Genomic DNA, 115343 nt, shown 5'->3' with positions numbered 1-115343 from the left:
GCAGCGACGGCTGCTCCTCCAGCGACAGCCCGCGGATGCTGGACGTCCTCAAGGCGGCGGCCCTGCTGCACAAGGTCACCGGCCCGGACTTCACGCGGTGGCCGACGGTGGAGGAGGTCCTGCGCGCCGGGACGGTGGGCGGCGCCCGGACCGCGCAGCTGCACACCACCACCGGCTCCCTGGAGGTCGGCAAGCGCGCGGACCTGCTCGTCTGGGACCTGGCCACCCTGGCCTTCACGCCCCGCAACGAGCTGGACCTGCAGCTCGTGCACTCCGAGAACGGCAGCTCCCTGGAGTCCGTCTACGTGGACGGCCGGCTCCTCGTCGACCGCGGGCGCCTGACCACCCTCGACGAGGCCGCGCTCGTGGCCGAGCTGGCCGAGCACCGCGAGGAGCTGCGCTCCTGGCAGGAGGGGCTCGGCCGCCTCAACGAGGTCTTCGTCCCGGCGTTCACGCGGATGCACCACCGGGCGGCCGCGCGCGACGTCGGCATGCACCGCTGGGCCGACCGCGAGGCGCAGCCCGTCGCCTGAGCCCCCCACCCCCGCCCCCACCCCTCCCGCCCCCCACCGTGATCTTGCTGGGACTCCCAGCGGGATCACGGTGGGCGGGGTGGTGCCCGTCCACGGTCCTGTGCCCCGCCTGACATCCTGGGTGCGGGGAGATCACAGCGGACCGTGACCGGATCGTTCACGACCGGTCACGCGGAACGACTACGCCGTCCGGGTGCGGCGGCCGATGATGCGGGCGGGGGGGGACTGTTCGTGAGGGGTGGGGGCGCCGACGCGCGCCGCGCGACGCGGCGCACGGTCGTCAGCGGGCTGCTGGGCGCGGGGGCGCTCGTGCTGGGCAGCGGCTTCGCGCAGCCGGACGACGTCACCGGGCCGGTCGCCGCGCCCACCGGCGCGCCCGAGCCGGAGCAGCCGTACGACCCGGGACCGCGCCTGCCCGCGGCCGAGCCCTCGCACGGCGGTGTGGTCTACGAGACCTTCACCAGCGCGGCGCGCGGCCGCGAGGTGACGTGGGGCCACTACGTCCCGCAGGGCTACGTCCCCGTCGGCCTGCCCGTCGTCGTCACCCTGCACGGGCGCGGCGGCGACGCCCGCTCGAGCTTCGAGTACCTGCGGATGCAGGACGCCCTGGAGCGCCACGTCGCCGAGGGCGGGGCGCCGTTCGCGCTCGCCTCGGTCGACGGGGGGCTGACGTACTGGCACCCGCGCGCGGACGGCGACGACCCCCTGGAGATGGTCACCGGGGAGCTGCTGCCGCGCCTGGCGGGTCTGGGCCTGGACACGTCCCGCTACGGCGTGCACGGCATCTCGATGGGCGGCCTGGGCGCGCTGATCATGGCGCGGGAGGCGACCGCCGGCCGGCTGGGCGGCGACGGCGAGCTGGTGGCCGTGGCGGCCTCCAGCCCGGCGCTGTTCCCGGCGCTGGACTGGGCCAGCGAGGGGGCGTTCGACTCCGCGGCCGACTTCGACCGCTGGGGCGCGCTGGCGTCCGCGCCGGGGGTGCGCGGCCTGCCGATGACGGTCTCGTGCGGCGCCAGCGACAAGTTCGCCGGGCCGACGGCGACGTACCGCTCGCTGGTGCGGCCCCGCCCCGAGGGCGGCATCTCCCGCGGCGACCACACGGAGTCCTACTTCCGCGCCCGCTTCCCCGCGCAGCTCGCCTTCCTCGGCAGCCACCTCGGCGCCTGACGGCCCGCTCCCGGGGCTCGACCGGCCCCGCTCCCGCCCGCCCCGGCGGCAGCGACCCGCCCCTCCTCCCACCGCGATCATGGATGGTCGAGCTCTGGTCCATCCATGATCACCGTGATCATGCTGGGGATCCCTGCAAGATCACGGCGAGGGAGGGTGGGGGCGGCGGGAGCGGGGAGGGCGCCGGGGTCAGTTCTGGGCGCCGAGCGGGTCGGCGACCTGCGCGCCGGGGGCCGCGGGCAGACCGGCGTGCCGGCCGTGCGGGGTGGTCGCGTCCTCGCCGAGCGCCTGCTGGATGGAGCCCTCGTCCAGCCCCAGGTCGCGCAGGTGCTCCACGGCGGAGGTCAGCCGCTGCTCGCGGCGCACGGCCTCCTCGGCGAGCTCGCCGACCGCCCGCTGCGCCGACTTGGCCTCCTCGACCCCGGCCCGCACCTGCTCGGCCAGGTCCGCGCCGCCGGTGTCGCGGCCGGTGGGCTCGCCGGGCACGGGCGCGCCCGTCGTGGCCCGGGTGTCGGCCGCCGCGCGCTGCTGCACGAGCGGGGCGCCGGCCGCCGCCTGCGGGGACGCGGCCGCGTCGGCGCCCTGCACGCCGCCCGCGGGGGCGGTGCGCAGCGGCAGGCCCGGCAGGAACAGCACGATGACGAAGCCGACGACCATGACGGCCGCGGCCACCAGGTAGATCAGGCTCGTGGAGTCCGAGAAGCCCACCTTGAAGGGGTGCGACAGGACGGCCGGCAGGCTGGAGACGACGGAGGTGTCGTCCGCGGCGCGCGCGAGCACGCCCTGCAGCCCGGCCTGGTCCAACCCGGCCCGCTGCAGGCCGGCGGCGAACTCCGGGTCGCCCGCGGCGCCGGCGTAGGCGTCGGAGACGTTGCGGCCCAGCGTGGAGAACAGGATCGACAGGAAGACCGCCGTGCCCAGCGTGCCGCCCATCTGGCGGAAGAACGTCACCGAGGAGGTGGCCACGCCGATGGCGCGCGGGTCCGCGGCGTTCTGCACCGCCAGGATGATCGGCTGCATGTTGCCGCCCAGGCCCCAGCCCATGACGACCATCACGATCATGGTCTGCCACACGGGGGTGTCGGCGTCCACGCGGCTGAAGAGGAACAGCGCGAGCACCATGAGGCCGGTGCCGACGATCGGCAGCGGGCGGTAGCGGCCCGTGCGGGAGATGAAGCGGCCGGAGAAGGCGCTGGCCGACATGATCCCCAGCACGAGCGGCAGCATCTGCAGGCCGCCCTCGGTGGGCGAGGAGCCCTTGACGACCTGCAGGTACTGCGGCAGGACGGCCATGGCGCCGAACATGCCCATGCCCAGGACGAGGCTGCCGAGGCTGCCGACCACGAAGGTGCGGCCGGAGAACATGCGCAGCGGCAGCAGCGCCTCCTCGCCGTGCGCGCGTTCGGCCAGGACGAAGGCGACCAGGCCCAGGGCGCCCAGGGCGTAGCAGGCCAGCGCGCCCGCGGAGCCCCAGCCCCACTCGCGGCCCTGCTCGGCGACGATCAGCAGCGGCACCAGGCACAGGACGAGCGCCAGCGCGCCCGGCCAGTCGATCCGGTGGCGGGTGGAGCGTCGCGGCAGCTTGAGGTTGCGCAGCACGACGGCCAGCGCGAGGGCGCCCAGCGGCACGTTGATCCAGAAGATCCAGCGCCAGCCGGCCAGGCCCAGGATCGTCTCGTGGCCGGCGAAGAAGCCGCCCGCCACGGGCCCCAGGACGCTGGAGGTGCCGAAGACGGCCATGAAGTACGCCTGGTACCGGGCGCGCTCCCGGGCGGGCACGATGTCGGCGATGATCGTCAGGGCGAGCGACATGAGGCCGCCCGCGCCCAGGCCCTGCAGCGCCCGCCAGGCGGCGAGCTCGTACATCGACTGCGAGATCCCGCAGAGGGCGGAGCCGACGACGAAGATCACGATGGCGGCGATGAAGAACGGCCGCCGGCCGTACATGTCGGACAGCTTCCCGTACAGCGGCGTGGAGATCGTCGAGGTGATGAGGAAGGCCGTCGTCGCCCACGCCTGCAGGGAGAACCCGTCGAGGTCGTCGGCGATGGTGCGGATGGCGGTGGACACGATGGTCTGGTCGAGGGCGCCGAGGAACATGCCCAGCAGCAGCCCGGACAGGATCGCGAGGACCTGCCGGTGGCTGAGGGCCGGCGCCGCGGGGGCGCCGGGGGTGGTCGTGCTCATGCGGTCTCCCGGTGGTCCTGGACGGGGTCGGGGGCGGGGGTCCCCGGGAAGCGGGTGGGCGGCGCGGTGCAGCCCAGGAGGTCGGCGCGGGCCTCGTCGAGGCCGTCGCTGAGGCGCTCCAGCAGGCGGGTGAGGGTGGTGACGTCCTCCTCGCTCCAGCCGTCGACGGCGCGGGCGACGAGGTCGTTGCGGCGCCGGCGCAGCGTGTCGACGAGCTCGGTCCCGGCGGGGGTGAGCGCCAGCAGGCTGGCCCGCCCGTCGGAGGGGTCGGGGCGGCGCTCGAGCAGCCCGCGGCGGACCAGCTCGGCGGTCTGCCGGCTCGTGGTGGAGGGGTCGGTGCCCAGCCGCTCGGCGAGGGTGCCGGCGCGGGCCGGGCCGAGGTGGGTGAGGGCGAAGAGCACGGTGTGCACGGCGCGCTCGGCGTCGTCCTCGCCCCGGCCGAGGGCGGCCTTGAGGGCGGTGGCGGCGCGCAGGTGCCGGACGAGCTGGTCGCCGAGGGCGGCGACGCGTGCGGTCACGGGGGGCTCCGGTCGGGTGGAGTGGTGGTGCGGGGAGGGGGTCGTCCCGGCGTGTCGGGTCGGGTGCGCCCGCTGGACCGTGTAACGGCCGGTGGTGCGACGGCGAAGTACCTCCCGGGACGTCGTCCGCCCGGGCGGGATCCTTGAGTGCCGCATGCAACAAGTTAGCAGTCACGAGCACCGCCGGGGAGGCGAGAGGATGTCCTGGTGCGCGACGACCCGCTCCACTGCTCCGGACGGGGGAGGCTGCGCTACGGTGCTTGACAACCCTCAGTGTCGGGAGAGTCACTCTGTGTCGTCTGTGAACTGGTCGTGCGTGACGACGCTGCCCCCTGAGCCCCTGTCCTCGCGCGCCGCGCGGCACGTCGTGACCGACTGGTGCATCACCGAGGGGCTCCTCGGCGACGTCGTCGACACCCTCCTGCTGCTCACCGCCGAGCTCGTCACCAACGCCGTGCTCCACGGCCGCAGCGACGTCGAGCTGCGCCTGGGCCGCAGCGGCGCCCGCGTGCGCATCGGCGTCGGCGACGAGAACACCCGGATGCCGCAGCGGCGCACCTCCGACCCCGACGCCCTCGACGGCCGCGGCCTCGCCCTCGTCGAGGCGCTCGCCGACGACCACGGCGTCGACGTCACCCCCATCGGCAAGGTCGTCTGGTTCGAGGTCCTCACCCACGCCGGCCCCGCCCGGCGCCTCGCCACCGCCTGACCGCGGCCCCTCCGCGCCGCCACCGCTGCACGACCGCACCCGCGCCGCCGCACCGCCGCACCGCCGCACCGCCGCACCGCCGCACTGCCGCACCGCGATCATGCACGGTTGAATGCCCATGCATCCATGATCACCGTGATCTTGCTGGGACTACCTGCAAGATCACGGTGGGGGAGGGGTGGAGAGAGGGGCCGGGGGAGCGCGGCGCCCGCCGGGACGTGGCCGGGACGAGGGGGGCCGGAGGTGACGCGGGGAGGGCTCCGGGGTGACGCGGGGAACACCTCCCGCGGACCGAGGGGCCGCGGACGGCGACCTACCCTGGACGGGTGGTGACCCCCCGCCGACCCGCCGCACCCGCACCAGCCCCCCCGGCGTCACCGGCCGCCGGCCGGCCCCGGCTCACCGTCCCCGGTGCGGCCGCCACCACCGCGGCCGTCCTGCTCGCCGCCCTCGCCGTCGCGCTGCTGGCGCTGGCAGCCTCCGGCGGGCTGGTCCCCCCGGCCCTGGGCGACCCCGGCGAGCTCGTCCGCTACGGCCTGCCGGTGGCCCGCACCGTCCACGACCTGGCCGCCGCCCTCACCGTCGGCTGCGCCGTCGTGGCCACCGTCGTCCTGCCCCACCCCGGGCAGGCGTGGACGCGCGCGGTGCGGGCCGGGGCCGTCGGGGCGGGCGTGTGGGCGCTGGCCGCCCTGGTGGTGCTCGTGCTCACGGCGATGGACGTCGTCGGCGCCGCCCCGGGCGCGGAGGGCTTCGGTGCCCAGTTCGCCCAGTTCGCGCAGGAGATCGACCTGGGCCGGGCGCTGCTGGTCACGACCGTCCTGGCCGCCGTCGTCGCCACCGTGGGGGCCGCGGCCACCACGCCCACCGGCGCCACGTGGACGGCCGTGCTGTCCCTCGCGGCGCTCGTGCCGCTGTCGCTGTCCGGCCACGCCGCCGGCTCGGCCTCCCACCAGACGGCCGTGACCTCGCTGTTCCTGCACCTGGCCGGCGTGACCGTCTGGGTGGGCGGGCTGGCGGCGCTGCTGCTGGTGCTGCCGCTGCTGCAGCGCCCGCTGGTCGCGGCGCAGCGCTACTCGGCGGTCGCGCTGGCCTGCTTCGCGCTCGTCGCGCTGTCCGGCACCGTCAACGCGTGGGTGCGCCTGGGCGGCGTCGAGGGCCTGGGCACGCCCTACGGCGCGCTCGTCGTCGGCAAGGTCGTGGCCCTGGTGGCCCTCGGGGTCCTCGGCTGGTGGCACCGCCGCCGCACCCTGCCCCTGCTGGCGCAGCGGCCGCGGGCGTTCTGGCGGATCGCCGCCGGTGAGCTGGTCCTCATGGGCGCGGCCACCGGCCTGGGAGTGGCGCTCTCGCGCAGCCCCACGCCCGTGCCCGCGGACGACCCGGCGACGTCGGTGGCCGCCTCGCTGCTCGGCGAGCCCGTCCCGCCGCCGCTGACCACCGCCCGCTGGTTCACCCAGACGTCGCCGGACCTGCTGTGGCTGCTCATCGGCGGCCTCATGGTCGTGCTGTACCTGCTGGGGGTGCGCGCGCTGCGCCGGCGCGGGGACCGCTGGAGCACGGGGCGGACGCTGTGGTGGCTGTTCGGCTGCGCGCTGCTGCTCTTCGTCACCAGCGGCGGACCGGCCGCCTACGGCCGGATCTCCTTCAGCACGCACATGCTCCAGCACATGCTGCTGACGATGGCCGTGCCGCTGCCGCTGGTCCTCGGCGCCCCGGTCACCCTGGCGCTGCGCACGCTGCCCGCCCGCCGCGACGGCTCGCGCGGCCCGCGCGAGCTGCTGCTGGGGCTGGTGCACTCGCGCTGGCTGGCCGTCGTCGGCCACCCGCTGTCCGCGGCCGTGCTCTTCTCCGGCAGCCTGATCGTCTTCTACTACTCGCCGCTGTTCGAGCTGGCGCTGCGCACCCACGTCGGGCACGAGCTGATGATGTTCCACTTCATCGGCACCGGGTACCTGTTCGGCTCGGTGCTCGTCGGCGTGGACCCGGGCGCCCACCGCCCCGCCTACCCGCTGCGCCTGATCCTGCTGCTGGCCACCATGGGCTTCCACGCCTTCTTCGGCGTCTCGCTCATGCAGGGCACGGAGCTGCTGGCCGGCGACTGGTTCGCGGCGGTCAACCCCGGCGCGGACCTGCTGGCCGACCAGCACCGCGGCGGGGACATCGCCTGGGGCATCGGGGAGGTGCCGACCCTGGCGCTCGTGCTGGCGGTCGCGATCAGCTGGGCGCGCTCGGACGCGCGCGAGACCAAGCGGCGGGACCGCGCCGCCGCCCGCGACGGCGAGAAGGAGCTGGCCGACTACAACGCCATGCTGGCCCGCTACGCCGAGCGCGACGGGTCGGGCGGCGGGCGCCGCTGAGGCGCCCGCCGCGCGAGCGGGCCGCCCTCAGGCGACCCGGACCTCCAGGGCGCCGTCGTCGATGGTCTTGGTGAAGGGGCAGATCGCCAGCGCCTGCTGCAGCACCGCGTCGGCGTCGTCCACCGACGGCAGGGTCACCGCCAGCGCGTAGCGGGCGTCGTAGCCGGTGCCCTCGGCCTCGGCGAGCGTCACGCGCGCCTCGACGCGGGCGTCGTCGACGGACCCGCCGGTGCTCGTGGCGGCGATGCGCAGCGACTCCATGAGGCAGGAGCCCAGCGCCGCCGCCATCAGCTGCTCGGGGTTGACGCCCTCGCCGCTGCCCTTCAGCGACGTGGGCTCGTGGACGGCCAGCTCCAGGGCACCGTCGTCGGAGCGGGCGGAGCCGTCCGTCGCGGTGACCACGGCCGTGTACAGGTCGGAAGCCATGCCCGAGACGCTAGGGGCCACCGGCGCGCCACGCTCGGTGATCATCGTGGGGCCCTGACCCCCGGGGGCGCCCCGGCGTGACGGCGCCGGACCCCGCCCGGAGAATGGGCGGCGACCCGGGGACCCCCCGCCGAGCGAGAGGACCAGCGCGCGCATGGACAACGGCAGCAGCAAGGGCCAGGCCATCGACTTCACCGTGGAGACGCTGGGCCCCTGCACCGTGGACTCGCCCCTGGCGTCGCGGCTGTCCGCGCGGCGGACCACGCAGCACTACATCGACGAGAACGACCGCGTGCTGTTCGACGACACCGTCTCCAAGGTCTCGCGCCGCGACTGGTCCGAGACCGGCGAGCTGCCCGACCTGCCCAGCCTGGAGCCCGTCGGCCCCCGCAAGAAGATCTTCTTCGACCCGGCCAAGACGCGCGTCGGCATCGTCACGTGCGGCGGGCTGTGCCCGGGCATCAACAACGTCATCCGCGGCCTGGTCTCCACGCTGACCAACCACTACGGCGTGCGCCGCATCTACGGCTTCAAGAACGGCTACCAGGGCTTCGTGCCGCGCTACGGCCACGACGTCGTCGACCTCACCCCGCAGGCCGTGGAGCGCATCGACGGCGAGGGCGGCACCATCCTGGGGACCTCCCGCGGCGAGCAGGACCCCGTGGAGGTCGTCGACTGCCTGGAGCGGATGGGCATCACCGTCCTGTTCGCCATCGGCGGGGACGGCACGATGCGCGGGGCGCAGCGCATCAACGCCGAGGTCAAGGAGCGCGGCCTGAAGGTCGCCGTGGTCGGCATCCCCAAGACCATCGACAACGACATCCCGTTCATCGACCAGAGCTTCGGGTTCCAGACGGCGTTCTCGGAGGCGACCCGCTCGATCCTCGCCGCCAAGGTGGAGGCGCGCACCGCGCCCAACGGCGTCAGCGTCGTCAAGCTCATGGGCCGCCACTCCGGCTTCATCGCCTGCTACGCGGCGCTGGCGCAGAACGACGCCGACTACGTGCTCATCCCCGAGGTGCCGTTCGTCCTCGACGGGCCCGGCGGGTTCCTGGAGCACCTGCGGCGCAAGGTCTCCGAGCAGGGGCACGCGCTGGTCGTGGCCGCCGAGGGCGCCGGTCAGGAGCTGTTCGACGACATCGAGGACCAGGGCCGCGACGCCTCGGGCAACAAGAAGCTGCAGGACGTGGGGCGCCTGCTGCGCCAGCGCATCACCGAGGACTTCGCCGCGCACGGCATGGAGCTCAACATGCGCTACATCGACCCCAGCTACGTCATCCGCAGCGTCCCGGCGAACCCGTACGACAGCGTGTACTGCATCCGCCTGGCGCACGCGGCCGCGCACGCGGCGATGGCCGGGCGCACGAACATGGTCGTCGGCCGCTGGCGCCGGCGGTTCGTGCACATCCCCATCTCGCTGGCCGTGTCCGCGCGCAACCAGGTGGACCCGCACGGGGACCTGTGGTGGTCGGTGCTGGAGGCGACGGGGCAGCCGTGGTCGTTCGGCGAGGCCGACGCCCCCGAGCAGGTCACGGTCTTCGGGGGTCAGTGACGAGCGGGTGAACCCGCGGAGCCCGCGAGTTCGCCCGATCCTCCACCGAGGGTCACCGGAAGGTCACGGGAACCGCACAGGATCGGGGGCGGCGCCGCGCGGACGCGGGCGCCGAGGACCCCCGAGAGGACCCCCCGTGCGACCCAGGACGTCCCCCCGCACCCTCGCCTCGGCGGCGGCGCTGCTCGTCGGCGCCGGCGCGCTCGTCGCCGCCGTGCCCGCGGTCAGCTCCCCCGAGGCCCCCGCCGAGCCGACCGGCGCCGCCTACGTCGCCGACGTCGAGGTGCTGCGCGAGGCCGGCGCCACGACCAGCTCCGCCGGCGAGCAGGTGCTGCGCGGCACCGTGTTCGAGGACGGCGACCGCGACGGCCGCAGCGACGGCGAGACCGGCGTGCCCGGCGTGGCGGTCTCCAACGGCCGCGACGTCGTCGTCACCGACGAGCGCGGCCGCTACGAGCTGCCCGTCTTCGAGGGCATGACCGCCTTCGTCACCCAGCCCGCCGGCTGGCAGGTGCCCGTCGACGCCGACGGCGTCGCGCGGTTCCACTACACGCACCTGCCGAACGGCACCCCGCAGGACCTGCGCTTCGGCGGCCTGGAGCCCACCGGCCCGCTGCCGTCCGCGGTGAACTTCCCGCTCGTGCGCGGCGGCGCCGCCGAGGGCGAGGCCGCCCGCTGCACCGTCACCGCCGACTTCCAGACCTACAGCGGCCGCGAGCTCGGCTTCGCCCGCGACGGCCTCATGGCCGACCTGGCCCGCAGCTCCAACACCGAGTGCGGCGCCCTGCTGCTCGGCGACGTCGCCGGCGACGACCTCGGCCTGTACCCGCGCATCAAGGAGGTCCTCAGCCTCGCGGGCGTGCCGCTGCGGTTCGTCCCCGGCAACCACGACCTCGACCTGGACTCCACCGACCCCGAGCACTCGATGGACACGTTCCGCCAGCACATGGGGCCGGAGACGTTCTCCTACGACGTCGGCGACACCCACTTCGTGGCGCTCAACAACGTCAAGTACCCCTGCACGCCGGAGGACAACGCCGACGGCGCCCGCCCGCACTGCGACGACCCGGAGAACAGCCCCCGCTACAACGGCGAGCTGGGCGAGCGGCAGCTGGAGTGGCTGGAGAACGACCTGGCCCTCGTCCCCGAGGACAAGCTGGTCGTCGTCGCCACCCACATCCCGCTCGTCTCCTTCGCCGACGCGGCCTCCACGCAGCACTCCACCCGCGACGTGCAGAAGCTCTACGAGCTGCTCGAGGGCCGCAAGGCGCTGTCGATGTCCGGGCACACCCACTCCACCGAGCGCATGGTCGCCGGGGACTCCTACGCCGGGTGGCAGGAGGCCGTCGGCGTCTCCGAGCTGCCGTTCCCGAACATCGTCGCCGGCGCCCCCAGCGGCGACTGGTACTCCGGCGACCTCGACGTCGACGGCCGCCCGATGGCGCTGCAGCGCGACGGCGCCCGCCCCGGCTACCTCACCCTGGACCTGCAGGGCGGGGAGTTCCGCGACACCTGGCACACGATCGGCGAGTCCGACGACGAGCAGCTGGCCGTCGCCGTGAACTCCCCGCGCTGGCGCGAGTGGTTCGACACCCTGAACACGTGGGCCGACGAGCGCGCCGCCGGTGACCACCGCACCCCGCCGCCGGTCAACGTCAACGACCTCGGCGACCCCGGCGTCGTCACCCGCGACGACCTGGCGAACCGCACCTGGCTGACCGCGAACGTCTGGTACGGCTCCAGCGACACCACCGTCGAGGTCTCCGTCGACGGCGGCGAGCCCGTGGCCGCCGAGCGCACCCAGCAGGCCGACGGCGAGGCCCCGCGCGTGGGCGCCGAGTACGCCGACCCGGCCGCCGCGACCCGCCAGCTGCAGGTCGCCCGCTACGGGTTCGAGTCCACCTCCGGCGACGACTACGCGCAGGGCTACGAGCTGTACGCGGGCAGCACCTACGGCCCCGGCCCGGCCCAGCCCGGCAACAACGTCGCCGACCGCACCACGCACCTGTGGCGCTACCAGCTGCCCGCCGACCTCGCGCTCGGCGTGCACAGCGCCGAGGTGACGGTCACCGACCACCTCGGGCGCACCTACAGCGAGACGCACACCTTCGAGGTGCGCGAGGAGGTCCCGCAGCAGGGCTTCCGCACCGAGCTGTTCGAGGACGGCGAGGAGGACTGATCCCGGTCCGCTGAGCACCACCGGCCGCCGTCCCGCGTCGCACGACGCGGGGCGGCGGTCGCGCGTCCGGCGCCGTGGACGGGGGACGCGCCGCGCGGCCCTACCCGCCGGAGGCCGTGCGCGCCAGGAGTTCCGCCAGGTCGCCCGGGCGCGACCACATCGGCCAGTGGCCCGTCGGCAGGTCCACGTACGCCAGGTGCTCCAGCTCCGCCAGGCCCGCCAGGAACGGCGCCCCCTGCGCGGCCAGGTCCCGCACCTGCTGCGAGGTCATCGAGCAGCACACCACCGTCGTCGGGACGCCGCGGCGGGAACCGTCGCCGAGCGGAGGTGCCTCGCGCAGCGCCGCCCCCGGTTCCGGCACGGCCCGGCGGCGGAACTCCGCCCGCTGCTGCGGCGACAGCCCCGCCAGGCTGCTGCCCTCCGCCTCCAGCTCCTCCCACGACGGCAGCGGGTGCTCGGCGTCGGGAAACCCCTCGCCCAGCGCGCCCGTGCCCGGGCCGGAGTCGACGTACACGACGGCCGCGAGCCGGTCCGCGACCCGGTCGGTGGCCGCGTAGCCGGGGAACCCCGCGCCGCTGTGCAGCACCAGCACCACGCGCTGGCCGGTGCGGTCCGCGGCGTCCGCCACCGCCGCGGCGACGGCGTCGACGTGCTCGGCGATCCGCACCGCGCCCCGGTCCGGGTGGTCCGGTCCCAGACCCGGCAGGGTCAGCGCGGTGACGTCGTGGCCCGCGGCGCGCAGGTGCGCGGCCACCTCGTCCCACGCCCACGCGCCCAACCAGAACCCGGGGACGAGGACCAGCGGCGCGCTCACCCGCGCCACGGTAGGGGCGCCGCGCGGGCGGGGGAAGGTCCCGCCCCCCGCAGGCGTTGCACCCCGTCGTGGGCGAGGACATCCGGGTGGGACCGTCGCTGACGGTCCCCGCCAGCGAGCTGGGTGTGCGGTTCTCGCGCGCCGGCGGCCCCGGAGGTCAGGGCGTCAACACCACCGACAGCCGCGTCGAGCTCTCCTTCGACGTCGCCCGTTCCGGCGCGCTGCCCGAGCCGCTGCGCCAGCGGGCCCTGCAGCGCCTCGCCGGTCGCCTGTCCGGCGGCGTCCTCACCGTCGTGGCCGCCGAGCACCGCTCGCAGCTGCAGAACCGCCGCGCCGCCGGCGAGCGCCTGGCGGCCCTGCTCGCCGAGGCCGTCGCCCCCGGACCGCGCACCCGCCGGCCCACCCGTCCGACCCGCGGCTCGCAGCGGCGCCGCCTGGACGGCAAGAAGCGCCGCGGCGAGGTGAAGCGGCTGCGGCGCAGCGCGGACGACTAGGACGACGGGGGACCCGGCCCGCGCCGGTTGCGGCCCCTCCGGGCGGCGCCGACGCTGGAGGAGTGGACAGCCCGTGGATCCTGGTGCTCGTCGCGGCGGCGCTGCCTGCCCTCGCGCTCTGCACGGCCGCCGCCCTGCGCCGGCGCCGGCGCCGGGCACGCCCGCACGACGACACGCTCCGCGCCGGTCAGTCGCAGGAGGTCGACGGCGAGGACGCGGCGCTGCGGGCGATGGGGCGCAACGCCTGGTTGCGCGGAGGCGGCGGCGGGATCTGAGGCCGGCCGGGCCGCCGGACCGCCGCGGAGCGGCTCTCACACCTCCGACCAGCGCCGCACCACCGACGCCTCGGCCAGGAACCGCGCCCCGCTGCCCGGCGCCCACCACCCGGCGGCCGCGCCCAGCGCCCGCTCCAGCAGCGCCACCGCGCGCCCGGCGTCCGCCTCCGGCACGTGCAGCAGCAGCTCGTCGTGCAGGCACAGCACCACCCGCCCGCCGGTGCCCGCCAGCCCGGCGCGCACCGTCACCGCCCACGCCTTGAACAGCTCCGCCGCCGAGCCCTGCACGACGGCGTTGCGGGCGAACCGCCCGCGCGCGGCCACCGCCTCCGCCGAGGCGGCCGGCACCCCGCCCGTGCGCACCAGCCGCCCGCCGTGCGTGCGCACCGACCGGCCCTCCCGGCCCGCGGCCTCGGCCGCCCGCAGGTGCGCCAGCGCCCGCGGGTAGGCGCGTTCCATCCGCTCCAGCGCACGGCCCGCCGCCCCGGACGTCTGCCCGTACATCGCCGCCAGCACCGCGACCTTCGCCGTCGGCCGGTCCACCCCCAGCGCCGCCGCGACCGGCGCGTACAGGTCGTCGTCGGCGGTGGCGCGCAGCAGGCCCTCGTCGCCGGAGACCGCGGCCAGCACCCGCGGCTCCACCTGGCCCAGGTCCGCGCGCACCAGCACGTGCCCCGGCTCGGCGGCCACCACCGGGCGCAGCTCCGCGGGCAGGTTGTGCAGGCCCGCCTGCGCCGTCATCCGCCCCGCGGCCGCGTCCGCCGCCGACCAGCGCCCCCGCAGCCGCCCGTCGGCGCCCACGTGCGCGTCCAGCCACGCGTACCCGTACGTCGTCGCCACGCGCTCCGCGCGGCGGTGGTGCAGCAGCGCCCGCGCCAGCCGGCCCGCCGCCGGGTCGGCGGTCAGCCGCTCCAGCCGCCACGACCGCGTGTCCGGCAGGTCGACGCCCCGCGCCCGCAGCGCCGCCAGCACCGCGGCCGGCGAGCGCAGGTCCACCGCGCCCGGCTCCGCGCCCAGCGCCGCCAGCACCGGGGCGTCGCGCGCGGCGCGGGCCGCGCGCTCCTCGGCCTCCGAGCGCGGCCGCGGGCCCACCAGGGCGCCCAGCAGCTCCTCGGCGGCGCGCACGTCCACCGGCAGGCCCGTCACCTCCAGCTCCACGGCCAGCAGCGCGGCCGCCGACTCCGACCACGCCGTCGACAGGGCGTGCCCGTCCAGCGCCGCGCGCTGCCGCGCGGCCACCTCCAGCGCCAGCTCGGCCCAGCGGACCGCCCGCTCGGCGCGCACGGCGGGAGGCTCGTCCGCGCCCAGCGCGCGCCCCGACGCCCACGCCCCCGTCAGGACGCCGTCCGGACCCACCGGCCCGTCGCCGGCACCGCCCCCGCCGTCCAGGTCCAGCTCCAGCAGCCCCGTGCCGTGCGCGGGGCGCGGGCGGCGCGAGGGTTCCGGCGGCTCCGGCAGGCCGTGCGCGGCCGCGTGCACCGCCGCCGGGTCCTCCCGGGCGCCGCCGTGCAGCAGCCGGTGCACGGCGGCCAGGTCGTGGGCGCGGGCCAGGTGCAGCCCCGCGGCCACCAGCGGCGCCACCTCCCGCGCGGACCACAGCACCCAGCGCGGCCCGTCCGCCTCCCGCGCGGCCACCGCCGCCGCGAGCGCGTCCGGCCCACCCGCGACCACCTCCGCGCCCGCGTCCCCGGCGAGCACCGCGAGCCCGTCCAGGACGACGAGCGCGAGGGGAGCGGGGGCCGGGGGCACCGGCCCATCCTGTCGGCCGTCCCCGACAGCTCCCTCAGGAGGCGCGGGGCAGCAGCTCCCGGGCCTGCCGCGCCGCCCGCCACAGCGGGTTCGCCGACTGCGAGGCCATCTGGAACGACGCGGACCGCCCGCCCAGCGACCGCTTGAAGCGGCGCACGCCCTCGTCGACCGAGCCGACCAGGTCGATGCGCCGGTACCCGCGGGCCACCGCCCAGCGGACCAGGTCCGCGTGCAGCGCCACCTCCGCGCCCGCGCGCCGGCCCGCGGCGAAGCTGCCGCCGGCCCACTCGTAGACCGTGTCGCCCTCCGCCAGCGAGACCAGCAGGCCCGCCGGCTCGCCGTCGGCGGTCACCGCCGCCCGCACGTGCGCGGCCCCCGGGCGCCCGCGCAGCAGCTGCCACACCGTCCGCCCCACCCCCGGCGGGTACGGGCAGGGCTCGCCGTGGTGGGCGTACACCTGCTCCAGCAGGTCCGGCAGCCACGCCACGACCTGCCACTCGCCGGCGTCCTCCACGCGCAGCCCGTCGCGCTCGGTGTGCCGCAGGGTGCGGCGGGCGGACTTGTGCAGCTGCCGCAGCGCCGTCTCCTCGTCCTGCAGCACCCCGCCCGGGGCCAGGTCCACGACGAACGTCTCCCCGAGCTCGACGGAGGCGTGCGCGGCCCGCAGCACCTCCGGGTCCGCCGCGGCCTGCGGCGGCAGGTCCAGCCGCGCGCCCACCACGCCGTGCCGGCGCGACCAGCCCGCCACGGCCGCCAGCACGTCGCCCAGCTCGCCGTCCAGGACCACCGGCCCCGCGTACGGGAACGGCACCGGCGCCGCCCGCCACACCGGGCCCAGCCGGGTCAGCAGCAGCGGCACCACGCCGACCGCCCACCCCGAGCGTTCGACCACGAGGGGCTCGAACCGCCACCCGTGCAGCTCCGCCTGCGTCGACAGCCAGTCCCAGCGGTGGAACGGCGTGGTCGCCGCCCGCCCGTCCAGGAACCCGTCCCACTCGGCCCGGTCGGCCGCCCTGCGCACGTGCACCCCCCGATCGTGCGCGCCGTCGCGCGCCGTGTCGACGCGGTGACCGGCTCCTCACCCTCCCGGGTGACCGGCGCCCACCGGGTGGAGCAGCATGGGGCGATGAGCGCGTGGGAGGACGTGGACGAGTACCTGGCCGGGACGCTGCTGGGCGAGGACGAGGTCCTCGAGCAGGTCCTCGACGAGAACCAGGCCGCCGGGCTGCCGGAGATCGACGTGTCGCCGCTGCAGGGGGCGCTGCTGACCGTGCTGGCGCGCGCCGTCGCCGCCCGCCGCGTCCTGGAGGTCGGCACCCTCGGCGGCTACAGCACCGTCCACCTGGCCCGCGGCCTGGCGCCCGGCGGGCGGGTCGTCACCTGCGAGCGCGAGCCCCGCCACGCCGAGGTCGCCCGGCGCAACCTCGAGCGGGCCGGCCTCGCCGACGTCGTGGACGTGCGGGTCGGGCCCGCGCTGGACACCCTCGACGCGCTCGTCGCCGAGGGCGCCGCGCCCTTCCACCTCGTCTTCCTCGACGCCGACAAGCAGGGCAACCCCGACTACCTCGAGCGGGCGCTGCGGCTGGTCCGGCCCGGGTCGCTGATCGTGGGGGACAACGTCGTGCGCGACGGCCGCGTCGCCGACGCCGGCAGCGACGACCCGGCGATCACCGGCACGCGGCGGTTCCTGGCGGCGCTGGGGGAGGACCCGCGCCTGGACGCCACGGCCGTGCAGACCGTGGGCGCCAAGGGCTGGGACGGCTTCGCGATCGCCGTCGTGCGCTGACCGGGGCCGCACCGCGGCCCCGGCTCCCGGCCGGTCGGCCCCGCCCCTGCGCGCGACGACCCCCACCGTGATCTTGCTGGGAATCCCTGCAAGATCACGGTGGGAGCCGGGCGGGGCGGGGAGGGGTCAGGGGGTCCCGTCGAGCAGGCCCGCGTCGTGGGCGACGATCGCCACCTGCACGCGGTTGTGCGCGTCGAGCTTCGTCAGCAGGCGCGAGACGTGCGTCTTCACCGTCGCCTCGCTCATGAACAGCTCTCGGCCGATCTCGGCGTTCGACAGGCCGCGGCCCACCGCGCCCAGCACCTCGCGCTCGCGCTCGGTCAGCGTCTTCAGCCGCTGCGCGGCCTCCCGCCGGCGCGGGTTCACCGCGTCGGCGGCGAAGTGCCCCACCAGCCGGCGCGTCACCGTCGGCGACAGCATCGCCTCGCCCGAGGCCACCACCCGCACCGCCGCGACCAGCTCGCGCGGCGGGGTGTCCTTGAGCAGGAAGCCCGTCGCCCCCGCCTGCAGCGCCTGGAAGACGTACTCGTCCAGGTCGAACGTCGTCAGCATCACCACCGCCGGCGCCTGCGGGCGGGCGGTGATCTGCTGCGCCGCCGACAGCCCGTCCATCACCGGCATCCGCACGTCCATGAGGACGATGTCCGGGTGGTGGGCGGCCACGCCCTCCACGGCCTGCGCGCCGTTCTCCGCCTCGCCGACGACCTCGAGGTCCTCCGCGCTGGACAGGATCATCCGCAGCCCGGCGCGCACGAGCGCGTCGTCGTCCACCAGCAGCACGCGGGTGGGCCTGGGTCCTGCGCCGCTCGTCACGCCTCGCTCCGTCCGTCGTGGCGGGGGCTCGCAGCGCCGCCCGCCCGGGTGGCCATGATCCTCGCATCCGGGGGCGTCCAGGAGGCCCGCGCCGCGGCCGTCCCGCGCCGGGCGCCGTCCGGCGACGGCCACGGCAGCCGCGCCCGCACCGCGAACCCGCCGTCCGGCTCCGGCCCGCTGGTGATCGTGCCGTCGGCCAGCCCGACGCGCTCCGCCAGCCCGACCAGCCCCGAGCCCGCCCCCGGCAGCGCGCTGCCCGGGCCGGTGGGCCGCTCGTTGACCACCGCCACGACCAGCTCACCGCCCACCTCGCCGGAGACCGTGACGACCGTCGGCGCCGACGGCGCGTGCTTGTGCACGTTCGTCAGCGCCTCCTGCACGACGCGGTAGACGGTGCGTCCCAGCTCCGGCGGCACCTGCGCGTGCACGGGCACGTCGGTGCGGAAGCGCGCGGCCACGCCCGCCTCGCGCGTGGACTCCACCAGGCGGCGCACGTCCACCAGCGTCGGCTGCGGCGCCAGCTCCGTCGTGCCCGTCGTCCCGGGCGTGCGCAGCACCCCCAGCACCCGGCGCAGGTCCTCCAGCGCGGTGCGGGCCGTCTCGCGGATCGTCGCCGCCGTGGCCTCCACCTGCTCCGGCCCCACGTCCGGGCGCACCTCCAGGCCGCCGGCGTGCAGCGCCACCAGGGAGATGCGGTGCGCCAGGACGTCGTGCATCTCGCGGGCGATGCGGGTGCGCTCGGCCAGGCGCGCCTGCTCGGCGCGCAGCGCGTACTCGCTCTCGGCCCGCTCGGCGCGCTCGCGCCAGCTCGCGACCAGGTCGCGGCGGGCCCCCACGAACGCGCCCACCGACACGCACAGGCCCGTGCCCAGCAGCGCGAACAGGGCCGCCGCGGTCGTGCTGCCCGTCGTCGCGCCGCGCAGGGCCGCGCTCACCGACGCCAGCGCCCCGGCCACGCCGAGCAGCACGAGCAGGCGGTCGCGGCGGCGCACCGCCAGCGTCAGCAGCGCCAGCCACAGCGCCGTGTCGTACGCCCACACCACCGCCACGGCCAGCGACAGCAGGGTCAGCGCCACGGGGTGGCGCCGGCGCCACCACAGCGCCACCACCGTGGCCAGCACGGTCAGCGCCGCGAGCACGTGCCGGAACCGGACGTCGTCCACGTCCAGCGGCACGCCGACGGAGCCGGGGTCCAGCGCGGGCCAACCGGCGACGAACAGCGGGAACCACACGACGGCACCGGCCAGCGACAGCAGCACGACGAGCACGTCGCGCAGGCGCGGAGCGGCCGACCACCACCAGCGGTCGGACGCGGGGGGCGGACTGGCGCTCACCGCCTCAGGGTAGGCAGCCGCGCCACCGGAGCCGTCCCCCGATCGTCGGCGCCGGCCTCCCGCCTCCGGCGGAGCCGTCCCCCCGCCCCCGGTCCGCCGGACCCACCCGCCGCCCCGCGCCCCGCCCGTGCCCCGCTCCTCCACCCCACCGCTCCACCCCACCGTGATCTTGCTGGGATTCCCTGCAAGATCACGGGAGGAAGGGGGGAGGGGCGGGCGGCGGGGTCGGGTGGGGGAGGGCGGGTCAGGAGGAGGAACCGCCGGCCTTGAGGGCGGCCAGGCGCGCCTCGACGTCCAGGTCCGCCGCGTCGTCCTCCAGGCTCGCGAACTGCGCTTCCAGCGAGTCCGCCTGCAGCTCGGCCTGCCCGGCCACCCGCGCCTCCTCGCGGCGCACCCGCTCCTCGAAGCGGCTCAGCTCCGACGTCGGGTCCAGCACGTTGAGCGAGCCGACGGCGTCCTGCACCCGCGACTGCGCCTCGGCGGCCTTCTGCCGGGCCACGAGCTGGTCGCGCTTGCGCTTGAGCTCCTCCAGCTTCTGCTTCATCGACGTCAGCCCGGCCTTGAGCTTGTCGACGACCTCCGTCTGCGCGGCGATCTGCGGGCCGGCGGCCGTGACCTCCTGCTCGAAGGAGATCTGCCGCTTCAGCGCGACCTTCGCCAGCTCGTCGAAGCGGTCCGCCTCGGCGTCCTTGCCCTCCGCGCGCAGGGAGTCGGCCTTGCGGGAGGCCGCCGCGGCCTTGCCGCCCCACTCGCGCACGGCCGCCTCGTCCTCGGCGCGGTCCTGCTCGGCCAGGCGCAGGTTGCCGATCGTCTGGGCGACCGCCCGCTCCGCCTCGGCGATGTTCGACGTGTAGTCGCGCACCATCTGGTCGAGCATCTTCTGCGGGTCCTCGGCCTGGTCGATCAGCGCGTTGACGTTCGCCCGCGCCAGCTGCGCGATGCGCCCCAGGATCGACTGCTTCTCCGCCACGACTGCTCCTCCTCCTCGCGGGCTGCGCGCCCGTCGGCCACCTGCCCCGCACCGCGTCGCGGTGCGGTCGTCCGTGTCAGAAGCGGCCGCCGCCGCTGCGCCGGCCGCCCCCGCCGAAGCCACCCCCGCCGAAGCCGCCGCCGCCGCTGCGCCGGCCGCCGCCCCCGAAGCCACCGCCCCCGCCGAAGCCCCCGCCGAAGCCGCCGCCGCCCCAGCCGCCCGGGGACCCGCCCCAGCCGCCGCGGCGCGCCGAGCCGCCCAGCAGGATGCCGCCCAGCAGCGCGCCCAGCTCGTCCGACTGACCCCGACCGCCGCCGTACCCGCCACGCCCACCCGGTCCACCAGGTCCGCCCCGCCAGCTGTCCACGTCGCGGCGCGCGGCCGCGGTGGCCTGCTCGGCCAGGGCGTCTGCCCGGCGGGCGTGCTCCAGCGCGGCCGCGGGGTCCGTGGCGCGCGCCACCGCCGCCTGCTCCAGGTGCCGCTGCGCCTCCGCCAGCCGGGTGCGGGCCGTCGAGCCGACCGCGCCGCGGCGCGCGGCCACGAAGTCCTCCGCCGCCGAGACCTCCGCGCGCGCCGCCAGCAGCGCCTGCTCCAACGCGGCCACCACGGCGCGCTGCTCGGCCTCCTCCTGCGCGGCGGCGCGGCGGGCGGCGTCCAGCGCCCGCTCGGCCTCCACGAGGCGGTGCATCGCCGCCAGCGGGTCCCGCGACCCGCGCTGCTCGACGGCGTCGGCGGTCGCGCCCGCGGCCGCCGCGGCGGCCACCACCTCCGCGGGGGCGCCCTCGCGCACCGCGCCCGCGGCCGCCCGCACCCGGGCCAGCGCCACCGGCAGCTCCTGCACCGCCGCGCGCAGGTCGACCGCTCCCCGCTGCACCGACGCCAGCAGCTGCTCGGCCTGCGCGGTCGCCTGCTCGGCGCGGTGCACGGCGTCGACCAGCTCGCCGCCCCGGGTGCCGTCGCCCACCAGGGCGCGCGCCTCCGACACCGAGCGCTCCGCCAGCTCCAGCCGCGCGGCCGCCTCGCCCGGTGCGTCCGCCAGGGAGCGCGCGGCCTCCTCGCCGTGCTCGGCGGCCAGCCGGGCCACGTCCTCGCGGGCCGGGTCCACCTGCGCGCGCAGCGCCGGCAGCCGCTGCGCCAGGGCGTCCAGGACCTGCGGGGCGCGCGCCACGAGGTCGCGCACCTCGTCCAGCGCGTCGGACTCGGCGTCCAGCCGCTCCCCGGCCCGCCGGCAGGAGGCGATGACCTCCGCCAGCACCTGCCGGCGCTGCTCCTCCGTCTCCGGCACCTCGTCGTCCAGGGACTGGCGCAGCGAGAACGCCGACGTCAGCGCCGAGCGGGCCCCCGCCAGCGCGGCCGCGAAGGCCGCCGTGCGCTCGTCGCCGAACTCCGCGCGCGCGAACTCCAGCTCCTCCGCGCTGGCGCGCACCGCGTCGTCGCAGCGCACCAGCAGCGTGTCCGCCTGCGCCAGCAGCTCCGGCGTCGGGGTGCCGTGGTGCGGGTCGCGCTCGGCGACCTCCGACTCCGCGACGGCCCGGCGGGTGCGCCGCTGCGAGCGCACGACGAGCGCGCCGACCGCGCCGGCCCCGCCGAGGACGACCAGCCCGCCGACCAGCAGCCCGGCGCCACCGCCACCGCCCGACCCGCCGCCGGAGCCCTGCCCGCGCAGCGCGTCGGCGGCCGCGACCGCAGCCCCGCCCCAGTCGCCGGCGACCAGCCGCTCCTCGGCCGCCCGGTCCGCCGCGGCCTGCCGCTCGTCGTCCACCCGCGACGGGTCGCTGCTGGAGCCGTACGCGCCGTCCTGCACGGCCACCGCCAGCAGCACGTCGTCGGGCCCGAAGCCGTTGACCCGCGCCGCCTCGTCCGCCCACTGCGGGCCGGACAGGCCGTCGAAGGAGTCGACGTAGACGACCCACAGCTGCAGGCCCTCGTCCTGGTACAGGCGGTCCAGCGCCTGCTCCACCTGCCCGGCGCCGTCCACGACCCCGGCCTGGTCGGTCAGCTGCGCGTCCACCCGGAACGGCTCCGCGGCGGCGGCCGGGCCCGCGGCCAGCAGGACGGCGGTGGCGGCCGCGGCGAGGCCGACCGCCACCCGCGTCCGCGCGGTCGTCGGGCGGGAGGAGGGGCGCACGCGGCCAGTCTGTCGGACCCTCCCCGCCGGGCGCGCGCCCACGGGCGACGCTCCCGCCGCCCGCCGCGGGACCGGACACCTCAAGGTCCGCGCCCGGACGGCCGACACCTGCAGCACGGGTCGACCGGCACCCGCCCGACGGGCGCCGGGGGCCGACGACGCTCCCGTCCGCAGGAGGACAGCTCGTGTTCCGACGACAGGCCCGCCCGCCGGCCGCCGCGCCCGCGGACATGCCCCGCGACGTCGAGGCGCTGGAAGCCGTCCTCGCCGCCCTCGACGGCGGCGTCCGCGACGAGGTGGACGTCCAGGCGAAGATCGCCGACGCGCTCCTGCGGTCCCTGGACCTGGAGTACGCGGGCGTGTGGCTGCCCCGCCCCGACGGCCGCTTCGGCCTCGCCCACGAGGCCGGCCGCCTCGCGCCCGCCCTGCGCGGCACCCGCGACGCCGTCGTCGGCCCCGGCGACGGGATGGGCGGTCAGGTCCTGCAGCGGCGCGAGGCGTTCCTGTTCGACGACCCCGCCCAGGGCGCCTCCTGCCCGCGCTGGCGCGACGCGCACACCGCCGGCGCCGCCCAGGGCACCTGGCTGCCCGTCCTGGAGGACGGCGCCGTGCGCGGCATGTTCGAGTTCTACGCCGCCGGCGAGCTGCCCTTCTTCGGGGTGCGCCGGGAGAAGTGGGACGCCATCCGCCGCGTCATCGCCCACGCCCGCCGCGCCGCCCTCGACAGCCGCGAGCTCGCCCAGACCCTCAGCGACCGCGAGGCCGTCACCACCGTCGTCACGACCATCGGCGAGGCCCGCGACCAGGCCAGCGCGCTGCGCCTGGCCCTGGACACCGTCCGCGACGCCTTCGGCTGGGCCTACGGCTCCTTCTGGGCGTTCGACGCCGACGAGCAGGCCCTGCGCTTCAGCGTCGAGTCCGGGTCCGCCGGCGAGGAGTTCCGGCAGGTCACCCTGGCCGCCTCCTTCCCCGAGGGGGTCGGGCTGGCCGGGCGCGCCTGGCGCCAGCGCGAGCTGATCTTCGTGCGGGACCTGGCCGAGGTGACCGACTGCGTGCGCGCGCCCGCCGCCCGCCGCGCCGGCGTGAAGTCCGGCATCGCCTTCCCCGTCGTGTGCGCGGGGCAGGTCGTCGGCACGATGGACTTCTTCGCCACCGACTACCTGGACCTGTCCGAGTCGCGCAAGGCGGCGCTGCGCAACGTCGGCCTGCTGGTGTCCCAGCGCCTGGACGTGCTCCAGCAGACCGAGACCAACGCCGCGGCCTCCCGCGCCCTGCTGGACACCGTCTCCCGGCTGCGCAGCGCCGTCGACGACGCCGGCCGGGTGGCCGACTCCGCCGTCGGGCAGGCCTCGGCCATGACGGGCGAGGTCGACGCGCTCACCGGCGCGTCCGCCGCCGTCGGGGAGGTCATCAAGATCATCTCCGGGATCGCCGACCAGACGAACCTGCTGGCCCTCAACGCCACCATCGAGGCCGCCCGCGCCGGCGAGCTCGGCCGCGGCTTCGCCGTCGTGGCCAGCGAGGTCAAGGACCTGGCCCGCGAGACCGCCGACGCCACCCACCGCGTCGCCGAGCAGATCGCCGGCATCCAGACCTCCAGCGCCTCCGTCACCCGCGGCATCACCGACACCGCGGCGATCATCCGCGAGCTGGACGTCGTGCAGGCCCGCATCGGCGAGGTCATCGACGAGCAGGTCCGGATGGCCACCGCCTTCGAGCGCGGCTGACCCGGGGCCGCGCGCACCGTCGCCGCGGCCCCGCCCCCGACGCGCCGCGCCGTCGCCCGCCACCGAGCGGACGGCGGCGCGGCGCCCCCAACGTCCCGCCCGTCAGGCCCGGGTGGCCACCGCGTCCGCGAGGACCGCCGCCAGCGGCGTCGCCGGCCGGCCCGCCAGGACCTCCAGCGCGGCCGGGTCCGTCTCCAGCTCCCCGCGGGCGATCGAGGCGTCCAGCGCCGCCACGAACCCCGCCGTGCCCTCGTCCAGGCCGGCGCCGCGCAGGTGCGCGGCCAGCTCCTCCTCGCTCAGGTCCCGGTGCGCCACCCGCTGACCGGTCGCCGTGCTCACGGCCTCCGCCAGCTCCGCCAGCGTGAACGACGGGCCGCCCAGCTCGTGGACGGCGTGGGCGCCGCCGTCCAGGCCGACGAGCGCGTCCTCGCCCAGCAGCGCGCCGGCGGCCGCGGCCGCGAAGTCCGCGCGGGAGGCCGCGCTGACCCGGCCGTCGCCCGTGGCGCCCACCACCTCGCCGCTCGCCAGGTACTGCGGCAGCGAGGCGGAGTAGTTCTCCGTGTACCAGCCGTTGCGCAGCACCACCGTCGGCACGGGCGAGTCCCGCAGCGCCTCCTCGGTGGCCGCGTGCTCGGGCGCCAGCGGGTTCCCCGTCGTGGAGGCCTTGAGGATGCTCGTGTAGACCAGGCGCCCCACGCCCGCGGCCTCCGCCGCGCGCACCACGTTCGCGTGCTGCTCCACCCGCCGGCCCACCTCGCTGCCGGAGACCAGCAGCAGCCGGTCCACGCCCTCCAGCGCCGCGGGCAGCGACTCCGGCCGCGAGTAGTCGCCCTCGCGCACCCGCACCCCGCGGGTGGCCAGGTCCGCGGCCCTCGCGGGGGAGCGGACGACGGCGACGACGTCGCCGGCCTCCACCCCGCGCTCGAGCAGCTCCTCCACGACGAGGCGGCCGAGCTGGCCGGTGGCGGCGGTGACGGCGTAGGTGGTCACGGTTCCTCCTGTCCGGGGAGCGCGGGTCCGCCCCCACCGTCCGCGGCCAACCCGCGCCCCCGCGCGGCTGTTCCCGCCGGGTGCGGCGGCCACCCGGCCGGCCCACGCGTACGGGACCGCGACCGTCGTCGCGCGACACGCGGTCGTGCAGGGTCCGGTGCGCGGCGTGTCGGCCGATGACGGTCGCGGTCCCGTACGCCCCGTCCGGAGGACACCCCCTCCAGGGAGCGTCCCCGGCTGCCGAAGCACCCCGGGTGACGACGTTCGAGCAGGTGCTGTCCACCGGCGGGGTGCGCAGCGTGTTCCAGCCCATCGTGGACCTGCGCAGCGGTGCCGTGGTCGCCTACGAGGCGCTCGCGCGCGGCCCGCGCGGCGGCGAGCTGGAGCGCCCCGACGCGCTGTTCGCCGCCGCGCGCGCCGCCGACCGCCTGGCCGACCTCGACGAGGCGTGCCGCGCCGCGGCGTTCCGCGGCGCCGTCCAGCACGGCCTGTTCGCCCCGCAGGCGCTGTTCGTCAACGTCGAGCCGGAGGTCCTCGACAGCGCGCCGCTGGACGACCTGCTGGCCATCGCGCAGGCCGCCCCCGGCGACCTGCGCGTCGTCCTGGAGATCACCGAGCGGGCGCTGGCGGCCCGCCCCGCGGAGCTGCTGCGCACCGTCGCCCGCGTGCGCGAGCTGGGCTGGCGCGTCGCGCTGGACGACGTGGGCGCCGACCCGCTGTCGCTGGCGTTCATGCCGCTGCTGCAGCCGGACGTCGTCAAGCTGGACCTGCGCCTGGTGCAGCGACGCCCCGGCCCCGCCGTCGCGCAGATCATGAACGCCGTCAACGCCTACGCCGAGGCCACCGGCGCCCTCGTGCTCGCCGAGGGCATCGAGGACGAGAAGCACCTGGTGATGGCGCGCGCGCTGGGCGCCCGGCTGGGGCAGGGGTGGCTGTTCGGCCGCCCCGCCGACGGCCCCGCGCCGGCGCTGGAGGCCGCCGAGATCGCGCTGCCGGCGACGGTGCCCGGCGACGAGGCGGCCAGCTCCTCGCCGTTCGCGCTGCTGCCGGCCGGCACCGAGCTGCGCCGGGCCCCGAAGTCCCTGCTCATCGAGGTGAGCAAGCAGCTGGAGCGGGAGGCGATGCGCCTGGGCGACACGTGCGTGGTCGCCTCGACGTTCCAGGAGGCCCGGCACTTCACGCCCGCCACCGCGGTGCGCTACCGCGACCTGGTCGACCGGACCGGGTTCGTGTGCGCCCTCGGCGAGGGCCTGGGCGACCAGCCGGTGCCGGGGCTGCGCGGCGCGGACCTGGACCAGGGCGACCCCGTGCGCGGGGAGTGGGACGTCGTCGTCCTCAGCCCGCACTTCAGCGCAGCGCTGCTGGCGCGCGACCTGGGCGACACGGGCCCGGACGCGCAGCGCGTCTTCGAGTACGCGCTGACGTACCGGCGGGACACGGTCGTCGCGGCGGCGCGCTCGTTCCTGTCGCGCGTGGCCCCGCGCGCGGCCGTCCAGGTCGTCGCCGAGCGCCCCGCGGCCCCGGCCCCCGCGCCGGCCGCGCCGGCTCCCGCCGCGGCGACGACGGGGGAGGCGCTACTGCAGCAGGCGCTGGCGGCCACCACCAGCGGGGTGACGATCTCCGACATGACCCGCCCCGACCAGCCGCTGGTGTACGTCAACCAGGCGTTCGAGCGGCTGTCGGGCTTCCGCGCCGAGGAGGTCCTGGGCCGCAACTGCCGGTTCCTGCAGGGCGAGGACACCGACCGGGCGGCCGTGGCCGCGGTCCGCGACGCGATCGCCGAGGGCCGCGAGCACCGCGCCCTGCTGCTGAACCACCGCGGCCCGCAGCGCGAGCCGTGGTGGAACGAGGTGCTGCTGTCCCCGGTGCGCGACGCCGACGGGCGCGTCGTGCAGTACATCGGCGTCCAGGACGACGTCACCGACCGGGTGCTGGCGCAGCGGGCGCTGGAGCAGGAGCAGCACCGCACCCGCGGCTACCTGGAGCGGCTGGAGGACCTGGCCCACCACGACCCGCTGACGGGGCTGCCGAACCGGCGGCGGGTGGAGGAGCGCGCGGAGGCGGCGCTGTGGGACGCCCGGTTGTCCGGGTCCGCCGTGGCGCTGCTGTTCTGCGACCTGGACGCCTTCAAGGCCGTCAACGACGAGCTGGGCCACGCCGCCGGCGACGAGCTGCTCGTCGCCGTGGCGCGCCGGCTGCGCTCGGCGGTGCGCCGCGGGGACCTCGTCGCCCGCCTGGGCGGGGACGAGTTCCTCGTGGTGCTGCCGGACCTCGACCCCGCGGGGGCCGCCGCCCACGCGGACCGGCTGGCCGGCGAGCTGGTGCGCGCGGTCGCCGAGCCGCTGCTGGTCGCCGGCCGGCGGCTGAGCCCCGCCGTCACCGTCGGCGTGGCCGTCAGCCCCGCCGACGGAGACGGGTTCGGCCGGCTGCTGCACCGCGCCGACCAGCGCATGTACGCGGCCAAGCCGACCGCGCGGCGGGTCGAGGCGGGCGGCTGAGCCGCCTCAGCGAGCGGGTCTCAGCGCTCGCCCTTGCCGGAGTCGGCGCGGCCCCGGCCGGTCGGCAGGGCGGCGATGAGCAGGCCGGCGACGGCGGTGGCCGCGTGCAGGACGGTGCCGGGGTCGCTGGTGTGCAGCACGTCCGCGGAGCTGCCCGGGCTGACGAGCAGCCCGTACGCGAACAGCGCGCCGCCGGCGACGAGGAGCAGGAGGCCGTACAGGCGGGCCGTGCCGGCCTTGAGGTAGGCGGCCAGACCGGCGACGCCCAGGAGCAGGTGGACGAGGTTGAGCAGCGGGTTGACGCCGACGCTGGCGACGTTCCAGGTCGGGTCGGCGCCGGTCCAGCCCTGCCCGCCGGTGACGGCGAAGCCGAGGAGGCCCAGGACGACGTAGAACGCGCCGACGACCGCCGCGCAGTACTGCCCGCCGGAGGGCTGCGCGTGCCAGCGCGTCAGGCGCGGGTTGCTCTCGCCCGGCTGCTTGGTCTCGGGGGCCTGCTGGGCCATGGCTCGTCCTCCGGGGTGGTGCGCGGCGGTCCGCGGGTCGGCGTCGTCGGGCCCGTGCTGGGCCCCCTCCATGGTCGTACCCCGTGCGGGTGGACCTGACACCCGCCACCCCCGGTGACGGTGAGGTGGCCCTAAAGTCCGGAGCGTGACAGGGCGGGGGTGGGTGCTGGAGCTGCCGGCGCAGGCCGACAGCCCCGCCCGCGCGCGCCGCTTCCTGCGCGAGGTGCTGTCCGGGCCGGCGGCCGGGGTGGGCGAGGACCTGCTCGACGACGCCGCCGTCTGCGTCACCGAGCTCGTCAGCAACGCCCTGCTGCACGCCCGCACCCCGATGACCCTCACCGCCCGCCGCACCGGCGGCGGGCTGCGCCTGGCCGTCGCCGACGGCTCGCCGCGGCGCCCGCACTGGGTGCCGCGCAGCCTCACCGCGGGCACCGGCCGCGGGCTGGCGCTCATCAGCGCCCTCAGCGCCGACCACGGCGTCGAGCCGCGCCCGGGCGGCAAGGAGGTCTGGTGCGAGCTGCGCCCCGGTGCGGGCGGGCCCGCGGACCCGGCGGACCTGGTGGAGGAGCTCGCGCAGGAGTGGGCCGCCGTCGTCGCCGACCTCGGCGACGTGGTGGGGGCGGGCCCGTCGCCCGAGCCGCCGCTGCTCCTGCTGCGCTACCCCGTCGAGGTCGGCATCCGGATGCGCGAGCACCGCGAGACGGTGCTGCGGGAGCTGCAGCTCCTCGGGCTGCCCGGTGGGAGCCGCGGTGCGGACGCGGTGGGCGCCACGGCGCTGGAGGTGCGGCAGCTGCTGGACGCCGTGTACGGCGGGCCGCTCTCGCGCGCGGAGGCCGACAAGCTGCGCGCCGCGGCCGAGGGGCGCGCCGAGGTGGACCTGGAGTACGACCGGTTCCCGGACCAGCGCTCCTTCGTCGAGCGGTGGCGGCAGCTGGTCGCGGACGTCGAGCAGCTGGGCCGCGACCGGGGCGTGGCGGTGCTGGCGACCCCGGGCGACGTCTCGGCGCTGGAGCGCTGGGTGTGCGAGGAGTTCCTGCGCCAGCTCGACGGCGAGCGCCCGCGCCCCTGGCCGCACGCCCCCGCCTGACCCCACCCCCTCGCGGTGATCGCACGAGGGTGAGCGTCCACACGTCCGTGATCACCGCGGGGCAGGGGTGGACGGGACGCGGGGGCAGCGGGGTGACACTGGGCGCGTGACGACGTCCAGCACCCGCAGCACCACCCCCGCGAGCACCTCCGCGAGTACTCCCGCCACCCGCCGGACCCGCGTCCGCGCCCCCCAGCTGGAGGGCCGCCGCTGGCTGAACACGGGCGGGCGCGAGCTGGGCCTGGCCGACCTGCGCGGCAAGGTCGTCCTGCTGGACTTCTGGACCAGCTGCTGCGTGAACTGCCTGCACGTCCTGGACGAGCTGCGCGAGGTGGAGGAGCGCTTCTCCGACGTGCTCGTCGTCGTCGGCGTGCACTCGCCGAAGTTCCGCTTCGAGGCCGAGCCGGCGACCCTCGACGCGGCCGTCGAGCGCTACGCCGTGCACCACCCCGTCCTCGACGACCCCGAGCTGCGCACGTGGGGCGCCTACACCGCCCGCGCCTGGCCGACGCTCGTCGTCGTCGACCCCGAGGGCTACGTCGTGGCGTCGATGTCCGGCGAGGGCCACGCGCACGGCCTCGGCGTCCTGCTGGAGGAGCTGGTCGCCGAGCACGGGGCGAGGGGCACCCTGCACCGCGGTTCCGGCCCGTACGTGGCCCCGGAGCCGCCGGCGTCGGCGCTGCGGTTCCCCGCCCGCGTCCTGGCCCTGCCGGACGGCGGGTTCCTCGTGGCCGACACCGCCCACCACCAGCTCGTGCAGCTGGCGGAGGACCTCCAGACGGAGGTGCGGCGCGTCGGCGACGGCGAGCGCGGGCACGTCGACGGGTCGGCCTCGGCGGCGCGCTTCGCCGAGCCGCAGGGCTTCTGCCTGCTGCCGGGGGACGTGGCCGCCCGCGTGGGCTACGACCTCGTGGTGGCCGACAGCGTCAACCACGCCCTGCGCGGGGTGCGGCTCGCGGACGGCGCGGTGACGACCGTCGCGGGCACCGGCCGTCAGCTGCGCCGCCGCGAGGGCGGCGGGCCGGCGCTGGAGCAGGACCTGTCGACCCCGTGGGACGTCGCCTGGTTCGACGGGCAGGTCGTCGTGGCGATGGCGGGCGTGCACCAGCTGTGGGCGTTCGACCCGGCCGCCGACCCCGCCGACGGGGTGGTGCGCGTGCTGGCCGGGACGACCGCCGAGGGCGTGCAGGACGGGCCGGCCGAGCGGGCGTGGTTCGCGCAGACGTCCGGGTTCGCCGTCGCCGACGGGCCCGACGGGCCCGTGCTGTGGTTCGTGGACGCGGAGACGTCGGCGCTGCGGACGTTGCGCCGCAGCGGGTCCGAGGGTCCCGACCGCGGCGTCCCGCGGGTGGACGACGACCGCCTCGCGAACGTGGGGGCCGTCGCCGGCGCCGGGTACGAGGTGCGCACCGCCGTCGGGCAGGGCCTGTTCGACTTCGGCTTCCGCGACGGCCCGGGCGCGCCCGCGGACGGCACCCCGCCCGCCCTGCTGCAGCACCCGCTGGGCCTGGCGATCGCCCCCGACGGCTCGGTGCTCGTCGCGGACACCTACAACGGGGCGCTGCGCCGCTACGACCCGGCGACGGGCGAGGTCAGCACGCTGCTGCGCGACCTGGCCGAGCCCTCCGACGTCCTCGTGGACGCCGGTGGGGACGCCGACGGGGACGGGTCCCTGGTCGTCGTGGAGGCCGCCGGCCACCGCCTGACCCGGTTCGCGGTGCCGCCGGAGGCCCGCGTCGACGCCGGCGCCCACACCGTGCAGCGCCCGCCCACGGACCTGGCCGCCGGGCCGGTGGAGCTGAGCGTGGCGTTCACCCCGCCGACGGGGCAGAAGCTCGACGACCGCTGGGGCGACCCGACGCGGCTGGTCGTGGCGGCCTCCCCGCCGGAGCTGCTGCTGGAGGGGGCCGGGGAGGCGGAGGGGCTGCGCCGCCGGCTCGTCCTGGACGCCGCCGTCGGCTCCGGGGTGCTGCACGTCAGCGTGCAGGCGGCCGCGTGCGACGGCGACCCCGACACCGGGGAGGTGCCGGAGTTCGCCGCCTGCCACCTGTACCAGCAGGACTGGGGCATCCCCGTCCGCCTCGTGGACGGGGCCCCCGCAGCGCTGCCGCTGGACCTGCGCGGCGCCTGAGCGACGACCTACTGCTGGTAGGTCTCGACCTCCCCGACGGGACGCGCGGACGCCTCGTCGGGGTCCTTGCCGGCCTCGCGCAGCGCCTGCCGCTGGCGCAGCAGGTCCCAGCACTGGTCCAGGGACTGCTCGGCCTGCCGCAGCCGGGCGTGCTCCTCCTCGCCGGACAGCTCCCCGTCCTGCAGGGCCTGGCGCAGCTGCTTCTCCTGCTCGACGAGCTCGGTGATGCGCTGGTGGATGGCCTGGTCGTCCACGGGTCCTCCCCTCGGGGCACGGGGCCCCGTCGCGGTGCGGTGCGCGCCCGATCGTCGTCGCCACGGGCGCGCGCCGCCACCGCGGGGGCTGCCGCTCCGGTGCGCGCGGGGCGGCGGGTAGCGTCGGCGCGGTGAACGCGCAGCCGCCGGGGGAGCAGGCCCCGGCCTCCCCGGACGCGGGCGTCGACGCGGCGGTGGACGCGGCGATCGCCGCCTCGCGGGCCCTGGTGGCGATCGCGACGCGGTCGCTGTCGGGGGCGCTGGAGGCGCTGTCCCTGCAGCAGTACCGGATCCTCGTGCTGGTCTGCACGCGCGGCCCGCAGCGCAGCGGCGCGCTGGCCGACGCCGTCGGGGTGCACCCGTCGACGTTCAGCCGCGCCGTGGACCGGCTGGTGGCCGGCGGCTGGGTGCGGCGGCGGGAGAACCCCGAGACGCGCCGGGAGGTGCTGGTCGAGCCCACGCCGGAGGCGGCGCGCCTGGTCGAGGAGGTCATGGCCGCCCGCCGCCGCGAGGTGCGCGACGTGCTGGCGCGGCTGTCCGGGCCGGAGCGGGCGGCGGTCGCCGAGGGCCTGCGCCTGTTCGCCACGGCCGCCGGCGAGCCCGACCCGCGCGAGCTGGCCCGTCTGGGCCACGAGGCCTGACCCCGCGCCCGCCCTCCCGCTCTCTTCCCGCCGTGGTCCCGCGGGGATTCCCAGCGAGACCACGGCGGGGGTGGGGAGTCTGCTCCCCGCGGTGATCGTCGACGGGTGGGGGCTCACCCGTCCGTGACCACCACGGGGACGGGGGTCAGAGGACGGCGCCGGCGATGAGGACGAGGGGGATGGAGCCGGCCCAGGCGGCGGTCGTCAGGCCCGACCAGCCCTTGAGCGCCGCGGTCCCCTCCAGGCCGGTGAAGCGGGTGACGACCCAGAAGTAGGAGTCGTTGAAGTAGCTGAACACCATCGACCCGGCGCAGCAGGCCAGCGCCGCGGCCAGCGGCGACAGGCCCAGGCCGTCGACCAGCGGGGCGCTCACCGACGCCGCGGTGATCATCGCGACGGTGCCGGAGCCCTGCGCGAGGCGCACGAGGGTGGCGATGAGGAAGGGCACGAGGACGCCGGGCAGCGCCAGCGAGGCGACGGCCTCGGCGAGCGCGTCGCCGACGCCGGAGTCGCGCAGCACCTGCCCGAACCCGCCGCCGGCGCCGGTGATGAGGATGATCAGGCCCGCCGAGGCGGCGGCCTCGGCCAGCCAGCCGCTGACCCGGTCCCGCGTCGTCCACCGCGGCAGCAGCGCGTAGACGGCGATGACGAGGCCGACGAGCAGCGCGACCACGGGGTTGCCGACGAAGGCGAAGACCTGCGCCAGCGTCGACGGCTCGTACCCCTCGTCGCCCTGCAGGACGCCCTGGGCGTCGCGGTCGACGGCCGTCGTCACCGTGCCGGCGATGATCAGCAGCAGCGGGACGAGCAGCGGCAGGGCCCCGCGCAGCGCGCCGACCCGGTGCGGGCCGGCCCCGGCGGGCGGCTCGCCGAGGGCGGCCGCGGGGTCGGCCGCCGCGGGCTCGCCGGTCGCGTCCCCGCCCCCGGCCGCCGAGCCGGTGGAGCCCGCCGGCGCCCCCGCGTACACGGCCTCGCGCACCTGCGGGGTGACCTCGTCCTCCAGCTTGGGCCCCACCCACACCGAGTACAGGACGACCACCGGCAGCAGCAGCACCGCGAACAGCGCCCCGACGAGGATCAGCCCGCCGAGGTCGGCGCCGAGGATGCCGGCCACGCCCAGCGGCCCGGGGGTGGGCGGCACGAGGTGGTGGGTCAGCGTCATGCCGCAGCCGAGCGCGAGGGCCAGGGTGACGTAGCCGCGGCGCTGGCGTCGGGCGATGGAGCGCGCCAGCGGGTTGAGGATGACGTACCCGGAGTCGCAGAAGACGGGGATGGACACGAGGGCGCCGGTGCCGCCGAGGGCCCACGGCTCGCGGCCGCGGCCGAGGGCCTTCACGAACGCGCGGGCGAGGGCGTCGGCGCCGCCGGAGACCTCCAGCACCTTGCCGACGGCCACGCCGAGGCCGATGACGATGCCGATCGAGGCGAGCGTGTTGCCGAACCCCGTGATGACGGACTGCAGGGTGTCGCCGGGCGCGGACCCGGCGACGGCGCCGGTGACGAGGGCGGCGATCAGCAGGGCGGCGAAGGCGTCCAGGCGGGTGCGCAGGACGACGAGGACGATGACGGCGATGCCGACGACGAGCGCGGCGAGGAGCTGGAGATCCACGGTGATCCTCCGGTGGGGCGGCGGGCGCGTGATCGCCCGCGGCGCTCAGCGTGCCCGCGCGGGTGGCGGCTGTCGAGGCGGGTCGTAGGGTCGGGGCGCCGGACCGCCCCAGCGTCGAGGAGGACCCCCGTGGCCATCGAGCCCCCCACCGAGCCCGCCACCGCGTTCCCGACCGCCCGCACCGCCGTCGTCACGGGAGCCGGGTCGCCGCGCGGCATCGGCCGCGCGGTCGCCCACCGGCTGGCGCGCGCCGGCTGGGCCGTCGCCGTCCTCGACCTCGACGGGGACGCGGCGCGCGCCGTCGCCGGCGAGCTGGAGCAGCTGGGCGCGGCCAGCGCCGGGGTGCGGGTGGACGTGGCGGACCCGGCGTCGGTGGACGCGGCGGCCGCGGAGGTGGAGCGCGAGCTGCCGCCGGTGGTGGGTCTGGTGAACCTGGCGGGCATCAGCTCGCCGACGCCGTTCCTGGACACGACGCCGGAGGAGTGGGACCGCGTCATGGCGGTCAACGCGCGCGGCACGTTCCTGGTGACGCAGCGCTTCGTGCGCGGGATGGTCGACCGCGGGCTGGGGCGCGTGGTCAGCGCGTCGTCGGTGTCGGCGCAGCGCGGCGGCGGCACGTACTCGAAGGTCGCCTACAGCGCCTCGAAGGCGGCGGTGATCGGTCTGACGCGGGCGCTGGCGCGCGAGGTGAGCCCGCTGGGGGTCACGGTGAACGCGGTGGCGCCGGGGCCGGTGGACACGGACATCATGGGCGGGACGCTGAGCGACGAGCGGCGCGCGGCGATGGCCGCGGACGGCCTGGTGGGCCGGGTGGGCACGGTCGAGGACGTGGCGGCGCTGGTGGAGTTCCTGCTGGGCCCGGACGCCGGCTACATCACGGCCGCCACCTACGACGTCAACGGCGGCCTGCAGATCTCCTGACCCCCTCCCGCCGTGGTCTTGCTGGGACTACCTGCAAGATCACGGCGGGGGAGGTCGGCGTGACCTGCTCCCCCCGCGGTGATCATGGATGGACGAGCGGTCACCCATCCGTGATCACCGCGAGTAGGTGACTGCGCGTGACAAGAGGCGACGCGGCGTGGTGGCATGGAGGGGTGATCGACGAGCGGGCCGACGGGCCGGGCCACCAGGACGACGGGACGGGCGACGACGAGCGCCGCGCGGGCCGCGACCGCCGCAGCCTCATCGACCTGACCCGCGCCGAGCGCGGCGAACCCGAGCGCCGTCGCCTGCCCGGCGTCGACCGCCGCGGCCCCGAGGAGGACCGGGACGAGGCCGCCGGCTGAGCCCTCAGGACAGCGAGCTGAACGCCTCCACGTCCCGGATCTGCCCGGAGACGATGATCACGTCGTCCTCCTCCATGAGGGTCTGCGGCGTCGCGTAGGTGAACCCCTCGCCGGGGGAGTGGTGCGCCACCACGGTCACCCGGTACTTGCTGCGCAGCTGCGCGGCCCCGAGCGTCAGCCCCAGCAGCGGCGTCGGCGGGGTCGTCTTCACCATCGCGAAGCCGTCCTCGAACTCGATGTAGTCGAGCATCCGCCCGCGCACCAGGTGCGCGATCCGCAGCCCCATCTCGTGCTCGGGACGGATGACCTTGTGCGCGCCCAGCTGGGTGAGGATCCGCGCGTGGGACTCGCTGATCGCCTTGGCCCACACGTTGCGGATGCCGAACTGCAGCAGCGTGGAGACCGTGAGGATGCTGGCCTCCAGGTTCGTGCCGATGCCGACGACGGCCCGGTCGAACTCGTGCACCGACAGCTGGCGCAGCGCCTCCTCCTTGGTGGAGTCGGCCACGACGGCGTGGGTGAGGTGCCCGGCGAGGTCGTCGACCAGCGCCGGGTCGGAGTCGATGCCGAGGACGTCGACGTCCCCGCCCTCCATCAGCTCCAGCGCCAGCGACCGGCCGAACCGGCCCAGGCCGATCACCACCACCGACCGCGGCGACGCCTGCGACGACCGCTTCGCCACGTCCGCTCCTCCCTCGACGTCCTGCCCGTGCCCGACCGCGCCCCGGCGGGGCGCGTCACCCGATGATGGGCCGTCCCTCCGGGTACTCGTACATCCGGCGCCGCTCGCGCAGCGCCAGCGCCGAGCCCAGCGTGATCGGCCCGAGCCGCCCCACGAACATCAGGACGGTCAGCACGACCTGCGCGTGCTGGGGCATCTCGGCGGGCAGCCCCGTGGACAGGCCCACCGTCGCGAACGAGGAGACCACCTCGAACAGCACCCGGTCGGCGGGCAGCCGGGTGGTCTCCACCAGCAGGATCGTGGCGCTGACGATGACGCCCACGGACACCAGCGCGACCGTCAGGGCCTGGCGGTAGACGCGCTCGGGGATGCGCCTGGCGAACACGCTCACGCTGGACTCGCCGCGGAACTCCGCGATCATCACCATGAGCAGCAGGGCGAAGGTGGTGACCTTGATGCCGCCGGCCGTGGACGCCGACCCGCCGCCGATGAACATGAAGACGTCGGCGACCAGCCACGAGCCGCTGTTCAGCTCCGCGACGTCGACGTTGTTGAAGCCGGAGCTGCGGGTGCCGGTGGCCAGGAACAGGCCGGCCATCGGCCGCGCCCACCACGCCAGGGCGCCGAAGGTCGCCTCGTTGCGCCACTCGTTGAGGGTGAAGAACAGCCAGCCGACGAGCAGCAGGACGGTCGTCGTGGTGACCGTCAGCTTGGTGTGCACCGACCAGCGCTGGGGCTGGCGCAGGTGCCGGCGCAGCTCGATGAGCACGGGGAAGCCCAGCCCGCCGATGATCACCGCGGACACCACCGGCAGCAGCATCCACGGGTCCTCGGCGAAGCCGATCATGCTGTCCGAGCGCAGCGCGAACCCGGCGTTGTTGAAGCTGGAGATCGCCAGGAAGGTGCCTTCCCAGATCGCCCGGGGCAGCGGCTGCTCGTAGCCGACGTACAGCCGCGTCGACAGCATCACCGCGACGACGGCCTCGACCGTCAGCGACACCTTCACGACGCCGAGGAGGACGGCGCGCACGTCGCCCAGGCCCAGCCCGCGCGACTCCGTGGAGGCCAGCAGGCGCGTCTTGAAGCCCATCCGGCGAGCGGCCACGACGCCCAGCAGCGACGCCGACGTCATGATCCCGAACCCGCCGACCTGGGCGAGGGCGAGGATGACGACGTGCCCGCCGGTGGACCAGTGGGTGGGGGTGTCGACGATGGTGTGGCCGGTCACGCACAGCGCGCTGACCGCGGTGAACAGCGCCTCGACGAACGTGGCCCCGCCGGTCCCGCGCCGGGACGTCGGCAACCACAGCAGCAGGGTCCCGACCGTGGCGACGCTGGCGAAGGCCACGGCGACCACCTGGGCCGGGTGGCGCAGGAGCGGGCGACGCCGAGCCCTCGCCTCCACCCGCTCGCCCCCGCGCTGCTCGTGCCCGACCCGGTCCCGCCCGCGCGGCGCGGGCGGCGATCAGGCTACGCGCACCGCCCGGTGTCCACGCGCGGACGTGCGCTCACGCCTCCGCGTCCGGCACGTCCGGCACCTCGAGCAGGTCCAGCAGGTCCTGGCGGCCGAAGAAGCGCGCCGCCTCCAGGGCCGTCGGCGTCCCCAGGTACGGGTCGGCGTCCCCGTCGACCAGGGCCGCCACGACGTCCCGCTCGCCCTTGAAGACGGCTCCCGCCAGGGGCGTCTGGCCGCGCGCGTTGACCCGGTCGGGGTCGGCGCCGCGCGTCAGCAGCGCCCGCACGACGGCCGCGTGCCCGTGGTAGGCGGCCAGCATGAGCAGGCAGTTGCCGTCGGAGTCGGTGGACTCCACCGGCACGCCGGCGTCGAGGTAGAGGGTCAGCTCCCGCAGGCGCCCGGAGCGGGCGGACTCGAAGACGCGCCCGGCGACCTCGAGGGCGCGCTCCTCCTCCTCGTCGGCCGGGCCCACCGCGTCGGGGACGCCGACCGGACCGTCGTCCCCGTGGTCGCTCACGCCCCGAGCCTAGGGCGGGCCCGCGGGGACCCGCACGCCGTCGCCCGCCGCCCCGGGCGCCGGGGGGTCCTCAGCCGTCGCCGAGGACCGCGCCGACCGTCGCCATGGCCGCGCCCAGCGCGCCCAGCCAGGCGCGCGAGACCTCGTACAGGCTGTGCCCGGCGCCGGCGACGCGGACGGCGTCGTCGTCCTCGTGGCCCAGGACGGCTTCCAGCGCGCGGCCCGCCGGGCCCTCGCGCTCGACCAGCGCCGCGCGCACCGACGCCGCCACCCCCGTGGTCTCGACGAGCTCGCGCGGGTCCAGGCCCAGGGCCTCGGCGACGCCGGACAGCAGCCCGGCCGTGTAGGCGACGTCGTAGTGGCGCGGCGCCAGCCGCGCGCACGCCCCGGCCCGGGCCAGCACCACCGTCAGCGCCTCGGTGTCCACGCTGGTGACCCCGCCGAGCAGCATGAGGACCACCCACGAGCACAGCTGCCGGCGGCCCAGCAGCACGACGGCCTGCCGCAGCGAGGTGATCTCGCTGCTCGTGCCGGCCGCCACGGAGCTGACCGTCCGCAGCACCCGCACGCTCAGCGCGGGGTCGGTGGCCACGAGCTGCTCGATCTCGCCGATGCTCGTCTCCGAGCCGGTCAGCGCCCGCACCAGCCGCAGGCACACGATCTGCGAGGGCGTCAGGCTCATCGACTCCAGCGTCACCGGCCGCTGCAGGTGGTAGCCCTGGAAGAGGTCCGCGCCGGCGCGCAGGCACCGCTGGAACGCCTCCTCGTCCTCGATGCGCTCCACGACCACCGTCGCCGACGGGTTGACGGAGCGCACTCCCGCCACGACGTCCTCGAACGCCGCGCCCGTCGCCTCCAGGTCGACCTTGACGTAGTCCGCGAGCGCCACCGCGGCCAGCCGGCCCGGGTCGCCGTCGAAGTCGTCGACCGCCACCCGGTAGCCCTCGGCGCGCAGCCGCGACAGGCTCGCCAGGACCTCGTCGTCCACCTCGACGTGCTCCAGCAGCTCCAGCACCACCTGCTGCGGGGAGCACGGCATGGGCAGCTCGCCGGTGATGAACCCGCGGGTGAGGTTGAGGAAGAGCAGCTTGTCGCCGGCGATCTGCTCGACGCCGAAGTCGCCGAAGGTCGCGCTGATGACCTGGGAGGTGGCGTGGTCCTGCTCGGGGCCCAGCGGCAGGTCGGCGTGCGCGCGCCCGTGCGCGCGGAACAGCAGCTCGTAGGCGACGAGGCGGCGCTCGCGGTCGTAGATGCCCTGGCGGCCGACGCGGACGGGCGCGACGGTGGCGACGGCGGTGGCCGCGCCGCGGGTCGCGGGGGCGAGGAGGTCGGCGGGCGCGACGGGGCGCGGCACGGGCTGCTCGCTCACCACGCCACCTCCTGCGCTCCGGGCGGGGGCCGGCGGCCGTCGCCGGGCTCCCCCGCGACTCGAGGACTCCACGCCTTCCCTACGGCGCGCGGAGGCCCCGGCTGTAGCCCGCGGCGCGCGCGGACGCCCGAACGGGGGAACGCCCGCCGCTCAGACCCGCGTGCGGTGGAAGCCGGCGTGCGAGCGGCTGGGCGTCGGCCCGCGCTGCCCCTGGTAGCGCGAGGCGGTCTCGCGGCTGCCGTAGGGGTGCTCGGCGGCGCTGGAGAGGCGGAAGAAGCACAGCTGGCCGATCTTCATACCCGGCCACAGCAGGATCGGCAGGGTCGCCGTGTTGGACAGCTCCAGCGTCACGTGGCCGGAGAAGCCGGCGTCGATGAAGCCGGCCGTGGAGTGCGTCAGCAGGCCCAGGCGGCCCAGGCTGCTCTTGCCCTCCAGCCGGGCGGACACGTCGTCGGGCAGGGTGACGACCTCGAAGGTGGAGCCGAGGACGAACTCGCCCGGGTGCAGCACGAACGGGTCGTCGCCCTCGACCTCGACCAGGCGGGTCAGCTCCGGCTGCTCCTGCGACGGGTCGATGACCGAGTACTTGTGGTTGTCGAAGAGGCGGAACCAGCGGTCCAGGCGGACGTCCACGCTGGAGGGCTGGACCATCGACGGCTCGAAGGGGTCCAGGGCCACCCGCCCCGACGCCAGCTCGGTCCGGATGTCGCGGTCGGACAGCAGCACGGCGGTCACGGTACAGGGGCGCGCGGGGAGCGCCGGCGGCCCCGCGCGGCGGGGTCGAGGGCCCTCCGGGACGTCCGCTAGGATGCTGGTGGCTCGTGGGCGACCGCGGGCCGTGCGGGTGTAGTTCAATGGTAGAACTTCAGCTTCCCAAGCTGATAGCGCGGGTTCGATTCCCGTCACCCGCTCAGCGCGACGATGGCCCCGGTCCGGTGGACCGGGGCCATCGTCGTCCCGCCCTCAGGCGGCCAGCTGCTGGCCCCGGCTGCGCTCGCGGTAGCTGGCGGCGGCGTCGCGGAAGGCGGCCAGCGCGTAGCCGGGCACGTCCAGGCCCTCCTCGTGCGCCCACAGCAGCTGCGTCTCCAGCCGGGAGATGTCGCGCACGTTCTTCTCCAGCTGCTCCTCCAGGCCCAGCTCGACGATCACGCCGCCGAAGTCGGTGCGCTGCTCGCGGGTGCTCGCCCCGACCAGCCCGTAGCGCTTGGAGCGCAGCAGCCTCGCCAGGTGCAGCTGCCACGGCGCGAGGGCGCCGGAGCGCACGAGCTCCTGCGCGCTGAGCCGGTAGAACGCGAAGTGCCCGGGCTCCTGCACCTTGATGGCGTCGACGACGGTGCGCTGCACGGCGGTCTCGCCCATCGCGCCCAGGCCCTGGCTCATCGAGCGGTAGGCCAGCATCGCGGCCTTCTCCGTCGCCGCGCCGGTCAGGTAGTACAGGAGGCGGACCACCTCGTGCACGAACGGCAGGTGGGACAGCGCCCCGAGGACGCGCACCCGCGCCGGCACGCCGTCCAGGTCGGCCTGCACGGGCGGCATGCCCAGGTGCTGGGCGAGGGTGTCCAGCAGCACCCCGTGCCGCTCCTCCTGCGGGCCCCACACGTCCGCGTAGAACGCGCGGTCGGTCTCCCCGACGCCGGGCAGCAGGACGGCCAGCTCCAGGACGTTGCGCTCGACCTCCATCTCCACGCGCGCCATGTAGTCCAGCACCGTCCCGAAGCGCTCGCGCACGGCCGCCGGGTCGCGCAGCGTGTAGTCGGCCGAGGCCAGGTCCACGGGCGGGTGCTCGTCGGCGAGGCGCTGCACGTGGTCGCGGATGGTGGTGGCGTCCACTCGGGGCTCGGCCATGGTCGGTTCCTCCTCGGTGCGGTCGGGCACTCCGGGTTCGGGCCGCCGCCCCGTGTGGATCGGTCGTTGCGCCGTCCGGGTGAAGCGCGTCCGCCGTCCCGGCCGGCCCCGGCCGGCCCCGCCCGGCCCCGCCCGCTCGAGGCGCGGGAGCGGACCGGGCGCGAGAGCGTGTCCGCCGTGTCGATCACCGACCTCAGCGCCCCGTGGCCGCTCGTCCCCAGCCTCGTCGGCCTCGTCGTCGCCGGGGTCGTCATCGTCGTCACCGGGACGCGCATCACCGCCGTCGCCGACGAGATCGCCGACCGCACCGGCGCCGGCGAGGCGCTCGCGGGCGCCGTCCTGCTGGGTGCGACGACGTCGCTGCCGGGCCTGGTGACGGTCGCCGTCGGCGGGCTGTCGGGCGACGCGGAGTTCGCCTTCGCCAACACCATCGGCGGGATCCTCATCCAGACGGTGTGGCTGTCCATCGCGGACCTCGTCTACCGCCGCGTCAACCTCGAGCACGCGGCGGCCTCCAGCCAGAACCTCATGCAGGCGCTCGTCCTCATCGGCCTGCTGACGGTCCCGGTGATCGGCTTCGCCACGCCGGAGCTGTCCTGGCTCGGCGTCCACCCCGCCACCTTCGCCATCCCGGTGCTCTACGCCGGGGGGCTCGTCCTGGTGCGCCGGCAGGGGGAGAAGCCGATGTGGCGCGCCGTCAAGACCGACGAGACGGTCGAGGACGTCCCGCAGGAGGGCAGCGGCGCCAGCGGCCGCCGCCTCGGTGCCTCGTTCGCGCTCCTCGCCGCGGCGATGGCGGTCGCCGGTTACGTCGTGGGCCGCTCGGGGCTCGGCGTCGTCGAGGCCACGGGCCTGTCCGGCGGGCTGGTCGGCTCCACGCTCACCACCGGTGTGTCGTCCATGCCCGAGCTGGTCACCCTCATCGCCGCCGTGCGCATGAAGTCCCTCGCCCTCGGCGTCGGGGACATCATCGGCGGCAACGTCTTCGACGCCCTGCAGATCACCGTGGCCGACGTCTTCTACCGGCAGGGACCGATCTACGCCGACGCCGGCGACTCCGGGCTGCTGCTGCTCGGCGCGGGGCTGCTGGTGAGCGCCCTGCTCGCCTCAGCGCTGCTCCTGCGCGACCGCCGCGGCATCGGCTTCGAGGGGATCGCCATCCCGGTCGTCTGGGTCGCCGCCGTGGTCGGCGTGAGCTTCCTCTGACGCGCGGCTCACCCGCCGCGCGCGGGAACACGGTGCGATCACGATCGGGCTTCGGAGGGGATCGACCCTTGACAGCGCTGTCACGAGAGGAGACGGTCTGCTCGTTGACAGCGCTGTCACGAGGAGGTGAGCGCCGTGAGCGAGGTGACGACGACCGGTGGCGAGCGCCACCGCCGCGGCACCGGCTCGGTCGTCATGGGCGACGTGGCGCGCGCCGCCGGTGTCAGCCCCAAGACCGTCTCCCGGGTCGTCAACGGCTCCCCGCAGGTGCGTCCCGAGGTGCGCGACCGGGTGCTCGACGCGGTCGAGCGGCTCGGCTACCGGCGCAACGCCGCCGCCCGCGCGCTGGCCGCCGGGCGCACCCACGTCCTCGGCATCGTCTCCGTGGAGGCCGCCCTGCACGGCGTGGCCCAGCACGTCCTGGGCGCCGAGCGCGCCGCCCGCGAGCGCGGCTACGGCACCGTCGTGGTCACCGTCCCCGAGGACGGCGACGACGACGCGGCCCGCCGGGCGGTCGAGCGCGCGGTGGCGCTGGGGGCCGAGGGCGTCGTCCTCGGCGAGCCGCTGCGCGACGTCGGCGTCCTGGCCGGGGTGCCCGACGTGCCGCTGGTGACGGCCGCCGCGGTGGAGCCGGTCAGCCCGCGGCACCGTGCGGTGAGCGCCGAGGAGGAGGCCGGTGCCCGCGAGGCCGTCGAGCACCTGCTCGCCCGCGGCCACCGCACGGTCGCGCACCTGAGCGGGCCGCTGGCCTCGCGCCCGGCGCGGCTGCGGGAGGCGGGCTGGCGCGCCGCCCTGGAGGCCGCCGGCGCGCCCGTGACGGAGCCCGCGCGGGGCGACTGGTCGGTGCGCTCGGGGTGGTGGGCGGCGCGCGAGCTGCTCGCCCGGCCCGGCGAGCGCCCCACCGCCCTGTTCGCCGGCAACGACTCGATGGCGATCGGCGCCGTCAAGGCGTTCCTGGAGGCGGGGCTGCGCGTGCCCGAGGACGTCGCCGTCGTGGGCTTCGACGACCTGCCGGAGTCGGAGTTCCTGCCGGTGCCGCTCTCGAGCGTGCGGCAGGACGTCACGGGTGTCGCCCGCCGCGCCGTCGAGCTGCTCGTGGCGCTCGTCGAGGGCGCGCCGGTGCCGCAGCGGGCCGAGGAGGTCCCGGCGCGCCTGGTGGTCCGGGCCAGCTCGGGCCCGCCGCGGCGAGGGGGTGGTGCGAGCCCCTGACGCCCGCCCCACCGCCCGGCACCGCCCGGCACCGCCCGGCACCGCCCGGCACCGCGCAGCAGCGACCGCACGACCCCGCACGACCCGCAGACCACGAGCACCACGGACGAAGGAGTACCTGTGTTCTTCCCGCGCCGCCCCAGCATCGCGCTCGCCGCCGCCCTCGCGTCGGCCCTCGCCCTCGCCGCGTGCAGCGGCGGAGACGGCGGCGGGTCCGACGACGGCGGCCCGGCCGAGCCCGTCTCCGCCGACCAGTTCGAGGAGGCGATGAGCACCCCCACCGAGCTGACGTTCTGGACGTGGGTGCCCGACATCGAGAACCAGGTCGCCATGTTCGAGGAGGCGTACCCGGAGATCGACGTGAACGTCGTCAACGCCGGTCAGGGCCTGGACCAGTACACGGCGCTGCGCACCGCGCTGCGCGCCGGTCAGGGCGCTCCCGACGTCGTGCAGATCGAGTACCAGTACCTCTCATCCTTCCTCGTCGGCGGCGACCTGCTGGACCTGTCCCCGTACCAGGGCATCAGCGACCTGGAGAGCGAGTACCCCGACTGGGTGTGGGAGCAGGTCACGCGCGACGGCGCCGTCTACGGCATCCCGCAGGACACCGGGCCCATGGGCCTGCTGTACCGCGACGACCTGTTCGCCGAGGCGGGCATCGCGCCGCCGACCACGTGGGACGAGTTCGCGCAGGCCGCCCGCACCTACCGCGAGGCCAAGCCCGACAGCTACATCACCGACTTCCCGCCCAACCAGGCCGGGCAGATGATCGGCCTCATGTGGGCCAACGGCGCCCAGCCGTTCAGCTACGACGGTGAGGAGACGGTGTCGATCGACCTCGACACCCCCGAGGTCACCGAGGTCGTCGAGTACTGGCAGGGCCTCGTCCAGGACGAGCTGGTCGCCGTCGACCCCGACTTCACCGACCAGTGGTACCAGGGCCTGTCGAACGGCACCTACGCCACCTGGGTCGCCGCCGCGTGGGGTCCCGTCTTCCTGCAGGGCTCGGCCGAGAACACGTCGGGGCTGTGGCGCGCCGCGCAGCTGCCGCAGTGGGAGGCCGGCGGGCAGAGCACCGGCAACTGGGGCGGGTCCACCGACGCCGTCGTCGCCTCCAGCGCCAACCCGATCGCGGCCGCCGAGCTGGCCCGCTGGATCAACGTGGAGCAGGAACCGGCGCTCGCGCTGGCGACCGAGCAGTTCCTCTTCCCGCCGTCGCAGTCCGTCCTGGAGGACCCCGCCTTCATCGACGCGGCGCCGGAGTTCTACGGCGGGCAGCAGGTCAACCAGCTGTTCGCGGAGGCGTCCGAGCAGGTGAACACCGACTTCGGGTGGCTGCCGTTCATGGACTACGTCTACTCCTCCTACGAGGACGTCATGGGCCCGGCCATCGCGAACCGGGGCGACATGGTCGGCGCGCTGGCGCAGTGGGAGCAGCAGCTGGAGGGGTACGCGGAGGAGCAGGGCTTCACCGTCGAGTGAGCGCCCTGGAGACGACGTGAGCACTCACCCCCAGTCACCGCCCCGGACCCGGGGCCGGACCGCGCGCGGTCGGGCGGGCCGGTCGGCCCGCCCGCCGCGGCAGCGGACCTCGCCCGCCCGGCGCCGGCAGCACCGCGCCGCCTACCTCCTCGTGGCGCCGTTCATGGTGGTCTTCGCCGCCATGCTCGTCGTCCCCCTCGGCTACGCCGCCTACCTGTCGCTGTTCCGCGAGCAGCTCATCGGCGGCACCAGCTTCGTCGGACTGGAGAACTACGTCCGGGCCCTGTCCGACGCCGCGTTCCTCAGCGGCGTCGCGCGCGTCGGGCTGTTCCTGCTGATCCAGGTGCCGCTCATGCTGGGCGTGGCGCTGCTGTTCGCCCTGCTGCTGGACTCCGGCCTGCTGTACTTCCAGCGCTTCGTGCGGCTCACGGTGTTCCTGCCGTACGCCGTGCCCAGCGTGGTCGCCACCCTCATGTGGGGGTACCTGTACGGCCCGGACTTCGGGCCGTTCGCCCAGATCGCCGACGCGCTGTCGTTGCCCGGCCCGCGCTTCCTGAGCTCGGACTGGATGCTCGGGTCGATCATGAACATCGTCACGTGGGAGTTCGTCGGCTACAACATGATCATCATGTTCGCGGCGCTGCGGGCGGTCCCGGCGGAGCTCTACGAGGCCGCCCGCGTCGACGGCGCGGGGGAGCTGCGCATCGCGTGGTCGGTGAAGGTCCCGGCCATCCGCGCCGCGCTCCTGCTGACCCTCATCTTCTCCATCATCGGCAGCTTCCAGCTGTTCAACGAGCCGCAGCTGCTGAGCATCCTCGCCCCCGCCGTCATCGACTCCGCGTACACGCCGAACCTGTACGCCTACAACCTCGCCTTCACCAGCCAGAACATCAACTACTCGGCGGCCGTGGCGTTCCTGCTGGCCGTGGTGATCGCGGTGGTGTCCTACGTCGCCCAGCTGTCGTCCCAGCGTCGGGAGCGCAACGCATGACCACCACCACACCCGTCCCCGGGGTCACCGGGCGGCGGCGGGGAGGGGGACGGCGCAGGCCGAGCGCCCTCAAGCGCCGCAGCCCGCTGCTGACCGTCCTGGTCATCCTCGTCCTGCCGTACTTCCTCCTGCCGCTGTACTGGCTGGTGGTGGCGTCCACCAAGACGAACCGGCAGCTGTTCACGACCTTCGGCCTGTGGTTCGACGAGGTCAACCTGTGGACGAACCTGCAGCAGGTGTTCACCGCCCAGGGCGGCATCTTCTGGACGTGGATCGGCAACACCGCCCTGTACGCCGGGGTCAGCGCCGTCGGGGCGGCGTTCCTGGCCACGGCCGCCGGCTACGCCTTCGCCAAGTACGACTTCCCCGGCGGGAAGCTGATGTTCTCGATCGTCCTCGGGGCGATCATGGTGCCGACCACGGCGCTGGCCATCCCGACGTACCTGCTGTTCGCCGGGGTCGAGCTGACGGACACCCGCTGGGCCGTCATCCTGCCCAGCCTGGTCAGCCCCTTCGGCGTGTACCTCATGCGGGTGTACGCGGCCGACGCCGTGCCCACCGAGCTCATGGAGGCCGCCCGCGTCGACGGGGCGGGGGAGCTGCGGATCTTCGCGACCGTCGCGCTGCGGCTGCTGTCGCCCGGGTTCGTCACCGTCCTGCTGTTCGCGCTCGTGGCGACGTGGAACAACTACTTCCTGCCGCTCATCATGCTGCGCACCCCGGACCTGTACCCGCTGACGCTGGGCCTGGCGCGCTGGCAGTCGGCCGCCGCGGCCGGCTCGGGCGGGCAGGTGCTGTTCTCCAGCGTCATCACCGGCTCGCTCGTCTCGATCGTCCCGCTGATCATCGCGTTCCTGTACCTGCAGAAGTACTGGCAGACGGGCCTGGCGACCGGCGGGGTGAAGGGGTGAGCGTCCTGGACGGGCCCGCGGGCACGCCCCGCGGGCTGCCGGAGCGCGTGCTGTTCGGGGCCGCCTGGTACCCCGAGTACACGCCCGAGCCGCGCGTGGAGCAGGACCTGGACCTCATGGCGGCCGCGTCCGTCAGCGTGGTCCGGGTGGGGGAGTCGGTGTGGTCGACGTGGGAACCGCGCGACGGCGTCTTCTCCCTGGACTGGCTCGAACCCGCCCTGGACGGCGCGCACGAGCGCGGCATCTCCGTCGTGCTGGGCACCCCCACCTACGCGGTGCCGATGTGGCTGGCCCGCAAGCACCCGGAGATCGCCGGCGAGCTGGCCGACGGCCGCCGGATGCGCTGGGGCGGGCGCCAGGAGGTGGACTTCACGCACCCGGCGTTCCGGTTCCACGCCGAGCGGGTCGTCCGCGCCGTCGTGGGCCGGTACGCGGCCCACCCGGCGGTCACCGGCTTCCAGGTCGACAACGAACCCGGCCTGCACCTGCTGCACAACCCGGCCGTGGTGCAGGCGTTCGTCGACGACCTGCGCGCCACGTACGGGGACGTCGACGCCCTCAACGAGGCGTGGGGGCTGACGTACTGGTCGCACCGGCTCTCGCGCTGGGCGGACCTGTGGTCCCCCCACGGCAACGCCCAGCCGCAGTACGACCTGGCGTGGCGGGCGTTCCAGTGCCGGCTGACGACGGAGTTCATCTCCTGGCAGGCGGGGATCGTCCGCGAACTGGCGACCGCCGCCGGCCGTGACGACCAGTTCGTCACCACGTGCGTGTCGTACAGCCGGCAGGCCGTCGACGAGCGGGAGGTCTTCGACGACCTCGACGTCGCGGCCGGCAACCCGTACTACGCGATGCAGGACGGCCTGGCGGTGCCGTCGCCGGAGGAGTCCCCGGCGCAGGGGTGGACGACGTCGGGCACGTGGTCGCTCGTGCACACCGCCGACCGGATGCGCGCCTCCAAGCAGGCGCCGTTCCTGGTCACCGAGACCAACGCCGGGCCCATCGGCGGTTCCTCGGTGAACCTGCCCGCCTGGGACGGGCAGTGGCGGCAGGTGGCCTGGCAGCTCGTGGCGCGCGGTGCCCGGATGGTCGAGTACTGGCACTGGCACACCCTGCACACCGGCACGGAGACGTACTGGGGTGGCGTGCTGCCGCACGACCAGCGGCCCGGCCGCGTCTACGAGCAGGTCGCGCAGCTGGGCGCGGAACTGGCCCGCGCCGGCTCGACCGTCGCCGGGCTGCGCCCGGACGCCGACGTGGGCCTGCTGGTGTCCGTGCCCTCCCAGCACGGGCTGGCGTTCCAGCCGCCCACCCCCGCGGGTGGGGGCAGCGGCTGGTCCGACGTCGACGAGCGCGCCCACGACCGCTTGGTCGAGGTGTGGGCGCGGGGGGTGTTCGACGCCGCTCTCAGCGCGCGCGTCGTGCACGACCGCCAGCTCCTGCCGCCGGGCGGCCCGGGCGTCGACCCGGGAGAGCTGGCGCGGGAGCTGCCCGTGCTGCTCGTGCCCGCCCTGTACGTCGCCCCGGACGCGCTGCTGGACCTGCTGGCCGCGTACGCGGAGGCCGGCGGGCACCTGGTCCTGGGTCCGCGCTCGGCCTACGCCGACGAGCTGGCCCGCGCCCGGCGCGAGGTCAAGCCGGCCCGGCTGGCAGCGGCGGCCGGGGTCTCCTACCAGGAGTTCTCCAACCTCACCGGGCCGCTGCCGCTCACGGCGGCCGCCGGTGCGCCGGCCCTGCCGGCCGGGGCGAGCGCGACGACGTGGGTGGACTGCCTGCGCCCGGAGGGCGCCGAGGTGCTGGCCGGGTACGAGCACCCCCACTTCGGCCGGTTCGCGGCGATCACCTCCGCCCGGCACGGCGCCGGGCGGGTCACCGTCGTCGGCGCCGTGCCGGACCCGGGGACCGTCGCCGCCCTCGCCGGCCGCTTCGCCGCCCCGGTGCTGGGCGGGGACCGGCAGGACGCGGCGGCCCGCCGCTGGGGCGGGCCGGAGGCGGTGCGGGTCAGCTCCGCCACCGCCCCCGACGGCACCCGCGTGCACGTCGTGCACGACTGGTCCTGGCAGCCGTGCGAGGTCGTGGCGCCGGTGGCGCTGCGCGACCTGCTGTCCGGCGAGCGCGTCGGCGCGGGCGAGCGCCTGCGGCTGGGCGCCTGGGACGTGCGGGTGCTCGCGCAGGAGTGAGCCGCACCCCCGCGGGCCCCGGGCGGACGGCCGGGGCCCGCGGGCGCCCGCGCCCGGTCAGCGGTAGAACGGCACCTGTGATCAGCGCGGAGGAGATCGAGGTCAAGTACGACGTGGCACCCGAGGCCGCTCCGCCGGACCTGGCGGCGGCCCTGCGGCAGGTGCCCGGCGCCGACGAGCGGGGCCTGCGCGAGGGCGACCTCGGCGAGGCCGACCTGAGCGCGACGTACTTCGACACCGACGACCTCCGGCTGGCCGCCGCGAAGGTCACCGTGCGCCGCCGCACGGGCGGTGCCGACGAGGGCTGGCACCTGAAGACCCCCGCCGGGGACGGCGCCCGCACCGAGCAGCGCGTGCCGCTGGGGCGGGCCGTGCGGACCGTGCCGGTCGCGCTGCGCCGGCTCGTGGAGGACCTGACCGGCGGCCGGCCGCTGGTCCCCGTCGCCCAGGTCGACACCCACCGCCGCACCCGCACCGTCCTGGACGCGACCGGGACCCGGCTGCTGGAGCTGGCCGACGACACCGTCGAGGCGCGCCGCCTCCTGCCGCTGGAGGGCGCGGGGGAGGCCTCGGGCGCCGTGCAGCGCTGGCGGGAGGTCGAGCTGGAGCTGGTCGACGGCGAGCGCGACGTCTTCGACGCCGTGGACGCCGGGCTGCGCGCCGCCGGCCTGCGGGTCGCGGCCACCGGTTCCAAGCTCGCCCGGGTCCTGGCCGGCCCCGCGGAGGACGGCCCGGCGGACGAGGCCCCCGCGGACGAGGCCCCCGCGGACGAGGCCGCCGCGGACGAGGCCGCCACCGAGCCCGCCGCCGCGCCGGCCCGCCGCTCCGGTCGCCGCTCCGGTCGCCGCCGGGTCGAGCACCCCGGCCCCCGCCGCACGGACCTCACCGCGCGCTCGCGCGCCGGCGACGTGCTGCTCGTGCACCTGGCCGAGCAGGTCCAGCAGGTGCTCGACCAGGACGCGCGGGTGCGCCGCGACGAGCCCGACAGCGTCCACAAGATGCGGGTGGCGACCCGCCGCCTGCGCAGCGCCCTGCGCACCTTCCAGCCCCTGCTGACCCGGCCGACCAAGCCGCTGCGCGACGAGCTGCGCTGGCTGGCGGCGGAGCTGGGCGCCGCCCGCGACGCCGAGGTGCTGCGCGACCGCCTCGTGCGGTCGGTGGCCTCCCTCGACGTCGCCGCGCAGGACCAGCCGGCCGACCCGGCGGCCACCGGGGCCGTGCCGGCGATGGTCGCCGAGCAGCTGGAGGCCGACTACCGCACCGCCCACGACCGGGTGCTCGCCGAGCTCGACTCCGAGCGCTACCAGTCCCTGCTCGACGCCCTGCAGGACCTCGTCGAGCGCCCCGACCTCACCGACCGCGGCCGCCGCCGGGCCGCCAAGGTGCTGCCGCGCCGGGTCGCCAAGACCTTCGAGTCCCTCGCCGGGCTCGTCGAGCAGGCCGACCGCGCCGGCGCGGGCGCCGAGCGCGACGAGCTGCTGCACGAGGCGCGCAAGGCCGCCAAGCAGGTGCGCTACGCCGCCGAGGCGGTCGGCGTCGTCTTCGGCAAGGACGCGGCCCGCTTCGCGCGCGCCGTCACCGACGTGCAGGAGGTGCTGGGCGAGCACCAGGACTCGGTGGTCACCCGCGAGCGGCTGCGCCAGCTGGCCGCGTCCGCGCAGCCCGAGGTCGCCTTCGCCTACGGGCGGCTGTTCGCGCAGGAGGAGGCGCACGCCGCGGCCAGCGAGGCCGACTTCGACGAGGCGTGGGCGGCGGTGCGGGCCAAGCGCCTGCACCGGTGGCTGCGCTGACCCACCGGGCGTGACGACGGGGGCCGGCGCCGCGGCGCCGGCCCCGTCGGGCGTCCGGGAGGTGCTCCCTCAGGAGGTGCGGCCGTCGGTCCCCGGGCCGAGACCCGGGGGCAGCTCCCCGAAGGATCGCCGGTACCAGACGGCCGCCTGCCGCTCGACGACGAGCCGCGTCAGGCCGATGATCGCGCCGGAGGCCAGCGCCCACACGACGGCGTCCTTCCACGCGACGTCGGGGTCCTCGGGGTTGTCCGGCGGCGGGCTCCCCGTCACCGAGACCCACGCCTTCTTCGTCACGCGGCTGGCCAGGGCGGCCGCGAGGACGCCGGCGCCCGGGCCGACGAACTTCCACACCATCGAGCTCATGGGCCAGACCCTGCCGCACCGCCCCGGGCGCGTCGACCCCGGTCCCGGTCGGCCGGTCCCGCCGCGCTCAGAGCAGGTCGACCAGCCACCCCAGCACGGGCAGCAGCACGGTGGCCGATCCGGCGACGAGCGCGACGACGACCACGACGGTGAGCAGGCGGACCCCGCGCGACGGGCCGCCGTCCGGTCCCCTCAGGCTGCGCAGCACGCCCCCATCCTCCCCGACGCCCGCCCCGCCGCCCACCACTCCGCCCCCGCCCGCGGTGATCTTGCTGGGAATCCCTGCAAGATCACGGAGGGAGGTGGGGGTGGGGCGCCGGAGGAGCGGGGGAGCTTGCGGGCGGTGTAGCGTTCGCCCGTCGACAGGGGAGCGCCGGAAGGGCGCTGAGAGTGCGGGCAGCCGCAGACCCTCGAACCTGACCCGGTTAGCACCGGCGTAGGGAGTCGAGCCGTCTCGACCCGTGACCGCGGTGGTCACGGGTCCCCCTCCTGCACCCAGGAGGAACCTCGTGAGCCAGACCACCGGACCCGCCAAGCCCACCGGGTCCACCACGTCCCGGACCGTCCTCGCCCGCGCGCCGCTGGGCCGCTGGCGCAGCGTGGACCTCGTCACCGCCGCCGTCCTCGGCGTCGCCTTCGGCGTCGTCTTCTGGGGCTGGGGCGTGCTCTACCACGTCATCGACCCGGCCTTCGCGGCCTTCCGCCCCGCCGCCGGGCTCGTGTCCGGCGTGTGGCTGCTGCCCGCCGTCGTCGGCGCGCTCGTCGTCCGCCGCCCCGGCGCGGCGCTGCTCACGGAGATGCTCGCCGCGACCGTCGAGATGCTCCTCGGCAGCGCCTGGGCCTCCGGGGTCCTCGTCTCCGGCGCGATCCAGGGCCTGGGCGTCGAGATCGCCGTGGCGCTCTTCCTGTGGCGGCGCTGGAGCCTGGGCGTCGCCGTCCTCGGCGGCGTCCTCGCCGGCGTCCTGGAGGCCCTGTACGAGAACGTCGTCTACTACGGCGGGGAGTGGGCGCCGGCCTGGCAGGCCGCCTACGTCGGCCTGTTCGCCCTCTCCGGCGCCGTCGTCGCCGGGCTCGGCGGCTGGGCGCTGGTGCGCGCCCTGGCCCGCACCGGTGCGCTGCAGCGCTTCCCCGCCGGGGCCGAGCACCGCGCCCGCGCCCGTGCCTGACGCCGTGCCCGGTGGTGGGCCCGGTGGTGGGCCCGCGCCGGTGCGCGTCGAGGTGCGCGGGCTGACGTTCGCCCCCGGCGGCGTCGCCGTCCTGCGCGACGTCGACCTCGACGTGGCCGCCGGGGAGAAGGTCCTGCTCGTCGGCCCCAGCGGCGCCGGCAAGTCCACCCTGCTGCGGGTCCTGGCGGGGGTCGCCGACGAGGACGAGGACGGCGACGTCCTCAGCGGCCGGGTCCTGCTCGACGGCGCCCCGGCCGCCCCCGGGCGTGCGGGGCTGCTCCTGCAGGACCCGGTGGACGCCGTCGTGGCCGCCACCGCGGGGCGCGACACCGCCTTCGGGCCGGAGAATCTCGCCCTGCCGCGGGAGGAGGTGTGGGCCCGCGTCGACGCCGCCCACGCCGCCGCGGCCTTCGGCGCCGGCCGCGACCGCTCCACCGCCGAGCTGTCCGGCGGTGAGCTGCAGCGCCTGGCCGTCGCCGGGGCGCTCGCCCTGCGCCCCGGCCTGCTGCTGCTCGACGAGCCGACGTCGATGCTCGACCCCGTCACCGCCCGCCGGGTGCGCGACGCCCTGCTGGCCGCCGCCGCCGGGCGCACCCTCGTCGTCGTCGACCACGACCTCGCCGCGTGGGCGGACGTCGTCGACCGCGTCGTCGCGCTCGGGCCGGACGGCCGCGTCGTCGCCGACGGCGCCCCCGCCGCGGTGCTGGGCGCGCTGCCCGCCCCGCTCGCCGACGGGCTGTGGGTGCCCGGGGCGCCCGCGCCCGCCCAGCTCGACGTGCCCGCCGGGCTCGTCGCCCCGCTGCTCGACGTGCCCGGCGGGCCCGCGGTGACCGCCACCGGGGTCCGGGTCGAGCGCGCCCGCCGCGGCACCGGCCGCCGCGAGGTGGTCGTCGTCCTCGACGGCGTCGACGCGAGCCTCGAGGCCGGGCGGGTCACCGCCCTGACCGGGGACAGCGGTGCCGGCAAGTCCACCCTCGTCGGCGTCCTGGGCGGGCTGTCCCGCCCCACCGCCGGCACCGTGCTGGCCGCGGCGGCCCTGGCCGTGCGCGGGCGCCGCGACCCCGGCCGCTGGCGCTCGCGGGACCTGGCCCGCCGCGTCGGGTGGGTGCCGCAGCACCCCGAGCACGGGTTCGTCCGCTCCACCGTCCGCGACGAGGTGCGCGCGACCCCGCTGGCCGTCGGCGTCGCCACCGAGCGCGCCGACGCCCTGCTGGAGCTGCTCGGGCTGGCCCCGCGCGCCGACCTCGACCCCCACCTGCTCTCGGGCGGCGAGCAGCGCCGCCTGGCGCTGGCCTCCGCGCTCGCGGCGGGCCCGGCCGTCCTGCTGGCCGACGAGCCGAGCGTGGGGCAGGACCGGGCGACGTGGGCGTGCGTGAGCGGTCTGCTGGCCGCGGCGGCGCGCGAGGGCGCCGCGGTGGGGGTCGCCACCCACGACCGGGCCCTCGTGGCCGCGTGCGCGGGCCGGCGCACGCACCTGGCCGGTGGGCGCGCCGCGCACCGCGACCCGGTGGGCGACCCGCCCGGCGACGTGCCCGCGCCCGCCCCCGCGGCGCGTGCCGGGGTGGTGTCGTGAGCGCCGCCGCACCGGCGGGGACCGTCCCGCCCACGGCCGCGCAGCTGCGCGCCGCCCGCCCCGGCCCGCCCGCGCGCCGCTGCGGGCCGCTGTCGCTGCTGGCGGTGTCGCTGCTGGCGGTGCCCGGCTCGCTGGCCGTGGACGACTGGCGGGTCGGGGCGCTCGCGCTGGCGGTGCAGCTGGCCTGCCTGCCGCTGGCGGCCGGGCGCTGGCGCGAGCTGTGGCCGCGGCTCGTGCCGGTGGCCGTGGCCGCGCTGAGCGTCGGCTGGTCCGCCTGGCTGCTCGGCGACGCCGAGGACCCGGTGGCCGCGGGCCTGGCCTCGGTGCTGCGCATCCTCGTCCTCGTCCTGCCCGGGGTGGTGCTGACCACCTGGCTGGACCCCAGCGAGGCCGGTGACCACCTCGCCCAGCGGCTGCGCTGGCCGGCCCGGGCGGTGGTGGCCTCCGTCGCCGCCCTCGGCCAGCTCACCGCGCTGCGCGACACCTGGGAGGAGGTGTCCCGGGCCCGCCGCGCCCGCGGCCTCGGGCCGGGCCGCGGTCCCGCGTCGGCGGTGCGGTGGGCGGCCTCGACGTCGTTCGGGCTGCTCGTGGACGCCGTGCGCCGGGCCGGGCGCACGTCGACCGCGATGGACGCCCGCGGGTTCGCCGGGGCGTCGCGGCGCACCTGGGCGCTGCCCGCCCCCTGGCGGCGGGCCGACACCGTGCTGCTGGTGGCCGGGACGGCCGTCGTCGCCGTCCCGGTCCTGCTGCGGGTCCTGACCCCGCTCTGAGGCCCGGCCCGCGGTCACCGCGGACCGGGGCGGTCAGCGCAGCAGGGCGGCCGCGGCGACGGGCGGGCCCGTCGCGGGCTCGGCGGCCACCACGACGACCTGCGAGCCGGCCGGCACGGGGGCGCTGACGCGGGTGCGGTCCCCGTCGGCCGGCTCCTCCTGCGCGGTGACGACGGCGCCGTCGACGAGGACGGTGACCGTCGAGGCCGCCGGGGCGAACGCCACCAGGCCGGCCGGGTCCTCCAGCTCGACGCCCACCGGCCACGCCGGCGGCAGCAGCACGGCACCCGCGCCGTCCCCGCCGTCCGCGGCCACGCCGTCCAGGACGAGCGGGAAGACGTCCTGCTCGGTCAGGCCCTCGCGCTCGACCTGCCCGCGCAGCAGCAGCACCCCGCGGTCCTCGCCCAGCGGGAACCAGGTGCGCTCGGCGTCGGCGAAGGCCGCCAGCCCCTCGGCGTAGGCGCTGGCCTGCTGCGCGAAGGCGTCCTCGCCGCCCCAGGCGGTGCGCGCCGGCTCGGCGAGCTCGGCCCAGGCCGCGGCGCTGTCCTGCGCGGCCAGCGCGTCGAGCAGGCGGGTGGCGGTCCCGTCGACGGGGGCGGGCAGAGCGGGGCCCGCGCCGGGCGGCGACGGGGTCGCCGGGCCGTCGGTGATCGCCGGCGGCGGGGCGGTCACGGTGGCCGGGTCGTCGCCGGCCCCGGCGTCGGTGCCGCACGCCGCGAGCGCCAGGGCGCCCAGCAGCGCGCCCGCGAGGACGCTCCCGCGCCGGGCCGTGGTGGGGGAGGGGCTGGTGGTCCGTCGCACACCCCTACGACGCCGCGCGGGCGCGGCGCGTTGCACCCGCCGGGTCACCGGCCGCTCACCGCCCGGGCAGGTCGTGGACGTCGGCGAGCATCCCGCCGGGCACGTGCCGGTCCGGGGCGGGGGAGTCCAGGACGACCAGCAGCTGCGGCCGCCCGCCGGGAGCGCGCGCCGGCACGAGGGCGATGCCCTCGGGGTGGTCCACGCCGTCGCCGTGCGGCAGCTCCAGCTCCACGGGCAGCTGGTCGGCGCGCACGACGTCGGCGGCGTCGGTGCGGGCGGCACCGGTCCAGCGGTGCACGCGCACGGGGCCGGACAGGCTCATCGACGGGCCGGCGAGCACGAGCAGGTCGTCGCCGTCGGGGCACAGGTCGCGGATCCCGAGGCCGCCGAGGTCCAGCAGGTGCAGCCGGTAGCGGGCGCTGCCGGTCTCCCCGTCGCTGAACTTCCCCAGCTCCAGCCGGTGCGGGTCCTCCGGGTGGGTGACCGGGCGGGTCTCGAGGAGCACCGCCCACCCGCGCAGCACCGGCCCGCGGAAGCCGAGGTAGAGCCGCAGCTCCCCGTCGGCGGTGAGGTGGACGGCGACGCCCTCCACGTCCACGCCGTTGTCCTTCGACGGGATCGCCGTGAACGGCGCGAGGAGGTCGTCGTCGGCCAGGAGCTCGGTCAGCGCGTCGTCGCCGGCGAGCACGGCCGACGTCAGGACCTCCCCGTCCCGGTGGACCTCGCGGGCGGGCAGGCCGGTCGCCGGGTCGACCGGCAGGCGGACGACGACGTAGCGGTTCTCCTCGCGGACCACGGTGCGCAGCCGCTTGCGCGCCTTGGCGTCGCGGTCGCGGTCGCGGATCCGCTTGCGCTTGAGGCTGTGCGAGCCGACCGCCCACAGGTGGTCGCCGGCCCGCGCCAGACCCTCCACGTCGGCCTCCTCGTCCGAGCCGGCCGGCAGGTCGACGAGGTCGCCGAGCGCGACGGTGACCTGCCGGTCGTAGCGGACGACGGCGCCGTCCTCCACGTGGGCGGTGAGCCGCTCGACGGTCGCCGTCTCGTCGCCGGCCACCCACAGGTGGTCGCCGTCGTGGCGCACGGCGGAGAGGTTGACGTGGGTGTCCCCGGCGCGGGACTCCTCGGTGAACAGCAGCGGCACCCGCCGCGCGGGTCGGGAGGTCACGACGGGTGAACGCCTGTGCTCGTCGCCGGTTCCCCACCCGCGCGGCGGCGGCCGGACGGGTGGTCCCGAGCCCGGGAACACGGGGAGCGGGCCGGTGGTTGAGCAGGGTGGGCTCAAGGTTGCTGGTGCCCGGCTTGACAGCTCGGCCGACGCCTGCAGACTTGAGCGGGAAGCACTCAACAGCTCGGCAACAGTTCAGGAGGGGCATCTCCCATGGCACGTGCGGTCGGCATCGACCTCGGTACCACCAACTCCGTGGTCGCGGTCCTGGAGGGCGGCGAGCCCACCGTCATCGCGAACGCCGAGGGCGGGCGGACGACCCCCTCGGTCGTCGCCTTCGCCAAGAACGGCGAGGTCCTGGTCGGCGAGATCGCCAAGCGCCAGGCCGTGACGAACGTCGAGCGGACCATCCGCTCCGTCAAGCGGCACGTCGGCACGGACTGGAACGTCGCGATCGACGACAAGAAGTACACCCCGCAGGAGATCAGCGCCCGCGTCCTGCAGAAGCTCAAGCGCGACGCGGAGAGCTACCTCGGCGAGGCCGTCACCGACGCCGTCATCACCGTCCCGGCGTACTTCTCCGACGCCCAGCGCCAGGCCACCAAGGAGGCCGGCGAGATCGCCGGCATGAACGTCCTGCGCATCATCAACGAGCCCACCGCGGCCGCGCTCGCCTACGGCCTGGACAAGGGCAAGGAGGACGAGCTCATCCTCGTCTTCGACCTCGGCGGCGGCACGTTCGACGTGTCCCTCCTGGAGGTCGGCAAGGACGAGGACGGCTTCTCCACCATCCAGGTGCGCGCCACCTCCGGCGACAACCACCTCGGCGGCGACGACTGGGACCAGCGCGTCGTGGACCACCTGCTGAAGAAGGTCCAGGGCAGCTACGGCATCGACCTGTCCAAGGACAAGATCGCCATGCAGCGCCTGCGCGAGTCCGCCGAGCAGGCCAAGAAGGAGCTGTCCAGCTCCACCAGCACCAACATCTCGCTGCAGTACCTGTCGATGACGGAGAACGGCCCCGTCCACCTGGACGAGCAGCTGACCCGCGCCCAGTTCGAGCAGATGACGCAGGACCTCATCGACCGGACCAAGGCGCCGTTCCACTCGGTCATCAAGGACGCCGACGTCAAGCTCTCCGACATCGACCACGTCGTGCTCGTCGGCGGTTCCACCCGCATGCCGGCCGTGACGAACGTCGTCAAGGAGCTGACCGGCGGCCGCGAGCCCAACAAGGGCGTGAACCCGGACGAGGTCGTCGCCGTCGGCGCCGCCCTGCAGGCCGGCGTCCTCAAGGGCGAGCGCAAGGACGTCCTGCTCATCGACGTCACCCCGCTGTCCCTGGGCATCGAGACCAAGGGCGGGATCATGACCAAGCTCATCGAGCGCAACACGGCGATCCCGACCAAGCGCTCGGAGGTGTTCACCACCGCCGACGACAACCAGCCGTCCGTGCTCATCCAGGTGTTCCAGGGCGAGCGCGAGCTGGCCCGCGACAACAAGCCGCTGGGCACGTTCGAGCTGACCGGCATCGCGCCCGCGCCGCGCGGCGTGCCGCAGGTCGAGGTCACCTTCGACATCGACGCCAACGGCATCGTCCACGTGTCCGCCAAGGACCGCGGCACCGGCAAGGAGCAGTCGATGACCATCTCCGGCGGCAGCGCGCTGTCGAAGGAGGACATCGAGCGGATGGTCAAGGACGCCGAGACCCACGCGAACGAGGACAAGCAGCGCCGCGAGGAGGCCGAGGCCCGCAACCAGGCCGAGAGCCTCGTCTACCAGACGGAGAAGTTCCTCGCCGACAACGCGGACAAGCTGCCCGCCGAGGGCCGCGAGGAGACCGAGAAGGCCGTCGCGGAGCTCAAGAGCGCCCTGAACGGCACCGACGCGGCCGAGATCAAGGCCAAGACGGAGGCCGTCGCGCAGGCCAGCCAGAAGCTCGGCTCGGCCATGTACGCGGCGCAGTCCGAGGGCGCGGCCGGCGCCGGTGCGACCGGTGACGCCGGTTCCACGACCGGTGGCCCGGACTTCTCCAAGCCCGCCGACGACGACGTCGTGGACGCCGAGGTCGTCGACGACGAGAAGGACAAGTGATGGCGGAGGAGCACGCCGAGCGCGCAGAGCGCACCGAGCCCACCGTCGTCCGCGACCGCCGCCGCATCGACCCCGAGACCGGGCAGGTGCGGCCCGAGCCCGACGCGCAGCCGGACCAGCCGGGGCAGGACGCCCCGGCCGGCCCGGACGCCGGGACCGCCGCCGGGACCTCTGCCGAGGCGCCCGCCGCGGCGGGCGGCTCGGCCGAGCTGGCCGAGGCGCAGGCGCTCGCGAGCGACCGGCTGGAGCAGCTGCAGCGGCTGAACGCCGAGTACGCGAACTACCGCAAGCGCGTGGACCGGGACCGCGACGTCGCCAAGGACGCGGCGGTGGCGAACCTGGCCGAAGCGCTGCTGCCGGTGCTGGACGACGTGCACCTGGCGCGTCAGCACGGCGACCTCACCGGCCCGTTCGCGGCCATCGCCGACAAGCTCGAGGCGACCCTCGGGCGCTTCGGCCTGGCCCGCTACGGGGAGAACGGCGAGCCGTTCGACCCGATGGTCCACGAGGCCCTGATGCACAGCCACTCCGACGAGTACGAGGTGGCCACGTGCGTGCAGGTGCTCCAGCCCGGTTACCGGATCGGCGAGAAGGTCCTGCGGCCGGCCCGCGTCGCGGTGGCCGACCCGCAGTGACCCGGAGCACCGTTCCGGCGAGGACGGGGGAGGAGGGTTCCGCGTGAGCATGCAGGAGTGGGCGGAGAAGGACTTCTACGCCGTGCTGGGCGTCTCCCACGACGCCGACGCCGCCGAGATCAAGAAGGCGTACCGCAAGAAGGCGCGGACCCTGCACCCCGACGCCAACCCCGGTGACGCCAGCGCCGAGCAGCGCTTCAAGGAGGTCGGGGAGGCCTACGCGGTCCTGTCCGACCCCGAGCAGCGCCGCCAGTACGACGGCATCCGCGCGATGGTCGGCGGTGGCGCGCGGTTCTCCTCGCCGGGGGCGGGCGGTCCGGGCGGTGCGGGTTTCGAGGACCTGCTCGGCGGGCTGTTCGGGCAGGCCGGCGCGGGGGCCCGCGGCCCCGGCGGCGTCCGGTTCGGCACGCCCGGCGCCGGCGGTCCGGCCGGCGGTGCGGGTTTCGAGGACCTGCTCGGCGGGCTGTTCGGGCAGGCCGGCGGCCCCGGTTTCGGCGGGCCGGGTTTCGGCGGGCCCACGACGGCGTCGCGCGGGCAGGACCTCGACGCCTCGGCGCGGGTGTCCTTCCGCGACGCCCTCACCGGGGCGACCGTGTCGCTGCGCGTGCCCGACCCGCGCGGCGGGCCGGCGCGCACCGTCAACGCGCGCCTGCCCCGCGGGGTCCGCGACGGGCAGAAGGTCCGCCTGCGCGGCAAGGGCCTGCCCGGGCCCGGCGGGACGCCCGCGGGCGACCTGCTGGTCACCGTGCACGTCGAGCCGCACCCGGTGTTCCGCCGGGACGGCGACGACCTGCGCATGACGCTGCCGGTCTCCTTCGACGAGGCCGTCCTCGGCGCGACCGTGGACGTGCCCACCCTCGACGGGGCCGGCGTGCGGGTGAAGGTCCCGGCGGGCACCCCGTCGGGCCGGTCGCTGCGCCTGAAGGGGCGCGGCGTGCAGGGCGCGCGCAGCGACGACCCGGCGGGCGACCTGCTGGTCACCGTGGAGGTCGTCGTCCCGCAGCGCGTGGACGGTGCCGTGCGCGAGGCCGTCGAGGCGTTCGCGAAGGCGACCGCGGGCGAGGACCCGCGCGCCGGGCTGGCCGAGCGGGCGCGCCGCTGAACCCCGGCCGCGGTCCCGCCGGGTGGACCCGGCGGGACCGCGGCGCAGCACGTGACGAGGTGGGAGGGGGAGTCCGGTGTACGACGACGACGCGGCGGTGTTCGTCATCTCGGTGGCCGCGGAGCTCGCGGGCATGCACCCGCAGACGCTGCGGCAGTACGACCGCCTGGGCCTTGTCTCGCCGCGCCGCGCACCCGGGCGGGGACGGCGCTACTCCGCGCGCGACATCGCCCAGCTGCGCGAGGTGCAGCGGCTGTCGCAGGAGGACGGCGTCAACCTCGCCGGCATCAAGCGCATCCTCGACCTGGAGAACCAGGTGACCGCCCTGGGCCGGCGCGTGGAGGAGCTGGAGGCCGAGATCGACCTCGTGCGCCAGCAGGCCCGCCGCATCTTCGCCGCCGGCATGGCCGGCGACATCGTCGCCACCCCCGTGGGCAAGCGGCCCCCCTCGCCGGCGCGCTCCACCGCCCTGGTGGTCTGGCGCCCCGACCGCCGCGCCTGACACCCCCTCAGGGCAGGACGAGCTCGCGCAGCGGGTCGCCGCCGTCGACGAGGACGCGAGCGCCCGGGGCCAGCACCGTGCGCAGGTTCGCCAGGACCCGGCGTCCGGCCTCGGGGTGGCGGCCGTCGAGGGCGCCGACGCGCACGGCGAGCACGAGGTCGAACGGCGGCTCGCCCGGCTCGAGGGCGAAGGTCTCCGCCTCGCCCAGCCGCACCGACAGACGTCCGGCGGCGATCTCCGCCGCCCCGCCCGCGCGGGCCAGCGCCACCGCGGCCGGCGAGCGGTCGAGCGCGACGACGTGCCCGCCCTCCAGCCGCCGGGCGATCTCCCGGGCCGCGGCGCCCGGGCCGCAGCCGATCTCCAGCACCCGGGCGCCCGGGGCGAGCGGCAGCGCGTCCACGACCGCGGCCAGCCGCGGCGACAGCCTCCCCGGCACCCTCCGACGCTAGCCCCGCACCCCTCCCCGCGGTACCCCCGCGCAGGATCGCCTCCGCTGGTCTCCTCTCCGCCGTGATCGAGGATGGGCGAGCACTCGCACATCCACGATCACCGTGATCGTGCTGGGAGTCCCCGCACGATCACGGGGAAGGGGGAGAGGTGACGCGGACGTGACGCGGCGGGGTGGGGTTCAGGAGGGCGCGCGGGGTGTCGATGAGGAGGGGCGACCGGGTGGGCCGGTCGGGTGACGGCACCGGAGGAGGGCGCGTGGAGGGCATCAGCAGCGTGACGTCGCGCATCGCGGACATCCAGGCGCGCATCGCCTCGCTCAGCCCGGCACCGGTCGTCCGGGTCGCCGTCCCGACCACCGCGTCCTCCACGTCGGCGACCGCGGGCCTCACCGGCGCGAACGGGGTCACGGGCGGGACCTTCGCCGCCACCCTGGCCGGTGCCGTCGCCACCGGCGCGACCACCGGCGCGACGACCGGCACCCCCAGCACCACCCACCTGCGCCGCGCCGACGGCGTCCCCCTGGAGCTGGCCGCGCACGGCAACGGCAGGGTCCCGGCGAGCGCCCTGCAGACCATCGGCCGCGGCAAGCACGCGATGTGGTCGCCCGCCGCGCAGGCCTTCGGCCGCCTGGAGGCGGCCGCCGCCCGCGACGGCGTGACGTTCGGCGTCACCGACTCCTACCGCTCCTACGACCAGCAGGTCGACCTCGCCCGCCGCAAGGGCCTGTACTCCCAGGGCGGCCTGGCCGCCCGGCCGGGCACCAGCGAGCACGGCTGGGGCCTGAGCCTGGACCTCGACCTGGACGGGCGCGCCCTGACGTGGATGCGCGCCAACGCCGCGCGCTTCGGGTTCACCGAGAACGTGCCCCGCGAGTCCTGGCACTGGACGTTCACCTCCTGATCGAGTCGTGTCCTGACATCGGCACGTCCTCACCTGCTGACAGCCCGGTAGAAGGCGTGTCCGGTGCGTGGAGGTGCTGCGCCGACGAGGTCGACCCGGGCGAACACCCCCCGCGGAGGGCCGCGCGGTGCTCCACTGGTCCTGCGAGCGGTTCCCCCGGCGCCTGGAGCACCAGGGCGACGGGGACCCGGCCGCAGGTCGCGGCGGTTGAACGACACAGCCGCCGCGACCGCCACACGAGGGCCCCGGACGGCCCCGCGACGGGTCGCCGGGCCGTCGGCCCGCCCCTACGATCACCGGCATGGACCCCTCAAGTAGCGGGCGGCCCGCGTGACGACCGAGTGGCTGCTCCTCGGGTGCGTGGTGCTCCTCATCGCCGCCAACGCCCTGTTCGTCGCCGCCGAGTTCGCCCTCGTCACCGTGGACCGGCCCACCGTCGAGAAGGCGGCCGGGGACGGGGACCGGCGGGCGCGGGGCGTGCAGAGCGCGCTGCGGACCCTGTCCACCCAGCTGTCCGGCGCGCAGCTCGGCATCACCGTGACCTCGCTCGTCGTCGGCTTCATCGCCGAGCCGTCGATCGCCGCGCTGCTGCGCGGGCCGGTCGAGGCCACCGGCCTGCCGGAGGGCACGAGCACCGCCGTCTCGTTCGGCCTCGCCTTCGCGATCGCCACCGGCACCCAGATGGTCTTCGGCGAGCTGGTCCCCAAGAACTGGGCCATCGCCGAGCCGCTGCGGGTGGGCCGCGCCGTCCAGGGCGCCCAGCGCGGCTTCACCCTCGTGGCCGGGCCGCTGATCCGCCTGCTCAACGGCATGGCCAACCGGGTCCTGCGCGCGCTGGGGATCGAGCCGTCGGAGGAGCTGGCCAGCGCCCGCGGGCCGGCGGAGCTGGCCTCGGCCGCGGCACGCTCCGCGCAGCGCGGCACCCTGGAGCAGACGGTGGCGGACCTGCTGACCCGCTCCATCGAGTTCGGCGACCGCCGGGCGGCCGACGCCATGACCCCCCGCCCGCGGGTGCGGTTCGTCGACGCCGAGCAGAGCGTCGCGGAGGTCCTGGCGCTGGCCGCGCGCACCGGGCACTCCCGCTACCCCGTGCTGGGGGAGAGCGTGGACGACGTGGTCGGCGTCGTCCACTTCAAGGACGCAATCGCCGTGCCGCGCGCGCGGCGGGCCACCACGGCGGTCCGCGACGTCGTGCAGGAGCTGCCCGCCGTGCCGGCCACCATGGAGCTGGACCCGCTGCTCGGGGTGCTGCGCGGCACCGGGCTGCAGATGGCCGTCGTCGTCGACGAGTACGGCGGCACCGACGGGGTCATCACGCTGGAGGACCTCGTCGAGGAGATCGTCGGCGAGATCGACGACGAGCAGGACCGGCCGCTGGGCCGCGTCCGCGAGCTGCCCGGCGGCGGGTGGTCCCTGTCGGGCCTGCTGCGCCCCGACGAGGTCGAGGACGTCACCGGGCTGCAGCTGCCGGAGTCCGAGGAGACCGACACCCTCGGCGGCCTGCTCACCGAGCGCCTGGGGCGCCTGCCGGAGGTGGCCGACGAGGTGGTGCTCGAGGCGCGCGACGTGCGCGAGACGGACGAGGACGGGGTGCCCGCCACCGTGACCGCCAACCTGCGCGTGACGCGGCTGGACGGCCACCGCGCCGACCGGCTGCTGCTGACCCGTCTCACCGACCGAGAGCCGGGGGAGGGGGCGTGAGCGACGCCGCGGCCGTCGGGGTCGCCGTCCTGCTGCTGATCGGCAACGCCTTCTTCGTCGGTGCCGAGTTCGCGCTCATCTCCGCCCGGCGCACCCAGATCGAGCCGCGCGCGGCCGAGGGCTCGCGCGCGGCGCGCTGGACGCTGCGCGGCATGGAGCGGGTGTCGCTGATGATGGCCGGCGCCCAGCTGGGCATCACGATGTGCTCGCTGGGCCTGGGCGCCGTGGGCGAGCCGGCCGTCGCGCACCTGCTGGAGCCCGTGTTCGCGGCACTCGGGGTGCCCGAGGGGCTCGTCCACCCGATCTCCTTCGCCATCGCGCTGGCCGTCGTGGTGACGCTGCACATGGTCCTGGGCGAGATGGTCCCCAAGAACATCGCCATCGCCGGGCCGGAGCGCTCGGCGCTCGTCCTCGGCCCGGTGCTGTACGGGGTGGTGACGGTCCTCAAGCCGCTCATCTGGTTCCTCAACCTGGTCGCCAACGCCGTGCTGAAGCTGCTGCGGGTCGAACCGCAGGAGGAGGTGTCCTCCACCTTCACCGCCGAGGAGGTCGAGGGCTTCCTGGCCGAGTCGCGGCGCGAGGGGCTGCTGGACGAGCAGGAGCACCAGCTGCTGACCCGCTCGCTGCGCTTCGGCGACGCCGACGCGGGCCGGGTGCTGCTGCCGCGCGACACCCTCGTCACGGTGTCCCCGGACGTCACGGTCGCGCAGCTGGAGGACCTGTGCGCGCGCACGGGCTACTCGCGCTTCCCCGTGGCCGACGCCTCCGGCGACCTCGTCGGCTACGTGCACCTGAAGGACCTGCTCGACGTCCCCGACGACCGCGTCGGCGAGCCGGTGCCCGCGCGCCGGGTGCGGCCCCTGGCGACCGTCGCGGCGGACCAGGACCTGCAGGGGGTGCTCACCGCGATGCAGCGCCGCGGGGCGCACATGACCCGCGTGGTGGACACGGCGACCGACGAGGTCGTGGGTGTGGCCGTGCTGGAGGACGTCCTGGAGGAGCTGGTCGGCGAGGTCGTCGGCGCCGCCTCCGCGGGCGCCTCCCCGGCGGGCCGCGGTCCCGGCCGGCCGGGGCGCGGAACAGCCTGAGACCCGCACCGGTTGCCGCACGGCGTGAAGAGCGTCGTGTACCGCGAGACGGGTGGCCCCGAGGTCCTGCAGGTCGTCGACCGGGAGGTGCCGGACCCCGGGCCGGCGGAGGTGCGGGTGCGCCTGGCCGTGGCCGGCGTCAACCCGACGGACTGGAAGTCGCGCCGAGGGGGCGGCCTGTCGGCCGTGGACGGGGACGTCGTGCCCGGCCAGGACGGCGCGGGCACCGTGGACGCCCTCGGCCCCGGGGTCGAGGGCCTCGCGGTCGGCGACCGGGTGTGGGTGCACCTGGCCCAGCACCAGCGGCCCACCGGCACCGCCCAGCAGGTCACCGTCCTGCCGGCCGAGCGGGTCGTGCCGCTGCCGGAGGGCGTGAGCTTCGACGTCGGCGCCAGCCTGGGGGTGCCGGCGATCACCGCGCACCGCGCGCTCACCGTCGCCGAGGACCTGCCCGCCCGGCTCGCGCCGGGGTCGCTGGCCGGGCGCACCGTCCTCGTGGCCGGCGGGGCGGGCGCCGTCGGGCACGCCGCCGTGCAGCTGGCCCGCTGGGCCGGCGCGACCGTCGTCACCACCGTCAGCTCCGACGCGAAGGCGGCGCTGGCGCGCGCGGCCGGCGCCCACCACGTCGTGGACTACCGCGAGCAGGACGTGCCGGCGGCCGTGCGCGAGGTCGCCCCCGACGGCGTCGACCTCGTCGTGGAGGTGGCGCCCGCGGCGAACCTCGAGCACGACCTGGCGGTGCTGCGCCCCCGCGGCACCGTCGCCGTCTACGCCAACGACGGCGGCCACGTCGTCAGCCTCGACGTGCGCGCCGGGATGGTCACCAACCTGCGGCTGCAGTTCGTGCTGCTCTACACCGTCGGGCAGGACGCGCTGGACGCCGCCGTGCAGGACGTGACCGCGGCGCTGCGCGACGGTGCGCTGCCGGTGGGCGAGGAGCACGGCCTGCCGCTGCACCGCTTCCCGCTGGAGCGCACCGCCGACGCGCACGCGGCCGTGGAGGCCGGCGCCGTCGGCAAGGTGCTGGTGGACGTCGGCTGAGCCTCGGGGAGCGCCCGCGGGGGCTGTCGGCGGGGGCCGGGCGGGAGTACCGTCCGGCCACCGTCGACAGGGGGGCACCCGTGAGCACCGCACCGCTGCACGGCCACCTGCTCGTCGAGGCGGTCGCCGCCAAGGACCACGAGCGCCTGCGCGCCCTGCTGGACCCCGCGGTGGACTTCCGCGCCATGACCCCTCGCCGGTTCTGGGAGGGCACCGGCCCCGACGACGTCGTCGCGGCGCTGGCGCAGTGGTTCGACGACGGGGACGTCGTCACCAGCGTGGAGGAGGTCCAGACCGCCGCCCTGCCGGGGGCCGAGCGCGTCGGCTACCGCCTGCGCGTCACCTCCGGTGGGCGCCCGCACCTGGTGGACCAGCAGGCGTACCTGACGGTCACCGGCGGCCGGATCACCTGGTTGCGGGTGATGTGCGCCGGCTTCCGCCCGCTCGACGGCACGTGACGGGCGCACCGGCTCGCCCGGCGGGGTTCAGGCGGGCGGTTCCCGCGTGGTCCGCCAGCCGGCCAGCCGGCCCCCGCGGCTGACCGCCTGCAGCCGGCGCGTCACCGCGTCCCGATCCGCCTCGCGGACCACCAGCAGCAGCTCGTCCGCCGTCCGCAGCGGCGTCGACGGGCCCGGGACGACGCTGCGGCCCTCGCGCACCACGAGCGAGACGACGGTGTCGCCGGGCAGGCGCAGCTCCTGCACGGTCACCCCGTTCAGCCGCGAGCCGCGCGGCACCCGGAACTGCACCAGGTCCGCGCCCAGCCCCTCCAGCGGCGCCGAGTCGACGTCCACGTCGCTGGGCGCCGCGTCCTCCACGACCCCGAGCCGGCGCGCCAGCCACGGCAGCGTCGGCGCCTGCAGCAGCGTGAACACCACGACCAGCAGGAACACGACGTCGAACACCTGCGTGGCAGCCTCCAGGCCGACGCTCAGCGGGATCGTCGTCAGCACGATCGGCACCGCCCCCCGCAGGCCCGCCCACGAGACGAACACCTGCTCGCGCCACGGCACCCGGAACGGCGTCGCCGACACCAGCACCGACAGCGGCCGCGCCACCAGCAGCAGCCCGCCGCCCACGACCAGGGCCGGCACGAGGGCCTCCGGCAGCCGCGACGGGCTGGCCAGCAGCCCCAGGAGCACGAACAGGGAGATCTGCGCCAGCCAGGCCAGCGCCTCGGTGAAGCCGATCGTCGCCGTCCGGTGCGGCAGCTCCGCGTTGCCCAGCCACAGCCCGGCCACGTAGACGGCCAGGAACGAGGACGCCCCGGCGACCCCGGCCACCGCGAACGCCAGCAGCGCGATCGCCAGCGTCGCGATCGGGTACAGGCCCGCCGAGGGCAGGGCGCTGCGGCGCAGCACCCACCCGCCGACGCGCGCCACCAGCAGCCCCAGCGCCGCCCCGGCCGCGAGCTGGTACAGCACCTGCCCGGCCAGCAGCAGCGGGTCGGCCTCCTCCCAGCTGGGGGAGACGACGACCGTGACGAGGATGACGACCAGCGGGTCGTTGAGCCCGGACTCGGCCTCCAGCGCCGCGCGGGTGCGCGCGCGCACCGGCAGCCGCCGCAGCACGGAGAACACCGCCGCGGCGTCCGTGGAGGAGACCACCGCCCCCAGCAGCACGGCCGTGCGCAGGTCCACGCCCAGCGCGAAGTGCGCGACGGCGGCCGTCACCGCGACGCTGACCACGACCCCGCCCGTGGCCAGGACCGTCGCCAGCCCCAGCACGGGCCGCACCGTCTCCCACCGGGTCGTCAGACCGCCCTCGGCGAGGATCACCGCCAGGAGGAACAGCCCCGCGGCCTGGGTGACGGCCGCGTCGTCGAAGTCCAGGCCCAGCCCGGCCTCGCCGATGAGCAGGCCCAGGCCCAGGTACAGCAGCAGCGTCGGCAGGCCCGCGCGGGTGGACAGGCGGACCGCGGCGACGGCCACGAGCACGAGCGCCGCGGTGGCCAGCACCGTCCAGTTCAGCTCGCCGATGGTCACGACCGCACCCCCGCCGCCGCGTCCGGTCCCGTCCGCAGCACGCTGGTCAGCCGTCCCACCCCTCTCCGCCCGAGGGGCCAGCATCCCAGGCGCGCACCCGCCGCGCCCCACCCGCCCGCCGCCGCGCCCACCCCGCCGGGTCGCGGGCCGGCGGGGCGCCGGTGACGCTGGGGCGGTGACGTCCGCGACCCCCGCCGCCGCGCCACGGGGAGCGGGTCTGCCCGCGCGCGTGCGCGCCACCTTCCGCAGCCGCGTCTCCGGCGACCCCAGCGGCGCGCCGGCCTGGGTCCGCGACATCGCGCTCGTCGGCACCGGCGAGGGGTGGTTCGAGCCCGGCGGCGTGGTGTGGCGCGTGCACGGCGACCTGGCGACCCTCGTCGGCGGGGTCGCCGCCCTGATCGGGCAGGGCGCGCACCCGCTGGCCCTGGCGGGGGTGCAGGCCCACTCCGCCTACCAGCGCGACCCCTGGGCGCGGCTGGCCGGCACGGCGCGCTGGCTGGTCGTCAGCACCTTCGGCTCCGCCGAGCTGGCCGAGCGGGAGGCCGCGCGGGTGCGGGGCGTGCACCGGCGGGTGCGCGGCACCGCCCCCGGCGGGCAGCCGTACTCCGCCTCCGACCCCGACCTGCTGCGCTGGGTGCACCTGGCCTTCACCGACGCCTTCCTCGCCGCCCAGCTGGCCGTCGGCCGCGACCTGACCCGCCGCCACGGCCGCGGCTGGCCCGACCGCTACGTCGCCGACTGGGCCCGCAGCGCCCACGCCCTCGGGGCCCGTGACCTGCCGGACTCGCGCGCCGGGCTCGCCGAGGCGCTGGCCGCCCACCGCGACCGGCTCGCCCCCGTGCCGCAGGACCTGCGCGCCTTCCTGGGCGCCCCGCCCGGCCTCGGGCGCGCCGAGGCGGTCTTCTACACCGGCCTGGCGGGCGCCGCCGCGCACCTGGTCTCCCCGGTCGTGGCGCCGTGGGCGCGGGTGCCCGGGCGCGCGTCCTCGCCGCGGGCCCGCGCCCGGCTGGCCGCCACCCGCGCCCAGCTGCTCGCCACCCGCGCCGTCCTCGGCCCGCGCAGCCCCTCGGAGGAGGCCGCCCGCCACCGCCTCGGGCTGGGCCCGCGCCCCGACTGGCTCGACGCGCCGGCGTGAGCCGCGGCGGCCGTGGCCGTCGTCACAGCCGCGCCCGGCGGTCCGGCACGTAGCGTGGAGGCACCATGCGCACGCCCCGCCCGCCCCGCCCGGCCGTCCCGCTCGCGGCGGGGCTCGCCGCGGCCCTGCTGCTCACCGGCTGCTCCGCCTTCGACGACGGCCCCGACCCCGTGCCCGTCGCGACGGCCACCGCCGTGGCCGGCGAGGCCGCCGACGACCCCGCGCTGGCCCCCTTCTACGAGCAGCGGCTGACGTGGACCGACTGCCAGGGCGGCTTCGAGTGCTCGCGCCTGACGGTCCCCCTCGACCACGACGACCCCGCCGCCGGCACCACCAGCCTGGCGCTGGTCCGCCTGCCCACGGGCGCCACGGGCGAGGACCGCCTCGGCTCCCTCGTCCTGAACCCCGGCGGGCCCGGCGCCTCCGGCGTCGAGTACGCCCGCGCCGCGCAGAGCGTCGTCAGCGACGCCGTGCGCGCCCACTTCGACGTCGTCGGGTTCGACCCGCGCGGGGTCGGGCAGTCCGAGCCGGTGCGGTGCCTGGAGCCGGACCAGCTCGACGAGTTCCTGTCCGCCGACGCCACCCCCGACGGCCCGGCCGAGGTCGAGCGCTGGGAGGAGCTGTCGCGGGGCTTCGGCGAGGCGTGCGCGGACGACCGGATGGCCCCCCACGTCGACACCGGCAGCGTCGCCCGCGACCTGGACGTCCTGCGCGCCGCCCTCGGCGACGACAAGCTCAGCTACCTCGGCAAGTCGTACGGCACGTCCATCGGCGCCGCCTACGCCGACCGGTTCCCCGAGCGGGTCGGCCGCTTCGTGCTCGACGGCGCCCTCGACCCCTCCCTGTCCGGCGAGGACGTCGACCTCGGGCAGGCGCAGGGCTTCGAGACGGCGCTGCGCGCCTACGTCGAGGACTGCCTGTCCGCCTCCGGCTGCCCGCTGCGCGGCAGCGTCGACGACGGCGTCGCGCAGGTGCGCGCGCTGCTGGACTCCCTGGACGCCGCACCGCTGGGCACCGGCACCGACCGGGAGCTGACGCAGGGCCTGGGCGTGTACGGGATCGCGCAGCCGCTGTACTCGCAGGCGCTGTGGCCGGACCTGTCCGACGCCCTGGCGGCGGCCTTCCGCGGCGACGGCGCCCCGCTGCTGGCCTTCGCGGACCAGTACGCCCGCCGCGGTGAGGACGGCGAGTACGCCGACAACCTCATGACGGCGATCTACGCGGTCAACTGCCTGGACCGCGGCGACGTGGAGGGCGTGGTGGACGTGGCCGCCGCCGCGGACGACATCGCCGACCGGGCGCCGACGTTCGGGCCCTTCCTGGCGTGGAGCTCCCTGCCGTGCGCGACGTGGCCGTTCCCGGCGGTCTCCACGCCCGCGCCGGTGACCGCGGAGGGTGCGGACCCGATCGTCGTCGTGGGCACCACGCGCGACCCCGCCACCCCGTACGTCTGGGCGGAGGGCCTGGCGGAGCAGCTGTCCAGCGGCGTCCTGCTCACCTTCGACGGAGACGGGCACACGGCCTACCGGATGGGCGTCTCCGCCTGCGTGGACGAGGCCGTGGACGCCTACCTCGTGGGCGGGCAGGTGCCCGAGGACGGCACGCGCTGCTGAGGCGGGGCCGGGGCTGACAGCCAGCCTGCACGGGGTCGGGGACACGCCGTCCCGGAGACCGTCCGACGCGGCGTGCCGCCCCGGTCGTGCAGGCTCGCTGTCAGCGCCGCCCGCGCCGGGCCGCCGTGCGCGGGGTGAGGGTCACCCCGGGTGTCCTGTAGAGTCGTCCGCGTGCTCGCGAGGGCACGTGCCGCCTTAGCTCAGTCGGCCAGAGCGACGCACTCGTAATGCGTAGGTCCGGGGTTCGATTCCCCGAGGCGGCTCACCTCGACCGCGGGGGGCGTCCACCAGGACGCCCCCCGCGGTCGTCCCCGGCCTCAGCCGGTCGTGGCTCCCCGCGCCCGGCTCAGGGCCTCCCGGACCCGCTCGCGGTCGCCGTCGGTCCAGTCCTCGCACCGCTCCGCGGCCCCGGCCGCGTCCGCCACCTGCTGCGCCAGGGCCGCCCGCCGCCCCGGCTCGCCGGTCGCGCCGGCCAGCCGCGCCAGGACCTCCAGCAGGCGGACGGTGACCCGCACGTCGCCCTCGGCGGCCCGCCGCAGCTGGCTGAAGGCCACGTCGACCAGGTCGTCCCAGTCCGCCCGCTCCAGCAGCGCCCGCGAGCCGCCGGGCAGCTGCCGCAGCGGGTCCGGCAGGTCCCGGCCGGCGACCGCCGTGAGCGCGTCACCGAGGTGCAGCAGCACGTGCTCGGCGGTCGTGGGGTCGTTGACGCCCGGGGACATCGCCCGCAGCCCGACGTCCACGAGCTGCTGGACGACGAAGGCGGGGTCGCGGTGGTCGGTGCGCTCGTCGGCCAGGACGACGGCCGCGCGGACCGCGTCGAGGGCGTCGTCGTCCAGCGGTGGGGCGGCGATCGCCACCAGCCCCCCGCGGGGGACGAACTCGCCGATGCCGACCACCACGTGCACCGAGCGCGGGGCGCCGGAGCCCAGGGCCTCGTCGAGCGCGTCCTCGTCGACGTCGCGCACGAAGCCGCCGGTGGTGGCCGTCACGCGGCTGTGGGCGCCGGCGGCCAGCCGCGCCGCCCACGCCGCGGCGCCGGAGCCCCCGGTGGTGTCGGCGGGCTCCGCCACGCGGTCGGGGTACACGCCGTCCAGCTCGCGCAGCAGGGTGTCGCGCAGCCTCGTGATCACCACGGAGACCTGCAGCGACTGCGAGACGTGGTGGATGAAGTAGACGAGCAGCGCGATGCACACCAGCGACATCGCCACGGCCACCGTCACCGACAGGGCGGGGACGAACTCGGGTCCGGTGTCGTCGCTGCGCACGGTGCGCAGCACGAGCAGGGCGTAGACGAAGGTCCCCGCGAACGCGCCCACCACCGTCTGGTTCACCGCGCTGGCGGTGATCGAGCGCAGGATGCGCGGGGAGAACTGCGAGGACGCCTGCTGCAGGGCGATCATCGTCAGCGAGAACGAGATGGACAGGACCGTCAGCAGCGACCCGGCGATCGCGGACAGCAGGGTGCGGGCGGCGTCGGCCGACCCGCTGAACAGCACCGTGCTGACGGGGTGGCGGGCGCTGCCCAGGCCGTCGAGCGCGGCGTCGACGCGCAGCAGCCCCAGCGCCAGGGCGACGGCCGCGGCCACGAGGACCGAGGGCAGGAACCACAGGCGCGCGCGGGCGTCCTCCCACCGCGTGCTCAGCCACCCGCCCACGTCCGTCCCCCTCCGCCGGTGCCGTGGGCCAGCTTCCGGGGGCGGCACCCCGGGCGCACGCGGACGCCGGAACAGGTTGCTCCGACGCACCGTTCTGCGGGGTGGTGGCCGGCCGCCCACCGCCCTCGAGAACCCCGGGGAGCCGTCGTGAGCACCACCTCCCGCACCGCGCGCGCCGCCGCGCCCGTCCTCCTCGCCGCCCTGGCGCTCGGCGCCTGCAGCGGCGGGGGCGGCCAGGACGCCGCCGCCACCGCGCCCACCACCCCCGCGACCTCGTCGTCGGCGACCGCGCCGGTCCCCGCCACGAGCACCGCCACGAGCCCCACCACCGCGAGCGCCCCGCCCGTGGACGCCGTCCCCGCCGGCGCGGGCACCGCCCCGACCGTCGACCTCGACGGCGACGGGGTCCCGGACACGCTGTGGCTGGCCGACGTGGACGGCGAGCGCCGCCTCGGCGTCGACGCCAGCGCGGACGGGGTGTCGTCGGTCGCCTCCACCTCCGCCGCCCCGCAGCGGGCCAGCGCGTCCGCGGCCGTCCTGGCGTCCGGGGCGCCGGTCGTCCTGCTGGACACGGGCCGCTCCGTGGCGCTGTACGTCTACCGCCAGGAGGACGCCGGCCTGGTCCCCGTGCCCGACGCGACGGGCGGGCAGTACACGTTCAGCCTCGGCTTCACCCCGTACGGCACCGGCCTCGCCTGCGAGGCGCGCGCCGACGGCCTGCACCTGTACGGCGAGGACGCCACCAGCGACGACGGGACGACGTGGACGGTCACCCGCACGGAGGTCGTCGTCGACGCCGACCGCGTCCACGCCCGGAACGGGGACGCGGAGACGGTCGCGGCCGGGGTGCCGGCGGACGACCCGCGGGTCGCCGCCGCGCACGGCACGACGTGCGGGGACGCGACCGCCGTGGCCGTCGAGCCCGCCTGATCAGCCGACCGGGTCGCCCGCGCGCGGGACGGCGCCGGCCGCGGTCACGTCCACCACGTGCGGGGCGCGCCGGCGGGCCAGCGCCGCGGGCACCCGGTCGGTCAGGGCCGCCACCAGCGGCCGCTCGACGAACCGGTGCACGAGCCGCGCCAGCCCCAGGCAGGCCAGCAGCACGAGCAGGACGACCCCCACCCGCACCGGGGTCGCCGTCGGCAGCGGCAGCCGCCCCGCGAGCACCGCCAGCGCGCCCACCAGCGGCACGTGCACCAGGTACAGCGAGTAGGAGGAGGCGGCCACGGTCGCCAGCGGGCGGGGGGTGCGGCGGCGGTGCGACTGCTCCAGCGCGACGAGCCCGTACAGCAGGAGCAGCACGGCGGTGGTGACGCCGAGCAGGCGGTACGCGCCGCTCGTCGTGCCGGGCACCGGCAGCAGCCGGGCCCCGGTCAGGGCCAGCAGCAGGACCGCCCCCGCGCCCAGCGCGAGACCGCCGCGGCGGCGCCACCCGGCCAGCAGCGCCTGGGCCAGCGCCGCGCCCAGCAGCGGCTGGAGGTTGTGCGGGCTGCCCAGCGCCACCAGCCACGGCCCGGCCGCGCCCGGCGGGGTGAGGAGCGCCGCGAGCGCGGCGGCGGTCACGACGGCGGCCCACGCGCCCAGCACCGTCCACAGCCCCCGCGCGCTGCCGGTGAGCAGGCCGGCGTGGAAGACGAGGTAGAAGGCGACGACGTGGGTCAGCGTCCAGCCCACCAGCAGCAGCGGCAGGCCCGGCTGCGGCAGCAGCAGGTAGGAGGCCAGGACGTCCGGCGGGTGCTCCTGGCTGCTGTTGACCGCGCCGGGCAGCAGCAGGTGGACCGCCAGGACCCCCGTGGTGGCCAGCCAGTACAGGGGCAGGACGCGCACGAGGCGCCGCCACAGGGACGCCCCGGCGGACCGCTCGCCCAGGCGCGGCCCGGCCGCGGTGAGGACGAGCAGGAAGCCGCTGAGGGTGAGGAAGACGTCCACGCCCACCCCGACCGTCGCGTCGTGCAGGGCGTCGAAGGCGCCCGGCCCGCCGAACACCTTGCCCTCGAAGCCGTGGGGGCCCGTCAGGTGCGCCAGGACCACGAGGAGGGCGCCGACGGCCCGCACCCCGTGCAGGCCGTGGGTGGACAGCCGGGTCCCCGTGGACCGGGACGGCTGGGGCTCGTGGGGCGCCTGTGACACCTGGGGCGGCGTCGGCGGGCTCTCCGGAGTGGGCACGGGTGAGCACTCAACCACGTGCGAGGCCCGTCGAGGCAGGTGCGCGGGGCCACCACCTCGCTGCGCGACGACCGTGCGACGCAGCGTCAGTGTCCCGGTCGGGCGGGGGGGCGGGTGCCGGTCGTGCTCGCGGCCGCGTCCTCCGGCTGCCCCGTGCGCCGCTCCGCCGTCGCCGAGCGGTTCGGCGCCCTGCGCGCCGCGGACCCGCCGCTCCTGCCCGCTTCCACTCCCGCCGTGATCCCGCACGGAGTCACACGTGACCCGCTGGTCCGAGAGGCCCAGCGGTCGGCGTGCGACTCCGCGCGGGACCACGGCGGGGGAGCCGGGGTCAGGGCTTGAGGAGGACCTTCAGGGCGCCGGAGCGGCGGCCCAGCAGGTCCAGCGCCTCCGCGGCGTCGGCGAGGTCGAACTCGTGCGTGACGATCACCGACGGGTCGAGGATCCCCATCGAGAAGGCGCGCACGGCGTACGCCCACGCGCGGGTGGGGGCGCCGAACACCGTCATGACGTGCACCTGCCGGGACACCAGCTCCAGCGAGGACAGGTCGTCGGCGTCCTCTCCGGGGATGCCGGTGAGGACGACGCGGGCGCCGGGGCGGCCCAGGCGGGTCGCCAGCCGGGCGATGCCGGGCACGCCGACCGCCTCGACGACCGCGTCGAAGGTGCCGAACAGCGGCTCGGCCTCGTCGGAGACGGCGTAGTGCTGCGCGCCGCACGTGCGGGCCAGCTCCTCGCGCTCGCGGGTGCGGTGCACGACGGTGACCTCGCAGCCGGCGCCGCGCAGCAGCTGGGTGGCGAGCAGGCCGAGGGCGCCCGCGCCGATGACGGCGACCTTCGAGCCGACGGTGACGTCGGCGAGCAGGACGGCCTCGGCCACGCACGCGGCCGGCTCGATGCCGGCCGCGGAGCGCAGGTCGGCGCCCTCGGGCAGCAGGTGCAGGTAGCGGGCGGGCAGGACGAGGTGGTCGGCCCAGCCGCCGGGCAGCGTGAACCCGGTCTCCTCGTACTCCTGCGGCCAGGCGGCGGTGTCCCCGGCGACGGAGGCGGGGGCGTGGTCGGCGGTGCGGATGCCCTGGCCGACGCAGCCGCGGCCCACGAGCTCGGCGGGCACGCCCTCGCCGACGGCCTCGACGGTGCCGGACCACTCGTGCCCGGGCACGACGGGGTAGCGGACGAACTCGGCGGGGCGGGTACCGGCGAAGACCTCGCGGTCGGAGCCGCAGATGCCGCACCAGGCGACGCGGACGAGGACCTCGCCCGGCCCCGGCGGGGCGACCTCCACCTCGACGAGCTCCAGCTGACCCGGCGCGTCGACGCGCACCGCCCGTCCCGTGCTGCCGGCAGCCATGCGCAGCGCCCTCCCGTCCGTGGCGTCCCGGCGACGCCGCTGGGCGGATCCTCGCAGAGCGCTCAGCGCTCGGCGGTCGCCGCCCGCTCGATGACCTCGGTGAGCGCGGCGACGAGGCGCTGGGCCTCGGGCAGCGACAGCTGGGCGATGTCGCCGACGTAGACGCGGGGGCCGAAGCGGCGCAGGACGGTCTGCCCGGCCTCGGCGTAGGCGAGGTCGGCGCTCTCCAGCCGGACGGGGCACGGGCGCTCGGCGCCCTCGTCGCCCTCCAGGGGCACGACGCGCGCCTCGAAGGTGTGCAGCCAGCCGCCCTCGACCTCCAGGCCGCGCGAGGCCCAGGCCGGCGCGTCCCAGCGCAGGACCTCCAGGTCGCCGGGGCCGGCGTCGCCGTGGGCGGCGTCGTCGGCGAGCGACAGGCCGTCGGCGTCGACGGTGGTGGTGCCGCGGGCGGGGAGCCCGCCGGGGGCGCGCTGCTCGTCCATGGGGACTCCTGGGGTCGTGATCGGGTGTTCAGCTCAGCGTGATCGTCTGAGCGCTGAGCGTGGCCGCGGTCAGCCTGCCAGACGACGACCGGTTCCGCCTCGTGATCGCTCAACCACGTCCAGTGATCTCGCCGCTCCGGCCGGACCGCACCGGAGTTGCCCGCCCACCGTCCCCGGCGGCACGATCGACCCGTGATGCCCGCGGCGCGCCCCACCGGCCGGACCCCCGGTCGCGCGCGCCCCGCGCTGGTGGTGCTCGACCCCTTCTGGCCCGGGCGGCGCCCCTACCTCTTCGACGGCTGGTGTCGACGCCGCTGACGTCCCCGCACGTCCGGCCCGCACGTCCCCCGCGCACCCGCGCGCCCCGCGCCACCCCGCGCGGCGCGACCGGGACGCACCCCCGCACGCCACCGAGAGGAACCCCCGTGAGCGACCAGCACCACGACGCGTCCGCCACCCCCGCCGGCGCCCCCGGCACCCCCGACGTCGACCCCGCCGCCTGGAGCTTCGAGACCAAGCAGGTCCACGCCGGCCAGGCCCCCGACCCGGCCACCAACGCCCGGGCGCTGCCGATCTACCAGACCACCAGCTACGCCTTCCGCGACTCCGAGCACGCCGCGGCCCTCTTCGGCCTGGCCGAGACCGGCAACATCTACACGCGGATCATGAACCCGACCACGGACGCGGTCGAGCAGCGGATCGCCGCCCTCGAGGGCGGGGTCGGCGCCCTGCTGGTCGCCAGCGGCCAGGCCGCCGAGACCCTGGCGATCCTCAACATCGCCTCCGCCGGCGACCACGTCGTCGCCAGCCCGCGCCTGTACGGGGGCACCTACAACCTGCTGCGGCACACCCTGCCCAAGTACGGGATCACCACGACGTTCGTCGAGGACCCCGACGACGTCGCCTCCTGGCGCGCCGCCGCCCGGGAGGAGACCAAGCTCTTCTACGCCGAGACGATCTCCAACCCCGCCGGCGACGTCCTCGACATCAGCGCCGTCGCCGACGCCGCGCACGCCGTCGGCGTCCCCCTCGTCGTCGACAACACCATCGCCACCCCGTGGCTGATCAGGCCGCTGGAGCACGGCGCCGACGTCGTCGTGCACTCGGCGACCAAGTACCTCGGCGGGCACGGCACCGCCATCGGCGGCGCGATCGTCGACGGCGGCCGCTTCGACTGGGCCGCCTCCGGCCGCTTCCCCGGCCTGACCACCCCCGACCCCAGCTACCACGGCGTCGTCTACACCGACGCCGTCGGCCCCGCCGCCTTCGTCACCAAGGCGCGCGTGCAGCTGCTGCGCGACATCGGCCCGTCCCTCTCGCCGTTCAACGCCTTCCTGCTGGCGCAGGGCATCGAGACGCTGTCGCTGCGCATGGAGCGGCACGTCGCCAACGCCCAGCGCGTCGCCGAGCACCTCGCCGCCCACGAGCAGGTCCTGTCGGTCAACTACGCCGGCCTGCCCACCTCCCCGTGGCACGCCAACGCCCAGCGCTACGCCCCCCGCGGCACGGGCGCCGTCCTGGCCTTCGAGATCGACGGTGGGCTGGAGGCCGGGCGCCGCTTCGTCGACGCCCTCGTCCTGCACTCGCACGTGGCCAACATCGGCGACGTGCGCTCGCTGGTCATCCACCCGGCCTCCACCACGCACAGCCAGCTGGACCCGTCCGAGCAGCTGACCACCGGCGTCACCCCGGGCCTGGTGCGCCTGGCCGTCGGCATCGAGGGGATCGAGGACGTCCTCGCCGACCTCGAGCGCGGCTTCGCCGCAGCGCGCGGCTGAGCGGTCCGGGGCGCCCGCGGGCGCTGGGACACTGGCGGACGGGCATCGGGAGGACTGAGGGAGCAGTGGTCGTCGACGTGGTGAGCACCTCGGAGGCCCGCGCCGCCGCGCGGGCGGTGGAGCAGGCGCTGCCCGCCGCGCGCGCCCGGCGGGCCGTGCCGCCCGCGACGGGCGCCTGGCGCGAGGGGGACCCGGTCGGCCGGCGCCGCTTCGCCGACGTGGGTGACCTGCCGCTGCAGCTGGGCGGCGTCCTGCCGCAGGTGCGCCTGGCCTACGAGACGTGGGGGACGCTCGACGAGGACGGCGGCAACGCCGTGCTCGTCGAGCACGCCCTGACGGGCGACTCCCACGTCGCCGGGCCCGCCGGCGACGGGCACCCCACCGCCGGCTGGTGGTCCTCCCTCGTCGGGCCCGGCCTGGCGCTGGACACCGACCGCTGGTTCGTCGTGGCCGCCAACGTCCTCGGCGGCTGCCAGGGCAGCACCGGGCCGGCCTCGCGCCGTCCCGGCTCCCCGCTGCCGTGGGGCTCGGCCTTCCCCCGCCTCACCGTCGGCGACCAGGTCGAGGCGGAGGCGCGGCTGGCCGACGCCCTGGGCGTGCGGCGCTTCGCCGCCGTCCTGGGCGGGTCGATGGGCGGGATGCGCTCCCTGGAGTGGGCCGCCGCCCAGCCGCACCGCGTCGGCGCCAGCCTCGTGCTGGCCACCTGCGCGGCCTCCACCGCCGACCAGATCGGCACCCAGAGCGCGCAGATCGCCGCCGTCCTCGCCGACCCCGGCTGGCACGGCGGCGACTACCACGACCTGCCCGCCGGGCAGGGCCCGCACACCGGCCTCGGCCTGGCCCGCCGGCTGGCGCACCTGACGTACCGCACCGCGGAGGAGCTGCAGGAGCGCTTCGGGCGCAGCCCGCAGGTGGGGGAGGACCCCCTCGCGCCGGCCGCGCCGGGCCGCTGGGCCGTGCAGAGCTACCTGGACCACCACGCCGACAAGCTCGTGCGCCGCTTCGACGCCGGCAGCTACGTCGCCCTCACCGACGCCATGAACACCTGGGACGTCGGGTTCCGCCGCGGCGGCACCGAGGCGGCGCTCGCGGCGGTGGGTGTGCCGCTGGTGGTGGCGGCCGTCGACTCCGACCGCCTGTACCCGGTCGCCGACTCCCGCCGGATCGTCGAGGCCGCCCCCAGCGCCGTCGGGGGCCTGCGCCTCGTGCGCTCGGTGTACGGGCACGACGGCTTCCTGCTGGAGCTGGACCAGATCGCGCCGCTGGTCACCGAGACCCTCGCGCTGGGCGCCGCCGGCTGACGACCCGCCCGCAGCACGACGACGGCGCGCCGCCCCCGGTCCGGGAAGCGGCGCGCCGTCGTCGTGCGGGGCGCTCGCTCAGCGGTGCGCGTCGGCGCTCACGATCGGCAGCGCCGAGTGCTCCGGCGCGCGCTGGGCGGACACCGGCGGCGGGACGACCGCGGGGTCCATCGACGCCTCGTCGAACGGCAGCTCACCGGCCAGGACCGCGCGCAGCCGCTCGCGGTCCACCTGCCGCGCCCACGTGCCGATCACCAGCGTGCCCACGGTGTTGCCGATGAAGTTGGTCACCGCGCGCGCCTCGGACATGAACCGGTCGATGCCGACGATGAGGCCCACGCCGTCCAGCAGCTCCGGGCGGTGCGAGGACAGGCCCCCCGCCAGCGTGGCCAGGCCGGCGCCGGACACGCCCGCCGCGCCCTTGGAGGCGATGACCATGAAGACCAGCAGCGAGACCTGCTCGCCCAGCGACAGCGGGTCGCCCAGGGAGTTGGCGATGAACAGCGAGGCCATCGTCAGGTAGATCGCCGTGCCGTCGAGGTTGAAGGAGTAGCCCGTCGGCACGGTGATGCCGACCGTGGACCTCGAGACCCCCAGGTGCTCCATCTTGGCGATGAGCCGCGGCAGCGCCGTCTCCGAGGACGAGGTGGAGACGATGAGCAGGATCTCGCGGGCCGTGTAGCGCAGCAGGGACAACAGCCCGACACCGGCGACCAGGCGCACCAGCGAGCCCAGCACGACGAGGACGAACAGCGCGCAGGTGACGTAGAAGCCGACCATGACCACGGCCAGCGCCTTCAGCGCGTCCACGCCCGTGGCGCCCACGACGGCCGCGATCGCGCCGAACGCGCCCACGGGCGCCGCCCACATCACCATCGCCAGGACCTTGAAGACGATGCGCTGGAGCACCTCGACGGCCCGCAGCGCCGGCTCGCCGCGCTCGCCCAGCGCCTGGATCGCGAACCCGACGAGCAGCGCCACGAACAGCGCCTCCAGCACCGAGCCGTCCGTCAGCGCCGACGGCAGCGACGTGGGGATGATCCCCAGCAGGAAGTCGACGGTCCCGCCGGCCTCGTGGGCCTGGGCGGCGCGCTCGGCGCCCTCCGCGCGCAGCTCCTCGGTCAGCTGCAGGTCGGTGACCGGCAGCAGGTTGCCCACGAGCAGGCCGATGACCAGCGCGAAGCCGCTCATCACGAGGAAGTACAGCAGCGCCGTGCCGCCCACCCGGCCCACCTGCGCCGCCCTGCGCACCGAGCCGATCCCCAGCACGATGGTGCAGAAGATGATCGGCGCGATCATCATGCGCACCAGAGCGATGAAGCCGTCGCCCAGCGGCTTCAGCGCCGTGCCGACGTCGGGGGCCAGCAGGCCCACTCCGATGCCCAGCACCACGGCGGCGATGACGAAGACGTACAGGTAGTGGGTGCGGTCGCGCTTCTGAGCGGCTGTGCTCATGGGACCCTCCTCATCGGGGACGCGAGGAGGCGATGGTGCTGGCGGGTCGAGCGGGCCGACGAGCTTCTGCACCTTTCGTCCACCGCCGCGGCTGGACGCTGGCGGCGCGCGTGCTGCTGGTGCAGCTGGCCGTCGTCCTCGTCGTCGTCGCCGGCACCGCGGTCGCCGTCGTCCTGCACGCGCGCGCCGACGGGCGCGCCGACGCGGGCGAGCGCGTGGCCGACGTCGCCGCCGCCGTCGCCGCCTCCCCGGAGGTGCGGGCGGGCCTGAGCGCGCCCGGCGCCACGTGGGACCCGGCCGCCGCCGGGACGCGCGCCGGGGTGCGCGAGCAGGTGGACGTCGTGCGCGCCACCACCGGCGTCAGCTTCGTCACCGTCATGGACCGCGACCGGGTCCGCTGGACCCACCCGGACCCCGCGCAGGTCGGGCGCACCTTCGTCGGGCACGCGGCGGCCGCGTTCGCCGGCGGCCGCGTCGTGGAGACGTACACGGGGACGCTCGGCCCGTCGGTGCGGGCCGTCGTGCCGGTGCGGGCCGCCGGCACCTCCGGCGAGGACGGCCCCGTGGTCGGCGCCGTCGCCGTCGGCGTCACCACCGCGACGCTGGGTCAGGAGCTGCGCGACCAGCTGCCCGCGCTGCTCGGCCCGGCGGCGCTCGCGCTGGGCGTCGCGACCGCGGGCAGCCTGCTGCTGGGCCGCTGGGGGGGGCCGCCGACCCCCCGCGCGTGCTCCCCGGCCAGGTCCCCGCCGTGGGGTCGGTCGCGCCCCCGACCTGCTCGCCCGCCCGCCCCCCCCCCCCCCCCCCCCGCCCCCCCCCGCCGCGCCCCCGCCCCCCCCCGCGCGGCCCCCCCCCCCCCCGCCCCCCCCCCCCCCCCCCCCCCCCCCCCCCCACGGCATGGAGCCCTCGGAGCTGACCCGGCTGTGGGAGGTCTCCGACGCCGTCCTGCACGCCCTGCGCGAGGGGCTGGTGGTCGTCGACCCGGCCGGGCGGCAGCAGGTCGTCAACGACGAGGCGCGCCGGCTGCTGCCCGCCGGCCCCGGCGGCGGGGTGCGCTTCCCCGCGCCGCTGCAGCGGCTCGTGGACGGGGCCGGCGAGCGACCCGGGCCGGGCGACGAGCCGGTCGACGACGTGGTCGTCACCGACGACCGGGTCCTCGTGGTCAGCCGCACGGCCGCCGTCTGGGAGGGCCGCCGGGTGGGCACCGTGCTGACCCTGCGCGACCACACCGAGCTGCAGACCCTGACCCAGGACCTGCAGGCCGTGCAGGGGCTCGCCGAGGCGCTGCGCTCGCAGGCGCACGAGGCGGCCAACCGGCTGCACGTGGTCGTCACCCTCGTCGAGCGCGGGCAGGTGCGCGACGCCGTCCGCTTCGCCACGCAGGAGCTCGCGCAGGCCCAGCAGCTGACCGACCTCGTCGTCGCAGACGTCGCCGACCCGGCCCTGGCGGCCCTGCTCATCGGCAAGTCCGCGCAGGCCGCCGAGGTGGGCGTGGAGCTGGAGGTGGAGCCCGGCACGGCGCTCGGCGAGGGCGTCCTGCCCGCGCGCGACCTCGTCACCGTCGTCGGCAACCTCGTCGACAACGCCGTCGAGGCGGCGCTGGCCGCCCCGGCGCCGCGCTGGGCGCGGGTGCTGGTCAGCGGGCCCCCGCACGCGCCGGGCGTCCTGGAGGTGCGGGTGGCGGACTCCGGCCCCGGCTTCGGCCCCGGCGGGCTGGAGGAGGCCCTGGCGCGCGGGTGGTCGCGCAAGGAGCAGCGCCTGGCCGGCGGGAACGGGGGCGGGAGCGGGGGTGGGAGCGCCGGGCACGGGCTGGGCCTGGCGCTGGTGGGGCAGGTCGTGCGCCGGCACGGCGGGACGGTGCGGCACGAGGCGCCGGAGACCGTCGACGACGGCGGCGGCGCGGTCGTCGTCGCGCTGCCCGTCCCGCCCGGCCCGCCCGCGGGCCCGGCGACGTCCGCGCGGCCCGCGGCCGCCGGCGGCCGGGCGGTGGTGCCGTGAGCGACGTGCGGGTCCTCGTCGTCGAGGACGACCCGCTGCTGGCGGCCGCGCACACCGACCTCGTCGGCGCCGTGCCCGGCTTCGCGGTCGTCGCCGCCGTCCACAGCGGCCGGGAGGCCTTGCACGCCGTCGGCCGCGGCGGCGTCGACCTGGTGCTGCTGGACATGACGCTGCCCGACGTCGACGGCCTGCAGGTCCTGCGGGCCCTGCGCGCGGCTGCCGTGCCCGCCGACGTCATCGCCGTCACCGCGGCCCGCGACCAGGAGGTGGTGCGCCGGTCGCTGTCGATGGGCGTGGTGCAGTACCTGCTCAAGCCGTTCACGGCGGCGGCGCTGGAGGAGCGGCTGCGCGCCTACGCGCGCTTCCGCGAGGAGGTGGCCCGCGCCACCGGGGAGGCGGACGGCGGCCGGCTGGACCAGACCGCCATCGACGCCGCCCTCGGTCAGCTGCGCACCGCCGCCGGCCCGGCGCGCGGCATCGCGCCCGGCACGCTGCGGGCCGTCGCCGACCACCTGCGCGCCGCCCCGGCCGGGGCGGGGCTCAGCGCGGGGGAGCTGGCGCAGCTGACGGGCCTGTCGCGCGGCAGCGCGCGCCGCTACCTGGAGCACCTGGCCGCGGCGGGCCGGGTGCGCCGGGAACCCCGCTACGGCGGCGCCGGGCGCCCCGAGCTCGCCTACCTGCCGACCGCCGCCCTCTGACCCGCCCGCTCCTCGGCGGGTGACGGAGCCGCGGCGGGGACGTCCAGGTCCTCCGGTGGCACCGGCCGGCCGAAGAACCAGCCCTGCGCCAGGGGGCAGCCCAGCCGCGACAGCAGGTCGGCCTGCTCGGCGGTCTCCACGCCCTCGGCGACCACCTGCAGCCCCAGCGTCCGCGACAGCCCCAGCAGCGCCTGCAGCATCCCCGCCCGGCGCGGCGACGTGGTGATCTCCGCGATGAACCCGGCGTCGAGCTTGAGGTAGTCGGCGGGCAGGGTGTCCAGGCGGCTGAACGCCGACCAGCCGGTCCCGAAGTCGTCGATGGCGACGGCCACCCCCAGCCGGCGCAGCTCCGCCAGGGCGCGCAGGGCCGCCTCGCTGGAGGCGTCGAGGAGGCTCTCGGTCACCTCCAGCACCAGCGCGGCGGCCGGCAGCCCGGAAGCGCGCAGCGTCCGCAGCACCCGGCCGGGGTAGCCGGGCGCCGTCAGCTCGCGCCCCGAGACGTTGACGGTGACCCGCAGCCCGGGGTGCCGCCCGCGCAGCTCCACGGCCGCCGCGCACGCGTCGGCCAGGACCGCGGCGCCCAGCTCGCCGATGAGCCCGCTGGCCTCGGCGACGGGCACGAACTCCGCCGGGGACACGGGCCCGCGCACCGCGTGCGTCCACCGCGCCAGCGCCTCCACGGCCACCAGCCGCCCGGCGGGCAGCGCCACGACGGGCTGCACGTGGGCGCGCACGTCACCGGCGGCCAGCGCCTCGCGCAGGTCGGCGACCAGCTCCGCGGACGTGCCCCCGCTCAGCCGGCTCTGCCCGCGCCCGGCGGACTTGGCCGCGTACAGGGCGCTGTCGGCGCGGCGCAGCAGGTCGCCGACCTCCTCCCCCGGCTGCAGCTCCGCGACGCCGCACGACAGGCCCACCCGGGTGCTGCCGGCCACCAGCTGCTCCAGCAGCTCGCACGCCGCCGGCCCGCGCAGGCCCGGTAGCAGCACGGCGAACTCGTCGCCGCCGAAGCGCGCCAGGACCGCCTCGCGCGGCAGGGCGGCGGCGCACTCGCGGGCCAGCGCGCGCAGCAGCTCGTCGCCCGCGGCGTGCCCGAAGCGGTCGTTGACGCGCTTGAAATGGTCCACGTCCAGCAGCGCCAGGGACAGCGGGGCGCCGGTGCGCAGCGCCTCGGGCACCGCGGCGTCCAGGGCCGCGTCGAAGCCGCGCCGGTTGGCCAGCCCGGTCAGGCTGTCCCGCCCGGCCTGCGAGGCGCGGCCCGCGAGGTGGCCGACGACGGCCGCCACCACCGACCAGGTCAGCAGCGCGGTCACCAGGTGGCCCCAGTCGGCGCCCCGCGACCAGAGCACCGCCACGGCCGCGGCGACGGCGAGCAGCTGCTGCGCGACGGCCTCGCGCGGGGTGAAGAAGAAGAACACGTCGACGGTGACGAAGACGTACAGCGCCGCGGTCGCCAGGGCCGTCGCCGGCGAGGGCGCCAGGGCCGCGACGATCGTGACCATCACGGTCCCCGCGACGACGACGACGTGGTAGCCCGCGCGGGGCAGGTGCACGCCCCAGCGCAGCAGCGCCGCCCCCAGCGCGGCGGCCGTCCCGCCCACCAGCAGCGTCACCCGCTGCGCCGCGCCGGCGATGTCCGTGCCGAAGGCGAGCGCCACCGCCGCGAGGGCCCCGGCCAGCAGGAAGCAGCCCGTCGAGACGCCCATGACCCGCGGGGTCGCGGACACCGGGGGGGACGGGGACGGTGGCACCCCGTCCCATCGACCGGGACGGGTGGACGGCTTGACCGTTCTCGATCCTCGTCACCCGGGAGGATGAAGGTCATCACGGCGGGTGCGTCCCACGCCCACGTGGGTAGGGTCGGCGCGTGCCTGCAGCCGAGCGCGTGACCGACCGGATCGTCCACCACGGCGAGGGGCCGTGCTGGAGCGAGCAGTGGGGAGGGTTGCGCTTCGTCGACATGCTCGCCGGTGACGTCGTCACCCTCGCCGGCGACGGGGCCCTGCGCCGCGCCCACGTCGGCGACGTCGCCGCGGTGGTGCGCCCGCGCACCGGCGGCGGGGCCGTGCTCGCCGTCGAGCGCGGCTTCGCCCTCGAGGACGCCGACGGCTCCCTGACGCACCTGCCGGAGCTGTGGGGCGCGGGCGAGGGCGTGCGCATGAACGAGGGCGGCTGCGACCCCGACGGGCGCTTCTACACCGGCTCCATGGCCTACGACGTGGCCGAGGGCCGCGGCACGCTGTGGCGGCTGGACCCCGACGGCACCACCACCCCCGTCGTGACCGGGGTGACCATCTCCAACGGCTTCGGCTTCAGCCCCGACGGCCGCCTGGCCTACTACAACGACACCCCCACCGGGCGCACCGACGTCTTCGACTACGACCGCGACGCCGGCCTCCTGGACCGCCGCCCGTTCGTCACCGTGAACGACGACAGCGGCACCAACCGCCCCGACGGGCTGACCGTGGACGCCGAGGGCGGGGTGTGGGTGGCGCTGTTCGGCGGGTCCGCGGTGCGCCGCTACGCCCCCGACGGCACGCTCGACGAGGTCGTCGAGGTGGGCGCCCGCCAGGTGACGGCCTGCGCGTTCGGCGGCCCCGACCTGGCGGACCTGTACATCACGACCTCGCGGGAGAACCTCGCCGAGGACGACGACCCGGCCGCGGGCAGCGTCTTCCGGTACCGGCCGGGCGTGCGCGGGCTGCCGGTGCTGCCCTTCGCGGGCTGACCCGCGGGGCCCGGCGGGCTCTCAGGTGGTGGTGGGGGCGTCCTGGCGCACGGGGGGCTCGGGCGCCGGGGTGCCCCCCGACGTGCGGCCGGCGGCCTCGTCGCGCAGGCGCTGGGCGAACTCCTCGGCCATCGCCAGGCGCTCGCGCAGCTTCTCCACGCGGGCGTCGGCCGCCGCGCGGAACCCGTCCAGGCGCTCGAACAGCTCCTCGCGCGGCACGGGGGACTCCACCCGCCCGTCGAGGGCGTCCAGGACCGTCAGCAGCTCGCGCATCTCGTCGAGGGAGAAGTCCAGCGGCTTCATGCGCTTGAGCACCAGCAGCCGGTAGACGTCCATCTCGGTGTAGAGCCGGAAGCCGCCGGGGGTGCGGGCCGAGGGGGTGACCAGCCCCATCTCGTCGTAGTAGCGGATCGTGCGGAAGCTGTAGCCGACCCGTTCGGCCACCTCGCCGATCTGCATCAACCTCGACACGCGCGCCACCCTCCGTCCGCCGCCCTCCCGCGCTCGGGCGTCACGGCTCGGCGCCGCCGGACGGGCACCCGATGCTAGCCGCCGCGGCGGGGCCCCCGTGTCCCCGCGACCCCCCGCGACGCGGGCGGCCCGGCGCTGGACCACCCGCGGTCGCGGTGCGGGGCGCGCGCGGCGCCCGGGGGGAGGGCCGGGTCAGTGGTGCCCGGCGGCCTTCGCGCGCTCGAACGAGCGGGCGATCTCCGCGTAGGCCTCCTCGCGGCCGGCCCAGTTGGCGCCCTCGACGCTCTTGCCGGGCTCGAGGTCCTTGTAGGTCTCGAAGAAGTGCTGGATCTCGAGGCGGTCGAACTCGCTGACGTCCTCGAGGTCCTGCACCCCGTCCCAGCGCGGGTCGCCCGCGGGCACGGCCAGCACCTTGTCGTCGCCGCCGGCCTCGTCGCGCATGTGGAACATGCCGATGGCGCGGCAGGCGATGAGGCAGCCGGGGAAGGTGGGCTCCTCGAGGATGACCAGCACGTCCAGCGGGTCGCCGTCCTCGCCCAGCGTGCCCTCGATGAACCCGTAGTCGTGCGGGTAGCGCGTGGACGTGAACAGCATCCGGTCCAGGCGGATGCGGCCGCTCTCGTGGTCGACCTCGTACTTGTTGCGCTGACCCTTGGGGATCTCGATGGTCGCGTCGAACTCGGTCGGCTCCGTCGGCTTCACGACCTCGTCCGAGGGGTGGTCCTTCGACGTGGGTGCCTTGGTCACGCTGCTCCTCTCGCAGGGCCCCGCCTCGCGCGAGCCCTTCCGGTGCGGTGCCGCCGGGCGCCGGGGCGCGCGGCGGGCCGCGTTAGTGTCGCGCAGCAGTGTGGCGCAGCGCGCCGCCCCGTCCCCACCAGCGGTCACCGTCCCTCCACGCGGAGGGGCGCGCGGAGGGGCGCGCGGACGGGCGCGCGGACGGGCGCGCGGACGGGTGCGCGGACGAGTGCGCGGACGGGTGCGCCGGTGCGCGCCGGTGCGGCCGGCGGGGACGGGGGAGCGGTGCGGGGACGGGTGGTGGCGGCGGCTGCCGCGGCGGTGGTCGTGCTCACCGGCGCCTGGGCGGGCCTGGACGTCGTCGACGCCGTGCCCGGCCCGCTGACCACGACCGCGCCGCCCACCGCGCCGCCGCTGCCCACGGCCCCCGCCGCCGACCCGGCCGCCCAGCGACCGGCCGCGGCCGTGCTCGAGGCCGTCGCCGCGGACGCGCCCGTGCCCGACGCCGCGGTCCTGGACGGCGTCCTGGCCCCCCTGCTGGCCGACCCCGCCCTGGGCCCGCGGGTGTCCGCCGCGGTCGCCGACGCCGCCACCGGCCAGCCCCTGCTGACCCGCGACGCCGACGCGTCCCGCGCGCCCGCCTCCACCACCAAGGTGCTCACGGCCGTGGCCGCCCTCGACGCCCTGGGCCCCGGCTCGCGCGCCACCACCCGCGTGGTGGCCGGCGCCACCGCCGACGAGGTGGTCCTCGTGGCCGGCGGCGACGTCCTGCTCGACGGCGCCGCCGGCGACCCCGCCCTCGTGGACGGGCGCGCCGGGCTGGGCGACCTCGCCGACGCGGCGGCCGCCGCCCTGCTCGCGCGCGGGCGCACCTCGGTGGCGCTGCGCCTGGACGACGGGCTGTTCACCGGCCCCGCCGTCTCGCCCGGCTGGGGCTCCGGGGACGTGGCCGCCGGGTACGTCGCCCCGATCAGCCCGCTGGCCGTCGACGAGGGCCGCCTGCGCGACGTCCCGAACCCGCCCCGCGAGCCCGACCCGGCGCTGGCGGCCGCCGCCCAGCTGGCCGAGGGGCTCACCGCGCGCGGCGTGCGGGTGGTCGGCGACGTGGCCCGCGCCGCCGCGCCGCCCGGCGCCGAGGAGCTGGCCGCCGTCAGCTCCGCCACCACCGCCGAGCAGGTCGAGCTCATGCTCGCCACCAGCGACAACACCCTCGCCGAGGTCCTGGCCCGCCGGGTGGCGCTCGCCTCCGGGCGTCCCGGCACCTTCGACGACGCCTCCGCCGCCGTCGTCGAGCGCGTCGCCGCCCTGGGCGTGGACGTCACCGGGGTGCGGCTGCAGGGCGGCAGCGGGCTGGGGCGCGAGACGCGGCTGACCGCGAGCGCCCTGCGGGACCTGCTGGTCCTGGCCGCCTCCGACGACCCCGGCGCCGCGCACCTGCGCGCCGCCGTCACCGGCCTGGCCGTCTGCGGCGCCACCGGCACGCTGTCCCTGCGCTGCGACACCGCGCCGGCCGCCGCGGGCGGCGGGGCCGTGCGCGCCAAGACGGGCACGCTGACGGGGGTCAGCTCGCTGGCCGGCTACGCGCAGACCGCCGACGGGCGCCTGCTGGCCTTCGCCGTGCTGGCCGATGCCGTCCCGCCCGGCGGCACCCTCGCCGCGCAGGAGGTGCTGGACCGCGTGGGGGCCGCCCTCGCCGCCTGCGGCTGCCGCTGACCGGCGCGTACCGTGCGGGCATGAGCGCACCGCCGGACAGCCCCGCCGGGCAGCGCGCCGGCGCGCCCCGCCCCGTCAGCGACTTCATCGACTTCGACCTGGCCGCGAAGCTGGCCCCCACCCTGCTGCGCCCCGGGCCGGCGGTCAGCGCCGCCGAGGCCGCCGACGTCGTCGGCGAGCTGCGCGACGCCGCCCGCGACGCCGTCGGGCCGGTCGCCGCGACCGCCCGGATGCGGACGGAGGGCGAGGTGCCGCCGGCCCTCGTCGTGGACCGCGCCTCCTGGGCGCGCGCCAACGTCGAGGCGTTCCGCACCCTGCTGGGGCCCGTGCAGGTCGTCCCCTCCCCGCGCCGGGGCCTGGACCTGCCCGGCGCCGCGCGCGTGGCGGTGCCCGTGGACCGGGCCGCCACGGCCGTGGGCCGGCGCACCACGGGCGCCGAGCTGGGCAGCCTGCTGGCGTTCCTGTCCAGCCGCGTCCTGGGCCAGTTCGACGTCTTCAGCGGCGTCGACGACGGCGGGCCCGGGCGCCTGCTGCTGGTGGCGCCCAACGTCGTGCAGGTCGAGCGCGACCTGGACGTCGACCCGGGCGACTTCCGCCGCTGGGTGTGCCTGCACGAGGAGACGCACCGCCTGCAGTTCGGCGCGACGCCGTGGCTGCGCCGCTTCCTGGCCGACGAGGCGCGCTCGCTGTCCGGGGACCTGCTCGGCCACCCGCGGGAGGCCTCCGAGCGGCTCGCGGCCGCGCTGCGCCAGCTGCCGGAGGTGCTGCGCGGGCCGGGCGACCAGCCGGGCACCGGCTCGGGCGTGGGGCTGGTGGACCTGCTGCAGACGCCCGACCAGCGCGAGCGGGTCGCCCGCCTGGTGGCGGTGATGTCGCTGCTGGAGGGGCACGCCGACGTCGTCATGGACGAGGTGGGCCCGCAGGTGGTGCCGTCGGTGGCGACGATCCGGGCGCGCTTCCAGCAGCGCCGCGGCGGGAAGGGCGCGCTGGACCAGGTGGTGCGCCGCCTGCTCGGCCTGGACGCCAAGACCCGCCAGTACGCCGACGGCGCCCGGTTCGTGCGCGCCGTCGTGGCGGCGGTCGGCTGGGACGGGCTGAACGAGGTGTGGGTCTCCGCGGAGCGGCTGCCCACGCCCGCGGAGGTCGCGGACCCGCGCGCCTGGGTGCGCCGCGTCCACGGCTGAGCGCCCCGGCGGGCTCGTGGACGGCTCCAGCGGGTTCCCGGGCGGGCGCGCGGGGGAGCGGGCGGTGGCGGCCGTGCGGCGGGCCGTGCGCGCCGACCTGGTCGCGGTGGCCGGCGAGCGCCCCGGCGCGCTCGTCCTCGTCGCGTGCAGCGGCGGGGCGGACTCCCTGGCCCTGGCGGCCGCGGCGGCGGCCGAGGCGCCCCGGCTGGGCCTGGTCGCCGGTGCGGTCGTGGTCGACCACGGCCTGCAGGACGGCTCGGCGGAGGTCGCCGCGCGCGCCGCCGCCGCCTGCCGGTCCCTCGGGCTGGACCCGGTGTCCGCGCGGGCCGTCGCGGTGGGCCGGACGGGTGGTCCCGAGGGGGCCGCCCGCACGGCCCGGTACGCCGCGCTGGAGGCCGCCCGGGCGCGGGCGGGGGCGGCGGCGGTGCTGCTGGGGCACACCCTGGACGACCAGGCCGAGACGGTCCTGCTGGGCCTGGCGCGGGGCTCGGGCGCACGCAGCCTGGCGGGGATGGCGCCGGTGCGCGGGCACCTGCGCCGCCCGCTGCTGCACCTGCCCCGCGCGCTCGTGCGCGCGGCCTGCGCCGCGCAGGGCCTCGAGGCGTGGGAGGACCCGTGGAACACCGACCGGCGCACGGCCCGGGCGCGGGTGCGCCACGACGCGCTGCCCGCCCTGGAGGGGGCGCTGGGGCCCGGGACGGCGCGGGCGCTGGCCCGCACGGCCCGGGCGCTGCGCGACGACGCCGACGCCCTCGACGAGCTGGCCCGGCGCGCCGCGCGCTGGGAGGCCACCGCCGACGGCCCGCTGCTGGAGGTCGCGGACCTGCTGGGCCAGCCGCCCGCGGTGCGCCGGCGCGTGCTGCGCGCGGCCGCGCTGGCCGCCGGCTGCCCGGCCGGCGCGCTGTCCCTGCACCACGTCGAGCAGGTGGAGCGCCTGGTGGTGGCCTGGCGCGGGCAGGGGCCCGTCCACCTGCCGGGACCGGGGGGCGGGAGCCGTGTCGAGGCCTCGCGCGCGTGTGGCAGGCTCCTCCTCGCGCGTCGCGGCCCGGCCCCGGGAGCGGGCGCGGGTCCGTCGCGGACGGGTCCCGACACCACCCCCGAGCCCCCGTAGGAGACCGCCGCGTGGACGCCGCCGACGCCGGGACCGACCTCGACCACGTCCTGCTGAGCCGGGAGCAGGTGGCCGCCCGCGTCGCCGAGCTGGCCGCCGAGCTGGACCGCGACTACGCGGACAAGGACGTCCTGCTGGTGGGCGTGCTCAAGGGCGCGGTGATGGTGATGGCCGACCTGTCGCGCGCCATGACGGTGCCCCTGGCGATGGACTTCATGGCCGTCAGCTCCTACGGCTCGGGCACCAAGTCCTCCGGGGTGGTGCGCATCCTGAAGGACCTGGACACCGACATCTCCGGCCGCCACGTCCTCGTGGTGGAGGACATCATCGACTCGGGCCTGACGCTGTCGTGGCTGCTGGCGAACCTGTCCTCGCGCGGGCCGGCGTCGGTGCGGGTGTGCGCGCTGCTGCGCAAGCCGGAGGCGGCCAAGGTGCACGTCGACGTCGCCTACGTCGGCTTCGACATCCCCAACGAGTTCGTCGTCGGCTACGGCCTGGACTACGCCGACCGCTACCGCAACCTCGACTGCGTGGCCACGCTCGCCCCGCACGTGTACAGCTGACGCCCGGCCCGCTCCCGGCGCGCTCCCAGCCACCGGTGGTGGGCTCGCGCGGCGGAACACCGCCACCGCCCGGACCGTTCGGCAGGTGCACCGGCGTCGGCGTCGAGCACCCGGCGCGGGGCCGGGGCGTCCACCGCCCCCTCCCCGCTGCCGCCCGTGCGCGCTGTGACGCGGTGTACCGTCGAGTGTTGTCCGCGTGCTAGCAGGAGGGACAGGGGGCGACCCCTCCACATGAACGTCAAGCGTCTCTTCAAGGGCCCGCTGCTGTGGATCGTGCTGGCCGTCGCGGTCGTCGCGGTCGGCGCGTCCTTCTTCGCCTCCAGCGGGACGACCGAGGTGTCGACCACCCGCGCCCTGGAGCTCATCCGCTCGGGCAGCGTCAGCAGCGCCGTCCTCACCGACGGCAACCAGCGGATGGACCTCACGCTCGACGAGGGCGTCACCGAGGAGGGCTCCTCCACGGTCCGCTCGTACTACGTCGAGCCGCGCGGGCAGGAGGTCGTCGACGCCCTCAACGACGCCGACGTCACCGTCACCGACGAGGTGCCGACCACGGGCGTCCTGCAGACGCTGCTGTTCACCGTCGGCCCGATCCTCCTGCTCCTGCTCCTCTTCTGGTTCCTCATGAGCCAGATGCAGGGCGGCGGCAGCCGGGTCATGCAGTTCGGCAAGTCCAAGGCCAAGATGATGAGCAAGGACATGCCGAAGACGACGTTCGCGGACGTCGCGGGCGCCGACGAGGCCGTCGAGGAGCTCTACGAGATCAAGGAGTTCCTCACCGACGCCGGCAAGTTCAACGCCGTCGGCGCCAAGATCCCCAAGGGCGTCCTGCTGTACGGCCCGCCCGGCACCGGCAAGACCCTGCTGGCGCGCGCCGTGGCCGGCGAGGCGGGCGTGCCGTTCTACTCGATCTCCGGCTCGGACTTCGTGGAGATGTTCGTCGGCGTCGGCGCCAGCCGCGTGCGCGACCTGTTCGAGCAGGCCAAGCAGAACGCCCCCGCAATCATCTTCGTCGACGAGATCGACGCCGTCGGCCGCCACCGCGGCGCCGGCCTGGGCGGCGGTCACGACGAGCGCGAGCAGACGCTGAACCAGCTGCTCGTCGAGATGGACGGCTTCGACGTCAAGACCAACGTCATCCTCATCGCGGCCACCAACCGGCCCGACATCCTCGACCCGGCGCTGCTGCGCCCGGGCCGCTTCGACCGCCAGATCGCCGTCGAGGCCCCCGACATGGAGGGCCGGCACAAGATCCTGCAGGTGCACGGCCGGGGCAAGCCGCTCGCGCCGGACGTCGACCTGCTGGCCGTCGCCCGCCGCACCCCCGGCTTCAGCGGCGCCGACCTGGCCAACGTCCTCAACGAGGCCGCGCTGCTCACCGCGCGCGCCGACGCCAAGGTGATCGACGACCAGGCCCTCGACGAGGCCATCGACCGCGTCATGGCCGGCCCGCAGAAGCGCACCCGGCGGATGAGCGAGAAGGAGCTGAAGGTCACCGCGTACCACGAGGGCGGTCACGCCCTGGTCGCGGCGGCCCTGCCGAACACCGACCCGGTCAGCAAGGTGACGATCCTGCCGCGCGGGCGCGCCCTCGGCTACACGATGGTGCTGCCGACGGAGGACAAGTACTCCACCTCGCGCAACGAGATCCTCGACCAGCTGGCCTACGCCCTCGGCGGCCGCGTCGCGGAGGAGCTCGTCTTCCACGACCCGACCACCGGCGCCTCCAACGACATCGAGAAGGCCACCGGGCTGGCCCGCAAGATGGTCACCCAGTACGGCATGAGCGAGCGCGTCGGCGCGATCAAGCTGGGCCAGGCGCAGGGCGAGGTGTTCCTGGGCCGCGACATGGGCCACGAGCGCGACTACTCCGAGGGCGTCGCCGGGATCGTCGACGAGGAGGTGCGCCGCCTCATCGAGGCCGCGCACGACGAGGCGTGGGAGATCCTCGTCGAGCACCGCCAGGTCCTCGACGACCTCGTCCTCGCCCTGCTGGACAAGGAGACGCTCAACCAGGCCGAGCTGGCGGAGATCTTCGCGCCCGTCGTCAAGCGCCCGCAGCGGCCCGTGTGGCTGTCCTCCGAGCGGCGCGCCGTGTCCAGCATCCCGCCGGTGGTCGGGCCCGGCGAGCGTCCCGCCCTCAACGGCCACGGCGCGGGCGTGAGCCTGAGCGAGCGCGTGGACGGGACGCACGAGCAGCCGTGAGCGACACCGGAGCGCCGGGCGTCGACGCTCCCCGCGCCGAGGCCGCGGTGCGCGAGTTCCTCCTCGCCATGGGCGAGGACCCGGACCGCGAGGGCCTGCGGGAGACGCCGGCGCGCGTGGTGAAGGCGGCCGGTGAGCTGTTCGCCGGGATGTGGCAGGACCCCGCCGAGGTCCTGTCCACCGACTTCGGCCTCGAGCACGACGAGCTGGTCCTCGTGAAGGACATCGAGGTGCAGTCCACGTGCGAGCACCACCTGCTGCCCTTCCACGGCAGCGCGCACGTGGGCTACATCCCGGGCGAGCACGGCCGCGTGACGGGGCTGTCGAAGCTGGCGCGCATCGTCGACGTGTACGCGCGGCGGCTGCAGCTGCAGGAGCGCATCACCACGCAGGTCGCGGACGCGCTCGTGGCGCAGCTGCGCCCGCGCGGGGTGATCGTCGTGCTGGAGTGCGAGCACTCGTGCATGTCGATGCGCGGGGTGCGCAAGCCCGGCGCGCAGACGGTCACCTCGGCCGTGCGGGGGGCGCTGCGCCACCCCGCGACCCGCGCGGAGGCGATGAGCCTCATCGTCGGGCGGTGAGCGTGCCCGCCGCCCCCGGCCGTCCCGGGGCCGCCGCCCTGCTGGCGCCCGGCCGCTGCCGGGTCGTGGGCGTGCTCAACACCACCCCGGACTCCTTCTCCGACGGCGGCCGCTTCCTCGACGCCGGCGCGGCCGTGGAGCGCGGGCTGGCGCTGCTCGCGGCGGGCGCGGACCTCGTCGACGTGGGCGGGGAGTCCACCCGGCCCGGCGCCGCGCGCGTGGACGCCGACGAGGAGCTGCGCCGCGTCCTGCCCGTCGTCGCGGCCCTGGCCGGGCGGGGGGTCGCCGTCAGCGTCGACACGATGCGCGCGCGGGTGGCGCGCGAGGCCGTGGAAGCGGGCGCCGTCGTCGTCAACGACGTCTCCGGCGGCCTGGCCGACCCGGCGATGGCCGCCGAGGTGGCGCGCCTGGCGGCCGAGCACGACGTCGCCTACGTCCTCTCGCACTGGCGCGGGCACTCCGACGTGATGACCTCGCGCGCCGTGTACGGCGACGTCGTGGCCGAGGTCGAGGGCGAGCTGCGCGCCCGCCTGGCCGCGGTGACGGCCGCGGGGCTGGACCCGCGCCGCGTCGTCCTCGACCCCGGGCTGGGGTTCGCGAAGGTCGCCGAGCACGACTGGGCGCTGCTGCGCGCGCTGCCGCGGCTGGCCGCGCTGGGGCACCCCGTCCTCGTCGGCGCCTCCCGCAAGAGGTTCCTGGGCGCCCTGCTGGCCGACGGCGGCGACCCGCCGCCGGCGCCCGCGCGCGACGACGCGACCGCCGCGGTCAGCGCCCTGGCCGCCGCGGCCGGCGCCTGGGGGGTGCGCGTGCACGAGGTGCGCGCCTCCGCCGCCGCGGTCCGCGTCGCCGCCGCCTGGACGGCCCCCGAGCCCGACGGGCACGCCCCCCAGCACGCCCCCCAGACCCCCCGGAGCAGCCCGTGACCTCGCTCGACGCCGCCGGCCCCGTCCTCGACGCCCGCGGCCGGGTCCTGGACCGGGTGGTGGTGCGGGGTCTGCGCGCCGTCGGCCGGCACGGCGTCCTGGCCTTCGAGCGCGCCACCGGCCAGCCGTTCGGCCTGGACGTCGCCCTGCACCTGGACACCCGCGAGGCCGCCGCCGCCGACGACCTGGGCGCGACGGTCGACTACGGCGCGCTGGGCGAGCGGCTGGTGACGCTGCTGACGGGGGAGCCGGTGCAGCTGGTGGAGACGCTCGCCGACCGCGCCGCCCGCACCTGCCTGGCCGCCTCCGAGCGGGTCGTGGCCGTCGACGTCGTCGTCCACAAGCCGCGCGCGCCGCTGACCGTCCCCTTCGAGGACGTCGAGCTCGTCGTGCGCCGCACGCGGGACGACCTGCCGTGACGCCCGCGCGGCCGCTCGCGGGCGGGCGGGGTGGGCGGGGCGCGCCGTGAGGCGCCTCGTGCTGGCGCTGGGCGCCAACACCGGTGACCGCGCCGGCACGCTGCGCTCGGCGGTCGCGGCCCTGCGCGCGCTCGACGGCCTCGTCGTCGACGCCGTCTCGGAGGTCGTGGAGACCGACCCCGTCGGCGGGCCCGAGCAGCCGGACTTCCTCAACGCCGTCGTGCTGGGCCGCACGTCGCTGGAGCCGCTGGCGCTGCTGGACGCCTGCCAGCGCGTCGAGGCCGCGCACGGGCTGGACCGCGCGGCGAAGGTGCGCTGGGGGCCGCGGCCCCTGGACGTCGACGTCGTCGACCTGGAGGGCGCGCGCGGCGTCCACGGCGGTGGCCGGCTGGTCGTCCCGCACCCGCGCGCGCACGAGCGGGCGTTCGTCCTGGCGCCGTGGGCCGGGCTCGACCCGGGCGCGCGGCTGCCCGGCCCGGACGGCGGGGAGCCGCGCACCGTGGCCGACCTGCTGGCCGTCGCCCCGGACCGCGCCGGCGTGCGCGTCCCGGCCGTGCCGGTGGTGCTGGCGTGAGGCCCGTGCGGCCCACCCGGCCGGGGGTCCTCGCCGCCTGCGCCGCGCTGGCCGCCGTCCTGACGTGGTCGGGCCTGCGGGTGTGGGTGGCGCGCGGGCGCGCCGAGCCGGAGCTGCTGTGGACCACGCTGCTGACGATCGGGCTGCTCGCGGTGGCCGTCGTGGCCGTCGGCTGGCCGGTGCGCCAGTGGGTGCGCGGGGAGAAGGAGCGGCGCATCGACGCGCTGCGCGCCGCGCGGACGGTGGCGCTGGCGAAGGCGGCGTCGCTGGCCGGCTCGCTGCTGGTCGGCGTGTTCGCCGGGGTGGTCGTGCACTACCTGCCGACCGCGCACATCGCCGCGCGCCGCGACCAGCTGCTCGTCGCGGTGGCCGACCTGGTGGTCTCCGCCCTGCTCGTGGCGGCCGGCCTGGTCGTCGAGCGCTCCTGCCGCGTGCCCCCGCGCGACGACGACCCCGGCGGCCCGCGCGCCGACCCCGCCCCCTGACCCCGCTCCCGTGCCCCGCGGTGGTCGCGGACGGGTCAACGCTCGACCGTCCACGACCACCGCGGGGGGCGGGGTGGGTCAGGAGGGCTCAGGTGGGCCAGGCGAGGTCGGCGACGACGGGGGAGTGGTCGCTGGCGCCGCGCCAGCCCTCCGCGTCGGCCACCGGCTCCAGCCCGGCGACGAGGACGACGTCCACCCGCGCCGCGCCCGGCCCCGGGCCCCGGGTCAGCTGCGGCCGGTCGCCGACCGCCCGGTGCACGTCGACGAGACCGCCGCCGGTCAGCACGCGCAGCGGCTGGTTGAGGTCGCTGGAGTTCAGGTCGCCGCCGAGCACCACGGCCCGCCCGGCCGCCCGGCGCTCGCGGGCCACCTCCACGAGCCGCTCCGCCTCCGCCACCCGCGTGCGGGCCGCGGCCGCCGTCCCGCCCGCGGGGTTGCGCTCGACCTGCTCGCCCGCGCACGTCAGGCACGGCGAGGCCAGGTGCAGCGAGACGACGTCGACCTCGCGCCCGCCCACCGCGACCGTCACGACCTCCGCGGGCCGCGCCCCCGCCGGCAGGCCGTCGACGGGGACGACGCCCGCCAGCGGGGTGCGCGACCACACCGCCGAGGCGTCGCTCCACTCGTCGCCCGACAGCCGGCCCAGCCGGCGGTGCGGGTAGTCGGGGAACTCCCCGGCCAGCTCCCGCGCCGTGCGGGTCGTCACCTCCTGCAGCAGCACGACGTCCGGCTCCCACGCGGCCAGCAGCGCCCGCAGGCCCGCCACCCCGCGCGGGCCGCTGGTGTTGTAGACGGCCACCCGCAGGTCGTGCTCGCCTCCGCCGCGCCACGGCAGGGCGTAGGGCCCGAGCAGCCACGCCGCCGCCACGGTGGGCGTGAGGACGGCGACCGCGGCGCGCCGCCCGCGCAGCACCAGCGCGGCCAGCAGCAGGACGGGGGCCGGCAGCAGCCACCAGAAGGCGCTGAGGGCGACGGCGTAGCTGAGGGCCGTGCGGTCGCCCAGCGCGACCACGAGGACCAGCGCGGCCGTCGCGGCGACGCCGTAGGCGGTGACGAGCGCGCGCAGCGGTGAGCGCCGGCGGGCGGGGCGGGAGGGGGCGGGAGGGGCGGTCGCGGCGGCGGCCGTCGGGTGCACGCCGCCATCCTCACCCACCGGCGCGGCGCGCGGCCCGCCCGGGCGTCCCGCCGTCCCCGCCCGCCGCCTGAGCCCGCCCGCGCGTCCGGGCCGGGGCGTCCGGCGTCCGGCGTCCGGCGTCCGGCGTCTGGCAGGCTGGCCGGGTGAGCGCGCCGGGTCTGGAACCCTTCGCCCCCGAGGGCGTGCAGTGGCGCCGGGTGTCCCCTCGCCTGGCGACGGTGCAGCGCATCGCGCTGCTCGCCTGGCTGCTGCCGATCGCCCTGGTCGCCCTGGTCCTGGCCGCGCTGCTGACGTGGTGGGTCGCGACGGCCGCGGTCCTCGCGCTGCTGCTGGCCGCGTGGGGCTGGTGGGTGGTGGGCCGGCAGGTGCCGGCGTGGGGGTACGCCGAGCGCGACGACGACCTGCTCGTCACCCACGGGGTCCTGTTCAAGTCGATCGTCGTCGTGCCCTACGGGCGGCTGCAGTTCGTCGACGTGCAGGCCGGGCCGCTGGACCGCCGCTTCGGCATCGCGCGGGTGCAGCTGCACACCGCCTCCCCGTCCACGGACGCCGCGGTGCCGGGACTGCCGCCGGAGGAGGCGGCGCGGCTGCGCGACCGGCTCGCGGCCCGCGGCGAGGCGCGCCTGGCGGGCCTGTGAGCGGCGACGGCGTCCCGAACCCGCCCGGCACCCCGCCCGGCACCCCGCCCGGCACCGCGGACGAGCCCGTCGGCGCCGGCGTCGTCCCGGCGGCCGAGGCGGTCGACCCGGCGGCCACCGAGCACCTGGACGAGCCCACCCGCGCCGTGTTGGCCGACCCGGGCTGGCGGCGCCTGCACCCGGTGACGCCCGTGCTGCGGGCGTGGAAGGTCATCGCGGTGGCGCTGGCCTTCCTCGTGGGCAACAACCTCGACGAGCTGGCGCGGCTCGACGTGCCCGCGTGGGTGCTGCTCGGCTCGCTGCTCGGCGTGCTGCTGGTCCTGGCGCTCGTCGGCGCGGTCTTCAGCTGGCTGTCGTGGCGCAAGATGCGCTACCGCCTCGACGCGGAGGCCGTCCACCTGGAGACGGGCATCCTGTGGCGCCAGCAGCGCCGCGCCCAGCTGGACCGGCTGCAGGCCGTGGACGTGGTGCGCCCGCTGCTGGGCCGCCTGTTCGGGCTGGCGGAGCTGCGCCTGGAGGTCGCCGGCGGGGCGGGCAGCAAGGTGTCGCTGGCGTACCTGCGCGAGGAGGAGGCGCAGCGGGTGCGCAACGCCCTGCTGGCAGCGGCCGCCGGGGTGCGGCTGGAGGCCACCGGCGGCGAGGTGCGCGCGGACGAGGCCCCGCAGCGGGAGGTCGCCGAGGTCACGCCCGGGCGGGTGGTCGCCTCGACGCTGCTGTCGGGGGTGACGATCGCGGCGCTGCTCGTCCTGGTGGGCGTGGGGGTGGCGGCGGTGTGGACGCGCAACGCCGCGCCCCTGCTGGGCGCGGCCCCCGCGCTGCTGGGGCTGCTGTCCGCGTCGTGGCAGCGCTTCAGCCGCTCGTTCGGCTTCACGGTGGCCGACTCCCCGGACGGGCTGCGGCTGCGGCACGGGCTGCTGGAGCAGCGCTCGCAGACGGTGCCGCCGGGCCGCGTGCAGGCCGTGCGGATCTCCCAGCCGCTGCTGTGGCGGCCGAAGGACTGGTGGCGCGTCGACGTCAACGTCGCCGGCTACGGGCAGGGCGGGGACGCCGGGGAGCAGTCCACGGTGCTGCTGCCGGTGGGCACCCGCGAGGAGCTGGCCCGGGTGGTGGCCGTGGTGGTGCCGGGCCTGGGCACCGAGCGGGAGTCGCCGTTCGACGTCGTCAGCCGCGGGCTGGTGTCCACGGGCGACGACGGCGGGTTCACCCCGGCGCCGCGGCGGGCGCGCTGGCTGGACCCGGTGGCGTGGCGCCGGCACGGCTTCCGGGCCACCGAGCACGCCTTCCTGGCCCGCAGCGGGCGGGTTCTGCGGCAGCTGGACGTCGTCCCGCACGCGCGCACGCAGAGCCTGGGCGCCGCGCAGGGCCCGCTGCAGCGCCGCCTCGGGCTGGCCAGCGTGGTGCTGCACTCCACACCGGGCAAGGTCGCCCCGCGGGTGGACCACCTGGACTCGGCGACCGCCGCCCGGCTGCTGGCCGAGCAGGCGGTGCGGGCGCGCGCCGCGCGCGCGGCCGCCGGCCCGGAGCGCTGGATGACGCGGCCCGCCGGGCAGCCGCCCGCGGACCAGCCGCCCGCGGACCAGCTGGCCGCGGACCAGCCGCCCGCGGACCAGCCGCCCGCGGACCAGCCGCCCGCCGGGCGTCCTGGTGAGGGCCCCGCGGGCGTCAGCGCGGACCGGAGCTGAAGCGCCGGCGGACCTGCCCGACCACTCCGTCGATCTTCGCCCGCGTGGCGGGGTCCTTGGAGGCGGCCTGCAACCGCCGCGTCGCCTCGCTCGCCGCCCGCCGCCCCTGCGGGGTCGCCAGGAACGCCGAGATCTTGCCCACCAGACCGGCCACGCCGTCCTCCTCGTGCTCGCTGCGCGGACCCCGTGCGGCCCGCGCAGGGGACAACCGTGCGGCAGCCCGGCGGGTTCCGCACCCGCGGCGGCCGCGCGTCAGTCCCGGCGCAGCACGAGGGCGACGTCGGTGACGGTGAAGAGGAACTGCCCGGCCCGGGCGGTGCGGCGCAGCCCCTCGACCCAGCCGGCGGCCACGGGCGCCAGGTCCTCCTCGTCGCCGGCGGCGGCCAGGACCGCGGTGGCGACCTTCCAGGCCACCGACCCCTCGTCGAAGCGGCGGTGCGGGTCGGCCCAGGAGTGGACCGACTCCACGGTGAACGGGCTGCGCGCGGCGTGGCGCAGGAGCTTGCGGCCGGCGAAGCCGTCGACCTCGGCGCCCGCGGCGGGCGCGGCGGCCACGAACCGGTCGAGCAGCCGGCGGGTGAGCTGGTCGTCCTCGCTGGTGAACAGCGCGGTGTCCCAGTCGGAGTGGGCCAGGACGGCCCGCCCGCCCGGGCGCAGGACGCGGTGCAGCTCGCGCAGGTGGGCGTCGACGTCGTCGAGGTGCTCGACGGCGTTGACGGAGGCGGCCACGTCCGCGGTGCCGTCCTCCAGCGGCAGGGCCGTCAGGGAGGAGATGTGGGCGCGCACGCGCGGGTCGAGCAGCAGGTCGTCGTCCAGGACGGAGCCGACGTCGACGGCGTGGACCGTGCCGGCGCCGGCCGCCAGCAGGGCCCGGGTGGTGCGGCCGGAGCCGCACGCGAGGTCCACGGCGACGGCGCCCGCGGCCGGGTCGGCGAGCGAGGCCACGTTCTCGAACCGTCCCACGCCCGCACTGTAGGCGGCCGGTCAGCGGCTCCCGCCGTCACCCGATCGCCACGTCGTCCGGGACGGCGTGCGACTGCGCCGTCTCAGCGTCGTCTCAGCGGGGACGGCCCGCGCACCCCCGTCTCGTCACGCCGGGTCGACGGTCTCCTCGCGGTGCGTGGTCGCGGTGCTCCTGACGGGTCGATGTGACCGGATCGACCACTCTCACGCCACGTCATGGTGTCCACGACTCGCCTACGATTTCGACTGCCGCCCCGCGAGGACGGCGGTGCCGGGGGGGCGCCGCCGGCGGAGGCGCGACGACGTTCTGCAGCGTTCGACGACGGGGGGTCCCCGTCCAGAGGGGGAGGCGAGCCGCGCAGTGGTGGACACGACGCGACAGCAGGTACCGGCGACGGGCGGGCAGCCGCCGCGGCCGCGCTCGCACCGGCGCCGCTGGTTCCTGGGTGCCGGGCTGGGGGGCGCCGCGCTCCTCGGCGGCGGCGCCTGGTGGCTGGCCTCGGACGACGACGAGCCGCAGCGCACGGAGCCGCGGCCGTGGACCCCGCGCCCGCACGTGCCCGCCGCGCAGCTGGACACCAAGTGGGTCGGGGTGCAGACGCACACCGTCTCGGTGGCCGAGGAGTTCGAGGAGTGGCTGGGCCGGCCGATGGACTGCGTCGTCGTCTTCGGCTCGGAGACGGACTGGAACGCCATCACGGGCCCGTGGTTCGCGATCGACGCCCCGCGCGGGCAGGACTGGTCCGGCTGGGTGGCTGACGCCCCCGACGAGCGCACGCTCGTGATCTCCACCGCCATGGTCCCGAAGGACCCGCCGTCGGACTGGCGCGCGCGCGGCGCGGCCGGCGAGTACGACGAGCACTGGCGCGCGTTCGGCCGCAACCTCGTCGACGTCGGGCTGGGCAGCTCGATCGTCCGGCTGGGCTGGGAGATGAACGGCACCTGGTACGAGACGCACTACATCGGTGAGGACGAGGAGCGGCGCGAGGACTGGAAGGAGTACTTCCGCCGCGCCGTGATGGCGATGGAGGTCGACGGCTCGGACTTCGAGATCGACTTCAACATCGCCGAGGGCCCGCAGAACTCCGTCGGCATCGAGGACATGTACCCCGGGGACGACTGGGTCGACATCATCGGCGTGGACGTCTACGACTCCTACATCGCCCCGATCGACCCCGGCGCCCGCTGGCAGGCCAAGGGCGAGAAGGTCAACAGCGTCCAGTACGTCGCCGACTTCGCGGCCTCGGTGGACAAGCCGATCAGCTTCCCCGAGTGGGCGATGGTCGCCGAGGGCGATACCCAGGGCGGCGGCGACAGCCCCGCCTTCATCGACCAGATGGCCGACGTGGTGGCCTCCGAGCGCGTGCGGTACCAGGCGTACTTCAACGTCCCCGAGGGCGGCGTCGGCATGACGCTGGCCGACGCCCCGGAGGGGTCGGCCGTCTTCCGGGAGCGCTTCGGCCCCTCGGGTGACGCTGCGCCGGAACGGGCCTGAGCGGCGGTCGCGTCCAGTAGTCTCACCGGCGCGGAGCGCGCCGGCGCAGTCCTGTCGTGCCCCGGCGCGGCGGTGACGTGCCGCGGGGGGCGGCACGAGGGGGGAACGACGTGGGACGCCTGAGCAGGCTGCGCAGCGCGGGCATGACGCGCGGCGTCTGGAACATCGCCGACCAGATGGTGGCGAGCGCGAACAACTTCCTCGTGCAGATCATCATCGCCCGCTCGGTGAGCGACGACGACTTCGGCTCGTTCGCCATCGTCTTCGCGATCTTCAGCGTGCTCACGGGCTTCTTCCGGGCGGTGGCCACGCAGCCGGTGGCCATGCGCTTCGCGGGCGCGGACGACGACGAGTTCCGGCGGGCCAGCGGCGCCGCGGTGGGCCTGGTGTTCACCGGCAGCGTCCTGCTGGGCGCGGGGCTGGTGGCCGCCGGGCTCCTCGGGCCGTTCCCGACGGTGCTGGGGCAGTCGCTGGTGGCGCTGGGCATCGTGCTGCCGGGCCTGATGATGCAGGACGCGTGGCGGCAGGTGCTGTTCGCGCGGCTGCGGCCGGCCGCGGCCTGCCTGCTGGACGCCACGTGGGGCGTGCTGCAGCTGGCGGCCGTGGCGGTCCTCGTGCTCTCGGACGTCGGCTCGGTGTTCGCCTTCACGCTGGCGTGGGGCGGGGCCGCCGTGGCGGCGTCGTTCGTGGGCCTGGCGCAGGTGCGCACCCGCCCGAAGCTGACCCGGGCGCTGCCGTGGGTGCGCGAGCAGTCGTCGCTGACCCGCTACCTCGTGCCGGAGTTCGTGCTCCAGCAGTCCGGCGTGCAGATCGCGATCGTCATCGTCGCGGCCGTGGCGGGTCTCGCGGCCGCCGGCGGGCTGCGCGGGGCGAACATGCTCACCGTCCCGGCGACCATCGTGTCGGCGGGGCTGATGTCGTTCGCCGTGCCGGAGCTGGTGCGCCGCCGCGACCGCATGACGAACCGGACGTGGACGCTGGCGGCCCTCGGCGTCTCCGGGATGGTCTCGGTCGTCTCGGTGGTGTGGGGGTCGCTGTTCCTCGTGCTGCCCGACGCCGTGGGCCAGGCGCTGCTGGCGGACACCTGGTCGGGCACCCGCGAGGTGCTGGTGCCGATCATCGTCGGCCAGGTCGGTGCGGCCCTGTCGGTGGGTCCGGCGGCACTGCTGTACGCCAACGAGGGCGCGCGCATCACGATGCGCCTGCACGCCGTCTACACGGTGGCGCTCATCGGGTTGTCGACCGTGGGGGCGGTCCTGTTCGGGGCCGTCGGCACGGCGTGGGGCATGGCGGCCGCGTTCTGGATCGTCGTGCCGTGGTGGTTCCTGCTGACCCGCCGGCACGTGCGGCGCACGCCCGACGGGACCGAGACGACGGCGCCGACGCCGGTCGGCTGAGGCGGGTCCCCGGGCTCGCCCGAACCCTCACGTGGCGTCAGAGTAGGGTCCGGTGCGTCCGCACCGCCCTGCCGCCCCGGAGGAGGACCGTTGCGCCTGCACGTGGTCTACGGCACGGGGGCGAGCCCCGACGGCCGCTCGCTGGCGACCTTCTGCACCGCATTGGACGCGGCCCGCGGCGCGGGTCTCGTCGGCGACGCCGTCTTCCTGACCGACGGCCCGCTGCCCCTGGACCGGGTGCGCGCGGTCGACGCGCGCGGCGTGGTGCGGCCGGCGGTGCCGTCGCGCGGCCGGCGCGCGGCCGCGGCGGTGCTGGACGTCCCGGGCCGCGGCGGCTGGGACGAGGAGGACGTGGTCCTGCTCGCCGACGACGGCTGGGACTGGCGGCGCGAGGCGCTGGTGGCGGTCGCCGTCGCGGCGCAGCACCACCCCGGCGCCTACCTCCTCCCGGGCGGCGGGCAGCGGTCGCCGGGGCAGGAGCGGGTGCGGTGGGTGGAGCGCCCCGGGGCCCCGGGGGCCTTCGCGGCGCGGGTGCGCGAGCTGCGGCGGGACCGCCGCAGCCTCCTGCCGCTGCGCTCGGGCGAGCGGGCCCGGGCGCGCGGCGTGGCGTCGGCGCTGCGGCCGCCGCGCCGCCGCCGCCGCGTCCTGACGGCCGTGCCGGCGCTGGCGGTGCCCGCCGGGTCCGCGGTCCAGGACCGCGCGGGGTTCCCGGTCGCGGAGGGCTGAGGGGGCGGTCGATCAGCCGCGCAGGCCGTGCAGCGCGTCGAGGACGGCGTCGGCGCCGGCCAGCTGCTCGGCCAGCCGGTCGCGGCGGTGCTGGAGGTCGGTGAGGACCTCCTGCACGCGCGCGGTGTCGACGGTCCGTTCGTCCCCGGGGCGGGGGTCGAGGAGCGTCAGCAGCCCGCGCATCTCCTCCAGCGAGTACCCGAGCGGCTTGAGGCGGCGGATGAGCAGCATCCGCTGGACGTCGGCCTCGCTGTAGAGGCGGTAGTTGCCCGCGCTGCGCACCGCGCTCAGGAGCCCCTCGTCGTCGTAGTAGCGCACCGTCCGGTGGGACAGGCCCACCCGTTCGGCGACCTCGCCGACCTGCAGCGCGGGGCGGTCCCGGGCGTCCGGCTCGTCGACGGCGGTGTCGGGACGCTCGGGGGACGTGCTCACCCGGGCAGCGTACGGGAGGGGCCGTGGGGGACCCGGTGGGCGACGGCGGTGGACACTACCTTGACGTGAAGGTAACGTTGTGAGTGCCGAACGGACCGGAGCGAGTCCCGCAGGCCCCACGACAACACCCCGCGCAGCGCCGCGCGTCCTGGTGGGCACGACGACGGACCACCAGGGGTGCGCCCGACGTGCCCCGTGACCACGAACGGATGCTGCGTGACCAACCCCGACGTGATGACCGCTCCCGCCCCCCGTCCGCCGAGGGAACGCCCCGCGTGGTTGTCGCCGCGCGTGCTGCGCACCGAGGTCCTGGCGGGCCTCGTCGTGGCGCTGGCGCTGATCCCCGAGGCCATCTCCTTCTCGATCATCGCCGGGGTCGACCCCCGGGTGGGGCTGTTCGCCTCCTTCACGATGGCCGTCTCCATCGCCTTCCTCGGCGGGCGCCCCGCCATGATCTCCGCCGCCACCGGGGCGATCGCCCTCGTCATCGCCCCGGTCTCCCGCGAGCACGGCCTCGACCACCTCATCGCCACCGTCATCCTCGCCGGCGTCATCCAGATCGCCCTCGGCCTGCTCGGGGTCGCCCGGCTGATGCGATTCATCCCGCGCAGCGTGATGGTCGGCTTCGTCAACGCCCTGGCGATCCTGATCTTCACCGCACAGCTTCCCTACCTGCAGGACGTGCCGTGGACGGTCTACGTCGTGGTCGCCGCCGGCATCGCGATCATGGTGTTCCTGCCGAAGCTGACGACCGTCGTCCCCGCGCCCCTGGTCGCCATCGTCGTGCTCACCGGTGCGGTCGTCGGCATGCGGCTGGCCGTACCGGACGTCGGCGACCAGGGGACCCTGCCGGACAGCCTGCCCGCGCTGTTCCTGCCCGACGTGCCGCTGACGCTGGACACCCTGTCGATCATCGCGCCGTTCGCGTTCGCGATGGCCCTGGTCGGGCTCATGGAGTCCCTGATGACGGCCAAGCTGGTCGACGACATCACCGACACGCCCTCGCACAAGACGCGCGAGGCCTGGGGCCAGGGCGCGGCCAACGTCATCACCGGCTTCTTCGGCGGGATGGGCGGCTGCGCGATGATCGGCCAGACGATGATCAACGTGAAGTCCGGGGCCCGCACCCGGCTGTCCACGTTCCTGGCGGGGGCGTTCCTGCTGGTGCTCGTCGTCGGCCTGGGCGACGTCATCGCGACGATCCCGATGGCCGCGCTCGTCGCCGTGATGATCATGGTGGCGGTGGCCACCTTCGACTGGCACTCCGTGCGCCGGGGCACCCTGCGCCGCATGCCGAAGTCGGAGACCGCCGTGATGCTCTCGACCGTCGTGGTGACGGTGTGGACGCACGACCTGGCCTACGGCGTCGTCACCGGTGTCCTGGTCGCCGCCCTGCTGTTCGCCCGCCGGGTCGCCCACCTGGTCGACGTGCGCAGCGTCGTGGAGGACGACGGCACCAAGGTCTACGCGGTGACCGGCTCGCTGTTCTTCGCCTCCAGCAACGACCTCGTCCACCGGTTCGACCACACCGGCGACCCGGAGCGCGTCGTCATCGACCTGTCCGAGGCCCACGTGTGGGACGCCTCGACGGTCGCGTCCCTGGACGCCGTCACGACGAAGTACGAGGCCAAGGGCAAGACCGCGAGGATCGTGGGCCTGGACCCGGCCAGCGCCGCGCGCTACGACCGCCTCGCCGGGCACCTCGCCGGCGGCCACTGAGCCGTCCGCGGGAGGTGCGGCGCTCGCGTACCGTCGTCCCGCCCCGCAGCACGCCACGTCCAGGAGGTCCCCGCAGTGAGCACGAGCCCCGCCGGGCCGGACCCGGCCGGTGCCGCCGACGTCGAGCGCGAGGCCGCCCGGCGCCGCACCACCGCGGTCATCAGCCACCCCGACGCCGGCAAGTCGACGCTCACCGAGGCCCTGGCCCTGCACGCGCACGCCCTGCGCCAAGCCGGTCACGTCCACGGCAAGGGCGGGCGCGCGGGCGTCGTCACCGACTGGCAGGACATGGAGAAGAGCCGCGGCATCTCCATCAGCTCCGCGGTGCTGCAGCTGCACCACCGCGGGCACGTCGTCAACGTCGTGGACACCCCGGGGCACGCCGACTTCTCCGAGGACACCTACCGCGCGCTGACCGCCGTCGACGCCGTCGTCATGCTCGTCGACGCGGCGCGCGGCATGGAGGCGCAGACCCGCAAGCTGTTCGGCGTCTGCCGCCACCGGGGCCTGCCCGTCATCACGGTCGTCAACAAGTGGGACCGCCCGGGGCGGGAGGCGCTGGAGCTGCTCGACGAGGTCGAGGAGGTGACGGGCATGCGCCCCACCCCGCTCACCTGGCCCGTCGGCGTCGCCGGCGACTTCCGCGGACTGCTGGAGCGCGGCAGCGGTGACTACGTCCGCTACACGCGCGCCCCGGGCGGTGCGACCCTCGCCGAGGAGCACCGCTTCCCCGCGGACCGGGCGGAAGCCGCCGAGCCGGACGCCTGGCCGCGGGCGCTGGAGGAGCACGAGCTGCTGCGGGAGATCGGCGCCGACCACGACGAGGCCGAGTTCCTCGCGGGCCGCTCGACGCCGGTGCTGTTCACGGCGGCGGTGGCGAACATCGGCGTGGCGCAGGTCCTCGACGCCCTCGTGGACGTCGCCCCCGCCCCGCACCGCCACGGCACCGCGGACGGGGGAGCGGTCGAGGTCGGCGACCGCTTCACCGCCCAGGTGTTCAAGACGCAGACCGGCATGAACCCCGCCCACCGCGACCGCCTGGCCTTCGCCCGCGTCCGCTCGGGGCGCTTCCGGCGGGGGATGACGGTCACCGACGCCCGCACGGGCCGCCCGCTGGTCCTCAAGCACGTGCAGACGGTGTTCGGCGCCGACCGGCAGACCGTCGACGACGCCTGGCCGGGCGACGTCATCGGGCTCGTCAACGCCAAGCACGTGCGGGTGGGCGACACGCTGCACGACGGGTCCGCGGTGTCCTTCCCGCCGCTGCCGGTGTTCGCGCCCGAGCGCTTCCGCGTCGTCCGTCCCCTGGACCTCGCGCAGGGCAAGCAGTTCCGCCAGGGGCTGGCGGAGCTGGACAGCGAGGGCGTCGTGCGGCTGCTCACCTCCACCCGCCGCGGCGAGGGCGAACCCGTCCTCGCGGCCGTGGGGGACCTGCAGTTCGACGTGGTCCGGCACCGGATGGAGCACGAGTTCCGCTCGCCCGTCGTCCTGGACGAGCTGCCCTACTCCGTCGCCCGCGTCGTGGACGCCGAGGCCGAGCAGCTGCTGCGCGCCGACCGCGCGGCGGAGGTGGCAGCGGCCCGGGACGGCACGCTCTTCGCCCTGTTCAGCGACGTGTGGCGCGTGCGGGCCTTCGCCCGGGCGCACCCGGAGGTGCGCCTGGACGAGCTCGTCGCGACGGACTGACCGGCCCGTCGGCGCCCGCCCTCAGCGGGCGCCGACGCGGCCGATGCGGTCCAGCGCCCCCGGCAGGGGGCGGGTGACCCAGGGCGCGGACTTCATCCGCAGGGCGGGGGACTCCACCAGCCACCAGGAGGCGGCGGCCACGGCGGCCGCGGTGGCGAGCACCACGACGACCACGGCGGCGACCGGCAGGTCCGCGACGGGCGTGCTGACCAGCAGCACGATGACCGGCCAGTGGTAGATGTACACGCCGTAGGACAGGTCCCAGCCCGGGTCCTGGCGCAGCGGCAGCTTCACCACGGCCAGCAGCACGAGGTACGCGAACCCGAGGGCGCCGACCGCGCGGTAGTCCTCGAACAGCGCCAGCCCGCCCACGAGGGACGCGGCGGCCGCGAGGGTCCACGGCCAGGTCATGACGACGTGCCCGGAGAACAGGTGCGCCGCGGCGCCCAGGAGGAAGACGAACGTCAGGCGCAGCAGCAGCTCCTGGGGCACGAGGGTGACCCCGAACTCCTCGGAGATCGTCGCCACCTGCAGCAGCCCCAGCAGCCCCAGGACGAGGACGGGCTTGCGCCGCAGCACCCCGACGACACCGAGCGCGGCGACGATCCCGTAGCACAGGGCCTCGTAGAACAGCGTCCACAGGGCGCCGTTGGCGGTGCCGTCACCGGGGGTGCCGGCGGGCAGGGCCTCGATGTCGAACTGGCGGATCAGCAGCGCCGCGTTGTTCACGGCGTAGTCGAGCGCGGAGCCGTCGCCGCGGTACACGGCCAGCGCCCCACCGCCGTTGAGGACGGAGGCCAGCGGGGCGAACACGGCGGCCGTCAGGACGAGGCAGACGTAGAACGCGGGCGCGATGCGCAGGAAGCGGTGCCACAGGTAGCGGCGCAGCGAGGCCAGCCGCAGGAAGCTGGCGGTGACGAGGAAGCCGCTGACGACGAAGAACCCGTCGACGGCCAGGTCGCCCAGCAGGGTCTCGCCCAGCTGCGGCTGCCAGCCGCGGGCGAGCTGCGTGGTGTGGGTGACCGCGACGGTGGCGGCCAGCAGCAGCCGCAGCATCGTCAGGCTGTTCGACCGCGGGTCGAAGAGGTCGGCCAGCGTGCGGCCGCCCCTCCGCACGGCCAGTGCCGAGGTCGTCGTGGCGGTGGGCCCGAGGCCCGTGCGCGCCGACGTCACCGCGTCGTCCCCGCCGCTGCGAGCGCGCACGACCGGGCGCGACTGACCTTCTCCCACGTGACCCCCCCGGGCTCGTCGTCGGGCGAGTCCCGACCCTACCGTTACGTGACGGTAGATTTCCGAGCGCGGGGCGGCAAGGTGCCGGCCGGTGAACGTCCGCGGTGATCTCGGTGACGTTCCGTGGAGGGTCTGTGTCACCGTGACGTGACGGTAGAGTCTCGCGTCGGCCGGGCGGCGGACCCCTCCCCAGAGGTCGCTGACCGGTCACCCTCCGTCTCGACAGCGCAGCGCCGCGCCGCGGTGGACGGTCCACCACCCACCCAGCAGGGGTCGCCCGCGGCCCCGCGAGCAGGAACGGCGGACAGCGCCCGTGACCAACCCGGAAGTGATGACCGCGCCGGCTCCACCCGTTCGGAGCAACCGGCCGGCGTGGCTGTCGCCGCGCGTGCTGCGCACCGAGGTCCTGGCCGGCCTCGTCGTGGCGCTGGCGCTGATCCCCGAGGCCATCTCCTTCTCGATCATCGCCGGGGTCGACCCCCGGGTGGGGCTGTTCGCCTCCTTCACGATGGCCGTCTCCATCGCCTTCCTCGGCGGGCGCCCCGCCATGATCTCCGCCGCCACCGGGGCCGTCGCGCTCGTCGTGGCCCCCCTGGTGCGCGAGCACGGCCTCGACCACCTCATCGCCACCGTCATCCTCGCCGGCGTCATCCAGATCGCCCTCGGCCTGCTCGGGGTCGCCCGGCTGATGCGGTTCATCCCGCGCAGCGTGATGGTCGGCTTCGTCAACGCCCTGGCGATCCTGATCTTCACCGCACAGCTTCCCTACCTGCAGGACGTGCCGTGGACGGTCTACGCGATGGTCGTCGCCGGTATCGCGATCATGGTGTTCCTGCCGAAGCTGACGACGGTGGTGCCCGCGCCGCTGGTCGCCATCGTGCTGCTGACGGGCCTGACGGTCCTGGCCGGGCTCGTCCTGCCGGACGTGGCCGACCAGGGCGAGCTGCCCGACAGCCTGCCGTCGCTCGTGTGGCCGGACGTCCCGCTGACCCTGGACACCCTGTCGATCATCGGCCCCTACGCGCTGGGGGTGGCGCTCGTCGGGCTCATGGAGTCGCTGATGACGGCCAAGCTCGTCGACGACATCACCGACACCCGCTCGCACAAGACCCGCGAGGCTTGGGGGCAGGGCGCGGCCAACGTCATCACCGGCTTCTTCGGCGGGATGGGCGGCTGCGCGATGATCGGCCAGACGATGATCAACGTGAGGTCCGGCGCGCGCACCCGGCTGTCGACCTTCCTGGCGGGGGCGTTCCTGCTGGTGCTCGTCGTCGGCCTCGGCGACGTCGTGGGGATCATCCCGATGGCCGCCCTGGTGGCCGTCATGGTGATGGTCTCGGTGGGGACCTTCGACTGGCACTCGGTGCGCCCGGCGACGCTGCGCCGCATGCCGCGCAGCGAGACGGCCGTCATGCTTTCGACGGTCGTGGTGACGGTGTGGACGCACAACCTGGCCTACGGCGTCATCGTCGGCGTGCTCGTCGCCGCGCTGCTGTTCGCCCGCCGGGTCGCGCACCTCGTCGAGGTCACCAGCGCGGTCGACGCGGCCGGGGTGAAGACCTACACGGTGACCGGCTCGCTGTTCTTCGCCTCCAGCAACGACCTCGTCCACCAGTTCGACTACGCCGGCGACCCGCACGAGGTCGTCGTCGACCTCTCGCAGGCGCACGTGTGGGACGCCTCCACGGTCGCCGCGCTGGACGCGGTCACGACCAAGTACGCGGCCAAGGGCAAGACCGCCCGCATCGAGGGACTGAACGCCGCCAGCGCCGAGCGCTACGAGCGCCTGGCCGGGCACCTGTCCACGCACTGACCCCGCGGGGCGCGGCGGGGCCTCAGGCCCCGCCGCGCCCGTTCGGGTCGGCCGGCACCACGGTGACGCGCACCTGCGCCGCCTCGGCGACCTCGCGCGCGTGGTCCTCGGCCGCGGTGCGGGCACTGGCCCGGCGCTCGTCGTCCAGGTCCCGCTCGAAGCGGTGGCCGATGAACAGCGAGCACAGCGGCAGCAGCACGTAGAGGACCTGCGGCTGCAGCAGGGCGCCGGTCAGCACGGCGTTGGCGAACAGGCCCGACCACGCCAGCGTGGGCGAGGGGGAGCGCCGGGCGATCGCCAGCACCGCGAACACGGTGAACAGGACCGTGGCGGGGATGCCGTACTCCAGGACGAGCTTGGCGATCCCGGAGAAGTTGATGGGCAGCCCGGTCGCGCCGAAGATCTGGTCGGCCAGCTGGTCGGCCCAGCCGGCGCCGGCGCCCCACAGCGTGGTGAGCGGGTCGGTGGCCCACGTGCCGAGGATCTGCTCGTACGGCTGCACGAAGCGCAGGCTGCCGCTGGAGTTGTCCACGGACGCCTCGTCGGTGCGCGAGGCGATGATGGTCCCGAACGGCGTGGCCAGCGCCACGAGCCCGCCGACGACCGCGGCCACGACGATGCGCGCCGTCCACACCCCGCCGCGGCGCAGCGCCAGCAGCGCCACGCCGAAGGCGACGTACAGCAGCCCGGTGCCGGAGATGCAGCAGATCATCGCGGTGCCCAGGACGACGGCGCGCAGCAGGCTGGCGCGGCGCACGAGGCTGGACAGCAGCGCCAGCGCGAGGAACTGGGCGAAGATCGACGGCTCGAGGAAGACGAAGGCGTTGGCCCGGTAGACCGAGGCGCCGTACTCGATCGGGTTGGACGTGTTGTAGCCGAGGAACAGGAAGCTCGACGGCACCCAGCTGAGCAGGTAGTCGCGGTAGCCCCAGACCCCGGCGACCTGCGCGAGCGTCTGCGCGATGCCGATGCCGGCGAAGACGAGCATGAGCGCCTCGAACCGGGCCAGGACGCGCGGGTACAGGTGCTGGCGCGCGGGGTGGAGGGTGAAGGCGAACGCCACCCAGATGACCGGCAGGTAGACCAGCGACGTGACGGCGCCGACGCCCTCGCGCACCAGGACGATCCCGGCGGCCAAGAAGCAGGCCGCCATCGCCACGACGAACACCCGCATCGCGGGCGCGTTCTCCACGACGTCGCCGTGGTAGAGCAGGAAGGCGATCCCGGCGATCGTCACCAGGACGCTGACCGACAGCAGCGGACCCACGGGCACGGCGAAGCGCTGCAGCACTGTGATCGACAGCAGGATGGCCGTGATGACCGCCATGACCCGCCGGTCGGCGACGGTGCTGGCGCGCAGGCCGCCGTCGGCGTCGTCCGCGGTGGGCTCGACGGGGACGGCGGCGGGGTCGGCGCTGGGCCTCTTCGGGGCGATCGGCACGCGGCTGCTCCGGTGGTCGGTCCGTGGGTCCCGGCGGACGGGTGGTCGGGTGCGGACGAGCGGGTGGAGATCGGGTGCACGCTGGTCGCGGGCCTCGCCGCCGGCCGTCCTCGCGTGCCATCGTAGGTGCGCCGCGGGGCCCCGGCGGGGTCCTGGACGGAACCCCCACCGGAACGATCCACGGTGCGTGACCGCACCACCCGATCGGCGTCACGACTGGCTGCTCCGAGCGGGTCACTCTGCGCGTCCGGGGGGTTCGTCGTGGCCCGGGGCGCGGTCCCCGGTGGGATGATGACGCGGGACCGTCCGTCGACACCGGGCGGACGGCAGGGTGCTCGTGCACCCGGGGGGGACCAGAGGGAGAGGCCTGTGGCGGAGACGCGGATGGGACCGGAACGGCACGGCACGGGCGTCTGGGGCGCCGTGTTCCGGCACCGCTGGAAGGTGCTGGCCGTGGCCGTCGTGCTGGCGCTCGCCGGCTACTTCGGCGCGGGGGCCCTGCTGACGCCGAGCTACACGGCGACGGCGACGATCACCTTGTCGAAGGACCGCCCGTTCGACCCGACGGCGTCGGGCAACCAGGGCGCGCAGCTGGGCGACCCGACCCGGTGGGCCTCGCTGCAGGCGGCCATCGTGGAGTCCAGCACCGTGCTGAGCGCCGCGCAGAGCCCCGTCGAGGTGCCGGCCACGGCCGACGAGCCCGCCACGACCGTGCAGGTGCCCGTCTCCGAGGCGGACGACTTCCGCGCCGGCCTGACGGTCGAGGCGCAGACGGAGACGAACCAGGTGTTCGTCACCGCGACCGGCACCACCCCGCAGAACGCGGCCGACACCGCCGACGCCATCGCCTACGCCTACCAGGCGCAGGTCCTGGCGCAGGTCACCGCGGCGCGCGACGCGGCCCTGGCGACCGTGCCGGAGACGACCGCCGCGACCGACGCGGCGACGGCCGCCTCCAACGCCCAGCAGGTCCAGCAGATCAACCTGGCGGCCTCCTCCTACGGCTCCGGCGTCGCGAGCATCGACTCCGCCCGCGTGCCCACGTCGCCGTCGCCGCCGTACCCGTGGCAGCTCGGCCTCGTCGGCGGGGTGGTGGGCCTGCTGGCCGCCGCCGGCGCCGTCGCCTGGGGCGCGCACCTGAAGCAGCGCGTCACGGCCCCGCCGCTGACGGGCGTGGCCGAGCTGGCGCGCTGGGGCTCGCTGCCCACGCCGCGCTCGCTGACCGACCCGCTGAGCGGGCCCAGCCGCAGCGCGGGCGTGGTCCTGGTCGGCCTGCAGCACCTCGGCCACCTGCGCACCCCGCGCCTGGAGGTCGGCTCGGTGCTCGTCACGGCCGTCTCCGGCAGCGCGGGCGCCCTGGCCACCGGCCTGGCGGCCTCGGCCGCCCGCGCCGGGCGCCGCGTCGTCCTCGTGGACGCCGACGAGCAGGGCAGCCGCCTGGCCCCCTTCGGCGCCCCGGTCGAGGACGGGCTGGCGCAGACCCTGCCCGAGCGGCGCTGGGGCGACGAGGTCCGCCCGTGGGTCATCGGCGGCGGCGCCGTCGTCGGGGTGCTCCCGCTGGACGCCCGCTCGCTGCAGCCGCACGTCGTGGGCGCGGGGGTGCGCACCCTCGTCGAGGCCGGCTACCTGGTCATCTTCGTGGGCGGTTCGGTCGTCTCCAGCCCGGTGGCGTTCGCCGTCGCCGGTGAGGTCGACGCCGTGCTCGTGCAGGTGGAGGCCGACCCGCGCGCCGAGGTCGTCAGCAAGACGCTGGCCCAGCTGTCCATCGCCGCCCCGGCCGTGGTCGCGCAGGTCGTCGTCGGGGACACCTCGGGCGGCGCGGGCGGCGACGTCCGGCCCCCGCAGGGCTCCTCGGCCCGCCCGGTGGTCTCCCCCCAGCCCGACCCCGAGGTCGCGGCCTCCCGGCGCGGCTGACACCCGCCCGGACGACGCTCCGCACGGCACCGCACGACGACGGCGCCCCACCCGCGAGGGTGGGGC

General features: G+C 76.6%; 102 protein-coding genes, 2 tRNA genes, 1 pseudogene and 1 riboswitch (1 of these 106 running past the window's edge). Of the genes and pseudogenes, 65 read left to right on the top strand and 40 right to left on the bottom strand.

From position 1 onward, the window contains the following. Positions 1-533 carry the final stretch of an amidohydrolase family protein gene (locus ACRYMY_RS00525; RefSeq protein WP_432545302.1) on the top strand. Its footprint begins 1024 nt before the window's first position, so only the last 533 of its 1557 coding nucleotides appear in the window; its start codon lies off the left edge, out of view; the stop codon is at positions 531-533. Positions 534-764: 231 nt separating this feature from the next. Further along, on the top strand, positions 765-1700 hold the full coding sequence (locus tag ACRYMY_RS00520; protein ID WP_432545301.1) for an alpha/beta hydrolase: 936 nt from the start codon (positions 765-767) through the stop codon (positions 1698-1700). Between the two features lie 189 nt (positions 1701-1889). On the opposite strand, the gene ACRYMY_RS00515 is transcribed toward ACRYMY_RS00520, so the two are convergent. Further along, positions 1890-3887 (bottom strand): MDR family MFS transporter, encoded by a 1998-nt coding sequence (locus ACRYMY_RS00515; protein ID WP_432545300.1) that lies wholly within the window; start codon positions 3885-3887, stop codon positions 1890-1892. Beyond that, positions 3884-4405, bottom strand: a complete 522-nt coding sequence (locus tag ACRYMY_RS00510) for a MarR family winged helix-turn-helix transcriptional regulator (protein ID WP_432545299.1) — start codon at positions 4403-4405, stop codon at positions 3884-3886. Before ACRYMY_RS00510 ends, ACRYMY_RS00515 begins: the two co-directional genes overlap by 4 nt. Before the next feature lie 292 nt (positions 4406-4697). On the opposite strand from ACRYMY_RS00510, the gene ACRYMY_RS00505 reads away from it, so the two are divergent. Both ACRYMY_RS00505 and ACRYMY_RS00500 read left to right on the top strand, forming a co-directional pair. Beyond that, positions 4698-5114: an ATP-binding protein gene (locus tag ACRYMY_RS00505; protein WP_432545298.1), complete on the top strand. Its 417-nt coding sequence runs from the start codon at positions 4698-4700 to the stop codon at positions 5112-5114. A 326-nt stretch (positions 5115-5440) separates the two neighbouring features. Next, positions 5441-7468, top strand: coding sequence for a cytochrome c oxidase assembly protein (locus ACRYMY_RS00500; RefSeq protein WP_432545297.1), 2028 nt, complete (start codon positions 5441-5443; stop codon positions 7466-7468). Positions 7469-7495: 27 nt separating this feature from the next. Here the strand turns inward: ACRYMY_RS00500 and ACRYMY_RS00495 are convergent, their stop codons facing one another. Continuing rightward, complete coding sequence (locus tag ACRYMY_RS00495) at positions 7496-7894, bottom strand: OsmC family protein (protein ID WP_369055222.1); 399 nt, start codon at positions 7892-7894, stop codon at positions 7496-7498. A gap of 154 nt (positions 7895-8048) precedes the next feature. On the opposite strand from ACRYMY_RS00495, the gene ACRYMY_RS00490 reads away from it, so the two are divergent. Continuing rightward, the gene (locus ACRYMY_RS00490; RefSeq protein ID WP_369055224.1) at positions 8049-9446 is read left to right on the top strand and encodes an ATP-dependent 6-phosphofructokinase; all 1398 of its coding nucleotides are present in this window, start codon (positions 8049-8051) and stop codon (positions 9444-9446) included. Positions 9447-9582: 136 nt separating this feature from the next. After that, positions 9583-11625 (top strand): calcineurin-like phosphoesterase C-terminal domain-containing protein, encoded by a 2043-nt coding sequence (locus ACRYMY_RS00485; protein WP_432545296.1) that lies wholly within the window; start codon positions 9583-9585, stop codon positions 11623-11625. A 100-nt stretch (positions 11626-11725) separates the two neighbouring features. On the opposite strand, the gene ACRYMY_RS00480 is transcribed toward ACRYMY_RS00485, so the two are convergent. Then, the gene (locus tag ACRYMY_RS00480) at positions 11726-12439 is read right to left on the bottom strand and encodes an alpha/beta fold hydrolase (protein WP_432545295.1); all 714 of its coding nucleotides are present in this window, start codon (positions 12437-12439) and stop codon (positions 11726-11728) included. Positions 12440-12519: 80 nt separating this feature from the next. On the opposite strand from ACRYMY_RS00480, the gene arfB reads away from it, so the two are divergent. Together arfB and ACRYMY_RS00470 are read left to right on the top strand one after the other, a co-directional pair. After that, on the top strand, positions 12520-12933 hold the full coding sequence (arfB, locus tag ACRYMY_RS00475) for an alternative ribosome rescue aminoacyl-tRNA hydrolase ArfB (RefSeq protein WP_432545394.1): 414 nt from the start codon (positions 12520-12522) through the stop codon (positions 12931-12933). A 62-nt stretch (positions 12934-12995) separates the two neighbouring features. After that, positions 12996-13208, top strand: coding sequence for a hypothetical protein (locus tag ACRYMY_RS00470; RefSeq protein WP_432545294.1), 213 nt, complete (start codon positions 12996-12998; stop codon positions 13206-13208). Positions 13209-13244: 36 nt separating this feature from the next. Here the strand turns inward: ACRYMY_RS00470 and ACRYMY_RS00465 are convergent, their stop codons facing one another. Together ACRYMY_RS00465 and ACRYMY_RS00460 are read right to left on the bottom strand one after the other, a co-directional pair. Continuing rightward, complete coding sequence (locus ACRYMY_RS00465) at positions 13245-14957, bottom strand: DNA polymerase (protein WP_432545293.1); 1713 nt, start codon at positions 14955-14957, stop codon at positions 13245-13247. Positions 14958-14991: 34 nt separating this feature from the next. Further along, entirely contained in the window at positions 14992-15984 is a 993-nt protein-coding gene (locus ACRYMY_RS00460) for a lipid II:glycine glycyltransferase FemX (protein WP_432545292.1), read from the bottom strand. Positions 15985-16083: 99 nt separating this feature from the next. Between ACRYMY_RS00460 and ACRYMY_RS00455 the strand changes: the two genes are divergently transcribed. Beyond that, entirely contained in the window at positions 16084-16743 is a 660-nt protein-coding gene (locus ACRYMY_RS00455) for an O-methyltransferase (RefSeq protein WP_432545291.1), read from the top strand. A 126-nt stretch (positions 16744-16869) separates the two neighbouring features. Here the strand turns inward: ACRYMY_RS00455 and ACRYMY_RS00450 are convergent, their stop codons facing one another. The 4 genes from ACRYMY_RS00450 to ACRYMY_RS00435 all read right to left on the bottom strand — a co-directional run bounded on the left by ACRYMY_RS00450 (position 16870) and on the right by ACRYMY_RS00435 (position 21988). Next, a complete protein-coding gene (locus tag ACRYMY_RS00450; protein ID WP_369055240.1) occupies positions 16870-17523 on the bottom strand; it encodes a response regulator in 654 nt (217 codons plus the stop codon). A 29-nt stretch (positions 17524-17552) separates the two neighbouring features. Beyond that, the gene (locus tag ACRYMY_RS00445) at positions 17553-18890 is read right to left on the bottom strand and encodes a sensor histidine kinase (RefSeq protein WP_432545290.1); all 1338 of its coding nucleotides are present in this window, start codon (positions 18888-18890) and stop codon (positions 17553-17555) included. 244 nt (positions 18891-19134) lie between these two features. Beyond that, a complete protein-coding gene (locus tag ACRYMY_RS00440; RefSeq protein ID WP_432545289.1) occupies positions 19135-19860 on the bottom strand; it encodes a PspA/IM30 family protein in 726 nt (241 codons plus the stop codon). 76 nt (positions 19861-19936) lie between these two features. After that, complete coding sequence (locus tag ACRYMY_RS00435) at positions 19937-21988, bottom strand: TPM domain-containing protein (protein ID WP_432545288.1); 2052 nt, start codon at positions 21986-21988, stop codon at positions 19937-19939. A gap of 185 nt (positions 21989-22173) precedes the next feature. On the opposite strand from ACRYMY_RS00435, the gene ACRYMY_RS00430 reads away from it, so the two are divergent. After that, positions 22174-23715: a methyl-accepting chemotaxis protein gene (locus tag ACRYMY_RS00430; RefSeq protein ID WP_432545287.1), complete on the top strand. Its 1542-nt coding sequence runs from the start codon at positions 22174-22176 to the stop codon at positions 23713-23715. A gap of 102 nt (positions 23716-23817) precedes the next feature. Here ACRYMY_RS00430 and ACRYMY_RS00425 read toward each other — a convergent pair whose 3' ends face one another. Then, complete coding sequence (locus ACRYMY_RS00425) at positions 23818-24705, bottom strand: SDR family oxidoreductase (RefSeq protein WP_432545286.1); 888 nt, start codon at positions 24703-24705, stop codon at positions 23818-23820. Positions 24706-24959: 254 nt separating this feature from the next. Here ACRYMY_RS00425 and ACRYMY_RS00420 point away from each other — a divergent pair, with 254 nt between their 5' ends. Next, complete coding sequence (locus ACRYMY_RS00420; RefSeq protein ID WP_432545285.1) at positions 24960-27203, top strand: diguanylate cyclase domain-containing protein; 2244 nt, start codon at positions 24960-24962, stop codon at positions 27201-27203. Positions 27204-27223: 20 nt separating this feature from the next. Here the strand turns inward: ACRYMY_RS00420 and ACRYMY_RS00415 are convergent, their stop codons facing one another. Further along, on the bottom strand, positions 27224-27709 hold the full coding sequence (locus ACRYMY_RS00415) for a DUF4383 domain-containing protein (RefSeq protein ID WP_432545284.1): 486 nt from the start codon (positions 27707-27709) through the stop codon (positions 27224-27226). A 145-nt stretch (positions 27710-27854) separates the two neighbouring features. Between ACRYMY_RS00415 and ACRYMY_RS00410 the strand changes: the two genes are divergently transcribed. Together ACRYMY_RS00410 and ACRYMY_RS00405 are read left to right on the top strand one after the other, a co-directional pair. Continuing rightward, positions 27855-28796: an ATP-binding protein gene (locus ACRYMY_RS00410; RefSeq protein ID WP_432545283.1), complete on the top strand. Its 942-nt coding sequence runs from the start codon at positions 27855-27857 to the stop codon at positions 28794-28796. Between the two features lie 106 nt (positions 28797-28902). After that, positions 28903-30927: an NHL domain-containing thioredoxin family protein gene (locus ACRYMY_RS00405; protein WP_432545282.1), complete on the top strand. Its 2025-nt coding sequence runs from the start codon at positions 28903-28905 to the stop codon at positions 30925-30927. A gap of 8 nt (positions 30928-30935) precedes the next feature. Here the strand turns inward: ACRYMY_RS00405 and ACRYMY_RS00400 are convergent, their stop codons facing one another. Next, positions 30936-31181 (bottom strand): DUF2630 family protein, encoded by a 246-nt coding sequence (locus ACRYMY_RS00400; RefSeq protein ID WP_432545281.1) that lies wholly within the window; start codon positions 31179-31181, stop codon positions 30936-30938. 131 nt (positions 31182-31312) lie between these two features. Here ACRYMY_RS00400 and ACRYMY_RS00395 point away from each other — a divergent pair, with 131 nt between their 5' ends. After that, positions 31313-31822 carry a MarR family winged helix-turn-helix transcriptional regulator gene (locus ACRYMY_RS00395; RefSeq protein WP_432545280.1) on the top strand — a complete coding sequence of 170 codons (510 nt, stop codon included), beginning with the start codon at positions 31313-31315 and terminating at the stop codon, positions 31820-31822. Positions 31823-31967: 145 nt separating this feature from the next. Here ACRYMY_RS00395 and ACRYMY_RS00390 read toward each other — a convergent pair whose 3' ends face one another. Beyond that, complete coding sequence (locus ACRYMY_RS00390; RefSeq protein ID WP_432545279.1) at positions 31968-33431, bottom strand: GntP family permease; 1464 nt, start codon at positions 33429-33431, stop codon at positions 31968-31970. Between the two features lie 129 nt (positions 33432-33560). Between ACRYMY_RS00390 and ACRYMY_RS00385 the strand changes: the two genes are divergently transcribed. Together ACRYMY_RS00385 and ACRYMY_RS00380 are read left to right on the top strand one after the other, a co-directional pair. Continuing rightward, positions 33561-34352, top strand: coding sequence for an SDR family NAD(P)-dependent oxidoreductase (locus tag ACRYMY_RS00385; RefSeq protein WP_432545278.1), 792 nt, complete (start codon positions 33561-33563; stop codon positions 34350-34352). 173 nt (positions 34353-34525) lie between these two features. Next, the gene (locus ACRYMY_RS00380) at positions 34526-34717 is read left to right on the top strand and encodes a hypothetical protein (protein ID WP_432545277.1); all 192 of its coding nucleotides are present in this window, start codon (positions 34526-34528) and stop codon (positions 34715-34717) included. A gap of 4 nt (positions 34718-34721) precedes the next feature. Here ACRYMY_RS00380 and ACRYMY_RS00375 read toward each other — a convergent pair whose 3' ends face one another. From ACRYMY_RS00375 to dcd, 5 genes are all read right to left on the bottom strand, one after another. Then, on the bottom strand, positions 34722-35399 hold the full coding sequence (locus tag ACRYMY_RS00375; protein ID WP_432545276.1) for a potassium channel family protein: 678 nt from the start codon (positions 35397-35399) through the stop codon (positions 34722-34724). A 55-nt stretch (positions 35400-35454) separates the two neighbouring features. Continuing rightward, the gene (locus ACRYMY_RS00370; RefSeq protein ID WP_432545275.1) at positions 35455-36747 is read right to left on the bottom strand and encodes a TrkH family potassium uptake protein; all 1293 of its coding nucleotides are present in this window, start codon (positions 36745-36747) and stop codon (positions 35455-35457) included. Between the two features lie 160 nt (positions 36748-36907). Next, positions 36908-37372, bottom strand: a complete 465-nt coding sequence (locus ACRYMY_RS00365; protein WP_432545274.1) for an ankyrin repeat domain-containing protein — start codon at positions 37370-37372, stop codon at positions 36908-36910. Between the two features lie 70 nt (positions 37373-37442). Then, positions 37443-38741, bottom strand: a complete 1299-nt coding sequence (locus ACRYMY_RS00360) for an EAL and HDOD domain-containing protein (RefSeq protein ID WP_432545273.1) — start codon at positions 38739-38741, stop codon at positions 37443-37445. Between the two features lie 150 nt (positions 38742-38891). After that, positions 38892-39467, bottom strand: coding sequence for a dCTP deaminase (dcd, locus tag ACRYMY_RS00355; RefSeq protein WP_432545272.1), 576 nt, complete (start codon positions 39465-39467; stop codon positions 38892-38894). A 114-nt stretch (positions 39468-39581) separates the two neighbouring features. Between dcd and ACRYMY_RS00350 the strand changes: the two genes are divergently transcribed. Continuing rightward, positions 39582-39652: transfer RNA gene (locus ACRYMY_RS00350), tRNA-Gly, on the top strand. A gap of 52 nt (positions 39653-39704) precedes the next feature. Here the strand turns inward: ACRYMY_RS00350 and ACRYMY_RS00345 are convergent. Beyond that, a complete protein-coding gene (locus ACRYMY_RS00345) occupies positions 39705-40586 on the bottom strand; it encodes a GTP-binding protein LepA (protein ID WP_432545271.1) in 882 nt (293 codons plus the stop codon). Positions 40587-40763: 177 nt separating this feature from the next. On the opposite strand from ACRYMY_RS00345, the gene ACRYMY_RS00340 reads away from it, so the two are divergent. From ACRYMY_RS00340 to ACRYMY_RS00310, 7 genes are all read left to right on the top strand, one after another. Continuing rightward, positions 40764-41792 (top strand): sodium:calcium antiporter, encoded by a 1029-nt coding sequence (locus ACRYMY_RS00340; RefSeq protein WP_432545270.1) that lies wholly within the window; start codon positions 40764-40766, stop codon positions 41790-41792. Between the two features lie 135 nt (positions 41793-41927). Then, positions 41928-43001 carry a LacI family DNA-binding transcriptional regulator gene (locus tag ACRYMY_RS00335; protein ID WP_432545269.1) on the top strand — a complete coding sequence of 358 codons (1074 nt, stop codon included), beginning with the start codon at positions 41928-41930 and terminating at the stop codon, positions 42999-43001. A gap of 120 nt (positions 43002-43121) precedes the next feature. Next, positions 43122-44483 carry an ABC transporter substrate-binding protein gene (locus ACRYMY_RS00330; protein ID WP_432545268.1) on the top strand — a complete coding sequence of 454 codons (1362 nt, stop codon included), beginning with the start codon at positions 43122-43124 and terminating at the stop codon, positions 44481-44483. Positions 44484-44634: 151 nt separating this feature from the next. Then, complete coding sequence (locus ACRYMY_RS00325; RefSeq protein WP_432545267.1) at positions 44635-45474, top strand: carbohydrate ABC transporter permease; 840 nt, start codon at positions 44635-44637, stop codon at positions 45472-45474. Continuing rightward, positions 45471-46385 carry a carbohydrate ABC transporter permease gene (locus ACRYMY_RS00320; RefSeq protein WP_432545266.1) on the top strand — a complete coding sequence of 305 codons (915 nt, stop codon included), beginning with the start codon at positions 45471-45473 and terminating at the stop codon, positions 46383-46385. Before ACRYMY_RS00325 ends, ACRYMY_RS00320 begins: the two co-directional genes overlap by 4 nt. Beyond that, positions 46382-48565 (top strand): beta-galactosidase, encoded by a 2184-nt coding sequence (locus tag ACRYMY_RS00315; protein WP_432545265.1) that lies wholly within the window; start codon positions 46382-46384, stop codon positions 48563-48565. Before ACRYMY_RS00320 ends, ACRYMY_RS00315 begins: the two co-directional genes overlap by 4 nt. A 77-nt stretch (positions 48566-48642) precedes the next feature. Then, positions 48643-50355, top strand: a complete 1713-nt coding sequence (locus tag ACRYMY_RS00310) for a CYTH and CHAD domain-containing protein (RefSeq protein ID WP_432545264.1) — start codon at positions 48643-48645, stop codon at positions 50353-50355. A 69-nt stretch (positions 50356-50424) separates the two neighbouring features. Here the strand turns inward: ACRYMY_RS00310 and ACRYMY_RS00305 are convergent, their stop codons facing one another. Further along, positions 50425-50718, bottom strand: coding sequence for a DUF4235 domain-containing protein (locus ACRYMY_RS00305; RefSeq protein ID WP_432545263.1), 294 nt, complete (start codon positions 50716-50718; stop codon positions 50425-50427). 67 nt (positions 50719-50785) lie between these two features. Continuing rightward, positions 50786-50926: a hypothetical protein gene (locus ACRYMY_RS00300; RefSeq protein ID WP_369056096.1), complete on the bottom strand. Its 141-nt coding sequence runs from the start codon at positions 50924-50926 to the stop codon at positions 50786-50788. A gap of 146 nt (positions 50927-51072) precedes the next feature. Beyond that, a riboswitch (TPP riboswitch) is annotated at positions 51073-51178 on the top strand. 49 nt (positions 51179-51227) lie between these two features. On the opposite strand from ACRYMY_RS00300, the gene ACRYMY_RS00295 reads away from it, so the two are divergent. Genes ACRYMY_RS00295 through ACRYMY_RS00285 form a run of 3 tightly spaced genes read left to right on the top strand, consistent with a single transcriptional unit; the run spans position 51228 to position 54227 of the window. Further along, a complete protein-coding gene (locus ACRYMY_RS00295; protein WP_432545262.1) occupies positions 51228-51884 on the top strand; it encodes an ECF transporter S component in 657 nt (218 codons plus the stop codon). Continuing rightward, complete coding sequence (locus ACRYMY_RS00290; protein ID WP_432545261.1) at positions 51877-53457, top strand: ATP-binding cassette domain-containing protein; 1581 nt, start codon at positions 51877-51879, stop codon at positions 53455-53457. The genes ACRYMY_RS00295 and ACRYMY_RS00290 overlap by 8 nt, the downstream gene beginning before the upstream one ends. Then, positions 53454-54227 carry an energy-coupling factor transporter transmembrane component T family protein gene (locus ACRYMY_RS00285; protein ID WP_432545260.1) on the top strand — a complete coding sequence of 258 codons (774 nt, stop codon included), beginning with the start codon at positions 53454-53456 and terminating at the stop codon, positions 54225-54227. Before ACRYMY_RS00290 ends, ACRYMY_RS00285 begins: the two co-directional genes overlap by 4 nt. A gap of 33 nt (positions 54228-54260) precedes the next feature. On the opposite strand, the gene ACRYMY_RS00280 is transcribed toward ACRYMY_RS00285, so the two are convergent. Further along, the gene (locus ACRYMY_RS00280; protein ID WP_432545259.1) at positions 54261-55028 is read right to left on the bottom strand and encodes a hypothetical protein; all 768 of its coding nucleotides are present in this window, start codon (positions 55026-55028) and stop codon (positions 54261-54263) included. 55 nt (positions 55029-55083) lie between these two features. Then, complete coding sequence (locus ACRYMY_RS00275; protein WP_432545258.1) at positions 55084-56193, bottom strand: DUF3616 domain-containing protein; 1110 nt, start codon at positions 56191-56193, stop codon at positions 55084-55086. A 213-nt stretch (positions 56194-56406) separates the two neighbouring features. Here ACRYMY_RS00275 and dnaK point away from each other — a divergent pair, with 213 nt between their 5' ends. The 4 genes from dnaK (at position 56407) to ACRYMY_RS00255 (ending at position 60526) form a co-directional block, all read left to right on the top strand. Beyond that, a complete protein-coding gene (gene dnaK / locus ACRYMY_RS00270) occupies positions 56407-58287 on the top strand; it encodes a molecular chaperone DnaK (RefSeq protein ID WP_432545257.1) in 1881 nt (626 codons plus the stop codon). Beyond that, positions 58287-58922, top strand: coding sequence for a nucleotide exchange factor GrpE (gene grpE / locus ACRYMY_RS00265; protein ID WP_432545256.1), 636 nt, complete (start codon positions 58287-58289; stop codon positions 58920-58922). The genes dnaK and grpE overlap by 1 nt, the downstream gene beginning before the upstream one ends. A 43-nt stretch (positions 58923-58965) precedes the next feature. After that, positions 58966-60024, top strand: a complete 1059-nt coding sequence (locus ACRYMY_RS00260; RefSeq protein ID WP_432545255.1) for a DnaJ C-terminal domain-containing protein — start codon at positions 58966-58968, stop codon at positions 60022-60024. A gap of 133 nt (positions 60025-60157) precedes the next feature. Beyond that, positions 60158-60526, top strand: a complete 369-nt coding sequence (locus tag ACRYMY_RS00255; protein ID WP_373694993.1) for a heat shock protein transcriptional repressor HspR — start codon at positions 60158-60160, stop codon at positions 60524-60526. Between the two features lie 7 nt (positions 60527-60533). Here the strand turns inward: ACRYMY_RS00255 and ACRYMY_RS00250 are convergent, their stop codons facing one another. After that, the gene (locus ACRYMY_RS00250; RefSeq protein WP_432545254.1) at positions 60534-60962 is read right to left on the bottom strand and encodes an SAM-dependent methyltransferase; all 429 of its coding nucleotides are present in this window, start codon (positions 60960-60962) and stop codon (positions 60534-60536) included. Positions 60963-61231: 269 nt separating this feature from the next. On the opposite strand from ACRYMY_RS00250, the gene ACRYMY_RS00245 reads away from it, so the two are divergent. The 5 genes from ACRYMY_RS00245 to ACRYMY_RS00225 all read left to right on the top strand — a co-directional run bounded on the left by ACRYMY_RS00245 (position 61232) and on the right by ACRYMY_RS00225 (position 66164). Beyond that, positions 61232-61876 carry a M15 family metallopeptidase gene (locus tag ACRYMY_RS00245; RefSeq protein WP_432545253.1) on the top strand — a complete coding sequence of 215 codons (645 nt, stop codon included), beginning with the start codon at positions 61232-61234 and terminating at the stop codon, positions 61874-61876. A gap of 330 nt (positions 61877-62206) precedes the next feature. After that, entirely contained in the window at positions 62207-63577 is a 1371-nt protein-coding gene (locus tag ACRYMY_RS00240; RefSeq protein ID WP_432545252.1) for a hemolysin family protein, read from the top strand. Continuing rightward, entirely contained in the window at positions 63574-64665 is a 1092-nt protein-coding gene (locus ACRYMY_RS00235; RefSeq protein ID WP_432545251.1) for a hemolysin family protein, read from the top strand. Before ACRYMY_RS00240 ends, ACRYMY_RS00235 begins: the two co-directional genes overlap by 4 nt. A gap of 24 nt (positions 64666-64689) precedes the next feature. Then, positions 64690-65706, top strand: coding sequence for an NADPH:quinone reductase (locus ACRYMY_RS00230; RefSeq protein WP_432545250.1), 1017 nt, complete (start codon positions 64690-64692; stop codon positions 65704-65706). Between the two features lie 80 nt (positions 65707-65786). Beyond that, the gene (locus ACRYMY_RS00225; protein ID WP_432545249.1) at positions 65787-66164 is read left to right on the top strand and encodes a nuclear transport factor 2-like protein; all 378 of its coding nucleotides are present in this window, start codon (positions 65787-65789) and stop codon (positions 66162-66164) included. Positions 66165-66191: 27 nt separating this feature from the next. On the opposite strand, the gene ACRYMY_RS00220 is transcribed toward ACRYMY_RS00225, so the two are convergent. Further along, positions 66192-67691, bottom strand: a complete 1500-nt coding sequence (locus ACRYMY_RS00220; protein WP_432545248.1) for a potassium/proton antiporter — start codon at positions 67689-67691, stop codon at positions 66192-66194. Between the two features lie 175 nt (positions 67692-67866). Between ACRYMY_RS00220 and ACRYMY_RS00215 the strand changes: the two genes are divergently transcribed. The 3 genes from ACRYMY_RS00215 to ACRYMY_RS00205 all read left to right on the top strand — a co-directional run bounded on the left by ACRYMY_RS00215 (position 67867) and on the right by ACRYMY_RS00205 (position 70702). After that, complete coding sequence (locus ACRYMY_RS00215) at positions 67867-68826, top strand: oxygenase MpaB family protein (protein WP_432545247.1); 960 nt, start codon at positions 67867-67869, stop codon at positions 68824-68826. Between the two features lie 65 nt (positions 68827-68891). After that, the gene (locus tag ACRYMY_RS00210; RefSeq protein ID WP_432545246.1) at positions 68892-70439 is read left to right on the top strand and encodes an alpha/beta hydrolase; all 1548 of its coding nucleotides are present in this window, start codon (positions 68892-68894) and stop codon (positions 70437-70439) included. A 189-nt stretch (positions 70440-70628) separates the two neighbouring features. After that, a tRNA-Thr gene (locus ACRYMY_RS00205) sits at positions 70629-70702 on the top strand. A 54-nt stretch (positions 70703-70756) separates the two neighbouring features. Here ACRYMY_RS00205 and ACRYMY_RS00200 read toward each other — a convergent pair. Continuing rightward, on the bottom strand, positions 70757-72094 hold the full coding sequence (locus tag ACRYMY_RS00200) for a DUF2254 domain-containing protein (RefSeq protein WP_432545245.1): 1338 nt from the start codon (positions 72092-72094) through the stop codon (positions 70757-70759). 147 nt (positions 72095-72241) lie between these two features. Between ACRYMY_RS00200 and ACRYMY_RS00195 the strand changes: the two genes are divergently transcribed. Beyond that, entirely contained in the window at positions 72242-73024 is a 783-nt protein-coding gene (locus ACRYMY_RS00195; protein ID WP_432545244.1) for a hypothetical protein, read from the top strand. Here the strand turns inward: ACRYMY_RS00195 and ACRYMY_RS00190 are convergent, their stop codons facing one another. The 3 genes from ACRYMY_RS00190 to ACRYMY_RS00180 all read right to left on the bottom strand — a co-directional run bounded on the left by ACRYMY_RS00190 (position 73025) and on the right by ACRYMY_RS00180 (position 76090). Then, on the bottom strand, positions 73025-74224 hold the full coding sequence (locus ACRYMY_RS00190) for an acyltransferase family protein (protein WP_432545243.1): 1200 nt from the start codon (positions 74222-74224) through the stop codon (positions 73025-73027). It abuts the gene before it with no gap. 364 nt (positions 74225-74588) lie between these two features. Continuing rightward, on the bottom strand, positions 74589-75608 hold the full coding sequence (locus ACRYMY_RS00185; protein WP_432545242.1) for a zinc-dependent alcohol dehydrogenase: 1020 nt from the start codon (positions 75606-75608) through the stop codon (positions 74589-74591). A 62-nt stretch (positions 75609-75670) separates the two neighbouring features. Then, the gene (locus ACRYMY_RS00180; protein ID WP_432545241.1) at positions 75671-76090 is read right to left on the bottom strand and encodes a hypothetical protein; all 420 of its coding nucleotides are present in this window, start codon (positions 76088-76090) and stop codon (positions 75671-75673) included. 425 nt (positions 76091-76515) lie between these two features. On the opposite strand from ACRYMY_RS00180, the gene ACRYMY_RS00175 reads away from it, so the two are divergent. Next, positions 76516-77868, top strand: a complete 1353-nt coding sequence (locus ACRYMY_RS00175) for a bifunctional o-acetylhomoserine/o-acetylserine sulfhydrylase (RefSeq protein ID WP_432545240.1) — start codon at positions 76516-76518, stop codon at positions 77866-77868. A gap of 116 nt (positions 77869-77984) precedes the next feature. After that, positions 77985-79169, top strand: coding sequence for a homoserine O-acetyltransferase MetX (gene metX / locus ACRYMY_RS00170; protein ID WP_432545393.1), 1185 nt, complete (start codon positions 77985-77987; stop codon positions 79167-79169). A 78-nt stretch (positions 79170-79247) separates the two neighbouring features. On the opposite strand, the gene ACRYMY_RS00165 is transcribed toward metX, so the two are convergent. Next, positions 79248-80624: a cation:dicarboxylate symporter family transporter gene (locus tag ACRYMY_RS00165; RefSeq protein WP_432545239.1), complete on the bottom strand. Its 1377-nt coding sequence runs from the start codon at positions 80622-80624 to the stop codon at positions 79248-79250. Positions 80625-80656: 32 nt separating this feature from the next. On the opposite strand from ACRYMY_RS00165, the pseudogene ACRYMY_RS00160 reads away from it, so the two are divergent. From ACRYMY_RS00160 to ACRYMY_RS00150, 3 genes and pseudogenes are all read left to right on the top strand, one after another. After that, positions 80657-81241 (top strand): annotated as a pseudogene (locus ACRYMY_RS00160) (hypothetical protein); the annotation flags it as partial. A 277-nt stretch (positions 81242-81518) separates the two neighbouring features. Next, positions 81519-82619, top strand: a complete 1101-nt coding sequence (locus tag ACRYMY_RS00155; protein ID WP_432545238.1) for a sensor histidine kinase — start codon at positions 81519-81521, stop codon at positions 82617-82619. Beyond that, a complete protein-coding gene (locus tag ACRYMY_RS00150) occupies positions 82616-83317 on the top strand; it encodes a response regulator (RefSeq protein WP_432545392.1) in 702 nt (233 codons plus the stop codon). The genes ACRYMY_RS00155 and ACRYMY_RS00150 overlap by 4 nt, the downstream gene beginning before the upstream one ends. Here the strand turns inward: ACRYMY_RS00150 and ACRYMY_RS00145 are convergent. Next, the gene (locus ACRYMY_RS00145; RefSeq protein ID WP_432545237.1) at positions 83293-85020 is read right to left on the bottom strand and encodes a putative bifunctional diguanylate cyclase/phosphodiesterase; all 1728 of its coding nucleotides are present in this window, start codon (positions 85018-85020) and stop codon (positions 83293-83295) included. The genes ACRYMY_RS00150 and ACRYMY_RS00145 overlap by 25 nt on opposite strands. Before the next feature lie 161 nt (positions 85021-85181). Between ACRYMY_RS00145 and ACRYMY_RS00140 the strand changes: the two genes are divergently transcribed. After that, positions 85182-86042, top strand: coding sequence for an SMP-30/gluconolactonase/LRE family protein (locus ACRYMY_RS00140; protein ID WP_432545236.1), 861 nt, complete (start codon positions 85182-85184; stop codon positions 86040-86042). Positions 86043-86063: 21 nt separating this feature from the next. Here ACRYMY_RS00140 and ACRYMY_RS00135 read toward each other — a convergent pair whose 3' ends face one another. Both ACRYMY_RS00135 and ACRYMY_RS00130 read right to left on the bottom strand, forming a co-directional pair. After that, a complete protein-coding gene (locus ACRYMY_RS00135; protein ID WP_432545391.1) occupies positions 86064-86501 on the bottom strand; it encodes a MerR family transcriptional regulator in 438 nt (145 codons plus the stop codon). Between the two features lie 204 nt (positions 86502-86705). Continuing rightward, positions 86706-87215: an inorganic diphosphatase gene (locus tag ACRYMY_RS00130; protein WP_432545390.1), complete on the bottom strand. Its 510-nt coding sequence runs from the start codon at positions 87213-87215 to the stop codon at positions 86706-86708. Positions 87216-87533: 318 nt separating this feature from the next. Here ACRYMY_RS00130 and dacB point away from each other — a divergent pair, with 318 nt between their 5' ends. The 10 genes from dacB to ACRYMY_RS00080 all read left to right on the top strand — a co-directional run bounded on the left by dacB (position 87534) and on the right by ACRYMY_RS00080 (position 97006). Next, the gene (gene dacB, locus ACRYMY_RS00125; protein ID WP_432545235.1) at positions 87534-88961 is read left to right on the top strand and encodes a D-alanyl-D-alanine carboxypeptidase/D-alanyl-D-alanine endopeptidase; all 1428 of its coding nucleotides are present in this window, start codon (positions 87534-87536) and stop codon (positions 88959-88961) included. A gap of 20 nt (positions 88962-88981) precedes the next feature. Next, entirely contained in the window at positions 88982-90145 is a 1164-nt protein-coding gene (locus ACRYMY_RS00120) for a zinc-dependent metalloprotease (protein WP_432545234.1), read from the top strand. A gap of 16 nt (positions 90146-90161) precedes the next feature. Further along, positions 90162-91256: a tRNA lysidine(34) synthetase TilS gene (gene tilS, locus ACRYMY_RS00115; RefSeq protein ID WP_432545233.1), complete on the top strand. Its 1095-nt coding sequence runs from the start codon at positions 90162-90164 to the stop codon at positions 91254-91256. Between the two features lie 11 nt (positions 91257-91267). Then, positions 91268-91819: a hypoxanthine phosphoribosyltransferase gene (gene hpt / locus ACRYMY_RS00110; protein ID WP_369055009.1), complete on the top strand. Its 552-nt coding sequence runs from the start codon at positions 91268-91270 to the stop codon at positions 91817-91819. 231 nt (positions 91820-92050) lie between these two features. Next, positions 92051-94024 carry an ATP-dependent zinc metalloprotease FtsH gene (gene ftsH / locus ACRYMY_RS00105; protein WP_432545232.1) on the top strand — a complete coding sequence of 658 codons (1974 nt, stop codon included), beginning with the start codon at positions 92051-92053 and terminating at the stop codon, positions 94022-94024. Continuing rightward, a complete protein-coding gene (gene folE / locus ACRYMY_RS00100) occupies positions 94021-94605 on the top strand; it encodes a GTP cyclohydrolase I FolE (protein WP_432545231.1) in 585 nt (194 codons plus the stop codon). Before ftsH ends, folE begins: the two co-directional genes overlap by 4 nt. A 2-nt stretch (positions 94606-94607) precedes the next feature. Then, positions 94608-95528, top strand: coding sequence for a dihydropteroate synthase (gene folP, locus ACRYMY_RS00095; RefSeq protein WP_432545389.1), 921 nt, complete (start codon positions 94608-94610; stop codon positions 95526-95528). Next, the gene (folB, locus tag ACRYMY_RS00090) at positions 95525-95947 is read left to right on the top strand and encodes a dihydroneopterin aldolase (RefSeq protein WP_432545230.1); all 423 of its coding nucleotides are present in this window, start codon (positions 95525-95527) and stop codon (positions 95945-95947) included. Before folP ends, folB begins: the two co-directional genes overlap by 4 nt. A 46-nt stretch (positions 95948-95993) precedes the next feature. Then, positions 95994-96521: a 2-amino-4-hydroxy-6-hydroxymethyldihydropteridine diphosphokinase gene (gene folK / locus ACRYMY_RS00085; protein ID WP_432545229.1), complete on the top strand. Its 528-nt coding sequence runs from the start codon at positions 95994-95996 to the stop codon at positions 96519-96521. Beyond that, positions 96518-97006 carry a DUF3180 domain-containing protein gene (locus ACRYMY_RS00080; RefSeq protein ID WP_432545228.1) on the top strand — a complete coding sequence of 163 codons (489 nt, stop codon included), beginning with the start codon at positions 96518-96520 and terminating at the stop codon, positions 97004-97006. Before folK ends, ACRYMY_RS00080 begins: the two co-directional genes overlap by 4 nt. Before the next feature lie 88 nt (positions 97007-97094). On the opposite strand, the gene ACRYMY_RS00075 is transcribed toward ACRYMY_RS00080, so the two are convergent. Then, positions 97095-98141 (bottom strand): endonuclease/exonuclease/phosphatase family protein, encoded by a 1047-nt coding sequence (locus ACRYMY_RS00075; protein WP_432545227.1) that lies wholly within the window; start codon positions 98139-98141, stop codon positions 97095-97097. A 143-nt stretch (positions 98142-98284) separates the two neighbouring features. Here ACRYMY_RS00075 and ACRYMY_RS00070 point away from each other — a divergent pair, with 143 nt between their 5' ends. Beyond that, complete coding sequence (locus ACRYMY_RS00070) at positions 98285-98779, top strand: PH domain-containing protein (protein ID WP_432545226.1); 495 nt, start codon at positions 98285-98287, stop codon at positions 98777-98779. Continuing rightward, complete coding sequence (locus ACRYMY_RS00065) at positions 98776-100461, top strand: PH domain-containing protein (protein ID WP_432545225.1); 1686 nt, start codon at positions 98776-98778, stop codon at positions 100459-100461. Before ACRYMY_RS00070 ends, ACRYMY_RS00065 begins: the two co-directional genes overlap by 4 nt. Here ACRYMY_RS00065 and ACRYMY_RS00060 read toward each other — a convergent pair. Beyond that, positions 100442-100615, bottom strand: a complete 174-nt coding sequence (locus tag ACRYMY_RS00060; protein WP_432545224.1) for a hypothetical protein — start codon at positions 100613-100615, stop codon at positions 100442-100444. The genes ACRYMY_RS00065 and ACRYMY_RS00060 overlap by 20 nt on opposite strands. Positions 100616-100713: 98 nt before the next feature. Further along, complete coding sequence (locus ACRYMY_RS00055; protein WP_432545223.1) at positions 100714-101424, bottom strand: methyltransferase domain-containing protein; 711 nt, start codon at positions 101422-101424, stop codon at positions 100714-100716. 364 nt (positions 101425-101788) lie between these two features. Between ACRYMY_RS00055 and ACRYMY_RS00050 the strand changes: the two genes are divergently transcribed. The 3 genes from ACRYMY_RS00050 (at position 101789) to ACRYMY_RS00040 (ending at position 105042) form a co-directional block, all read left to right on the top strand. Continuing rightward, positions 101789-102919, top strand: coding sequence for a glycosyl hydrolase (locus ACRYMY_RS00050; protein WP_432545222.1), 1131 nt, complete (start codon positions 101789-101791; stop codon positions 102917-102919). Between the two features lie 110 nt (positions 102920-103029). Further along, complete coding sequence (locus ACRYMY_RS00045) at positions 103030-104316, top strand: MATE family efflux transporter (RefSeq protein ID WP_432545221.1); 1287 nt, start codon at positions 103030-103032, stop codon at positions 104314-104316. A gap of 90 nt (positions 104317-104406) precedes the next feature. Further along, positions 104407-105042: a hypothetical protein gene (locus tag ACRYMY_RS00040; RefSeq protein WP_432545220.1), complete on the top strand. Its 636-nt coding sequence runs from the start codon at positions 104407-104409 to the stop codon at positions 105040-105042. Positions 105043-105054: 12 nt separating this feature from the next. Here the strand turns inward: ACRYMY_RS00040 and ACRYMY_RS00035 are convergent, their stop codons facing one another. Continuing rightward, the gene (locus ACRYMY_RS00035) at positions 105055-105474 is read right to left on the bottom strand and encodes a MerR family transcriptional regulator (protein WP_432545219.1); all 420 of its coding nucleotides are present in this window, start codon (positions 105472-105474) and stop codon (positions 105055-105057) included. Between the two features lie 234 nt (positions 105475-105708). Here ACRYMY_RS00035 and ACRYMY_RS00030 point away from each other — a divergent pair, with 234 nt between their 5' ends. After that, entirely contained in the window at positions 105709-107193 is a 1485-nt protein-coding gene (locus ACRYMY_RS00030; protein WP_432545388.1) for a SulP family inorganic anion transporter, read from the top strand. Between the two features lie 75 nt (positions 107194-107268). Further along, positions 107269-108879, top strand: coding sequence for a peptide chain release factor 3 (locus tag ACRYMY_RS00025; protein ID WP_432545218.1), 1611 nt, complete (start codon positions 107269-107271; stop codon positions 108877-108879). 21 nt (positions 108880-108900) lie between these two features. Here the strand turns inward: ACRYMY_RS00025 and ACRYMY_RS00020 are convergent, their stop codons facing one another. Next, a complete protein-coding gene (locus tag ACRYMY_RS00020) occupies positions 108901-110082 on the bottom strand; it encodes an acyltransferase family protein (RefSeq protein WP_432545217.1) in 1182 nt (393 codons plus the stop codon). 358 nt (positions 110083-110440) lie between these two features. On the opposite strand from ACRYMY_RS00020, the gene ACRYMY_RS00015 reads away from it, so the two are divergent. Further along, complete coding sequence (locus ACRYMY_RS00015; RefSeq protein WP_432545387.1) at positions 110441-111922, top strand: SulP family inorganic anion transporter; 1482 nt, start codon at positions 110441-110443, stop codon at positions 111920-111922. A 22-nt stretch (positions 111923-111944) separates the two neighbouring features. Here ACRYMY_RS00015 and ACRYMY_RS00010 read toward each other — a convergent pair whose 3' ends face one another. Then, entirely contained in the window at positions 111945-113363 is a 1419-nt protein-coding gene (locus tag ACRYMY_RS00010; RefSeq protein WP_432545216.1) for a hypothetical protein, read from the bottom strand. A gap of 369 nt (positions 113364-113732) precedes the next feature. On the opposite strand from ACRYMY_RS00010, the gene ACRYMY_RS00005 reads away from it, so the two are divergent. Beyond that, positions 113733-115277 carry a Wzz/FepE/Etk N-terminal domain-containing protein gene (locus ACRYMY_RS00005; RefSeq protein ID WP_432545215.1) on the top strand — a complete coding sequence of 515 codons (1545 nt, stop codon included), beginning with the start codon at positions 113733-113735 and terminating at the stop codon, positions 115275-115277. Positions 115278-115343: the final 66 nt, after the last annotated feature.

The organism is Kineococcus haloalkalitolerans (assembly GCF_050871905.1).
In the GTDB taxonomy this organism is placed as follows: Bacteria; Actinomycetota; Actinomycetes; order Actinomycetales; family Kineococcaceae; genus Kineococcus.
This window is presented reverse-complemented; position numbering and strand designations above follow the sequence as displayed.

What these genes read in the sequence shown, in the direction of transcription:
- grpE (WP_432545256.1), top strand. Translation starts at nt 58,287, where the DNA reads ATGGCGGAGGAGCACGCCGAGCGCGCAGAGCGCACCGAGCCCACCGTC.
- ACRYMY_RS00305 (WP_432545263.1), bottom strand. Translation starts at nt 50,718, where the DNA reads ATGAGCTCGATGGTGTGGAAGTTCGTCGGCCCGGGCGCCGGCGTCCTC.
- ACRYMY_RS00180 (WP_432545241.1), bottom strand. Translation starts at nt 76,090, where the DNA reads ATGGACGAGCAGCGCGCCCCCGGCGGGCTCCCCGCCCGCGGCACCACC.
- ACRYMY_RS00345 (WP_432545271.1), bottom strand. Translation starts at nt 40,586, where the DNA reads ATGGCCGAGCCCCGAGTGGACGCCACCACCATCCGCGACCACGTGCAG.
- ACRYMY_RS00210 (WP_432545246.1), top strand. Translation starts at nt 68,892, where the DNA reads ATGCGCACGCCCCGCCCGCCCCGCCCGGCCGTCCCGCTCGCGGCGGGG.
- ACRYMY_RS00135 (WP_432545391.1), bottom strand. Translation starts at nt 86,501, where the DNA reads ATGCAGATCGGCGAGGTGGCCGAACGGGTCGGCTACAGCTTCCGCACG.
- ACRYMY_RS00185 (WP_432545242.1), bottom strand. Translation starts at nt 75,608, where the DNA reads ATGGCTGCCGGCAGCACGGGACGGGCGGTGCGCGTCGACGCGCCGGGT.
- ftsH (WP_432545232.1), top strand. Translation starts at nt 92,051, where the DNA reads ATGAACGTCAAGCGTCTCTTCAAGGGCCCGCTGCTGTGGATCGTGCTG.
- ACRYMY_RS00495 (WP_369055222.1), bottom strand. Translation starts at nt 7,894, where the DNA reads ATGGCTTCCGACCTGTACACGGCCGTGGTCACCGCGACGGACGGCTCC.
- ACRYMY_RS00255 (WP_373694993.1), top strand. Translation starts at nt 60,158, where the DNA reads ATGCACCCGCAGACGCTGCGGCAGTACGACCGCCTGGGCCTTGTCTCG.
- ACRYMY_RS00515 (WP_432545300.1), bottom strand. Translation starts at nt 3,887, where the DNA reads ATGAGCACGACCACCCCCGGCGCCCCCGCGGCGCCGGCCCTCAGCCAC.
- dnaK (WP_432545257.1), top strand. Translation starts at nt 56,407, where the DNA reads ATGGCACGTGCGGTCGGCATCGACCTCGGTACCACCAACTCCGTGGTC.
- ACRYMY_RS00120 (WP_432545234.1), top strand. Translation starts at nt 88,982, where the DNA reads ATGAGCGCACCGCCGGACAGCCCCGCCGGGCAGCGCGCCGGCGCGCCC.
- ACRYMY_RS00155 (WP_432545238.1), top strand. Translation starts at nt 81,519, where the DNA reads ATGGAGCCCTCGGAGCTGACCCGGCTGTGGGAGGTCTCCGACGCCGTC.
- ACRYMY_RS00415 (WP_432545284.1), bottom strand. Translation starts at nt 27,709, where the DNA reads ATGGCCCAGCAGGCCCCCGAGACCAAGCAGCCGGGCGAGAGCAACCCG.
- ACRYMY_RS00015 (WP_432545387.1), top strand. Translation starts at nt 110,441, where the DNA reads ATGACCGCGCCGGCTCCACCCGTTCGGAGCAACCGGCCGGCGTGGCTG.
- ACRYMY_RS00030 (WP_432545388.1), top strand. Translation starts at nt 105,709, where the DNA reads ATGACCGCTCCCGCCCCCCGTCCGCCGAGGGAACGCCCCGCGTGGTTG.
- ACRYMY_RS00165 (WP_432545239.1), bottom strand. Translation starts at nt 80,624, where the DNA reads ATGAGCACAGCCGCTCAGAAGCGCGACCGCACCCACTACCTGTACGTC.
- ACRYMY_RS00145 (WP_432545237.1), bottom strand. Translation starts at nt 85,020, where the DNA reads ATGGGCGTCTCGACGGGCTGCTTCCTGCTGGCCGGGGCCCTCGCGGCG.
- ACRYMY_RS00455 (WP_432545291.1), top strand. Translation starts at nt 16,084, where the DNA reads ATGAGCGCGTGGGAGGACGTGGACGAGTACCTGGCCGGGACGCTGCTG.
- ACRYMY_RS00490 (WP_369055224.1), top strand. Translation starts at nt 8,049, where the DNA reads ATGGACAACGGCAGCAGCAAGGGCCAGGCCATCGACTTCACCGTGGAG.
- ACRYMY_RS00320 (WP_432545266.1), top strand. Translation starts at nt 45,471, where the DNA reads ATGACCACCACCACACCCGTCCCCGGGGTCACCGGGCGGCGGCGGGGA.